102 protein-coding genes, 1 riboswitch and 1 other annotated feature (2 of these 104 running past the window's edge) are annotated in these 115,343 nt (G+C 52.7%); of the genes, 93 read left to right on the top strand and 9 right to left on the bottom strand.

Going from position 1 to position 115,343, the window contains the following annotated elements; translation table 11 throughout:
- Nucleotides 1-271 carry the 5' portion of a helix-turn-helix transcriptional regulator gene (locus H8S44_RS02420; protein ID WP_186872666.1) on the bottom strand. 599 nt of this gene lie to the left of the window's left edge, so 271 of the gene's 870 nt are visible here — the first part of the coding sequence; the start codon lies at nt 269-271; its stop codon lies beyond the left edge, outside the window.
- A gap of 204 nt (nt 272-475) precedes the next feature.
- Between H8S44_RS02420 and H8S44_RS02415 the strand changes: the two genes are divergently transcribed.
- From H8S44_RS02415 to H8S44_RS02395, 5 genes are all read left to right on the top strand, one after another.
- Nucleotides 476-1,837, top strand: coding sequence for a sugar phosphate nucleotidyltransferase (locus tag H8S44_RS02415; RefSeq protein WP_186872667.1), 1,362 nt, complete (start codon nt 476-478; stop codon nt 1,835-1,837).
- A gap of 16 nt (nt 1,838-1,853) precedes the next feature.
- Nucleotides 1,854-2,921, top strand: coding sequence for a GDP-mannose 4,6-dehydratase (gene gmd / locus H8S44_RS02410; RefSeq protein WP_186872668.1), 1,068 nt, complete (start codon nt 1,854-1,856; stop codon nt 2,919-2,921).
- A gap of 25 nt (nt 2,922-2,946) precedes the next feature.
- Nucleotides 2,947-3,933, top strand: a complete 987-nt coding sequence (locus tag H8S44_RS02405) for a GDP-L-fucose synthase family protein (RefSeq protein ID WP_186872997.1) — start codon at nt 2,947-2,949, stop codon at nt 3,931-3,933.
- An 89-nt stretch (nt 3,934-4,022) separates the two neighbouring features.
- The gene (locus H8S44_RS02400) at nt 4,023-4,847 is read left to right on the top strand and encodes a class I mannose-6-phosphate isomerase (protein WP_186872669.1); all 825 of its coding nucleotides are present in this window, start codon (nt 4,023-4,025) and stop codon (nt 4,845-4,847) included.
- 16 nt (nt 4,848-4,863) lie between these two features.
- Nucleotides 4,864-6,354 (top strand): phospho-sugar mutase, encoded by a 1,491-nt coding sequence (locus H8S44_RS02395; protein WP_186872670.1) that lies wholly within the window; start codon nt 4,864-4,866, stop codon nt 6,352-6,354.
- Between the two features lie 146 nt (nt 6,355-6,500).
- Here H8S44_RS02395 and H8S44_RS02390 read toward each other — a convergent pair whose 3' ends face one another.
- A complete protein-coding gene (locus H8S44_RS02390) occupies nt 6,501-7,529 on the bottom strand; it encodes a LacI family DNA-binding transcriptional regulator (protein WP_186872671.1) in 1,029 nt (342 codons plus the stop codon).
- A gap of 369 nt (nt 7,530-7,898) precedes the next feature.
- On the opposite strand from H8S44_RS02390, the gene H8S44_RS02385 reads away from it, so the two are divergent.
- The 13 genes from H8S44_RS02385 (at nt 7,899) to larC (ending at nt 20,905) form a co-directional block, all read left to right on the top strand.
- Nucleotides 7,899-9,932, top strand: coding sequence for an alkaline phosphatase family protein (locus tag H8S44_RS02385; protein WP_186872672.1), 2,034 nt, complete (start codon nt 7,899-7,901; stop codon nt 9,930-9,932).
- A complete protein-coding gene (locus tag H8S44_RS02380; protein WP_186872673.1) occupies nt 9,898-10,812 on the top strand; it encodes an NAD(P)-dependent oxidoreductase in 915 nt (304 codons plus the stop codon). Before H8S44_RS02385 ends, H8S44_RS02380 begins: the two co-directional genes overlap by 35 nt.
- 51 nt (nt 10,813-10,863) lie before the next feature.
- Nucleotides 10,864-12,348, top strand: a complete 1,485-nt coding sequence (locus H8S44_RS02375; RefSeq protein WP_186872998.1) for a lactate racemase domain-containing protein — start codon at nt 10,864-10,866, stop codon at nt 12,346-12,348.
- 100 nt (nt 12,349-12,448) lie between these two features.
- Nucleotides 12,449-13,600: an ABC transporter substrate-binding protein gene (locus H8S44_RS02370; protein WP_186872674.1), complete on the top strand. Its 1,152-nt coding sequence runs from the start codon at nt 12,449-12,451 to the stop codon at nt 13,598-13,600.
- A gap of 96 nt (nt 13,601-13,696) precedes the next feature.
- The gene (locus H8S44_RS02365; RefSeq protein WP_186872675.1) at nt 13,697-14,533 is read left to right on the top strand and encodes an ABC transporter permease; all 837 of its coding nucleotides are present in this window, start codon (nt 13,697-13,699) and stop codon (nt 14,531-14,533) included.
- On the top strand, nt 14,530-15,348 hold the full coding sequence (locus H8S44_RS02360) for an ABC transporter permease (protein ID WP_186872676.1): 819 nt from the start codon (nt 14,530-14,532) through the stop codon (nt 15,346-15,348). Before H8S44_RS02365 ends, H8S44_RS02360 begins: the two co-directional genes overlap by 4 nt.
- Nucleotides 15,321-16,088, top strand: coding sequence for an ABC transporter ATP-binding protein (locus tag H8S44_RS02355; protein ID WP_186872677.1), 768 nt, complete (start codon nt 15,321-15,323; stop codon nt 16,086-16,088). The genes H8S44_RS02360 and H8S44_RS02355 overlap by 28 nt, the downstream gene beginning before the upstream one ends.
- Before the next feature lie 19 nt (nt 16,089-16,107).
- Nucleotides 16,108-16,857 (top strand): ABC transporter ATP-binding protein, encoded by a 750-nt coding sequence (locus tag H8S44_RS02350; RefSeq protein ID WP_186872678.1) that lies wholly within the window; start codon nt 16,108-16,110, stop codon nt 16,855-16,857.
- Nucleotides 16,858-16,865: 8 nt separating this feature from the next.
- Nucleotides 16,866-17,654, top strand: coding sequence for a sulfite exporter TauE/SafE family protein (locus H8S44_RS02345; RefSeq protein WP_186872679.1), 789 nt, complete (start codon nt 16,866-16,868; stop codon nt 17,652-17,654).
- A 9-nt stretch (nt 17,655-17,663) separates the two neighbouring features.
- Nucleotides 17,664-18,383: a sulfite exporter TauE/SafE family protein gene (locus tag H8S44_RS02340; protein ID WP_186872680.1), complete on the top strand. Its 720-nt coding sequence runs from the start codon at nt 17,664-17,666 to the stop codon at nt 18,381-18,383.
- A 43-nt stretch (nt 18,384-18,426) separates the two neighbouring features.
- The gene (gene larE, locus H8S44_RS02335; RefSeq protein WP_186872681.1) at nt 18,427-19,242 is read left to right on the top strand and encodes an ATP-dependent sacrificial sulfur transferase LarE; all 816 of its coding nucleotides are present in this window, start codon (nt 18,427-18,429) and stop codon (nt 19,240-19,242) included.
- Between the two features lie 33 nt (nt 19,243-19,275).
- Nucleotides 19,276-20,049, top strand: coding sequence for a nickel pincer cofactor biosynthesis protein LarB (gene larB, locus H8S44_RS02330; protein WP_186872682.1), 774 nt, complete (start codon nt 19,276-19,278; stop codon nt 20,047-20,049).
- On the top strand, nt 20,042-20,905 hold the full coding sequence (larC, locus tag H8S44_RS02325; RefSeq protein ID WP_186872683.1) for a nickel pincer cofactor biosynthesis protein LarC: 864 nt from the start codon (nt 20,042-20,044) through the stop codon (nt 20,903-20,905). The genes larB and larC overlap by 8 nt, the downstream gene beginning before the upstream one ends.
- A 1-nt stretch (nt 20,906) precedes the next feature.
- Here the strand turns inward: larC and H8S44_RS02320 are convergent, their stop codons facing one another.
- Genes H8S44_RS02320 through H8S44_RS02310 form a run of 3 tightly spaced genes read right to left on the bottom strand, consistent with a single transcriptional unit; the run spans nt 20,907 to nt 22,518 of the window.
- Nucleotides 20,907-21,383, bottom strand: a complete 477-nt coding sequence (locus tag H8S44_RS02320; RefSeq protein WP_186872684.1) for a hypothetical protein — start codon at nt 21,381-21,383, stop codon at nt 20,907-20,909.
- Complete coding sequence (locus tag H8S44_RS02315; RefSeq protein WP_186872685.1) at nt 21,380-21,952, bottom strand: chromate transporter; 573 nt, start codon at nt 21,950-21,952, stop codon at nt 21,380-21,382. Before H8S44_RS02315 ends, H8S44_RS02320 begins: the two co-directional genes overlap by 4 nt.
- Nucleotides 21,949-22,518: a chromate transporter gene (locus tag H8S44_RS02310; protein WP_186872686.1), complete on the bottom strand. Its 570-nt coding sequence runs from the start codon at nt 22,516-22,518 to the stop codon at nt 21,949-21,951. The genes H8S44_RS02315 and H8S44_RS02310 overlap by 4 nt, the downstream gene beginning before the upstream one ends.
- Before the next feature lie 168 nt (nt 22,519-22,686).
- On the opposite strand from H8S44_RS02310, the gene H8S44_RS02305 reads away from it, so the two are divergent.
- A complete protein-coding gene (locus H8S44_RS02305) occupies nt 22,687-23,562 on the top strand; it encodes a LysR family transcriptional regulator (RefSeq protein ID WP_243167449.1) in 876 nt (291 codons plus the stop codon).
- Nucleotides 23,555-24,373 carry a nickel pincer cofactor biosynthesis protein LarC2 gene (larC2, locus tag H8S44_RS02300; RefSeq protein WP_186872688.1) on the top strand — a complete coding sequence of 273 codons (819 nt, stop codon included), beginning with the start codon at nt 23,555-23,557 and terminating at the stop codon, nt 24,371-24,373. Before H8S44_RS02305 ends, larC2 begins: the two co-directional genes overlap by 8 nt.
- 51 nt (nt 24,374-24,424) lie before the next feature.
- On the opposite strand, the gene H8S44_RS02295 is transcribed toward larC2, so the two are convergent.
- On the bottom strand, nt 24,425-25,804 hold the full coding sequence (locus H8S44_RS02295; RefSeq protein WP_186872689.1) for an alanine/glycine:cation symporter family protein: 1,380 nt from the start codon (nt 25,802-25,804) through the stop codon (nt 24,425-24,427).
- 313 nt (nt 25,805-26,117) lie between these two features.
- Here H8S44_RS02295 and H8S44_RS02290 point away from each other — a divergent pair, with 313 nt between their 5' ends.
- The 15 genes from H8S44_RS02290 to H8S44_RS02220 all read left to right on the top strand — a co-directional run bounded on the left by H8S44_RS02290 (nt 26,118) and on the right by H8S44_RS02220 (nt 48,695).
- Nucleotides 26,118-35,852: a prepilin-type N-terminal cleavage/methylation domain-containing protein gene (locus tag H8S44_RS02290; protein WP_186872690.1), complete on the top strand. Its 9,735-nt coding sequence runs from the start codon at nt 26,118-26,120 to the stop codon at nt 35,850-35,852.
- Nucleotides 35,853-35,905: 53 nt separating this feature from the next.
- Nucleotides 35,906-36,733, top strand: coding sequence for a hypothetical protein (locus H8S44_RS02285; RefSeq protein ID WP_186872691.1), 828 nt, complete (start codon nt 35,906-35,908; stop codon nt 36,731-36,733).
- Complete coding sequence (locus tag H8S44_RS02280; protein WP_186872692.1) at nt 36,726-37,100, top strand: PulJ/GspJ family protein; 375 nt, start codon at nt 36,726-36,728, stop codon at nt 37,098-37,100. The genes H8S44_RS02285 and H8S44_RS02280 overlap by 8 nt, the downstream gene beginning before the upstream one ends.
- Nucleotides 37,097-37,795: a PulJ/GspJ family protein gene (locus tag H8S44_RS02275; RefSeq protein WP_186872693.1), complete on the top strand. Its 699-nt coding sequence runs from the start codon at nt 37,097-37,099 to the stop codon at nt 37,793-37,795. Before H8S44_RS02280 ends, H8S44_RS02275 begins: the two co-directional genes overlap by 4 nt.
- A 96-nt stretch (nt 37,796-37,891) precedes the next feature.
- The gene (locus tag H8S44_RS02270; RefSeq protein ID WP_186872694.1) at nt 37,892-38,332 is read left to right on the top strand and encodes a type II secretion system protein; all 441 of its coding nucleotides are present in this window, start codon (nt 37,892-37,894) and stop codon (nt 38,330-38,332) included.
- Between the two features lie 64 nt (nt 38,333-38,396).
- The gene (locus tag H8S44_RS02265) at nt 38,397-38,825 is read left to right on the top strand and encodes a hypothetical protein (protein WP_186872695.1); all 429 of its coding nucleotides are present in this window, start codon (nt 38,397-38,399) and stop codon (nt 38,823-38,825) included.
- Between the two features lie 8 nt (nt 38,826-38,833).
- Nucleotides 38,834-39,616: a prepilin peptidase gene (locus H8S44_RS02260; protein ID WP_186872696.1), complete on the top strand. Its 783-nt coding sequence runs from the start codon at nt 38,834-38,836 to the stop codon at nt 39,614-39,616.
- 59 nt (nt 39,617-39,675) lie between these two features.
- The gene (locus H8S44_RS02255; RefSeq protein ID WP_186872697.1) at nt 39,676-40,869 is read left to right on the top strand and encodes a type II secretion system F family protein; all 1,194 of its coding nucleotides are present in this window, start codon (nt 39,676-39,678) and stop codon (nt 40,867-40,869) included.
- Nucleotides 40,870-40,911: 42 nt separating this feature from the next.
- Complete coding sequence (locus H8S44_RS02250; RefSeq protein WP_186872698.1) at nt 40,912-42,327, top strand: hypothetical protein; 1,416 nt, start codon at nt 40,912-40,914, stop codon at nt 42,325-42,327.
- Nucleotides 42,324-43,040 (top strand): hypothetical protein, encoded by a 717-nt coding sequence (locus H8S44_RS02245; RefSeq protein ID WP_186872699.1) that lies wholly within the window; start codon nt 42,324-42,326, stop codon nt 43,038-43,040. Before H8S44_RS02250 ends, H8S44_RS02245 begins: the two co-directional genes overlap by 4 nt.
- Nucleotides 43,037-44,713 (top strand): GspE/PulE family protein, encoded by a 1,677-nt coding sequence (locus H8S44_RS02240; RefSeq protein ID WP_330593510.1) that lies wholly within the window; start codon nt 43,037-43,039, stop codon nt 44,711-44,713. The genes H8S44_RS02245 and H8S44_RS02240 overlap by 4 nt, the downstream gene beginning before the upstream one ends.
- Before the next feature lie 17 nt (nt 44,714-44,730).
- On the top strand, nt 44,731-45,780 hold the full coding sequence (locus H8S44_RS02235) for a type IV pilus twitching motility protein PilT (RefSeq protein ID WP_186872700.1): 1,050 nt from the start codon (nt 44,731-44,733) through the stop codon (nt 45,778-45,780).
- A 22-nt stretch (nt 45,781-45,802) separates the two neighbouring features.
- Nucleotides 45,803-47,809, top strand: coding sequence for a diguanylate cyclase (locus H8S44_RS02230; protein ID WP_186872701.1), 2,007 nt, complete (start codon nt 45,803-45,805; stop codon nt 47,807-47,809).
- A gap of 76 nt (nt 47,810-47,885) precedes the next feature.
- Nucleotides 47,886-48,233, top strand: a complete 348-nt coding sequence (locus H8S44_RS02225) for an Hpt domain-containing protein (RefSeq protein ID WP_186872702.1) — start codon at nt 47,886-47,888, stop codon at nt 48,231-48,233.
- A 51-nt stretch (nt 48,234-48,284) separates the two neighbouring features.
- Nucleotides 48,285-48,695, top strand: a complete 411-nt coding sequence (locus tag H8S44_RS02220) for a hypothetical protein (protein ID WP_186872703.1) — start codon at nt 48,285-48,287, stop codon at nt 48,693-48,695.
- A 95-nt stretch (nt 48,696-48,790) separates the two neighbouring features.
- On the opposite strand, the gene H8S44_RS02215 is transcribed toward H8S44_RS02220, so the two are convergent.
- Nucleotides 48,791-49,195, bottom strand: a complete 405-nt coding sequence (locus H8S44_RS02215) for an amino acid-binding protein (protein WP_186872704.1) — start codon at nt 49,193-49,195, stop codon at nt 48,791-48,793.
- Nucleotides 49,196-49,319: 124 nt separating this feature from the next.
- On the opposite strand from H8S44_RS02215, the gene H8S44_RS02210 reads away from it, so the two are divergent.
- From H8S44_RS02210 to atpC, 19 genes are all read left to right on the top strand, one after another.
- Entirely contained in the window at nt 49,320-50,531 is a 1,212-nt protein-coding gene (locus H8S44_RS02210; protein ID WP_186873000.1) for a class I SAM-dependent methyltransferase, read from the top strand.
- On the top strand, nt 50,528-53,068 hold the full coding sequence (locus H8S44_RS02205) for a hypothetical protein (protein ID WP_186872705.1): 2,541 nt from the start codon (nt 50,528-50,530) through the stop codon (nt 53,066-53,068). Before H8S44_RS02210 ends, H8S44_RS02205 begins: the two co-directional genes overlap by 4 nt.
- A 26-nt stretch (nt 53,069-53,094) precedes the next feature.
- A complete protein-coding gene (locus tag H8S44_RS02200; protein ID WP_186872706.1) occupies nt 53,095-54,210 on the top strand; it encodes an aminopeptidase in 1,116 nt (371 codons plus the stop codon).
- A 175-nt stretch (nt 54,211-54,385) separates the two neighbouring features.
- The gene (locus tag H8S44_RS02195) at nt 54,386-55,009 is read left to right on the top strand and encodes a hypothetical protein (protein WP_186872707.1); all 624 of its coding nucleotides are present in this window, start codon (nt 54,386-54,388) and stop codon (nt 55,007-55,009) included.
- Complete coding sequence (gene lepB, locus H8S44_RS02190) at nt 55,006-55,557, top strand: signal peptidase I (protein ID WP_186872708.1); 552 nt, start codon at nt 55,006-55,008, stop codon at nt 55,555-55,557. The genes H8S44_RS02195 and lepB overlap by 4 nt, the downstream gene beginning before the upstream one ends.
- A gap of 587 nt (nt 55,558-56,144) precedes the next feature.
- Nucleotides 56,145-57,809: a putative manganese-dependent inorganic diphosphatase gene (locus H8S44_RS02185; RefSeq protein WP_186872709.1), complete on the top strand. Its 1,665-nt coding sequence runs from the start codon at nt 56,145-56,147 to the stop codon at nt 57,807-57,809.
- Between the two features lie 39 nt (nt 57,810-57,848).
- Nucleotides 57,849-58,517 carry a flavin reductase family protein gene (locus H8S44_RS02180; protein WP_186872710.1) on the top strand — a complete coding sequence of 223 codons (669 nt, stop codon included), beginning with the start codon at nt 57,849-57,851 and terminating at the stop codon, nt 58,515-58,517.
- Nucleotides 58,514-59,023, top strand: coding sequence for a shikimate kinase (locus H8S44_RS02175; RefSeq protein WP_186872711.1), 510 nt, complete (start codon nt 58,514-58,516; stop codon nt 59,021-59,023). The genes H8S44_RS02180 and H8S44_RS02175 overlap by 4 nt, the downstream gene beginning before the upstream one ends.
- An 80-nt stretch (nt 59,024-59,103) precedes the next feature.
- Nucleotides 59,104-60,726, top strand: a complete 1,623-nt coding sequence (locus H8S44_RS02170) for a M23 family metallopeptidase (RefSeq protein WP_186872712.1) — start codon at nt 59,104-59,106, stop codon at nt 60,724-60,726.
- A gap of 227 nt (nt 60,727-60,953) precedes the next feature.
- Nucleotides 60,954-61,226 carry an AtpZ/AtpI family protein gene (locus H8S44_RS02165; RefSeq protein WP_243167448.1) on the top strand — a complete coding sequence of 91 codons (273 nt, stop codon included), beginning with the start codon at nt 60,954-60,956 and terminating at the stop codon, nt 61,224-61,226.
- A 14-nt stretch (nt 61,227-61,240) separates the two neighbouring features.
- On the top strand, nt 61,241-61,657 hold the full coding sequence (locus H8S44_RS02160) for an ATP synthase subunit I (RefSeq protein ID WP_186872713.1): 417 nt from the start codon (nt 61,241-61,243) through the stop codon (nt 61,655-61,657).
- A gap of 41 nt (nt 61,658-61,698) precedes the next feature.
- Nucleotides 61,699-62,457: a F0F1 ATP synthase subunit A gene (locus H8S44_RS02155; protein WP_186872714.1), complete on the top strand. Its 759-nt coding sequence runs from the start codon at nt 61,699-61,701 to the stop codon at nt 62,455-62,457.
- A gap of 50 nt (nt 62,458-62,507) precedes the next feature.
- Nucleotides 62,508-62,786, top strand: a complete 279-nt coding sequence (gene atpE, locus H8S44_RS02150) for an ATP synthase F0 subunit C (RefSeq protein ID WP_178039417.1) — start codon at nt 62,508-62,510, stop codon at nt 62,784-62,786.
- A 44-nt stretch (nt 62,787-62,830) separates the two neighbouring features.
- Nucleotides 62,831-63,334 (top strand): F0F1 ATP synthase subunit B, encoded by a 504-nt coding sequence (atpF, locus tag H8S44_RS02145; protein ID WP_186872715.1) that lies wholly within the window; start codon nt 62,831-62,833, stop codon nt 63,332-63,334.
- On the top strand, nt 63,331-63,870 hold the full coding sequence (gene atpH / locus H8S44_RS02140; RefSeq protein ID WP_186872716.1) for an ATP synthase F1 subunit delta: 540 nt from the start codon (nt 63,331-63,333) through the stop codon (nt 63,868-63,870). Before atpF ends, atpH begins: the two co-directional genes overlap by 4 nt.
- A gap of 36 nt (nt 63,871-63,906) precedes the next feature.
- Nucleotides 63,907-65,436, top strand: a complete 1,530-nt coding sequence (gene atpA, locus H8S44_RS02135; RefSeq protein WP_186872717.1) for a F0F1 ATP synthase subunit alpha — start codon at nt 63,907-63,909, stop codon at nt 65,434-65,436.
- A gap of 19 nt (nt 65,437-65,455) precedes the next feature.
- The gene (atpG, locus tag H8S44_RS02130) at nt 65,456-66,313 is read left to right on the top strand and encodes an ATP synthase F1 subunit gamma (RefSeq protein WP_186872718.1); all 858 of its coding nucleotides are present in this window, start codon (nt 65,456-65,458) and stop codon (nt 66,311-66,313) included.
- Between the two features lie 58 nt (nt 66,314-66,371).
- Nucleotides 66,372-67,766, top strand: coding sequence for a F0F1 ATP synthase subunit beta (gene atpD, locus H8S44_RS02125; RefSeq protein ID WP_186872719.1), 1,395 nt, complete (start codon nt 66,372-66,374; stop codon nt 67,764-67,766).
- Between the two features lie 12 nt (nt 67,767-67,778).
- Nucleotides 67,779-68,180: an ATP synthase F1 subunit epsilon gene (gene atpC, locus H8S44_RS02120; protein WP_186872720.1), complete on the top strand. Its 402-nt coding sequence runs from the start codon at nt 67,779-67,781 to the stop codon at nt 68,178-68,180.
- Between the two features lie 201 nt (nt 68,181-68,381).
- Here the strand turns inward: atpC and H8S44_RS02115 are convergent, their stop codons facing one another.
- Nucleotides 68,382-69,188, bottom strand: coding sequence for an HAD-IIB family hydrolase (locus tag H8S44_RS02115; RefSeq protein WP_186872721.1), 807 nt, complete (start codon nt 69,186-69,188; stop codon nt 68,382-68,384).
- 412 nt (nt 69,189-69,600) lie between these two features.
- Here H8S44_RS02115 and H8S44_RS02110 point away from each other — a divergent pair, with 412 nt between their 5' ends.
- The 3 genes from H8S44_RS02110 (at nt 69,601) to H8S44_RS02100 (ending at nt 73,718) form a co-directional block, all read left to right on the top strand.
- Nucleotides 69,601-70,893 (top strand): UDP-N-acetylglucosamine 1-carboxyvinyltransferase, encoded by a 1,293-nt coding sequence (locus H8S44_RS02110; RefSeq protein WP_186873002.1) that lies wholly within the window; start codon nt 69,601-69,603, stop codon nt 70,891-70,893.
- Between the two features lie 63 nt (nt 70,894-70,956).
- A riboswitch (SAM riboswitch) is annotated at nt 70,957-71,058 on the top strand.
- A gap of 89 nt (nt 71,059-71,147) precedes the next feature.
- The gene (gene metK / locus H8S44_RS02105; protein WP_186872722.1) at nt 71,148-72,335 is read left to right on the top strand and encodes a methionine adenosyltransferase; all 1,188 of its coding nucleotides are present in this window, start codon (nt 71,148-71,150) and stop codon (nt 72,333-72,335) included.
- A gap of 399 nt (nt 72,336-72,734) precedes the next feature.
- The gene (locus tag H8S44_RS02100) at nt 72,735-73,718 is read left to right on the top strand and encodes an RpnC/YadD family protein (RefSeq protein ID WP_186872723.1); all 984 of its coding nucleotides are present in this window, start codon (nt 72,735-72,737) and stop codon (nt 73,716-73,718) included.
- Between the two features lie 21 nt (nt 73,719-73,739).
- On the opposite strand, the gene H8S44_RS02095 is transcribed toward H8S44_RS02100, so the two are convergent.
- Entirely contained in the window at nt 73,740-74,519 is a 780-nt protein-coding gene (locus tag H8S44_RS02095) for a GntR family transcriptional regulator (RefSeq protein ID WP_186872724.1), read from the bottom strand.
- Between the two features lie 144 nt (nt 74,520-74,663).
- Here H8S44_RS02095 and H8S44_RS02090 point away from each other — a divergent pair, with 144 nt between their 5' ends.
- The 36 genes from H8S44_RS02090 to H8S44_RS01910 form a co-directional block, all read left to right on the top strand.
- Nucleotides 74,664-75,731 (top strand): SIS domain-containing protein, encoded by a 1,068-nt coding sequence (locus tag H8S44_RS02090; RefSeq protein ID WP_186872725.1) that lies wholly within the window; start codon nt 74,664-74,666, stop codon nt 75,729-75,731.
- 38 nt (nt 75,732-75,769) lie between these two features.
- Nucleotides 75,770-76,543, top strand: a complete 774-nt coding sequence (locus tag H8S44_RS02085; protein ID WP_186872726.1) for a PTS sugar transporter subunit IIC — start codon at nt 75,770-75,772, stop codon at nt 76,541-76,543.
- Nucleotides 76,524-77,324, top strand: a complete 801-nt coding sequence (locus H8S44_RS02080; RefSeq protein WP_186872727.1) for a PTS system mannose/fructose/sorbose family transporter subunit IID — start codon at nt 76,524-76,526, stop codon at nt 77,322-77,324. Before H8S44_RS02085 ends, H8S44_RS02080 begins: the two co-directional genes overlap by 20 nt.
- Before the next feature lie 11 nt (nt 77,325-77,335).
- Nucleotides 77,336-77,809 carry a PTS galactosamine transporter subunit IIB gene (gene agaB, locus H8S44_RS02075; protein ID WP_186872728.1) on the top strand — a complete coding sequence of 158 codons (474 nt, stop codon included), beginning with the start codon at nt 77,336-77,338 and terminating at the stop codon, nt 77,807-77,809.
- 41 nt (nt 77,810-77,850) lie between these two features.
- Nucleotides 77,851-78,621, top strand: a complete 771-nt coding sequence (locus H8S44_RS02070) for a Cof-type HAD-IIB family hydrolase (RefSeq protein ID WP_186872729.1) — start codon at nt 77,851-77,853, stop codon at nt 78,619-78,621.
- A gap of 570 nt (nt 78,622-79,191) precedes the next feature.
- Entirely contained in the window at nt 79,192-80,715 is a 1,524-nt protein-coding gene (locus tag H8S44_RS02060) for an efflux RND transporter periplasmic adaptor subunit (protein WP_186872730.1), read from the top strand.
- On the top strand, nt 80,716-83,766 hold the full coding sequence (locus tag H8S44_RS02055) for an efflux RND transporter permease subunit (RefSeq protein WP_186872731.1): 3,051 nt from the start codon (nt 80,716-80,718) through the stop codon (nt 83,764-83,766).
- Nucleotides 83,735-84,376 carry a TetR/AcrR family transcriptional regulator gene (locus H8S44_RS02050; RefSeq protein ID WP_207724123.1) on the top strand — a complete coding sequence of 214 codons (642 nt, stop codon included), beginning with the start codon at nt 83,735-83,737 and terminating at the stop codon, nt 84,374-84,376. Before H8S44_RS02055 ends, H8S44_RS02050 begins: the two co-directional genes overlap by 32 nt.
- 120 nt (nt 84,377-84,496) lie before the next feature.
- Nucleotides 84,497-84,907: a hypothetical protein gene (locus H8S44_RS02045; protein WP_186872732.1), complete on the top strand. Its 411-nt coding sequence runs from the start codon at nt 84,497-84,499 to the stop codon at nt 84,905-84,907.
- A 157-nt stretch (nt 84,908-85,064) separates the two neighbouring features.
- Entirely contained in the window at nt 85,065-86,558 is a 1,494-nt protein-coding gene (locus H8S44_RS02040; RefSeq protein WP_186872733.1) for a purple acid phosphatase family protein, read from the top strand.
- 70 nt (nt 86,559-86,628) lie between these two features.
- Nucleotides 86,629-86,855, top strand: a binding site (T-box leader).
- 62 nt (nt 86,856-86,917) lie between these two features.
- Nucleotides 86,918-89,557, top strand: a complete 2,640-nt coding sequence (locus H8S44_RS02035) for a valine--tRNA ligase (protein WP_186872734.1) — start codon at nt 86,918-86,920, stop codon at nt 89,555-89,557.
- A 15-nt stretch (nt 89,558-89,572) separates the two neighbouring features.
- Nucleotides 89,573-91,738, top strand: coding sequence for an LTA synthase family protein (locus H8S44_RS02030; RefSeq protein ID WP_243167447.1), 2,166 nt, complete (start codon nt 89,573-89,575; stop codon nt 91,736-91,738).
- Complete coding sequence (locus tag H8S44_RS02025; RefSeq protein ID WP_330593514.1) at nt 91,735-93,042, top strand: bifunctional folylpolyglutamate synthase/dihydrofolate synthase; 1,308 nt, start codon at nt 91,735-91,737, stop codon at nt 93,040-93,042. The genes H8S44_RS02030 and H8S44_RS02025 overlap by 4 nt, the downstream gene beginning before the upstream one ends.
- A complete protein-coding gene (locus tag H8S44_RS02020; protein WP_186872735.1) occupies nt 93,035-93,181 on the top strand; it encodes a hypothetical protein in 147 nt (48 codons plus the stop codon). Before H8S44_RS02025 ends, H8S44_RS02020 begins: the two co-directional genes overlap by 8 nt.
- Before the next feature lie 16 nt (nt 93,182-93,197).
- Nucleotides 93,198-94,655 (top strand): tetratricopeptide repeat protein, encoded by a 1,458-nt coding sequence (locus H8S44_RS02015; RefSeq protein ID WP_186872736.1) that lies wholly within the window; start codon nt 93,198-93,200, stop codon nt 94,653-94,655.
- 145 nt (nt 94,656-94,800) lie between these two features.
- Nucleotides 94,801-95,154, top strand: a complete 354-nt coding sequence (locus H8S44_RS02010) for an STAS domain-containing protein (protein ID WP_186872737.1) — start codon at nt 94,801-94,803, stop codon at nt 95,152-95,154.
- Nucleotides 95,151-95,579: an anti-sigma F factor gene (gene spoIIAB, locus H8S44_RS02005; protein ID WP_186872738.1), complete on the top strand. Its 429-nt coding sequence runs from the start codon at nt 95,151-95,153 to the stop codon at nt 95,577-95,579. Before H8S44_RS02010 ends, spoIIAB begins: the two co-directional genes overlap by 4 nt.
- Before the next feature lie 2 nt (nt 95,580-95,581).
- Nucleotides 95,582-96,331 carry a SigB/SigF/SigG family RNA polymerase sigma factor gene (locus tag H8S44_RS02000; protein WP_186872739.1) on the top strand — a complete coding sequence of 250 codons (750 nt, stop codon included), beginning with the start codon at nt 95,582-95,584 and terminating at the stop codon, nt 96,329-96,331.
- Nucleotides 96,332-96,556: 225 nt separating this feature from the next.
- Entirely contained in the window at nt 96,557-97,450 is an 894-nt protein-coding gene (locus H8S44_RS01995; protein ID WP_186872740.1) for a transporter substrate-binding domain-containing protein, read from the top strand.
- A 111-nt stretch (nt 97,451-97,561) separates the two neighbouring features.
- Nucleotides 97,562-98,365, top strand: a complete 804-nt coding sequence (locus H8S44_RS01990; protein ID WP_186872741.1) for an amino acid ABC transporter permease — start codon at nt 97,562-97,564, stop codon at nt 98,363-98,365.
- Nucleotides 98,365-99,117 (top strand): amino acid ABC transporter ATP-binding protein, encoded by a 753-nt coding sequence (locus tag H8S44_RS01985; RefSeq protein ID WP_207724124.1) that lies wholly within the window; start codon nt 98,365-98,367, stop codon nt 99,115-99,117. The genes H8S44_RS01990 and H8S44_RS01985 overlap by 1 nt, the downstream gene beginning before the upstream one ends.
- Before the next feature lie 165 nt (nt 99,118-99,282).
- Nucleotides 99,283-99,507, top strand: a complete 225-nt coding sequence (locus H8S44_RS01980; RefSeq protein ID WP_186872742.1) for a hypothetical protein — start codon at nt 99,283-99,285, stop codon at nt 99,505-99,507.
- A complete protein-coding gene (locus H8S44_RS01975; RefSeq protein ID WP_186872743.1) occupies nt 99,504-99,923 on the top strand; it encodes a stage V sporulation protein AB in 420 nt (139 codons plus the stop codon). Before H8S44_RS01980 ends, H8S44_RS01975 begins: the two co-directional genes overlap by 4 nt.
- Before the next feature lie 11 nt (nt 99,924-99,934).
- A complete protein-coding gene (locus H8S44_RS01970; RefSeq protein ID WP_186872744.1) occupies nt 99,935-100,423 on the top strand; it encodes a SpoVA/SpoVAEb family sporulation membrane protein in 489 nt (162 codons plus the stop codon).
- A gap of 174 nt (nt 100,424-100,597) precedes the next feature.
- Nucleotides 100,598-101,890, top strand: coding sequence for an ATP-binding protein (locus H8S44_RS01965; protein WP_186872745.1), 1,293 nt, complete (start codon nt 100,598-100,600; stop codon nt 101,888-101,890).
- Between the two features lie 529 nt (nt 101,891-102,419).
- A complete protein-coding gene (locus H8S44_RS01960; protein ID WP_186872746.1) occupies nt 102,420-103,784 on the top strand; it encodes a Na+/H+ antiporter NhaC family protein in 1,365 nt (454 codons plus the stop codon).
- A gap of 85 nt (nt 103,785-103,869) precedes the next feature.
- Nucleotides 103,870-105,054, top strand: coding sequence for a MalY/PatB family protein (locus H8S44_RS01955; protein WP_186872747.1), 1,185 nt, complete (start codon nt 103,870-103,872; stop codon nt 105,052-105,054).
- The gene (locus tag H8S44_RS01950; RefSeq protein WP_186872748.1) at nt 105,055-107,148 is read left to right on the top strand and encodes a molybdopterin-containing oxidoreductase family protein; all 2,094 of its coding nucleotides are present in this window, start codon (nt 105,055-105,057) and stop codon (nt 107,146-107,148) included.
- The gene (locus H8S44_RS01945; protein WP_243167446.1) at nt 107,149-107,592 is read left to right on the top strand and encodes a 4Fe-4S dicluster domain-containing protein; all 444 of its coding nucleotides are present in this window, start codon (nt 107,149-107,151) and stop codon (nt 107,590-107,592) included.
- 119 nt (nt 107,593-107,711) lie between these two features.
- Nucleotides 107,712-108,356 carry a stage V sporulation protein AA gene (locus H8S44_RS01940; RefSeq protein WP_243167445.1) on the top strand — a complete coding sequence of 215 codons (645 nt, stop codon included), beginning with the start codon at nt 107,712-107,714 and terminating at the stop codon, nt 108,354-108,356.
- A gap of 135 nt (nt 108,357-108,491) precedes the next feature.
- On the top strand, nt 108,492-109,514 hold the full coding sequence (locus H8S44_RS01935) for a stage V sporulation protein AD (RefSeq protein WP_186872750.1): 1,023 nt from the start codon (nt 108,492-108,494) through the stop codon (nt 109,512-109,514).
- A gap of 80 nt (nt 109,515-109,594) precedes the next feature.
- Nucleotides 109,595-109,951 (top strand): SpoVA/SpoVAEb family sporulation membrane protein, encoded by a 357-nt coding sequence (locus H8S44_RS01930; RefSeq protein ID WP_186872751.1) that lies wholly within the window; start codon nt 109,595-109,597, stop codon nt 109,949-109,951.
- A 91-nt stretch (nt 109,952-110,042) separates the two neighbouring features.
- Nucleotides 110,043-110,909, top strand: a complete 867-nt coding sequence (locus H8S44_RS01925) for a DegV family protein (protein WP_186872752.1) — start codon at nt 110,043-110,045, stop codon at nt 110,907-110,909.
- A 130-nt stretch (nt 110,910-111,039) separates the two neighbouring features.
- Complete coding sequence (locus H8S44_RS01920) at nt 111,040-113,391, top strand: P-loop NTPase family protein (RefSeq protein ID WP_186872753.1); 2,352 nt, start codon at nt 111,040-111,042, stop codon at nt 113,389-113,391.
- A gap of 6 nt (nt 113,392-113,397) precedes the next feature.
- Complete coding sequence (locus H8S44_RS01915) at nt 113,398-114,762, top strand: MATE family efflux transporter (protein ID WP_186873008.1); 1,365 nt, start codon at nt 113,398-113,400, stop codon at nt 114,760-114,762.
- A gap of 121 nt (nt 114,763-114,883) precedes the next feature.
- Nucleotides 114,884-115,343, top strand: partial view of an aldo/keto reductase gene (locus tag H8S44_RS01910; RefSeq protein WP_243167444.1) — the 5' end (the start) only. It continues 503 nt past the right edge of the window; 460 of the gene's 963 nt are visible here — the first part of the coding sequence; it begins with the start codon at nt 114,884-114,886; the stop codon falls past the right edge of the window.

The following is a 115,343-nucleotide window of genomic DNA, read 5'->3' as shown; positions in this document are numbered from 1 at the left end:
AAGGGACCATGCAGTCGATGAAGAAACAGGAGCCCTTCCGCAGGCTATAGAGCTTTTCGTCGTACATGAGGACGCCGCTGCCGGAGAGTACCAGCACCACCAGGAAGGATTCCAGGTTCTTCCGGCGTGCCACATGACTTTCCTTCAGCTTCAGATAGCCAGTCTCCTGCACATAGAAGAAGGCGGAGCGGGCAAAGGCTCCGGGGGTCTGGATCATCCGGCGGGAGCTGGCCACATAGGAGTCAGGGAACTTGTCAAAATAGTTTTTCATGGTCTTTATTTCCTTTCTGAAAGCATGTTCCTCCCTTGGTCCGGGACCGGCGCAAAGCAGGCGGGCTGAAAAAGTGAACAGCAATATAATACTGGATTATGGCAATATCATCACTTGATAATCATAATATACAGGTATATACTTGCAAAAGCAATAGACAATAAAATACTTATATAGAAAATAAAAAAGAAAAGGGATGAAGCTATGTACTATGTACTCTTATCGGGCGGGTCCGGAAAGCGGCTCTGGCCCCTGTCCAATGACGCGAGGCCGAAACAGTATTTGAAGGTAGTAAATAAGGAAACGAATTCCATGGAGCACTGTTCCATGCTTCAGCGTGTCTGGGATCAGTTACAGGAGGCTGGTATCGCCGGGAATGCGGTGATTACCGCCGGAGGTGAGCAGGTGGAGCTGATCAAAAGCCAGGTACAGGACGCGAAAATCGCGGTGGAGCCGGGCCGGAGAGATACCTTTGCGGCAGTGCTGGTTTCCTGCGCCTGGCTTCACAGCTGCGGCGGAGCCTCTGCGGAGGACTACGCGGCCATCATGCCGGTGGATCCCTATACGGAGAGCGCCTACTTTGAGACTGTAAAGAAACTGGAACAGGTCATGAAGGTATCCGGCGCAGAGGTGGGTCTCATGGGTGCTGCGCCCAGCTATCCGGCCACCAAGTACGGCTACATCCTTCCGGGAGAGAAGAAAGAGGGCTGGATGGAGGTCCGGGGCTTTGCGGAGAAGCCCGACGAGGAGCAGGCAGAAAAACTCATGGAGCAGGGAGCCCTGTGGAATTGCGGCGTGTTCTGCGTCCGCATCGGCGATATCCTGGAGCGGGCAAAGAAATACGGCGTGCCCGAGGATTACCAGGGGCTGTGCGCATCCTATGAGAAGCTTCCGAAGATCAGCTTCGACTACGAGGTACTGGAAAAGGCGGAGCATCTGGCGGCTGTGGAGTTCCGCGGCTTCTGGAAGGATCTGGGTACCTGGGATGCCCTGGCGGACCAGATGAGCACCGACACTATCGGAAACGTGGTATTGGACGAGACCTGCGAGAACACCCAGGTCATCAACGAGCTGAAGATGCCCGTGGCAGTCATGGGAACTCGGGACCTGGTGGTGGTAGCTTCCCAGGACGGCATCCTGGTGACGGACAAGAACCAGACTGCCAGAGTAAAGGAGATTGCTTCCGGATTCAGCTCTCGTCCCATGTTCGAGGAGCGCAGATGGGGAACCCTGGAGACCCTGGACGATACGGAGTCCCAGGGCAAGGCCACATTGACCCGGAAGATTCACATTTACGACGGTATGACCTCCAGCTATCACTATCACCAGTACCGGGATGAGATCTGGACCGTGTTAAGCGGAACCGGAGAGCTGATTCTGGAGGGAACGAAGATTCCCTTAAGCCAGGGCAAGGCCGTGTGCATCCGAAAGAACCAGCGCCATGCGGTAAAGGCCTTCCGTGATTTCGAGTATATCGAGATTCATGTGGGAACCAGTACCGGAAGCGACGATATTAACCGGATCACCTTTAACTGGGATGAAATCGAACTGAGCCATATTTTATAAACAGAGGAGAATGAAGATGAAAAAGACAGCGTTAATCACAGGAATCACAGGACAGGACGGCTCCTATCTGGCAGAACTGCTGCTGGAGAAGGGCTATGAGGTATACGGCCTTTTCCGTCGCGGGTCTACCAACACCGCGGAGCGTATCGAGCACCTGTTAAAGGAGCGGGAAGCAAAGGGAGACGGCCTGCATCTGGTCTACGGCGATATGACCGATTCCATGAATCTGGTACGTCTGATGCTGGAGATCAAGCCGGACGAAATCTATAACCTGGCAGCCCAGTCCCATGTGGCTGTATCCTTCGAGGAGCCTGAATATACCGCCAATGCGGACGGTATCGGCGTCCTGCGTGTGCTGGAGGCAGTCCGCATCGCGGGTTTGGCAAAGACCACGAGAATCTATCAGGCATCCACTTCCGAGCTGTTCGGTAAGGTAGAGGAGATTCCTCAGAAGGAGACAACACCCTTTCATCCCCGTTCTCCTTATGCGGTGGCAAAACTATACGGCTACTGGATTACCAAGCATTATCGGGAGGCCTATGGCATGTTTGCGGTAAATGGTATCCTGTTCAATCATGAGTCCGAGCGCCGTGGAGAGACCTTCGTGACCAGAAAGATCACATTGGCGGTAGCCAACATCCTGGCAGGCCGACAGGAGAAGCTGTACCTGGGCAACCTGAACGCCAAGCGCGACTGGGGCTATGCCAGGGACTATGTGGAGTGCATGTGGATGATTCTCCAGCATGACATTCCGGAGGACTTTGTCATCGCCACAGGCGAGACCCGGACTGTCCGTGAGTTCACGGAGGCGGCTTTCGCCCATGCAGGCATTCAGCTTCGCTGGGAAGGCGAAGGCGTGGACGAGAAGGGTATCGACGTGGCTACCGGACGGGTGCTGGTGGAAGTATCCCCCGAGTTCTTCCGTCCCGCAGAGGTGGATTTACTTCTGGGCGATCCCACCAAGGCAAAGGAGACCCTGGGCTGGAACCCGAGAAAGACTTCTTTTGACGAGCTGGTAAAAATCATGACCGAGCACGACATGGAACTGGTGAAGAAGTCCGATACCGCAGGCGTACTGAAGTAGAAGAGAATAAGAAAGCGTGAATAAAATGACAGAGAAAAAGAATACACAGGCAGTCGAACCCCTCGACCGCAGTAAAAAAATCTATGTAGCGGGTCACAGAGGCCTGGTGGGAAGCGGACTGGTGCGCTGCCTGGAAAAGGCAGGCTTCAAAAATATCATAACCCGCACTCATGCGGAACTGGATCTGACCCGTCAGGCGGACGTGGAGGCCTTTTTCGCGGAGGAGAAGCCGGATTACGTGATCCTGGCTGCGGCCAAGGTGGGCGGCATCCATGCCAACGACACCTACCCGGCAGATTTCATCATGAAGAATCTGCAGATCGAGACCAACGTCATTGACGCGGCTTATAAGAATCAGGTGCAGAAGCTGTTGTTCCTGGGAAGCTCTTGCATCTACCCAAGAGACTGCCCCCAGCCCATCAGGGAGGAGTACCTCTTGAGCGGTTATCTGGAGAAGACCAACGAGGCCTACGCCCTGGCAAAGATCGCGGGCCTGAAGATGTGTGCCTTCTACAACCGCCAGTATGGCACCCATTATATCAGCGTCATGCCCTGCAACCTTTACGGTATCAACGACAACTTCGCCCTGGAAAACTCCCATGTACTCCCGGCTCTGATCCGGAAATTTCATGAGGCAAAGATTCATCACGCGCCCACTGTTACCGTCTGGGGCAGCGGAAAGCCCTTGCGGGAGTTCCTGAACGTGGACGATCTGGCGGACGCCTGCCTGTATCTGATGGACCACTACGACGGAGACGACTTCTTTAATGTGGGTTATGGAAAAGAGGTCACCATCCGGGAGTTGGCAGAGCTGGTGAAAAAGGTTACCGGATACGAGGGCGAAATCGTCATGGATCCCACCAAGCCCGACGGAACCCCGCGGAAGCTGACGGATATCAGCCGCATTAAGGCCACCGGCTGGGAGCCGAAGATCGATCTGGAGACGGGGCTGCGTCAGACCTATGAATGGTTCTGCGAGCGCTACGAGACCGGAGACTTCGCCCAGCGGTAAATAAAGTGTAGAAAAATGGGGCGGGCAGAAAGCCCGCCCCATACGAAATACAGAGGATAGGAACACAAAAACGAAGGGAAGGAACCGCCATGGCATTTACACAGCCGCAGAAGCTGACGCCCATCCGAAAAGAATATATCTGGGGAACCGAGGACTGGATGCTGTCCTGGCTCAACGAGGGCATGGAGCAGGTGCCCCTTCTTATCAAGATCATCAAGGCCCGGGAGGCTCTGTCGGTGCAGGTCCATCCCGGGGATGAGTTCGCCCGGGAGGAGGAGCACAAAAACGGAAAAACCGAGATGTGGTATGTACTGGATTGCGAGCCCGGCGCATATCTTTATTACGGACTGAAGCATAAGATCTCCGAGGACGAGTTCCGCAAGCGGATTAAAAACCAGACCATTCTGGAGGTGTGCCGGAAGATACCCGTGAAAAAAGGCGATGTGTTTTATATCCCGGCGGGCCTTCTTCATGCTATCGGCGCAGGTATCACCGTGGCGGAGATCCAGCAGAGTTCCGATGTGACCTACCGGGTCTATGACTATAACCGGGAGGACGCGAATCATGAAAAGCGTCCGCTCCACATCGAGAAGGCCGCTCTGGTGGCGGGCTTCATGCCTCCTCTGGCAGGTCACCGTCCCATGGGTTCCCGGATTCAAAAAAACGGTTATTCCAGAACTTTGTTAGTGCAATGTCCGTATTTTGTGGTACAATTATACGAGATAGAGGAAAGCCTGTTCTGCAGCACGGAAAAGGGCTTTCAGTCTCTTCTGATTCTGGAGGGAGAAGGAGAGCTGACCCATGAAGCGGGAACAATCCGTCTTCAGGCCGGGGACAGCATTTACCTGCCCAAAGAAACAGGAGCCTATGAGATCAAAGGAAAACTGCAGTTACTCTGCTCGACGGCAGAGTGAAAGAGAGGTATCGGATATGAATCTGAAATTTGGAACAGGCGGTTTGCGGGCTACCATGGGCCCGGGACCGGATCATCTGAATCTGGAGACCATACAGGAGGCGACTCTGGGCGTGGCGGATTACGCCATGGAGCAGAGCGAAAAGCCCAGTGTGGCCTTGGCCTACGACAGCCGGAATCATTCGGAGGAGTTTGCCAGAGAGGCGGCCCGGGTGCTGGCCATGAAGGGCTGCAAGGCCTATATCTACCCGAAACTGATGCCCACTCCCACCCTGTCCTTTGCGGTGCGTCATCTGAAGACTACCGTGGGAATCGTGGTGACGGCCTCCCATAACCCCAGAGAATATAACGGCTACAAGGTATATGGCTCCGACGGCTGCCAGGTGACAAACGAAGCGGCAGACCGGATCCAGGAGCATATCCGGAAGGCGGATAAGAGCCAGGCAGCAGGGGGAAAGACCTTCGAAGAGTATGTGGAAGAGGGACAGATCGTGCTCATCGACGAGAAGACCCTGAAGGCCTTCCTGGCGGCCATCATCCGCAAGCGTACCAAAAAGGAGCTGACCTCCGACCTGAAGGTGGTCTACACGCCTCTGTACGGCGCAGGCCTCATTCCGGTATCCAGTATCCTGAAATACATCGGTATCAGGGATCTGCATATTGTCACCGAGCAGGCGAAGCCCAACGGTGACTTCCCCACCTGCCCCTATCCGAATCCGGAGTCCCAGGACGCACTGAAAATCGGCCTGGAGTGGTGCGAGAAGACCGACGCGGATTTGATGATTGCCACAGATCCCGACAGCGACCGTCTGGGAGTGGTAGCAAAGAAGGGCGATCACTACGAGCGCCTGAACGGCAATGAAGTGGGCGTTCTTTTATTGGAGTACATCCTCCGGTGCAGAAAGGCAGCAGGAACCCTGCCGGAACATCCGGTGATCATTCGTACCATTGTGAGCACATCCATGGTAGATCAGATCGCGCGGGAGTACGATGCAGAGGTGATCGAGACGCTGACCGGCTTCAAGTATGTGGGTGAGCAGATCGGGAAGCTGGAGGAGAAGGGCGAAGTGGATCGCTATGTATTCGGCTTTGAGGAAAGCTGCGGCTACCTCATCGGCAGCTATGTACGGGACAAGGATGCCGTAGGCGCGGCCATGCTGCTCTGCGAGATGGCGGATACCTATAAAGCGGAGGGCAGGACCCTCTGGGATGCTCTGGAAGAGCTGTACGCCAAGTACGGACATTACGAGACCACATTAAAGACCTATGAGTTCAGCGGCAGCGAGGCAGATAAGCGGATGGCGGAGATACGGGAGGGATTGCAAAGCCCCGAGGGTATGAAGTTCGGCGGCGCAAAGGTAGTGCGTTATAAGGACTACAGGGATGGCATCGACGGTCTTACGGCCTCCAATGTACTTCAGATGTGGATGGAGGACGGCAGCGAAGCTGTGATTCGTCCATCAGGCACGGAGCCGAAGATCAAGGTGTATACAGAGAAAAAGCTGTAACATCCGGCATTTCACGCGGGAAGCGTGGGTGGAGTTGATGGAAAGCAGCGAAAAATAGCAGAAAAATAGAAAAGGACTTTCGGAAATGATGTTATTTCTGAAAGTCCTTTTCTGATCCTAAAAATTTAAATCCAAAAGTTACACATTCATATAACTGCTATCTTCCTGGGCGGCGCGCAACTCTCCCGTTTGGCCAGATAGAAGGGTAACTTGATTTGCATGGGAAGGGTATGTCCTCCGTTGATGCGGTCAATGAGAATCTTGGCCGCCACGGTCCCCATTTCCTCCATGGGCACATGGACGGTGGTAAGCATGGGAGACAGATACTGGGAGGTTTCGATGTCATCAATGCTGATGACGGAGATATCCTCCGGCACCCGCAGGCCAAAGTCGCGGACTGCCCGCAGGACGCCCACAGCGGCGATATCGTCTCCGCAGAAGATGGCGGTAAGATTCTGCTGCTGACGCAAAAGCTGTATAGCCCCGTCGTAGCCTCCGCTGGAGGTCAGAGGAGAGGCTACCCGGTAGGAGGGATCGAAGGATACGGTGCTGGTCTTCATGAAATCACAGTAGGCCCGGTAACGGTTCTCCTCCTCGATCTCGCCCACATAACCGATATACTGGTGGCCCAGCGCCCTCAGATAATCCAGAGCCAGCAGGGTGGCCTCGTAGCCGTCGCAAAGTACCTGATCATATTTGGCGTCCAGGGGGTTCAGGCCGGTGTAAATCACATTATGGCAGTACTGCTTCAGAAATTTCAGAGTGGGCTTATCACAGCGGCCCAGCACCACTACGCCGTTGGTATCCCGTTGAATCAGCCGATAGGTCTCTTCGTTATTTACATTGAAGGGCGTTAGCGAGGACTTGAGAAAATAGTCCTGCCGGTAGGCTTCCACTTCAGCGCTTTTGGCGATGGTCTGGAAAAAAGGATTATCGGGGGCGTCCGGAGTACGGGCATAGAGACAGGACAGGGAGCGGTTGGTGACCGGAGGCTCGTAGTGGCCCAGCTTCAGGGTCTGGGCGGAATGGTTGGGGATATATCCGGTGCGCCGGACGATTTCCCAGATGCGCTCCCGCACCTGTGGACTGGCCGCTTTCGTATCGGTATTGTTGATAACGCGGGAGACGGTGGATATGGAGACCCCGGCTTCCGCTGCAATATCTTTTAACGTCATAGGTTGCCCTCCTCACAGATATGATTCTATCATAAGCCCCATAGGCTGGATCGTGGGTGCCAAAAGCCCCTTCGGGGCATAACGCCACAAATATATGTATTTGCGGGCAAGCCCGCAATACCATATATTGTGCGGCGTTGGTGCGAAGCACCTTTTTGACACCCGTATTCTATTGCCAAACCCATATACATATAATGGATCAGAATTTCCTTAATCTGACTATAGCATAAAACCAAATTGTAGTAAATGCACAAAAAAGCAAACGTTTGCGTAAAAAAGTATTGCCAAGATCCCTCGGGGGGGGGTATGATAAAACCATCAAGAACGGCAATATTAAACAAAAAATTAACAAAGTGAGGAGGTTTCATTGTGAAAGATAAGAAAATCTTGTTCCTTGGATTGGATGCGGCCATGCCTGATTTAGTCAAAAAATTTGTGCAAGAAGGAAGCATGCCGAACACAGCGAAGCTGATGAACCAGGGAATCTTTTCCAGACTGGAGACCGTATTTCCGCCTTTGACCGCAGCTGCGTGGACGGCTATCGTAAGCGGCGCCGGTTCTGGAACTAATGGAGTTCCCAGTCTGATGGTAAAGCATCCCGGATGGGAACTGGACCAGTGGCATACATCCTTTGACCGGAATGAGGTTCTCTGCGAGACCCTCTGGGATGTGGCAAAGAAGATGGGAAAGAAAGTTGCGTTGATTAACTGGCCTGAGACATTCCCTATGGGAGCCATCGACGAGAAGGACGGATGTCAGCTGGCAGGTTCCCTGAACCCGCCGTTCCGCTACTTCTTCATGCCGCTGTGGGATGTGGCCTCCAGCGCATGCTTCTCCAATAAGCTGCTGCACTGCAACCAGATTCCGGGACGTGCCGTACGGCTGGAGACAAAGCCGGCTGAAGGCTGGACGAATCTGCCGGAGAGCAAGAAACCCTGTCTGGAGTTCGAGATTACCGTACCGCCCACCTACGTGGAGGGTTACAAGATGCAGGTTCTGGTATACGCCACCACGGAGGAAGGCTACGACAGGATGCTGATTTCCGAGAGCAAGGACGCATCCAAGGCCATCACCGATATCGCCCAGGGAGATTACGGTCCCTGGATTACCAAGAACTTCAAGGCGAAGGACTACCAGAGAGACGGAAGATTCCGCTTCCAGATCCTGGAGCTCAGTAAGGACGGCAAGGACTTCAAGCTGTATCAGAGCGCTATTAACATGGCAGAGTCCTATTCCGTACCGGCTTCCTTAAGCAAAGAGGTGGAGGCAGTAGCCGGAACCTACATGGAAGTAGATGACCCCTGGGCTTTCATGGACGGCTGGATGACCTCTGACCTGTATCTGGAGCAGCTGGGACTGCATGCCAACTGGTGGGGCAACGCCACCAGCTACATTCTGGAGAATAAGGAATGGGATTTCGCATTCTCCTGGGTAGGAACCATCGACCATATCGAGCACGCGCTGTACGCAGGCATCGAGCCCACAGCAAGAGTATACAACGAAAAGACGGCTCCCTTCTGCTGGCACATGATTCGCGAGGTTTACCGCCAGGTAGACGATAACATCGGCAAGATTCTGGAGAAGGTAGACCTGGATAATACATACGTCATCCTGATTTCCGATCATGGCATGACTCATCTGGACTGGAACCCCTTCGTGAAAGAGCATCTTTCCAGAGCGGGACTTCTGAAGTACAAGCTGGACTTAAGCACCGACGATCCGTCGAACCTGTCCATCGATTGGGAACACACCAAATGTCATCCTCTGGAGCCCTGTCACGCACACATCTTCGTAAACCTGAAGGGCCGCGATCCCCACGGTATCGTAGAGCCGGAGGATTATGAAAAGGTGCAGGAAGAGATCATCAATTGCCTGATGAGCATGCGGGATCCGGAGACCGGAAAGAACGTGGTAGCCTACGCGTTGAAGAAGAAAGAAGCAGGACGGCTCGGCATCTACGAAGGACCCGGATATGAGAGAGTCGGCGACGTGCTTTACGCATGGAACCCGGGCTACATGTCCCATCCGTTCATCTATCGTTCCGTAGTTAAATACCGCGACGGCTCCGAGCGTGTGATCGCCAATAAGGAGCTTTACGAGGCGGCTACCCTGTGCCGGAACTTCCCGGAACTGGTAGAGGATGTAATGAAAGAAAACAACATGGACTATTCCGCAGTATGCGGTAACTTCACCGGCGTACATCTGGCAGAACCCACATTGCATGATATGCATGCATGTATGCTGATGGTAGGACCCGGCGTACCCCAGTACGAGCGGAAGTTCCCGGCCCGCATCATCGATGTGGCGCCCACAGTTTCAAAGATATTAGACATCGACGTCCCCAAGGACGCGGAAGGAGGAGTTCTTTATGACATCTTGGACCGGATCGAACAAACCGATTGAGAAGGTAGGTCTGGTAGGCTGCGGACGCATGGGTAAGTGCATGCTGAAGAGCATGCTGGACGGCGGTTTCAAAGTAGTAGCTTATGACAAATTCCCGGCGGCGGCAGAAGGCGCGAAAGAGATGGGAGCTGAAATCGCAGCCACACCGGAAGAGCTGGCGAAGGCCGCATCTGTGATTATCATGTCACTGCCAGGCCCGGTGCAACTGGAAGAGGTTCTGTTCGGGGAAGACGGCCTGAAAAAAGGACTTACCTCTGACCATGTGGTAGTGGATACCAGTACCGTAGACCCGGCCACCACCCGCAAGAACGCGGCGGGAGTGGAGGAGACCGGAGCGGCATATCTGGACTGCCCCATTCTGGGACGGCCCTCCGCCACCGGAAAATGGATGCTTCCCACCGGCGGCAATCCGGAAGCTCTGGAGAAGGTAAAACCGGCGCTTCTGACCTTCGCCTCCGACGCGATTCCCGTAGGAGACCACGGCGCAGGAAACGCTCTGAAGCTGCTGAATCAGCTGATGTTCTCCTGCATCAATGCCATCAGCTCCGAGGTTATGGCTATCTGCGATCACGTAGGCATCGACAAAAAGGTATTTTATGATACCGTAGCAAGCTCCTCGGCAGCCACCGTCAGCGGCCTGTTCCGGGAGGTGGGAAAGAGTATCGTAAACGATGCCTTTGATACACCGGCCTTCACCGTAGACCTGCTTCTGAAGGACGCCAAGCTGGCCCTTCAGATGACCAAGGATTCCGACGCACCCTCCGTCATCGCGGGAACCGTACAGCTGTACAACGAGATCGCCCATGCAGAGGGACTGGGCATGCAGGACACCAGTGCGCTGTATAAGATTTTCAGCAGACATTACGACAAATTAGCATAAACAATAGTATTAATCACAGAACAAAACAAACAACAGGAGGAAATGACGACGATGAAACTGGATTTTGAATATGGAAACGGCATGATGAGTGCAAACCTGCCCGACAACACCGACGTGTTTATCCCCGGCGAGACCGTGCCGGATCCGCCCTGTCTGCCCCAGGATATGGAATCTCTGGTAGCAGCCACAAGAGAGTCTGTTCGGAACCCCATTGGCATGCCGCCGCTTTCAGAGCTTGCCCATAAGGGAAGCAAGGTTACCATCGTAATCCCGGATATCGTAAAGGGAGGCTGCCAGCCCACCTCGCACCGGAAAGTATCGATTAAAGTAATTCTGGAAGAGCTTTATGCAGCAGGCGTAGAGAAGAAAGACATTCTTCTGATCTTCTCCAATGGTCTGCATCCGAGAACCACCGTTCCCGAAGCAAAGCAGATCCTGGGAGATGAGCTCTTTAACGAGTTCTACTACAGCGGTCAGATCACCAGCCACGACTCGGAAGACTATGACAATCTGGTAGATTTAGGCTGCACGGATCGCGGCGACCGCGTCATCATGAACAAGGCCGTATACGAGTCTGACGTAGCGATCCTTATCGGACATACACAGGGAAATCCCTACGGAGGCTACTCAGGCGGCTACAAGCACTGCACCACCGGTATCACCCACTGGAGATCCATCGCAACCCATCATGTACCGGACGTTATGCACAGAGCGGACTTCACACCGGTATCCGGCCACAACCTGATGCGTACCAAGTTCAATGAGATCGGTATGCACATGGAGAAGTGCATGGGCAAGAAGTTCTTCTGCTGCGACGCAGTACTGGATACTTATTCCCGTCAGATCGCCATCTTCTCCGGATACGCAAAAGAGATGATGCCCGCGTCCTGGGAAGTGGCTGACAAGCGTACATATGTACCCTGGGCGGAAAAGAAGTACGATGTGGTCGTATTCGGTATGCCCCAGAACTTCCACTACGGCGACGGCATGGGAACCAACCCCATCCAGCTGATGCAGGCTCTGAGCGCACAGGTGATCCGCCATAAGAGAGTCATGAGCGACAAGTGCGTATTCATCGTATCTTCTGCCTGCAACGGTTACTTCCATGACGAAAGATGGCCGTACTTAAGAGAGCAGTATGAGATGTTCCAGCATGATTATATGAACATCCTTCCGGATATGAACCGTTACGGCGAGTACTTCGCTACCAACGAGGAATATATCCGTAAATACCGCTTCGCCAACGCGTTCCATCCGTTCCATGGCTTCTCCATGATGTCCTGCGGACACATTGCGGAAATGAACACCTCCGCAATCTACATCGTAGGAGCACAGGAGCCGGGTATCGCAAGAAGCATGGGTCTGAAGACCAGAGCTACCTTTGAAGAGGCACTGGAGGACGCTAAGAAGAAATTCGTGGGACCGAACCCGAATATCCTGGCGCTGCCGAAGACCTTCAAAGTGGGCGCGGTTCATCTGTGCATGAAGGACGAGGGCTATGATGGCTACAACGGCTGCCATGACTGTGGATGCTAATCAGATTCCGGAGCAGTAAAAATCCGTTGAAAACAGTAAGAAGGTGAAACACAGAGCAGAGGTGCTCTGAAAATAAAATTATATAATGGGAGGTATTACAATGAAAAAAGCGATTGCATTGTTGCTGGCGGGAACCATGGCTCTGTCCATGACAGCCTGTGGAGGAGGCGGAGCAGCCGACACCAAGGCAGATGCGGAGACCACAGCCGAGGCATCCGAAGAGGTGACAAAACTGACGGAAGGTCTCACACCCTTTGAAGAGAGACAGACTTTAAGACTTGGCTTCTTCACCGGATCTCCGCTGTCCTATCCGTTTCTGTTTGCGGATAAGCTGGGCGCTTTCGATGCACTGAACATCGATGTGGAGTATGTATGCTTCACCGGCGGACCGGCCATGATGGAGGCAAACGCAGAGTGGGATATGGCATCCTGCGGTCTGGGCGGACTGGCAAACGGTCTCTTCGGTTACGACTTCTCCCTGGTAGACATCACAGATTACGAAGAGAACCTGGCAGTATTCGCAAGAGAAGGCTCTGATATTGCGAAGAGCCCCGAGGACCCGGCAGCCTGGAAGGGCGCAACCATCGTTTACCCGGCAGGAACCACTGTGCAGGCAGTTATTGCGAAATATTTGAACAACATGGGACTGACCCTGGCAGACGTGGAGAGCGTAAACATGGACAACTCCAACGCTTTAACCGGCTTCAACGGCGGTACCGGTGATGCTCTGGGATGCTGGAACGCCATCGCCCTTTCCGCTGAGGATGCAGGCCATGTCCGTATCACTGACTCCGGCCAGCTGGGCATCAAGATGCCCTGCGGTACCTTTGCAAAGAAGGATGTGATGGAGAATAACTTCGACCTGGTCGTAACCGCATGTACCCTGTTCCACAGAGCAACAGAGTGGGTATATGAGTCTGACGACAACATGCAGCAGGCAGCTGACTGGTATCTGGAGCACTGCGACGAGGAAGGCTTCCTGTGCAACGAGGATATCGCCCTTCGTACCATGGAGTGGTACCGCGGACCGTCTGTAGACGAGTGGATCGACCTTTACACCAAGACCAGCCCGGATGACGCAGGCCTTTACACCAAGAGAGAGCTTCTGCAGGCTGAGAAGGACATTCTGGTAGGTCTGGACTTCTTCATCAGCGAAGGCAAGTACACCAACGAAGACCGTACAAGATATCTGGATGACCAGAGAATCGACCCGTCTGTAGCATTAGCTGCAAAGGAACTGTTAGGCAAGTAAGAGCTTTGTAAATGAAAATCCGGTCCGGCACACAAAAAGGACTTCGGACCGTGTGCCGGACCGATTTCTGATTACAGACAGAAAGTAGGGATTATTTTGAATGAGACAACAAATGCTCTGACCAATGAACAGCGTGTAAAGCTGGTTCAGGATCAGAAAAAGAAAATTACTTATCGCGACACCATGCTTTCTATCAGTGGAATTTTGTTCTTCTTTCTGCTTTGGGAGTTTTTTGCAATCAGTGGTATTGTAGACAGTAAAAAACTGACAGATGTATTATCTGTATTAAAGTTATTTATTTTGAAATTCTCAGATCCGAATCCGGATGGAGCGGTTCTGTTAGTCAATGTATGGTCCAGTCTGGAGGTAGCCCTCTGCGGCTTCGGAATGGCAGTGGTCATCGGCATTCCCCTGGGATGGCTCATGGGATGGTATCGTGGCTTCGACAGCTTCATGAGACCGATTTTCGAGATCATCCGCCCGATTCCGCCGGTATCCTGGATTCCGCTGACCATCGTATGGCTGGGCGTAGGACTTCAGGCAAAAGCATTCATCGTATTCTTTGCCGCCTTTGTTCCCTGTCTGATTAACTCCTATACGGGTATCAAGCAGACTAAAGAGGTGCTGAAAAATGTGGGAAAGACCTGTGGAGCTTCCTATTTCACTATATTCTGGAAGGTAGGTATTCCCTCATCCATGACCATGACTTTCGCAGGCGTCAAGGTAGCCATCGGAAACGCGTGGGCGACCCTGGTAGCAGCGGAAATGCTGGCATCCTCCAGCGGTCTGGGTTACATGATTCTGATGGGACGTTCCTACGGCCGCGTGGACCTGGTTATCATGGGTATCGTGGTAATCGGAGTTCTGGGCGTTATCATTTCGGCACTCATTAATCTTCTGGAAAATGCAGTATTGGGGTGGAAAAAACTATGACAAAGAACAAACAGCAAATCTTAAGCGCTGCAGAGATCCGAGAGAAGCGTCTGCAGATGTTATACAAAATATTACCGATTATCTCAGTGCTGCTGCTGATTGGCCTGTGGCTGCTGGCATCCTCCGGCGATTCGGATTTCCCGTCGCCCTCTGAGGTGTGGGAGAGAACCAGGGCACTGTTTCTGAAACCCATTAAAAAACGTACTCTCATCGGTCATGTGAGCGTCAGCCTCCGCCGTATCGGCCTGGCGCTGCTCTTTGACTGGACCGCAGGTATCGCCTTTGGTGTACTCCTGGGCTGGTGCCCGAGAGCGAGAGCTTTCTTCGGACCGCTGTTCAATGCGTTCCGTGCCGTTCCGCCTCTGGCGTGGATTCCGCTGATTACCCTGTGGTTTGGTATCGGCGAGTTCCCGAAGATCCTTATCGTTATCTTTGGATCCCTGGCCTGTATCGTCGTAAATGTAGAAGCCGGTATGAGCAGCGTGGAAAAAATGTATCTGGATGTGGGAACCGTATTTAACGCCACACCGAGACAGCGTCTGATGAAGATCGCATTCCCCTCCGCTCTGGACGCCATTTTCGCGGGCGTAAGAACCTCCACCAGTGCAGCCTGGATGGTAGTACTTGCGGCAGAGATGCTGGGTGCAGACGCGGGCGTCGGCTTCCTGATTTCCAGAGGTATGGATTCTCTTGATATGCCGCTTGTACTGACAGGTATGATCGCAATCGGTCTCGTAGGAGCACTTCTGGCTATTATTACACAATTTGCAGAAAGGATGATCTGTCCATGGACGAGAAGAAAAAAATCATTTTAAAGCTGGAAAACATCTGCCAGAGTTATGTAGTAAAAGACGGAGTCAAGGATGCGGTAGACAATGTTTCTCTGGAAATCTATAACAATGAGTTCCTGGTAATCCTGGGACCCGGCTACTGCGGCAAGACCGTACTGATGAATATGATCGCGGGTCTGGAGAAACCCGTAGGCGGTAAAATCTATCTGGACGGAGAGGAAATCCACGGAAGTGACAGCCGTATCGGCATGGTATTCCAGTCCCTGAACCTGATGCCCTGGCGGACAGTTATGGCCAACGTGGAGTTCGGCCTGGAAATCGCCGGAGTAAGCAAGGAGGAGCGCCGTAAGACCGCCCAGAAGTATATCGACCTGGTGGGCCTGACCGGATTCGAGAATTCCTATCCCCATGAGCTTTCCGGCGGTATGAAACAGCGTGTGGGTATCGCCCGGGCCTATACCAATAACCCGGAGATCCTGCTGATGGATGAGCCCTTCGGACAGCTGGATGCCCAGACCCGTTACGCCATGGAGGACGAGGTCCTCCGTATCTGGGAGCAGGAGAAGCGTACGATTATCTTTGTAACCAATAACATCGAGGAGGCTGTCTACCTGGCAGACCGAATCGTGGTTCTGAGTAAATGCCCGGCGAAGGTAAAGGCGATCTATGATCTGAAGGATCTGCCGCGTCCGAGAAATATGACGGATCCGGAATTCCTGAAGGTTCGCAGCGAGATTTCGGACAATACAGATCTGGCACTGTAAGCAGGAGGAGGAAGAGACTATGGACAAGAACGAAGATATCAAGGTCCGCGTGGACCATCTGACAAAATATTTCGGAAGCCTGCATGTACTGGATGATGTATCCTTCAATATCAAAAAGGGCGAGTTCCTCTGCGTGGTAGGCCCCACAGGCTGTGGCAAGACCACATTCCTGAATCTGCTGACCAGAATCTACATGCCTACCCAGGGCGAGCTGTATATCGACGGCGAGCCGGCGGATCCCAAGAAGCACAGTATCTCTGTCGTATTCCAGGAGCCGTCCTCCATGCCCTGGCTGACAGTAGAGAAGAATCTGCGCTTTGGTCTGGAGATCAAGAAGCTGCCCAAGGATGAGATCGACCGCCGGGTGGAGAAGATCATGGATCTGATGGGACTGCAGGAGTTCCGCAACAGCTATCCACATCAGCTTTCCGTATCCACAGCCCAGCGTATCATCATCGGCCGCGCTTTTGCCATGCAGCCGGACCTTCTACTGATGGATGAGCCCTATGGACAGATGGATATCAAGATGCGTTATTATCTGGAGGACGAAGTTATCCGTCTCTGGAAGGAAATGGGTACCACCGTGGTATTTATCACCCATAATATCGAGGAGGCCACCTATCTGGCAGAGCGGGTTCTGATTCTGACCAATAAGCCGGCAAAGATCAAAGAGGAAGTACATATTGATATGCCCCATCCCCGTGACGTAACGGCGCCTGATTTCATCGAGATTCGTAACCATATCACAGATCAGATTAAATGGTGGTGAGGTAACCGGTGGTATATCTTATATTTTTTATCGTATGTTTCCTGGCGTCCGTCATCGGAGCCATCTGCGGCATCGGCGGCGGAGTGGTGATCAAACCGGTACTGGATGCCATCGGAATCCTGGACGTGGAAGTTATCAGCTTCCTGTCCGGCTGTACCGTTCTTTCCATGACGACTTATTCGGTGTTGAAGGGGAAGCTGAGCGGTACGTCGAAAGTGGATCAGAGGACGGGCATGCCCCTGGCTCTGGGAGCTGCCGTGGGTGGACTACTGGGAAAGGCCATGTTCTCCTGGGTGCTCGCGGTGAGTCCGGATAAGAACCGGGTAGGAGCCATTCAGGCAGGGTGCCTGATGCTGATTACCGTGGGAACCCTGGTGTATACCATATTTAAAAGCAAAGTAAAAACACTTCATATCAGCAACATGATCTGCTGTGCTGTCATCGGTATGGTGCTGGGAATTATGTCGTCCTTCCTGGGAATCGGCGGCGGCCCCATCAATCTGGTGGTGCTATTTTTCTTCTTTTCCATGACCACGAAGACAGCCGCAGAGAATTCCCTCTATATCATATTCTTCTCACAGATCGCCAGTCTCCTGTCGTCGCTCATAAAGGGAAACGTGCCGGAGTTCGGTATCGGTCTCCTGATTCTGATGGCAGGGGGAGGCATCTGTGGTGGAATCGCAGGAAGAGCCTTGAATAAAAAGCTTCCGGATCGGACAGTGGATAAGCTGTTTATGGGCATCATGGTCGTGATTATCTTTATTAATATCTACAATATATGGAAATTTATGGGGTAACAGAAAAGTATGGCAGAATATTTCCGATATATTCTTTTCTTTATCACTATCTTTATCTCAAACACCATTCAGGTCATAACAGGATTCGCGGGTGCCATGCTGGCCATGCCGCCCTCGATCCGCCTGATTGGGGTGGGACCGGCCAAGGCCATCGTCAGTATCGTCAGCGGCGCCAGCTGCGTCTATGTGGCGGTCCGCTATTGGCGGGACATCAATAAAAAGGAGCTTCTGAAGATCCTGGCCCTCATGGGAATTGGCATGTATACGGGCATCCGTCTGTTTTATATGCTGAAGCTGGATATCCTGCTTAAGCTCTATGGTGTGATTATTATTCTTATCGCGCTGAAGAAGCTGTTTGTGAAAAAAGAGATTCAGATGCCGCCTGCGGTCCTGTATCTCTGCCTGGTGATGGCAGGCATGATTCACGGCATGTTTATTTCCGGCGGCTCCTTCCTGGTGGTGTACGCAGTCTGGGCCCTCCATGAGAAGCAGGAGTTTCGGGCTACTGTGTCAGCGGTCTGGGTGGTATTGAACTCCTTTCTGCTGTACGACCATTATCAGGCCGGATATTTTACAGCGCAGACGGGAAGGATTCTTGTGATTTCTGTGCTGCCGTTTCTGATGGCGGTCTGGCTGGGAAATCAACTGGTTCAGAAAATTTCAGCGGAGAAATTTCTGCTGTTGACTTATATTTTGCTACTGGCGTCAGGTGCTGTAGCTGTATTATAATATAAAAGATACGGAAAAACACAGAAAGGAAGCGGTGAGACTTATGGGCACATTACATGAAAAGCTTGCTTTGCTGATGAAGAATCTGGAAGACATGGAAAGCGTCGCAGTGGCATTCTCCGGCGGCGTGGATTCTACTTTTCTGATGAAAGCGGCGCACAAGGCGCTGGGAGACAAGGCGGTAGCCGTTACGGCGCGTTCCCACGCCATTCCCGAGAGAGAGTGGAAAGAGGCGGCGGAGCTGGCGAAGGCGGAAGGCATCCGTCATGTAATGTTTGATTTCCCGGAGTGCGACTTAAAAGAGTTCGCACAGAACCCGCCGGATCGCTGTTACTACTGCAAAACGGCCATCCTGGGAAGAATGTGGGAAGTGGCGAAGCAGGAAGGCGCAGCGGAGATCGTAGAAGGAACCAACGCGGATGACGAGGGCGATTACCGTCCCGGCATGCGTGCGGTAAAGGAGCAGAAGGTAAAGAGTCCGCTGAAAGAGGCAGGACTTACCAAGGCGGAGATTCGGGAGCTGTCAAAGGAGTGGGGACTTCCCACCTGGGAGAAACAGTCTGCGGCATGTCTCGCGTCCCGTTTCGCTTACGGCGAACCCATTACCGTAGAGAAATTGAAGCAGGTAGAACGGGCAGAGGAGTATCTGCGCGGACTGGGCTTCGGACAGCTGCGCGTGCGGGTTCATGGCAATCTGGCCAGACTGGAGCTGACCGGAGAGGATGTGGAGAAGGTTTTTGCATCCGGGCTGAGAGAAGAGATTGATCAGACTCTGAAGGGACTGGGATACGCTTATGTGGCCCTGGATCTGAAAGGTTATCGTATGGGCAGCATGAATGAGGTGCTGACCAAAAAGTAAAGAGATAAAATAAACGGCAAAGGAGACGGCTTTATGGATGTGACCAGACTTTTGACACAGGTAAAAAATAATGAGATTAGCATAGAACAGGCGGAGGCAGAACTGAAGAATCTACCCTATGAGGATCTCGGATTTGCCAAGCTGGATCATCACCGTAAGGTCCGTCAGGGCTTTGAGGAAGTGGTATACTGTCAGGGGAAGACCACAGAGCATCTGGTGAAGATCTACCAGACGCTGGCGGGAGAGGGCATCGATGTGCTGGGCACCCGGGCCACCAGAGAGCAGTATGAGGCTGTACAGGTCGTTCTGCCGGAGGCAAAATGGGATGAAGTATCCCGGATCCTGAAAGTGGAAAAAAGAGAAAAGGAACTGAAGGGCCGCATCGTGGTATGCACGGGCGGAACCGCGGACGTTCCGGTGGCGGAGGAAGCCGCTCAGGTGGCGGAGTTCTTCGGCACGAAGGTCACGAGGCTTTACGATGTGGGCGTGGCGGGCATTCATCGTCTGCTGTCCAATATGCCGGCCTTTGAAGACGCCAGCTGCGTGGTGGCTGTGGCCGGTATGGAAGGAGCCCTGGCGGGCGTGGTAGCCGGACTGGTGGACGTGCCGGTTATCGCGGTTCCCACCTCCGTGGGCTATGGAGCGAACTTCGGCGGCGTGTCTGCCCTGCTTACCATGCTGAACTCCTGCGCCAACGGTATTACGGTGGTGAACATCGACAATGGCTACGGAGCTGCCTATGTGGCCACACAGATTAACCGACTGTCGCTGGGACAGAAGAAGCAGGAGGATGAGACTCATGAGTGATGGAAATACCTTATACCTGGAATGTCGTTCCGGAATCAGCGGAGATATGACAGTGGCGGCCCTTTTGGATCTGGGCGCTACGGAGGAGAATCTGAGGGTATCCCTGGCGAAGCTGCCGGTGGATGGTTATGAGCTTTCTTTTAAGAGAGTATTCAAGAACGGCCTGGAAGTTCAGGACTTTGATGTGATACTGGAGCAGGAGGTTCCGGCACACAGTCATGATCACGACCACGCGCATCATGAGCATAGTCATGAGCACCCGCACGACGGGGAGCATACCCATGACCACGATCACGGACATGTACACGACGAGGCCCACAGCCACGGCGACTTGCCCGCCCACGTACACCGCAGCTGGGCCGGCATCGAGAAGATGCTTCTGGAAGCGGATCTGAAGCCCCGGGTGAAAGCGTTATCCCTGCAGATGTTCCGCACAGTGGCCGAGGCCGAGGCCAAGGTACACGGTCGTTCCATTGACGAGGTTCACTTCCATGAGGTGGGCGCTGTGGATTCCATTGTGGATATTGTGGGCACTGCCATCTGTCTGGATGAGCTGAATGTGGATAAAGTCGTAGTTTCAGAACTGACGGAGGGCTGCGGACACATCCGCTGCCAGCACGGCATCCTTCCGGTGCCCGTCCCGGCGGTGCTGGAAATCGCGGCCGCCCACGGTCTGACCTTCCGCCAGATCGATCAGGAAGGGGAAATGGTAACTCCCACAGGAGCCGCCATCGCGGCCCTCTCCGAGGGAAGAATCCCGGAAGCCTACCGGGTGAAAAAAATAGGCATGGGCGCAGGAAAGCGCGTTTATAAGAATACAAATATTCTGCGGGCGATGTTGATTGAAGAGAGATAAATTATACGATTTCAATATCATCGTCGTGAAGCATCAGAAAAGCCAGTGTAAAAATGACACTGAAAAATTCCGTGGGAATGGTGTCATCCAGTACATGGATCTCCTTTGTGATTCCGGTCATCCGGGTGAGAAAAGCGATTTCCTGATGCTCCAGTGATACTTCGAATTCGCGGTGGGGAGTCTGGGTTATACTCAGGTCTCCCCATTTTGTATCTAGTGTCAGCGCACAGGCCATGGGCGGCTGCAAAAGCGAGGTACACTGCTGGTATTGCAGCTGTGTATCTTCGACAGAACCGTCGTTATAGTTCAGAAAAATGTGATCATTTTTCTGCTCGATCTGGACAAAGAACTCTCCGGAAGCATTTAAAACGGAAAGCTGTTTGGCGTGGGTCAGATTTTTTCGGATTTGTCCCACAAGCTTCATATCCTCCGTGTAAAGTTTATAGTTGTTTATATAATATTTTGCAATGATTTTCATACGAATACTCCTTGTATAAATGAGAGACCTGTTTTCATAATACCGGCCAGGATCATAACCACGATAGGATTCATTTTGCATTTTTGCAGGAGCACTATGCAAATGAGAAAAATGAGCACCAAACTCCAGCGGGTATTGGTAAAGACAATCGCAGCGGAGCTCCCCCAGAATGCAGTAATCAGGATGGAGATGCCTGCCGAGGCCACCAGGGCTACAACTGCAGGACGCAGGGTATCGAGAACACTCTGCAGTGCAGAGAGATTCCGGTACCGGAGATACAAGAACGCAATGAGGGTCACAATGATACAAGATGGCAGGATACATCCCATAGTTGCGACAATCGCCCCTGGAATTCCGGCAATTTTCAGCCCCACAAACGTGGCGGAATTAATAGCGATAGGTCCGGGGGTCATCTGGGAAAGTGTGATGAGATCCGTAAATTCCGTCATAGAAAGCCAGTGATGTCCAGTCACAACCTGTTCCTGAATCAGCGGCATGGCTGCATAACCGCCTCCGAAGCTGAAGGCGCCGATTTGCAGGAAGCTAAGAAAAAGTTCAAAATAAATCATGCCGCAGAAGTCCTCCTTTTCCGATAGAAAGCTTTCGTAATTCCAAGCAGACCACAGGCCAGAATGATGTAGATTACATTGATCTGAAGGATGCAGGAAGCCAGAAAAGCAGCCAGCATAACACAGTTGGAGAGAAGACTGTGACTGTGGAGCACACCGTCGGCCATTTCGTATACAACAGCGGCAATGACTGCGCCGACGCCGGCCTGCATACCTTCCAGCATCTGGCTCACAAGAAAGCTGTCGCGGAATGTGGTATAGAAGGCGGAGACGACAGATAAAATCACAAAAGGCGGAAGAATAGTTCCCAGAATAGAAACCAAGGCTCCGGCCAGGCCAGCCAGCTTATATCCTATCACAATTGCGCCATTGACTGCAATAGCGCCAGGTGAGGACTGGGCAATTGCTACCAGGTCAAGCATTTCATCCTCTTCAATCCAATGATAGCCGTCCACAAATTTTTTCTTCATAAGTGTCACAATTACATATCCGCCGCCGAAGGTAAAGGCACTGAGATATAGGGTCGAGATAAATAGTTTCAGTAAAATATTTTTTTTCTCGGGCATGCAGTTTTCCTCCCTTATTTCTGCCAATCGTTTCATGATAAGTCCTGTTATTTATTCCGAAAAACAGTATATGAAATGTTGACGCATATGTAAAATAGTATTATTTTATAATTATCATAATAAAAATATTATAAAGGAAATAAGGGAATCAGGATGACACTGAGACATATGAAAATTTATGTAGCAGTCTACAGGCATTGTAATGTGACCAGGGCAGCGGAAGAGCTTCACCTGGCGCAGCCGTCTGTAAGTCTGGCCATTAAGGAGCTGGAAGAATACTATGGAATCCGGTTGTTTGAGCGCATGGGACGCAGGATTCTGCCGACGGAAGGCGGAAAGGAGTTCTTCGGCTATGCGCTGCATATCGTTTCTTTGTTTGACGAAATGGAGCAGCGCGTCAAAAACTGGGACGCTGTCGGGAACGTACGGATCGGAGCCAGTATTACCATCGGAACACAGATTCTTCCGGATTTGCTTCAGCAGCTTCGTGTACAGGCGCCAGAGGTGCGAATAGAAGTCGCAATTAATAAATCTGATGTAATTCAGCAGAAGGTACTGGAGAATGGTGTCGATATCGGATTGATCGAGAATCAGATTCCCCATCGTGATCTCTGCACAGTTCCATTTATGCGGGATAACCTTTGTGCAATCATTCCTCCGGGTCATCCGCTGGAATTTGAAAAATCCGTAAGCCTGGAACAGTTGGCGGAATATCCGTTTTTGATGCGTGAGAGAGGAAGCGCAGGCCGGGAAATTTTGGACGGCTGTTTTGAAATGAAGCAGCTGAACGTACATCCTATGATGGAGAGTGCCAGTACCCGGGCCATCGTCAGCGCGGTGGCCAGACGAATCGGCGTGGCAGTGCTTCCTTATCTGCTGGTAAAAAAGGATATTCAGGAAGGACGTGTCCTGCAGTTGCAGTTGACAGAGCCATTGGAACGGAATCTGAATATCGTATATCACAGAAGCAAATACCTGACCGGTAATATGAACACTTTTATTGAGTTATGTAAACAATACGGAGAGGAGATCGGCCATGAGTAAGAATACATTATATCTGGAATGCTACGAGGGAATCACCGGGAAAATGGTGCTGGAGGCGCTGAAAGAGCTGGCGGGCGGCGTGGAAGCAGAAGAAGGATCCATGCAGGGAGAGATTCTTACACAGATAGACAGCCTCATGGAAACATTACAGATAGAAAAAATCACAGCTTCTCCAGTTTGGTCCGATAAAGGTCCTACTGACGCCGCAGGTCTGGCAATCGCAGCCCGCTCCTGCGGAGAGCGGCCGGAGCGGTTTATCGTGAAAAAGGTCGGCTTGGGAAAAAGCTATGTGAACCTATCAAACGGCACCCGCGCCATCAGAACTCTCCGGGCCATGCTCATTGAAGAGGAACAGGGCAGCGACCTCTGGATGCTGGAGAGCAACATTGACGATTGCTCCGGCGAGATCATGGGCTACACCCTTGAGCTTCTCTTTGACGCCGGAGCCCGGGACGCTTTTTTTACCCCCATCTTCATGAAGAAAAACCGCCCTGCCTATAAGCTGTCTGTTCTCTGCACCGAGGATCGGATCCGCGCTATCGATGAAATCCTCTTCCGGGAGACCACCACCATCGGCATCCGCCGCTACCGGGTGGAGCGGGAGGCCCTGAAGCGGCGCTTTTTTGAAGTAGAGCTCCCCGACGGCACCGTCCGCATCAAAGCCTGCCAGCTTCCAGACGGCGCCACCGAAAAACGTTACCCCGAATACGAAGATATAAAAAAGATCGCCCGGGAAACGGGGCGATCCTATCGGGAAGTCTATGAGGAGGCGAAAACGGAAGCCGAGAAAGTATCAGACGGATTCGCTTAGGAAAGAGCCATCAAAACAGCCCCGGAAACCCGGGGCCGTACGTTTTGCGATTTACACCGTATGCGTCCGCACCAGCTTTACCATGGTGCCGCCGAGCAGGAACAGGGCAATCAGGTTCGGGATAGACATCAACCCGTTAAAGGTATCCGCCACACCCCACAGCAGACCCAGGTCCACCGTAGCGCCCAGAATCGCCACAGCTGAATAAACCACCATAAAAGGCTTATTTACTTTGGAGCCAAACAGGAATTCAATACAGCGGGTGCCATACAGTCCCCATCCGATGATGGTAGAGAGAGCAAAGCAGCACAGAGCCACCGCGGTAAAGATGGATACCCAGCTTCCATAAGTGGAGGTAAAACCGCTGATGGTCAGCTCCGCGCCTGCCGCCGCGCCGAAGCCGATGGGCACGCCGCTGCAGAGAATAACCAGAGCCGTCATAGTACAGATGAGAATCGTGTCCATGAATACCTCAAAGATACCGAAGTACCCCTGATCCACAGCCACGCTGGTGTCCGCCGCCGCATGGGCAATGGAACCGGTACCGAGGCCGGCCTCATTGGAGAAGATACCGCGTGACACACCGTTCTTCATACTCAGGAAGAACGTACCCACCGCGCCGCCAGTGACGGCGGAGGGAGTAAAGGCACCCTCAAAAATCGAAGCAAGGACCGCAGGTACATGCCGGATATTCAGGCTGATAACGCCCATGGCCAGAATAATATAGAACAGGGCCATAAAGGGAACCAGCCGCTCGGTTACCTGACCGATGCGTTTGATACCGCCCAGCAGAATCATTGCCACCAGGACTGCGATGACGATACCGATGATCAGATTCATGGTCTGAATAAATCCATCCGAAGCGGAAACATAACTGAGCACCGCTGTGTCGATGGCAGTAGTAATCGTATTGACCTGAGTGGCGTTGCCGGTACCGAAGACGGTCAGCACGCCCAGGATCGCGTAGATGCAGGCCAGCCACTTGAACCTGGGGCCCAGACCATTTTTAATATAGTACATGGGACCGCCGACCCAGTCGCCTTTCTCATTCTTCTCCCGGAAATGAACCGCCAGGGTCACCTCGGAAAACTTGGTACACATACCCAGCAGGGCGGAGCACCACATCCAGAAAACAGCACCCGGGCCGCCCAGGGCGATGGCTCCGGCCACACCTGCGATATTGCCTGTGCCCACGGTGGAGGCCAGGGCCGTACAGACCGCCTGGAAAGGAGTAACCGCGCCGTCGGAGGCTCCTTTTTTATGGAAAAGCTTACCCAGGGTAACCTTAAAGGTATAGCCGAACTTCCGGAACTGAATAAAACGGGTACGGAAGCTCAGATACAGACCGACGCCGATGATACAGACCATGGCCGGGATACCCCAGACAAAGCCGTTCACAGCGCTGTTAATACGTTCGATGGTTTGCAGCATAACACAAAATCTCCTCACAAATAAAATGACGGCAACCGTGTGCCGCAATTATTTTTATTTTATCATAGATACCTCTGGAATGCGAGAAATTATTTCGGAAATAGAAATTAAGAACCGAAAAAATTAATGTATAATTTCAAAAAAACAAAAATCACCAAAATCAAAGAGGAAAGATTTCCGGTATAGAAAATATTGCAATTTTCAAAAAAATGTGTAAATATTATTCTGTATGCTATTCTGGCATTATTAGCAGAAAAATGACGGAAAAAGCAACTGAGGGGAAGAAAACATCCGAGTCACAGGTGATAAATATATGAAAGACAGAAAAAAAGGGTTTACTCTGACGGAACTGATGGTGGTTCTGGTCATTATGGCGATCATCGCAGCCATAGCCACTCCACTGTTTCTACGCTACTGGAGAATGGCGGAGTTCCGGAAGAACGAATCAAATGCGAGGACGGTTTATCTGGCGGCAGAATCCAGACTGACCTGGTACCGCTCCTCGGGGCAATGGGACGCGTTTAAAAAGAAAGTGGAGGCCGAGGGTATCCCGGCGGACGGCGTCTTTAACGATCCGGAGCGGAACAACCGGATCTATGCCATTACTATGGACGCGAACACATACGGAACAGAAAGCGCAGAGAAAAATCCGGTACTGGAGCTGCTGGATGATTCAGCCTATGATAAGGAGACCCTGAACGGAGCCATTGCCATCGAGATCGATGTGGAGTCCGGCCAGGTCTATTCGGCGTTCTACGGAACCAGGTGTAAGGGCCTGACTTATGAGGCCTCCGACACAGATCATTGTCTGACCATGCGGGAGCGGAGCTACGACAGCAGGAAAGAGCGGCTTCTGGGATACTATTCTGTGGAGGATACGGTGAATGTGGTGAACCTGGATCCGGTCCGGCTGCGGATCATGACCATCAGTCTTCTGAACAGCGAGAAGCTGTCCCTGAACTGGTCCTCCAATGCGGGCAGCGCCCTGGACGTAAGCTACGAGATCGCATTCTATAAAAGCAGCGATTCTGCCCAGCTGTTCAGTCTGGTTTTATCGCCCTTTGATATGAGATCCGATGGCTGGGACGGAAAAAGCGGCGGCTCCTCCGAGCTGGCCAGCCTGGAGCTGAAAGCAGCCGACGGAACCGGCAGGGGCTCCTGGAGCTTCCCGGTGACCTGCACCGAGGGCAAGTATTCCCTGGTGCTGGACGCCATGATGTCTGCGAAGCTGTGCGCTGCCCTGGAGGCGGGTGGGGAGGATCTGGCCAGAACCAGCAGCACCAGCATTCTCCGTCTGGCAGGCGTAGCGTCAGCTCTGCAGAACGAGCAGAATATCTACGCTACAGTTAAGGCAATTCCTTACGCGGGAACGGGAACCGTACATACAGATATGGAGTACCGGGACAGCGAGCCCGTTACCTCCAATACGGCGAACACCCTTTACGGGGACAAAACCAGCGGAACCGCCGTGCAGATCAGCGCCTTCCGTCATCTGTCAAATATCCGTTACCGCAGTGGCAGTCAGGCGGATACTTATACTCTGACAGCCAAGAATATGGACTGGGCTTCCGTGGGAACTGGTCTTTATGATCTGACTTCCGTAGGCGGAGGCATACAGCTGCCTGCCTGGTGCGATAACGGCAATGCGGTGAATGACTTCCCCACGGTACCGGAGCTGCAGAAGAACGCAAAGCTTACGGGAAATGGGGACAAGACCCTGGTATCGAATCTGAAATTGGGCAGAAAGTCCGTCCTGAATGATGCGGAAGCAGACGCCTTTCAAGCGGGAGGGGCAGTCAAAGCTGCCTATCTGGGTCTCTTCGGTCAGATATACGGAAGCGTAGAAAATGTGACTTTGAAAGATCCGACGTTGGAGCTGATCACCGATAAGGAGAATTCTTATACCGGTTTAAAAGGGATCGGTATCCTGTCCGGCTACAGCAGAGGTAAGCTGACCGGGATCACTGTGGACGCAAAAAAGACAGAAACTATAACGGCAGATGCCGGGAATAAGGGAACGGTATACGTGGATCTGGGAGACTCCGGTTCCCGGGCGGCCGTGGGCGGCATCACAGGCGTGATAGCAGATAGAACAGCTGCGGGAAGCGGCTTCTCCGGTCTGAACGGAGTGATTTTCCAGGATCTGACCATGGATGGCACCATGCGCGTGGAGCTTCCTGCGGATAAAGGAAGTCTATCGGATGAAAAGGCACAGAAAAAGATCAATTACGGTATCGGCGGTATCGCAGGCTTTGTCTGGCTGAATAACAGCGTCGCGGAAAAGAGCCGTCTGGAAGACTGCGCGAACCATGCGGATATCTCCGGCAGCGTATTCACGGGCGGTATCGTGGGACGGCTTATGGGAACCATAGGAAACGGAACTACAGGCAGCTATCAGGACCGGGCGGATGTGTTGGACTGCAGCAACGACGGCCTGATTCTCAGTACCGAGGATGCGGCCGCAGACGCCCTGACCGGACATTACTTTGGCGGCATTGTGGGCTACGGGTATGAGAGCGTTATCCACGGAGCCACGGCGGCCTCCGGCCGGGACAGCAGCTTTTCCTATGATGAGAGCAAAAAGTTCCTGCTGAAGGGCAGCTATGTGGGCGGCATCATCGGTTACGGCGATGCCACCGTGATCAACAACTGTTCCACCCGGCGACGGGGTTATGTGCTGGGCGCAAAGTATGTGGGCGGTATCGCAGGCGGCCTGGGCAGCGACATCGCTGAATCTATCCGCGCAGACGAAAACGTATCTGTTACCACCAATGCCAGCTACATCATCGGTCTGAGCTATGTGGGTGGTATTACCGGAAGAAATGATAGTGGCGTAGTGTTGAAAAACTGCGTCAATAACGGCGTGGCGGCCTGCTATGAGAAGTACGCAGGCGGTATCGTTGGTTATAATGAGAACGGAGCGGAGATTCAGGACTGTACCAGCTATCTGTCCGATTATGACAGCTCGGTCTTCAACATGATTGTGAAAAAATGGAAAGCCACCGGCGACTACGCGGGCGGCATCGCCGGTTATAATAACGGTTCCATCCGGTTTTCCAAAGACAGCGAAGCCATCACAGTCAAATCCGTATCCAGTATCGTGGTGGGCGGTGACTATGTGGGCGGTATCGCCGGATTCAACGATGTGAAAGGTACACTGGACGTGCATTATACCCTTATCGGCGGCCAAATCTACGCCTATGGCAATGGAGCAGGTGGTATCTTCGGCCTGAACGCGTCGGAAAGTGTGTTGGAGCAGGAGCTGACCGTAAAACCCAAAAGTGTGGAAGGAAATTACTGCGTGGGTGGCCTCATCGGCGCGAATATCGTGGATCTGTCCAAAGATCGGATTATGGATAAATTCCGCTCGGATAACTCCCTGGGTTCTATCACAGGCCGGGCCTTTGTGGGCGGTATCATCGGATATCAGAGAACCTATACGGCAGCCCAGCTGAATGGCAAGGCTGTGGAGACTCTGATGCCCAATCTGCAGGACGGTACCCATGTACCGAAGGAGACCCTGCGTTCCGCCAATGGATATTGCCTGACCATCAAAGGAAAGGACGACGCTGCCGTAAATAATATCCCCATTGCAGCCGGCTGGTACGCAGGCGGCGTGGTGGGATATTGTGAGAGGGACAGCTATCTGATCTTGAAGAATTGTAAGAATACAGGGAATCTGTCCCTGGCCTCCGGCGTGGGAGAAGGCGACGGCGTTTCTCTGGGAGATTTTGTGACCAGTAGCGAGGTGGGACGAAGCCTATCTGCGGACGCAGGAAAGACCCGGGTGCATTTCGTGGGCGGTATCATCGGTGTGAATCTGGAAAATCAGATCATCGACCACTGCACGAATACGGGCAACATGTCCGGCAGTGTGGGGATCGGCGGTATCGTGGGCCTGAACGCAGGCTATATCTATGACTGTACCTTAAGCGGAAACTTCGGAAGTGCTTCTTTAAGCTATCTGGGCGGTATCACGGCCCTGAATATCCACAGCGCCGATGGAACCAGAACCTATGAAGGAAAAACCTATACCACCGGAACGGTAGAGAACTGCAGCACCGCAAAGGGACGCACCATTTCCGGTAACAGCGACGTGGGCGGCATCGTGGGCTGGAACCTGGACGGCGGCATCCTGAAGGACAATACCAGCGCGGCCAATGTGACAGGCAGGGGCGATTACGTGGGGGGCTTTGCCGGACGGAACAGAGGACTGCTTCAGCTGAAAGCGGCGGAGGCGGCTTCCGACAGCAAGACTGTACAGAGCAGCCAGGGCCAGGGTATCGGCGGTATCGTGGGAATCAACGAAGCATCCGGAGCCATCCGGGTGACCGGAACTGCCGACGCCAACGGAGAGCTGGTCGTCATCGGAAAGGGCGTCACGGTCACAGGGCGGAAAAATGCAGGCGGCATCGCCGGAATCAATCTGGGAACTCTGGGCGACAGCAGCGGTCCGGCTCTCACCAGCAGCGCCAAACTGGTACGCGCCTCCAAGGGCATGGCAGGCGGCGTGGTGGGAGCCACTAGCGGCAATCTGATCAATGTGGTGAACCGTTCCGAACTGGTAACGGCAGACGAGGGAACCGCAGGCGGCATCACCGCAGTGAACACCACCGGAAAGACGGTCAGCAGCTGTAAGAATTACGGCCCGGTCAGAAGCAGCAACGGTTACGCGGGCGGAATCGTGGCGGATAATAAGGGAACCGTGGCGGACTGTACCGTGGCGGGCACCGGATCCGGCGCCAATGTAACCCGTACCGAGATCTATAGCCGTGGCGTGGATTCCATCGGCGCTATCTGTGCGTTGAACAGCGGTACGGTGAAAAACAGCGTGCCGGGATCCGCAGTGGTTTTACGCGGTTCTGCTGCCATCTACGGCGGTGTCGTAGGAACGAACACGGGAACTGTCACAGATACGACCATGGCACAGATGCCGGAGATCAACAGCACCTCCGGAAATGTGACCGCAGGCGGCGCAGTGGGACAGAATGAAGGAACCGTAAATCATGTAAAAACAGAAGGAATCAGCTTTGCTGACTTCCAGAACTACCGTTATCTGGGCGGTATCGTCGGAACCAACGGGCTGACAAAGGGCGGCGAGAACGGCGCTCTGGTACAGAACTGCGTATTTTCAGGAACTATCCGGGAAAAGAGCGGAGCGGCGGGCAATAGCTACGGCGGCATCGCTGGTATCAACGGCGGCCGTCTGGAGAGCAACAGTGTGGGAAAGCTCACCCTGGACGTTCAGGGCGTGTATACAGCCACCAGCACTAGCACCACGGCAGAGAAGGAAAGCCTCTCCAGCTACGCGGGCGGCATCACCGGAAAGAACGAGCAGTACGGCATCATAAGAAGCTGTACCCTGGAAAACCGGGCGGACAGCAGTCTGACAGCGGCCTATGGTATGCTGGGCGGCGTCACCGGCTTCAATAAGGGCGCCATCGAGCTGTCCGGCAGCAGCGTTACGCCGGACGTGATGACCGACGATGTGCTGAATCAGAGTAAGACTGCCCGGGAGAGACTGTCTCTGCTGGATCAGAAGGCCAGGGCACAGGGCCTGTATGGGGATCAGAATGAGGATTGGGTAAACTGGACCAATAACGCCCAGGTGGAGAATCTGACCTATCATAAGAGCAACAAAAAGGTGTCTGCGGACCGGATGAATATCCGTATGACTACCAATGGCAATCTGGGCGGTATCGCCGCCTACAATGCCACCACCGGTTCCCTGCAAAAGTGCGTATCCGGAAACTGGTTCCTGGTGAACAAGTCCAATACCCTGGGCGTAGGTACCGGCGGTATCATCGGTATGAACGAGTCCGAAAAGAATCTGGGCTATCTGGTAAACGGGGCCTTTGTAGGCCGTCAGCTGACCAATGCGGATACGAACCGTTTCGCGGGCGGCATCATCGGAAACCAGAACAATACCACCACCGGCGGCTGGACCATCAGTTACAGTGTGAATTACGGAACCGTATACTGCTATCGGACCCATTATTCCGGCGGTATCATGGGACAGTGGACCGGAACAGGCGGAACCATCGAGAACTGCAGGAACTACGGAACACTCCAGACCAGCCATCAGGCGGCCTGGGTAGGCGCTTCCGGCGGTATCGTGGCCCAGCTCTACCACGCTTATAAGGATAACGAGTACAATATTATCGGCTGTGGAAACTACGGTAGCATCTATAAAAAGAAAGCGAGCAGCGACGACTCGGGAGCCAACGACAGCGCGGGCATCCTGGGAAATATCACCAATTACGAGATGGCAGCGGGCAAGACAGGAGATCCCTATACGGTGCAGATCCTGGACTGCTTCAATGGGCCGGGCGTGGAGATCTATTCCTCATCCATGGCCTCCGGTATCTTCGGCTTCCTGTCCTGCGACAATGTGGCAGGGAAAGCGAATAATGTAGCGGTACCCCAGATTCGGCGCTCCACAGAGACGACCACCATCCGGATCGAGCGATGCCGGAATTTCGCCCATGTTCTGAAAGGAAACAATTACTATGGCGGAATCTTTGGTGACCGATACGGCGGATGGTCGGATCATACCATTGTCAAAGACAATGTTTCCGTAAATCCCACAAAGGATTATCACAAGGAAAATGGAGACGGACGTTATCCCACTTACGCCAGAGGCATCGGAAACCAGGGCGGAGTCGGCGATATTCCGGCAGAAGACCGGAAAAACAATTACTATGTGGATTATGACTGGGGATATTCTGACGTGGTGATCAGCGAGGACGCGCCCAGTGGAAGCAGCAGCGCGGGAAATGGCTATTATGAGCAGGATATTCAGGGAAAATATACCCATAATCTGTTCTTCATGAAAGATCAGACGAAGGGCGTAAGAACCTTCCTGGCCAGTATTGTGCCCAGAAACTCGAATGGAATGACGACAGTCTACGGTAATTCCGATTACATTGATAAATACGGAAATATCCGGGACGGTTCCGGAAACAAAAAGGGAGAGGTTCTGTACTATGTAGACGCCAAAACCTATTCCCGGTCGGATCTGAGCAGCCTCATTACGGCAGATCCGGAGAACCCGGTATTTGTAAACGCCCGGACCGGCTACTATCGTCTGGAAGGCATCGTGGATAACAAGATTCTGGCCCCTGCCAGCGCCACAGCCAAGGTGGAGGACGGTAAGGTCACCATGGACATTACTCCGGCAGCTCTGCCCGGCTCCACATCCGGCGAGCAAAGCGATCCCTTCCTGTATCGGGTAAGAGTGACCGCCGACGGACAGAGTAAGATTTATAATCTGTATACGGAAAATGGAAGCTTTGAGCTTCCGGCTGAGGCCTCGGGAGAGGTGACCACCATAGAAGTGCAGGCAGTCAGCATGTATGAGGAGGTCGGAGAATCTGACTGGATTACGGCGAAGACTTACGAGATCAGCGAAATCCTTCCGGAACCGGAAGTGCGGGTAGAACTGGTTCCCAATGGGGACGCGGGAAGCAGCGGCAGGTACCATGCATACCGCTTTAAGCTGGAGAATCTGGAGGAGTATAACCGACAGCAGAACGGCGCGTATCTCTACGCCGACTGGCAGGTTATCATCAAAGTGAATGGAAAGACCATCACGCTGAACCGGAATACGCCGGAGGCAGACACGACGATGGAATCGGATGGAGGCTATGTGTTCCAGATGACGGCCCAGGCATCGGATCCCAAGGGAAAACTGACCGCATCCGGGACCATATCCACGCCGGTGGCGTTACCCTGGTATCGACCGGCCATGACACTGAGTTATATGGATGAGTATAACCCGGTTCTGACGAAGAACATTACCGTTACCGGAACCACCCAGGAAGATATGACCATTACGGTAGAGCTGGATGCCACCGGGCAGAAAGGCGTAGATACGCCGCCGGTATACCGGATCGAGATTTTGGGAGACTGGACGGATCAGGATGGAAATCAGACAACGGACGCGGTACTGGCGTCCCGGAATCTGCTGACCGTATCCGCAGGAAAAGCGACAGCCACCTTCACGAATCTGCCGGAATATATCAGCCGGGCAGAGAATATGCGTGTGCGGATCTGGTACGCCATGTCCGGACTGGGCCCGGTATATGCCTATACAGAAGACGTGCCCGAGGCGGAGGCCAATGTAAAAGAACTGACCGACGTAATCACAGAGACTCAGGATGACGGAAGTGAAGCAGAGACAGAGACCTGGAAGTATCTCAGCAGCACGACCCTGAAGAATACGGGAAATTATTTCTCATGGAATGGCCAGGGCCAGTACTTCTGCACTTCTGACCAGCTCTGGACCTGGCTGGACGCGCCGGAGCTTGAGGGTGTGAATCAGACTCTGGAGCCGCAGTATGGAGAGAACGGAGAGCTGAAGTATACCTTCAGATGGATGGGCAGCGCCGCCGCCGACTATCAGGTATCTCTGGCAGGGATCGATGGAGATGGGCGCGAAGTGGTCATCTCCAGTACACAGACCATCAGCGGAAACAGCTGGACTGTGGATGGAGCCGACTGGAATTACACCCAGGTACGCCTGAAGGTGACCCAGGTGGGAGGAACCACGGGTACCGGAACGCTCCGTATCGGACGGGCCAGCACCGGAACCTATAAAGTAAAGCCCCGATTGGAGAGCCCGGCCCAGCCCGGCGTACAGATCGTCAATGAAAACGAACTGATTTATAAGCTCAGCTGGTTGCCCATTACTTCAGAAGAAGGCTGTACCGGCTATCAGCTCTATATCCGTACCCGGGATACAGACGGTAATCTGAGCGCTGCCGCTTTGCTGGGAACAGAGGCCGGTATCGGTGAAAAAACAGAGGCCGGAACCTATGAGGTTACCCGGAATCTGGAGGATTATGCAGGTCAGACGGTGGTGATTTACCTGGTGGCAAAGGCGGATGTGAACGGCGATTATCTGGACAGCCTCTCCGGTATCACCAATGAAGTGGAGATTTCGAACCGGTTGAAAGCGCCGAATATCGACTGGGCCAAGAGCTGGGAGTACACGAGAGACAATCCGACCCGGGCGGAGGACTTCCGGAATACCGATGACGGCGCCAATGGCCTGGAGATCACGGCTACGGCACAGGATGACACCAGTATGCCGCCCGGCGGCAGTGCATATCTGCTGAGAGCCCATATCTATAACTCAGAGGCAGAAGCGGCAAACCCGGATGCCACACCGCTGGCTATTTACCCGGCCTCCTATGAGGCGGACGGCACACCGGTACAGATGGAGCAGACTGCCGATCCGAAGGTCTATGATTACGCGCTGGCGGATCTGCCGCTGAAGTACGCAGGTAAATGGATTGTATTCTATGCCCGGATTTCCTCCGGCGGCGGAAATGTAAGCTCCGCCTGGAGTCAGGCCGGTACGCCCTTCCGTCTGCCCTACGTGAAGCTGGATACACCGGAGCTGAACGGACAGAGCACACAGACCACTGAGGTCAGCGTCAATATTACGGATAAGCCGGGACTGCCGGATACTGTGGAAACCTGGAATACAGAGCGGAATGTGCTGAAGTGGACCGGCGTGGACAGCGCGGATCTCTACCGGCTGGCTCTGAAAGGCTTTAATACGGATCTGGCCGGAGACTACCGGATTCAGGAGACCGAGGAGGTCGCCGAAGACGGAACCGCACAGCAGACTATTGTAGTGCTGCACCGGATGGTGGAGACGGACGACGACGGCAATGAAACAGAAACGTGGATAGAGCTGGAGAAAAAGGCGGCCGATGACGGAAGCCTGCACTTTACCCTGACCGGATATGAAACTACCGTGACCGGAAGCTATACCAGCACCAACGGAACCGGTAACTATTCCATGGATTTGAGCGCCGAGCTGACGGCAGTCCGGGATGCGGATACCGAAAGCTGGTCCTACGAGCTGAAGCTGCCCGACGCCGTAAGGGTGACCGCTAAGGACGGAAGCGCTGTGGAGGCTGTCCGGCTGACGAAGAAGGTCACTTTGCAGGCCGACGTCCGGGATAATCTGGAGGAGCCTTTAAGCGAGGCCTATGTAGAGTCCGAACAGGCGGAGATCAGCTTCCAGCAGGAATAAACGGTAACAGATATAGAAACAAAGAGATGGCAGGAACGGAAAGGAGGAAGCCCATGCGGAAGGACAGATGGATCAGCCTGAAAGAAAATCAGAACAAGGGCGTATCGCTGGCAGTGGTGCTGTGCGTGTCCGCGTTCTTCATTGCGTTTTCCGCGGCGATCCTGTATACAGCAGGGCTCCTCACATCCCAGAGCACCCGGAGACTGGAGCAGGAGCGCAGCTATCTGCTGGCTTCCAGCTACGGGGAGCTGTTGGATACGGAGCTGGAGAAATACACAGATAAAAATGACAGGAACGCAGAGGGAACCTTTTATGCTTTTGTGAACCGGTTCCTGGACAGTGACCTGTATAAAGCTTATGATTCCCAGCTCCCCGAGAGCACCAGCTACGATTATGTGCCCGAGGGAACGAACACGGCAAAACCGTCGGAGAATACGAGCCTGCCCGAGGGGTATGGGAATATCAGTATCCGCCTCCGGAAGGGAGAAAACAGCGCCGATCATGCCGGAGAGAATGGGAATCTCATCGAGGTTACAGGCGGTTCCGCCAACTACACCTCCATCATCGAGGGCATCCAGAATATGTATGTCCGGGAGTATATGGTGCTGGTGGATGTGACTGCTTATTATGGAGATATGGCTTATACCTATACGACCGAGTACACCCGGGAGGAGCAGTACGAGGTGGAGTTCCGGCAGGGGGACGCCCTGATCGTCTGGGATAAGAACGAGAATGTCTGGAAAAAGGGAAGTACAGGAGGAGAGCTCTATGATCCAACGGTGACCGGAGAACCTATCCGCTATACTTTTGACAAGTCTCGAACCCGGTCCAGCCGGTTTGTGAAGAATACCTACACGGAGGGAGGGACTGCAGATGGCTGAGAAGAACAGACGAAACGCCGGGGAGACCCTGGTGGAGGTCATGGCCAGCATCTTTATTTTTCTGATGATGATGGGGATCCTGCAGGGAGCTGTCTCCTACAGCAGCGCGGCTCTGGCCAGAAATAAAGAAATTCGGGCCCGTAATGCGGAGATTCTGGAAAGCCTGGCAGGGGCGGATACGGAAAAGAAGTCCGAGCTGACTTTTCAGTTCCGGGCGTCGAACGCCTCCCTGAGCGTTCTGGGAGACCGGACCTTCGCGGTGGACGCGGAGCTGGCGGAAAAGCAGGCAGGATACACCGATCAAAACGGAGTGCGTCAGAATGTCACCTTCTATCTGTACCGGAAGCCGGGAGGTGATACGCCTTGAGAATAAAAAAAATACTGCGGCAGAAGCAGGGAACTACCCTGGTGGAAATGCTGGCATGTCTGACGCTCATCAGCATCATACTTCTGATGGCGGCCCGGGGCTTAAGCTCCGCCTCCCGGATCTTCCTGCGGCTGCAGAAGACCCAGTACGCCCAGTCCATTCTGGATACAGCCATGACAGAGCTGCGGAACGTGGCAGGAGAGGCCACCGGGTATGTGAAGATTTATGAAAACGGAACCCATATCGCCGGACAGACCGGAACCACCTCGGGCACAGCCCTGGAATTTCTGGACAGCAAGGGGTATGTGAGGCTGCTGACCACAGACGGCTGTGAGGCCACAGAGCTGTACCGGGGAGACGAGGAACTGGGAACAGCGAAAGCGGTGGAGGCAGGAGAACTGCTGACCCGTTACTACACCCGGAACAATGACGGGACTTATGTCTGCGCCAAAGACGGGACGCCTGTGGCCAGGGCCATGGAACCGGCCTATTCCAAGGGCTTTTATATGGAAAATTATCTGGAGATCGTCTACCGGATTCCCGACGGTATCCAGGAAGGCGATCCGGTGGACACCATGGTGGTCACCGTGAATCTTTACGAGGACGAAGAACATCGGAAACTGGCGGCTTCCGACGCGGAGGTGCTTGATTTCCGCTATGAAGTAAAGTATACTAAGGCCAACACCGCGGAATGACAAAAAAAGTCAAAAAAACAGGTTAAAAATGCAAAATCAAGAAGATATGAACGCTGCACCGGGCGTTGATATAAAAAAGGAAAAGGAGTAAAAGAAATGCTGAAGAAACTTAAAGAGAACAAAAAAGGCTTTACTCTGGTAGAGCTCATCGTTGTACTGGTGATCCTGGCTATCCTGGCAGCTCTGCTGGTACCGGCACTGACCGGATATATCGATAAGGCGAAGAGAAAATCCATCGTGGCTGAGACACGTCAGGTTGTTATGGCGGCACAGACGCTGGTAGATGAAAAGTACGGCACAGTAGATGCCGGCGCTGATACCATTAAAATCGAAGACGGCACGAAACCTGCTACCGCTACGATTACGATTACGAAAAATGAGATTGCAACGCTTGCGGAAGTAGGCGGAACGATTGGCGACAGCGAAGTAGAGAAGGGTGTAGTAAAGAAAATTGTATACACCAGCAAAGGAAAAACCTGTACATATACAAAAGGTGCTACCGCTGGCTCTGACGGAGCATATGATGTGGCTGAGTAATTAGTTATAGTATCACAGAAAGGATCCCGCCCACATGCAGCAGTCACAGCGAGAAGAAACGCAAATGCGGAAAACAATTTTATATCGCCGGATTCGCAGTGGGCTGACGATCCTGTGTATCCTTCTGCTGGCCGTTGTTCTGGTTACGCCCGGAGTACTGCAGCTGTTGTACCGGGCAGATTCAAAGGTCGCTCTGGGGCATGCCAAGTCGGTGCGTATGGCAATGCAGGCAGCGGGTGCGGAACAATACGGCAGAGGCAGTGCGTTCAGCGACGTCTCCGGTCAGGGAGGCGTCGCCGAAGGCATCTATGAGGAGATTCTTCTCCTCAGTAAAGCGCCGGGAGATTTCTGGATCCTGCAGATGGATCCGGACGGATACCGGGTGCGGGAGTTCCTGTATCGGGAAAACGAGTATACGGTCTGGTACGACGCGGATGCAGAGAAGACCTATAGGGTGTATCATAACAGTGATATGATAGATACCGGAGAGTAGACAGAGTCATGTTAGGTATATTAGAAGGAATCTTATGGCTGATCAGGTTTCTGTTCGGAGCCTGTATCTTCAGTTTTTTATGTGTGGTCGCAGACCGCATGCCCCGGAAGGAGAGCATCGTAAAGGGGCGGAGCCACTGTACCGCCTGCGGACATGTGCTGACGCCGGCGGAGCTGATTCCCTGTGTGAGCTATCTGTGTCTGAGAGGACGATGCAGGGCCTGTGGCGCCGGGATTCCGGTGCGGGAGTTTTTATGTGAGACAGTGGGCGGAGCAGCCTTTGTGCTGTGCGCGGTTCACTATGGTTTTGGAGTTACCGGGCTGATTTCTCTGGAAGGCGCGGTGGTTTTTTGTTATCTTGGAATATTACTGGCAGTCGCCCTCATCGACTGGGAGACCCAGATGATTTATAATCGATTTCATATACTGATTCTGCTTCTGGCGGTGGTACAGTGCATGCTTGTACCGGAGCATGGGCTTCCGGACCGGCTGCTGGGGGCGGTAATCGTGTCTGTTCCCATGCTGGCACTGACTCTTCTGGTGCCCGGAGCCTTTGGAGGCGGAGATATCAAGCTGATGGTTGTGACCGGACTGTTTCTGGGAACGGCGCCCACCGTGGTGGCCATGTTCCTGAGTCTGGTGGCGGGCGGAGGTTTTGCAGCGGGCATGCTGCTTGCAAAAAAGATGGAAAAAACGGATCAGTTCGCCTTCGGCCCCTTTCTGGCCTTTGGGCTGGCAGTGGCGGCCCTGTGGGGCGATCAGATCGCAGGCTGGTATCTGAGCCTGTTATAGGATCCTGTTGAATGAAAAGGCGAAACAGATCACGCATAAGAGAGAGAGGACAGAGACAGATGGCACAGTTTCGATATAGCGCCAAAGATATGGCCGGTAAAGTACACAGAGGAACCCTGGAAGCAGCCACGGAGAAGGCGCTTCAGGAAGAACTGACCGAACAGGGCCTCTTCCTCATCAATGCGAAGAATCTGACGGAAGCCAAAGGGCATAAGAGGCTGAAGCCCAAGCAGCTGGCTGATTTCTGCCGGGAGCTGTCCACCCTGCTGGCCTCCGGTGTCAGTCTGGTGCGGGCTTTGGATATTATTTCCGGCCAGGAGGGGATTCCCGGGTCCGAGCGGGAGATTTATCAGGCAGTGCTTCTGGATCTGAGAAAGGGAATCAGCCTGTCCGAGGCCATGGAAGCACGGGGGTGTTTTCCGGAACTGATGCTTGGCATGATTCGTTCCGGCGAGGGAAGCGGTAACCTGGATCAGGTGGCGGAGCGGCTTTCCATTCAGTACGAAAAGGAGTATAAGTTGAGCCAGCAGGTAAGATCGGCCATGACCTATCCGGCCATTCTGCTGATTCTGAGCGTGGTTGTCGTGATTCTGATTGTGACCTTTATTCTGCCCCAGTTCCAGACTCTTTTTGACCAGATGGACAGTCTGCCGAGAGTGACATTAATTCTGATGGGGATCTCAGACTTTCTGGTGAAGCGTTGGTATTTGGCGATTCTGGGGCTGTTGGCGATGATTGCGGTGATCCGGCTGATTGTGGGGATTCCCGGGGTGCGGAGGCAGATCGATTACCGGAAGGTACACATGCCGGGCTTTGGCAGGCTTTTTAAAGTCATTTACACGGCCCGGTTTGCCAGGACCTTAAGCAGTCTCTATTCCAGCGGTATGCCCATTGCCCAGGCCATCGGCATCGCCGGGAAGACTGTGGGAAATACCTATGTGGAAGAGCAGTTTGACATGGTGGTGACTCAGGTACGGAGCGGTATCGCCCTGTCCCGGGCCCTCCATGAGGTGGATGGCTTTCTGTTGAAGCTTTCCAGTACGATTCTGGTGGGAGAGGAAAGCGGACAGCTGGATGTGATGCTGGACTCCATTGCGGCGACTCTGGAAGAGGACGCGGAGCAGGCCACCAAGCGGATGGTGACGCTGCTGGAGCCCATTTTGATTATCTGCATGGCAGTGGTGGTAGGATTTATTATGATCGCAGTCATGCTGCCCATTTACCAGTCCTACGCGGCCATTGAGAACGCGTAAGGCAGAGGCCCGGGAAGAGGAGAAATACGGAGGAGACAGACCATGAGTGATACAGTCATTGTACTGAGAGAAGAATGTATCCTGGCCGCGGAAGGAAAGGCCGGACGCAGTCCCCGGATCACGGGGGTACGCCGGATTCCGCTGGAAGGATATGGAAATACCATGGAGCAGTGGAAAAAAGCCCTGTCCCGGTATCTGGAAGCGGCGAGTCCGGAACATGTGAAGCTGGTGCTTCCGGTATCCTATTCCACCGCCCGGGCCACCCAGATTCCCTACGCCACAGGAAAGCAGCTGTACCGGATGGCGGAGAACGTCATGCGGGAGAGCGTAAGCGAGGGCGTGGCGGACTACGGCCTCATCGGCGGAGGTAAGAAGCAGGGCTGGAGCCTGTGCTGCGGCGGAGCTTCCCAGGAGTTCTTAAACGGGCTGGAGGAGATGATTCAGGAACTGGGTCTTCCGGTGGATTCCCTGACCGTACCCCTGGAAGGGTATCTGCAGCTATTGTCTTATCTGAAGGCGCCGAAGAATAAAACTGCAATCTATCTGCTTTTTGAGGAAAACAGCGTTACCAGCCTTCTATATAAGGACGGCGTTTATCATTATTCCACCCGGAGCAGGATTTTCAGCGAGCGGGGAACCCTGGACTTCGGTACGGAGATCGTGCGGAATATCTCCGGTATGCTGCAGTTTTACGCCACCACCAAGGCTGCAGATCCCATTACGGACGTATATTACGGGGGCTGTGCCGCGGATGACTTTGAGGCGGGCGTGGAGGGCATCCGGCAGATGAATCTGACCGTGCATCCGCTGGAGGTACGGGTGCCTTTCGATGCCGATGGGCAGCCTGGCGACTGGCTCACCTGTATCGGGGCCATGCTTTCCGAGAAGAAGGATATGAACCTTTACCGGGCATGGCTGGCGGAGAATCAGGAAGAAACGAAGGTCGCCGGAAGTTTCTGGAAGCACTGCATCGTCCCGGCGGTGACCTTTGTGGCCTGCATGGCTGTGTTTGGCGGCGTGAGTCTCTGGAATCACGGGGTGTCCCGGGAGATTCGGAAACTGAACGAATGGATGTCGGAAGAAACTGTAAGGAACTCTTATCTGCAGGCTCAGCAGCGGAAGCAGTACAGCAATGAACTGGCGGCCTCCATCAATCAGGTAAACCAGATGACGGAGAATCTGGCCACCTACCCGGATCTGACCAACGCCATGATTTCCCGTATCGAGGATGTGAGCGGACGGGACATGAACGTGGAGGTACAGGGCGTGGATATGTCTACCGGAACCCTGAGCTTTAATGCGGTGAGCCGGGAAGTTATCGACATCCCGGGATATATCAGCAAGCTGGAATCGACAGGACTCTTTGAGTCCGTGAACTATACGGGCTATGCCTACGGGGACGGCGAGTACACGCTGGCGCTGTCCTGTGTACTTCAGGCAGTGGAGGTGAAAGAATGAAGCTGGATATGGAATTAAAACCGGGAGACGTGGTGCTGCTGAAGCTTCTGGGCAGTCTTCTGATCTTTGTCCTCATCGGACAGTTTCTGATCCTGCCGGGTATCCGGAAGCATCAGGATCTGGCGCTGGAACGGGAGCAGACAGAAGAGCGGAAGCAGGAGATGGAAGACACTATTGCCAATGCGCCCATGGTGGAAAAGCAGATCGAACAGCAGCAGGAGCAGTTAAAGCAGGTATCGAATCCCTACTATGGCCGTATGGGCAATCAACAGGTGGACGAGCTGGTCACCGGCCTGATTCTGGACCATAACCTGTTTCCGGTATCCTTAAGCATCGGAGATACCTATGCGGAAGTTCCGGCGGCATACTTCCTGTCCCGGCGGGCTGCAAACGCTGCGGAGGCATCCGATACGGATACCACGGCGGATACAGGGGCGGAAAGCACAGCGAATATGGGAACCCTGTTGCAGGCCGAATATACGAATATCACGCCTGTGACCGTAAGTATCCGGGGAACCGGAGAGAATATCCGGGCGTTCCTGAATGATATCGCCCTGAACTGTCCGGGCCTGCAGGTGCGTTCCTTCAGCATGAACAGCGGAACCTATGTGAGCGATGCCCTTCAGATTGTGGGCAGCACAGACGCCGTTTGTACCCTGTATGTATACAGCTGCGGAGACAGAGGAGCGTCCGGAGAGGAGACAAATCAGTGAATACGAATCTGAGAATCGGAGAAGTACTGACAGAGAAGGGATATGTGACAGGTGAGCAGATGGCCCAGGCCCTGGCGTATCAGAAGGAACACCGGGATATGCGTGTGGGTCAGATCTTAAGGGAGCTTGGCTTTGTCACAGAGCAGCAGGTACTGGACGCCCTGGCCAGCAAACTACAGTTGAAAATCGTGGATGTGGCCCAGCTGAGCGTGGATCTGAAAGCTGTAGCCCTCATAAGCCGGGAACTGGCGGAGAAGAATCTGATGCTTCCCATCAGCGTCCGTGAGCATCATATGGTGCTGGCCGTGAACGATCCCCTGAATTATTTCGCTTTGGAGGAGATACGCCAGCAGAGCGGCTGTCAGCTGGAGATCTGTCTCTGTGAGGAAGAACCGCTGAAAAAGGCCATTTCCTATTACTTTGCGGAAGTCAATGCCCGAAAAGCGGCCAGTCAGGCTAATGTGGGTTTCACCACCACTGGGGCTGAACTGGCCATCGAGGATCTGGGAAGCAGCGATGACGAAGCACCGATCATCCGTCTGCTGAACAGTCTTCTGGAACGTGCCATCAAGACTAACGCCAGTGATATCCACATCGAGCCCTTTGAGAACGAGACCCGGGTGCGGATGCGGATCGACGGCGTAATCATGGAATATGTTACCATTCAGAGAAATATCCACGCGCCCCTCATTGCCCGGATTAAGATTCTGGCGAACCTGGATATCGCCGAGAAGCGGATTCCACAGGACGGCCATTTCCGGGTAAAGCTGGACGAAGGAAATATCAATATCCGTGTATCCGTACTGCCGACAGTCTTCGGGGAGAAGGCAGTACTGCGTATTCTGGCCTCCGGCGGCCAGATGGAGCATGCGGATCACTTCGGTATGGACGATTACAGCTATCAGCAGTTTTTGCCCATGCTGAACTACCCCAACGGCATTATCTATATCACAGGACCCACCGGAAGCGGTAAGTCCACCACCCTGTATATGGTTCTGGAGCATCTGATGAGCCGGAATGTGAATATTTCCACCATCGAGGATCCGGTGGAGAAGAATATCACAGGCATCAACCAGACTCAGGTAAATCCGGCGGCGGGGCTGACCTTCGACGTGGGTCTGCGGGCGCTGATGCGCCAGGACCCGGATATCATCATGGTAGGAGAGACCCGTGACGGTGAGACTGCCGGCACCTCTGTCCGCGCGGCCATCACCGGTCATGTGGTACTGTCCACCCTGCATACCAACGACGCGGTATCCAGTATCGTCCGTCTGGAGGATATGGGTGTGGAGACCTATCTGGTGGCCAATTCCCTGGTGGGACTGGTGGCCCAGCGACTGCTCCGGAAGGTCTGCCCCAACTGCGGCAGGGAAATGGAGACCACCGGGCAGGAGCGTCTGTTCCTGGGACAGGAGGTAAAGAAGGTCCGTCGGGGCATGGGCTGCGCCCACTGTAATAATACCGGCTACAGCGGCCGAATCGCGGTACATGAGATTCTGGCCATTAACAATGAAATCCGCCGCATGATTGTGGATCATGCCTCGGTGGAGGAGATCACCGCGTACGCCATCGGCCATCAGCACATGCGGACCCTGAAGGAAAGCGGCCTGATTCTGGTGAAGGAGGGTGTGACCACCCCGGAGGAGCTGATGAAGATCAGCTACGGAGAATAACTACGGAGAACAACTGCATGGAAAGAATCTATGAAATGATAGCGGACGCCCGGGCAAAGAAAGCCTCGGATATTCATATTTCCGAGGGCTTGCCGGTGTGGTACCGGATCAACGGACGGCTTCTGCCTGCGGAAGTGCAGCTTCAGGAAAGCGGGATCCGGGGCATGCTGGAGGCCCTTTTGGATGAAAAGCATCGGGCGGCCTTCGAACGGGGAGAGGACGCGGACTTTTCCCTGACTACCCCGGAGGGATACCGGCAGAGAGTCAATGTATTCCGGCAGCAGAAGAAGCTGGCAGCCACCATCCGTCTTCTGAACGCTTCCATTCCCACCCTGGAAGAACTGAAGATGCCAACGATTCTCTATGAGATGGCGAAGGAGCCCCGGGGACTGGTGCTGGTAACGGGACCCACCGGAAGCGGTAAGTCCACCACCCTGGCGGCCATGATTGAGTATATGAACCGGAATTATGACCGACATATCATTACCATCGAGGATCCCATCGAATATGTCTATGAATGTAAAAAATCACTGATTCACCAGAGAGAGACCGGATTGGATGTGAAGGACTTTGCCTCGGCTCTCCGGAGCGCTCTTCGTGAGGATCCGGACGTGATTCTGGTGGGGGAGATGCGGGATTACGAGACCATTTCTGCGGCTCTTCTGGCGGCAGAAACCGGTCATCTGGTGCTGTCTACCCTGCACACCACAGGGGCGGCCCAGACGGTGGAGCGGATCATCGATGCCTGCCCCACAGGGGGACAGAATCAGGTCCGGGTACAGCTGGCAGGCACCCTGAAGGGAATCGTCAGCCAATGCCTGATCCCCTGCGGAGGCGGAATGTCCCGGGTGGCGGCCACAGAGCTGCTGACGGGAACCGTGGGTATTCTGAATCTGATCCGGGAAGGCAAGACCCATCAGATTTCAGCCATGATGCAGGCGGGTTCCGCGGAAGGTATGCACACATTGAATATGGATCTGGGACGTCTGGTAAAACAGGGCTACATCACTCCTTCCGATGCGGCGGCCTATACCGACAACAGAACAGAGCTGGGTCAGTATATCTGACAGACAGGGAAGGGCTGAGACTATGACAATGGAAGAGATAAAAGACAAAATGGAGCATCTGAAGGACATCTTTGACGTGGTGCGTCTGGTGGATGACCGGATAGTTTGTCTGCTGGCAGGGGAGCCGCGGGCCGACAGACCGCAGGAGCCCTGCGAATGCTACAGCTTCTGGGAGAAAAAGCAGCCCTGTGAAAACTGCATTGCCTATAAAGCCCTGCAGGAAAAGGGGAAAGGCTCTAAGCTGGAATTTATGGATTCGGGGGTTTATCAGGTGCTGGCGGACTATGTGGAGGTGGACGGTCGGCCTTATGTACTGGAGATGCTGAAGAAGCTGGATGAGAATACCTTTCTGGATACCTACGGTTATGAGAAACTGATGGAACGGATGGAGCTGTATAGCGAGAAACTGTACCGGGACGCCCTGACGGGAACATATAACCGGCGTTTCTATGAAGATGAGGTCAAGAACAGGGTGGAGTCCGCAGGCGTGGCAGTCATCGATGTGGACGACTTCAAGATCTACAACGATACCTACGGACATCATGTGGGCGATAAGGCTCTGGTGGCAACGGCCAATGTGATCCGGAGGAATATCCGGAAGACAGACCTGCTGATCCGCTACGGCGGCGATGAATTCCTGTTGATTCTGCAGAAGGTAAGCAGATGGGTGCTGTCCAAGAAGCTGCATCAGATCTGTGAGAAGATGCGGGAAACGATGTTCTCCGATGAAGTAAGGATTCCCCTTTCAGTCAGCATCGGCGGCGTTCTGACAGAGAAGGACAGGATAGAGGACGCAGTCCGGCGGGCAGATAAAATGATGTATTATGCCAAGAAACGGAAGAATACGGTGATCATTGAGGGCGATAAGGAACTGGAAAGGACAGAGCAGGACGAAAGCCTGGAGGCAGGGAATATCAAAGAGCAGATCCTCATCGCAGACGATTCTGAGATGAACCGGGAGCTGCTTTCGGAAATGTTTCACAATGATCTGCGGATCCTGGAGGCCCGGAACGGCCGGGAGTGTATCAACATGCTGGAACAGTACGGAACGGGGATTTCCCTGGTACTGCTGGATATCGTTATGCCGGAGGTGGACGGCTTCGGCGTCCTGAGCTATATGAACGCCAACCGCTGGATAGACGATATTCCGGTTATCATGATCTCCAGCGAGACCTCGGAGGCCCATATCCGCAGGGCTTATGACATGGGTGCTTCCGATTACGTGAGCCGGCCCTTTGACGCAAAGGTAGTACACCGACGTGTGTCCAATACCCTGAAGCTGTACGCAAAGCAGAGACGGCTCCTTCGTCTTCTGGAAAAGCAACTGTATGAAAAAGAGAAAAATAACCGGATCATGGTATCGATTCTGAGCCAGATCGTAGAGTTCCGAAACGGAGAGAGCGGCCTTCATGTGATCCATATCAATCTGCTGACCTCCCTGATTCTGGAACGTCTCCAGGAAAAGACGGACCGTTATGGTATCTCCAGACAGGAACAGGAGCTCATCGCCACGGCATCAACGCTTCACGATATCGGCAAGATCGCCATTGATGAGAAGATCCTGAACAAGCCCGGGAAGCTGACCCGGGAGGAATTTGAGATCATGAAGACCCATACGGTCATCGGTGCGAATATGCTGGAGACTGTGGAGCAGTATCAGAACGAGCCCTTGATAGAGCGGGCTCACGAGATCTGCCGCTGGCATCATGAACGTTACGATGGCCGGGGCTATCCGGACGGACTGAAGGGAGACGAGATTCCCATTTCCGCCCAGGTGGTGGCGCTGGCAGATGTGTACGACGCCCTGGTGAGTAAACGTGTATACAAGCCTGCTTATTCCCATGAGAAGGCGATTGAAATGATTCTGAACGGCGAATGCGGAGCCTTCAATCCGCTGCTGCTGGAATGTCTGACTGATATCAAGGATCAGCTCCGGAAGGAAATGCAGCTCCGGAGCCGGGAGGCCTACCCGGAGCGGGCAGATATTCACGCTCTGACGCAGGCAGAGCTGGACGACGCAGATATCTGAGATAACAGAGCCTGCCGGAATAGGAGAGACAGGTTCGGAACAGAATCAGAAAAAGGGGTACAAGGAGGAGAAAGCAATGACCTTAGAGGAGTGTTATGAAAAGATCGGCGGTAACTACAAAGAAGTAGTGCAGCGGCTGCCGGGTGAGAATTTTGTAAAGAAGTTTGCTGTCAAGTTTCTGGACGATCCCAGCTTTGAGACCCTGAAAAAAGGGCTGGAGGAGCAGGATCTGGAGACTGCGTTCCGAGGAGCCCATACCCTGAAGGGCGTATGCCAGAATCTGAGCTTTGACGCGCTCTACCAGGTGAGCGCCGCCCTGACCGAGAGTCTGCGGGCGGGAACCCTGGAGGGCAGCGGTCCCCTGTTTGCAAAGGTGGAGGAGCAGTACCGGAGAACCGTGGAGGGGCTGCGGGAGCTTCAGTAGGGTGTCAGTCTGCCGCTTTTCGCATAAGGTAATATAAAAAAGGATTCCTTCATGAACAGCTATGACAGATTCCCCTATCTCTTTGGAACAGATCCTGGCGGCCCGTATCCGGCGTGCCCGTTTTACCCTCTGCTGCCATGGGAGGATGAAAAGGCGCGGGATGAGAGACGCTTTCGGGAACTGTATCCGGCACTGGCTCGAAAAATTCAGCCTCTGACCGGCCGGGCCTGCGATATGCTGGAGTACGACGGAAGCTTCATGTTCGACGAGTATCCGGACCAGCTTCAGATCCGGAGACTCAGCAGGCAGATCTATGACCAGCTGGATAAGTCTGAATACCGGGACGATCTGATGATGCAGGAGGTCAACGGCCGGAACTGGCTGGAGGACTTCGTGACCATTTTGCTGCTGGATGAGATGTACCGGAGGCGCTGCCGCAGACGGGATCGGCGCTGCGGCTGAAGCGGACGGCAAAAAAGCCCCTTGGGCCTGTGTGATAACAGGTCAAGGGGCTTTTTCCATACACTTTTGGCTTTTGGTCAGACAGAATTCAGCGGCTAGACTACGGTAAAGCCTTTCTTACGGATGCAGGCTTCCACCTCTGCGGCATCCTCGGTCTGGAACACCAGGACCGGCTTTCCAGAAGCACGGTTGAAGGACAGGTAGATATAGTTGATATTGATATTGCTCTCGGCCAGAGCTTTCAGAAGACGATTCAGATTTCCTACCTCGTCCTCCACCTCCACGCCGATGACGCTGGTGAGGCGGCAGAGATATCCGGCTCCCTCCAGAGCTTCCAGAGCCTTTTTCGGCTCGGATACCACCATACGGTTGATACCGTACTCAGCACCGTCATTGGTGCAGGAGCCCCAGATATTGATGCCCTCGGCTGCCAGAACCTCGGTAATATTCTGCATGGTGCCTTTTTTGTTCTCCGCATATATGGATAACTGCTGTAACATTTTTCTTACTCCTCCTGTTTCTACTTTAGTTCTTTGCAGTGCGAAACTACTCCTATCATACCACAGGAATCCGCATTTTACAATGGTATTTAAGAGGACTTTGTGCTATACTGAACCCATTATGATGGAAGAATTAAAAGCAATACTGGAAAAATATTTGAATGAAGAACTGGAAATGATCATCTTAAGTGGATCCAGAAAGGGACGGGAGGAAGGAAAGACCCGGATCCGTCCGGTACTCCTGAAGGGACAGCTGCGTTTTCAGGCGGAGACCTTCCGGGGACCAAAGGCCTTCCATGAGAATCTGACGGCAGAGGAGACCAAGCTCCGGATCCCGGAGCTGCTTACAGAGGTCTATACCCAGCTGCAGCTGACCGCAGGGGCAGGCACAGTGACAGCCCTGGTCAGCAAAAAGGGAAAGGTAACCGTAAAAGAAAAGAAAAAGGCTGATAAAAAGGCTGATAAAAAGGTTTCGCTGGAGCATAATAAAAAGAAGGCCTACCTTTTGGAGGAAGGAAAGCCTGTGCCTTTTCTGGTGGACCTGGGCGTCATGACCCCCGAGGGCCGGGTGGTTCACGCCCGCTACGATAAGTTCCGCCAGATTAACCGGTTTCTGGAGTTTGTGGAGGATATCCTTCCGGCGCTGCCCCGGGACCGGGAGGTGGCCATCCTGGATTTCGGCTGCGGCAAGTCCTATCTGACCTTTGCCATTTATTATTATCTGCGGGAGTGCCAGGGTCTGGACGTGCGGATCATCGGTCTCGATCTGAAGGAGGACGTGATCCGAAAGTGTGCAGCCCTCAGTAAAAAGTACGGCTATGAGAAGCTGGATTTCCTTCAGGGAGATATCGCCGGATACGAGGGCTGTACCCGGGTGGACATGGTAGTGACCCTCCATGCCTGCGACACAGCCACGGACTATGCCCTGTACAAGGCCATCCGCTGGGGCGCGCAGGTAATTCTGTCCGTACCCTGCTGTCAGCATGAGCTGAATAAGCAGATAGAAAATGAGGCATTGGCCCCCATTCTGAAGTACGGTATTTTAAAGGAGCGTATCGCGGCCCTGGCCACAGACGGCCTGCGGGCGGAGCTTCTGGAGCAGCAGGGCTATGAGACCCAGCTTCTGGAATTTATCGACATGGAGCATACGCCGAAGAATATTCTGATCCGGGCGGTGAAGCGCCGGGGAGCGGAGAAGGGAAAGAAAGAAAAAGCGGCGGCCTATGAACGCTGTGCCGAAGCCCTTCACGCGGATTTGACCCTGGAGCGGCTGCTGTCGGCGGGGAGATCCCCGGCGGACAGCTATCGAAGCAGGAAAAAAGGAGATAAGTCATGAAAAAGCCGGTGCTGAAAATCATTTCTATTATAGCGGCTTTTATCCTGGGCATTCTGGGAATGAGCTATTATCTGACTGCGGGCAATACGGATTCCACGGCGGTCATGGAGGAGGCCACCCTTCCGCTGATCTACATGGAGCAGGACGGAAAGGACTTTAATCTCCTGCACGGTTATACAAGAACCATGGACGCGGGCACCATCCGGGACAGTCTGACGGCCCTTCCGGCGGATCGGACCGCAGCCTTTCGGATCGAGTATCCCGACGCGAAGGTACAGAAGGTGTACTACGAGCTGCGAAGCCTGGATATGACCCGTCTCATCGAGGACGGGGAGATCACGGATCTGGAACGGGGCAGCCGGGTACTGCAGGCGAATCTGCAGCTGAAGGATCTGATGGATGAGGGAGAGGAATATCTTCTGGTCATCCGTCTGGCTCTGGAGAAGGATCGGGAGGCCTATTACTATACCCGGGTGAAGAACCTGAAGGATCACCATCTGGACGAGTGTCTGGCTTTTGTGGAGGAAATTCATAATGCCTTATTTGACAAAAATAACACGGTGAGCATTGCCCAGTATCTGGAGTCGGACGGAAGCATCGACAATAACAGTCTGGCCCATGTGAATATCCATTCCAAGTATAAGCAGCTGATTTGGGGTGATATGCAGGTGGAAGCGCCGGATCCCGCGAAGGTACGAATGTATCTGACGGAGCTGGACAGCTCGGTGGCCTCCATCCGTCTGGAATATGAGACGACATATGAAAACGACGCGGGAGAGACCGAGACCTATGAGGTCCGGGAGTCCTACCGGGTGCGTTATACCCAGCAGCGTATGTATCTGCTGAATTACGACAGAACCGTGGATCGAATCTTTGATCCTGCCTTAAGCATCTTTGCGAAAAATGGAGTGGATCTGGGTATCCTGAACACAGAAGTGGAATATAAAAAGAATCCCGAGGAGAATATCGTGGCCTTTGTGCAGAACGGTCAGCTCTGGTGCTACGATGTGGCCCAGAATAAGCTCTCCCTGGTATTTGGTTTCCGGGAGGGAGACGATCTGCGGGGCAGCTACGACCAGCATGCCATTCGGATCCTGGATGTGGATGAGTCCGGCAGTATGAACTTCCTGGTGTACGGCTATATGAACCGTGGTACCCATGAGGGACAGACTGGCGTGAGCCTCTGCACTTACGACGCCCTGACCAATACGGTGGAGGAGAGGGCCTTCCTGTCCAGCGACCGTTCCTTTGCGGCTCTGGAGGCGCAGCTTGGCAAAATGGCCTATGTGAACCGGGATCAGCAGTTCTATCTGTATCTGGACGGTTCCGTGCTCTGTGTTGATCTGAATACCATGGAGGAGACCACCGTGGCCACAGATGTGGCGAAGGAGAGCGGCATGGTGTCCGAGGACGGACATCTGGCAGCCTGGCATGAGGCCAATACCCTCTACGAAGCAGGCTCCGTATCGGTGCTGAACCTGGATACGGGCAGCAGCCATACCATCCGGGCCGAGGACGGTTATTATATCCAGGCCCTTGGCTTCATGGGAACAGACTTTATCTACGGTGAGGCCAGACAGGCGGATGTGACAAAGGATCTGTCCGGCAATTATGTATTTCCCATGGGAAAGATCGTCATCGAAAATGAGCAGGGAAAGGTGGTCCGGGAGTTCGATTACGAATCCAAGGGCAAGTACGTGACAGGAATCTCCATTAAAGAGAACCGGATTTCCCTGGAATGCGTCAGCCGACAGGCGGACGGAACCTATGCAGAGGCGGATCCGGAGCCGATTACGAATAATGCGGCGGAAAATGTGGTTAAAATAGCATTGGATACAAAAAACGCGGGAGATAAGAAGCAGGAGTATTATTTCTCCCTCACCGACGCCCGGGATAGCGGCAAGGTGAAGTATCTGACGCCGAAGCAGGTGGTCTACGAAGGAAACCGGACTCTGGAGATCCCGGGCGGCGAGGACGAACGGTACTATGTGTACGGTTTTGACGGCATCTGCATCGGCGCCTGCACGGAGGCACGTGACGCGGTACAGCAGGCTTATGAGTCCATGGGCACGGTGGTGGACGCTAGGCAGAACGCCATCTGGCGGCGGGGCGGCCGGAGGACCCGGGTGGATCTGGGCAGCATGACAAATCCCCAGCAAAAGGACGGGGAATCCAGTCTGCAGGCAGCCCTGGAGATCCTGCTGGGTAACTATCAGGTTTACAGTGATGTGGCGGCTGGGCTGAGTCAGGGCGACACGCCTTACGAGATCCTGGACAGCCAGTTAAGCGGCCGGGTGCTGGATCTGTCAGGCTGTTCCGTGAGCATGATCCTGTATTATCTCAGCGAGGGCTATCCGGTGCTGGCCATGCAGGGCGGCGGAAACGCAGAGTTGATTACCGGCTATGATCCCCAGAATATTATCGTGACCGATCCCCTCACAGGCGAGAGCAGCAAGCGGGGAATGAACGACAGCACCCAGCAGTACGTGGAACTGGGAAATCTGTTTCTAGTGTGCCTGCCGGAAATGACAGAATAAAATATCAAAATAAAGGAGCAGAAGCGATGGACAGAAGAATTCGGACACTGGCAAAGAATCTGGTCAACTATTCCTGCACTGTGAAGCCCGGGGATAAGGTCTATATCAATTATACGGGCCCATCCACTCAGGATCTGGCGCGCCGGCTGATTAAAGAGGTGTACGCGGCGGGCGGACAGCCTTTTCCCCACTATATCGATCCGAAGGTGCAGCGGGAAATGCTTCTGGGCTGTACGGAGGAACAGCTTCGGTTGATGGCGGAGCAGGATGCCCGGGAGATGGAACAGATGGATTGCTATATCGGCGTCCGGGGCGGCGATAATGTATCGGAGCTGTCCGATGTGCCGCCGGAGAAGATGCACCTGTATGAAACACTGTATATGACGCCGGTCCACCATGAGATCCGGGTACCCAGGACCCGCTGGGTGGTACTGCGGTATCCCAACGAGTCCATGGCCCAGCTTTCCGGCAGCAGCACGGAAGCCTTTGAGGACTTTTATTTCCAGGTCTGCAATTTGGACTACTCGAAGATGAGCGAGGCCATGAAATCCCTGGTGGATTTGATGAACCGGACAGATCGGGTACGGCTCACAGGCCGTGATACGGATCTGACCTTCTCCATTAAAGACATTCCGGCCATCGCCTGCGACGGAAAGATGAATATCCCCGATGGGGAGGTCTACACGGCGCCGGTACGGGATTCTGTGAACGGCGTTATCACCTATAATGCGCCGTCTCTGTGCCAGGGAACCACCTTTGAGCAGATCCGGCTGGAGTTTCGGGACGGAAAGATCGTAAAGGCCACGGCCAATAACACGGAGCGGCTGAACCAGATCCTGGATACGGACGAGGGAGCCCGCTATGTGGGCGAGTTCGCCATCGGTGTGAATCCCTATATTCTGTATCCCATGAAGGATATTCTCTTTGACGAGAAGATTATGGGATCCATTCATTTTACGCCGGGCAACTGCTACGACGAAGCGCCCAATGGCAATGTGAGCGCCATCCACTGGGATTTGGTGCTGATTCAGCGGGAAGAGTTCGGAGGCGGCGAGATCTGGTTCGACGATCGGTTGATCCGGAAGGACGGACGGTTTGTGATTCCGGAGCTGCAGTGCCTGAATCCGGAGAAGCTGGTCTGATTGCAGCCTGGGAATCTCGAAATTCCCGGGTTTCCGGGATTTCAGATGGTTTTCGGGAAGAAGCGATTGCAAAACGGAAGGTTACAGGGTATGATGAAAAAAAGCCCGGCTGCGGGGAGAAGTGTGTGGCCGGGCATAGATAGAAACTTTACAGAAAAAGTCAGGGGGTATACGCATGGAAATGGAGCAGAGACAGGAAACAAACGAGGTACAGGGCAGAATGTTGGAGGTGCCGGAGGTGGTGCCTGGGACAGCGTCGGTGGATTTCCCGGAGATTGCGGATTTCCTGCGGAGTATGAAGATGAAGAGCGGTCTGTTTGGCTTCCAGAAGGAAGATGTATACGAGAAGATGCAGCAGCTGAATAAGATGTACCAGACCCGGGCCCAGCAGATGCGGGAGCAGAACCGGGGGCAGCTGAAGCAGATGAAAAAGCAGCAGCAGGAAGAGCTGGAGGATCTGAAGGCACGTCTGGCTGCGGAGCGGGAAGAAGAGCAGCGGAAGCTGGCTGAAGAGCGCGCCGAGCTTCAGGCACAGATGGAGCAGGAGCGGGCAGAGCTTCAGGCACAGGCAGAACAGGAGCAGAAGGCTGCGCAGGAACAGATGCAGGAGCAGATCGCCCGGGCCCGGGTGGAGATCCGCCGGGAGCTGGAAGCCCAGGCGAAGGAAAAGTCAGATCAGCAGAACCGGGAGCTGGTGATGATTGGAGAAGAGCTGGAGCGGCTGAACGAGCGTTTCCTGCTACTGAAGAATAAGGTGAAGGCTCTGACCGAAGAGGAGCAGACGGAGAACGAGGAATGAAAAGGGATGAGCTTCAGTCCATAGACGAGATTTTACAGGGAAAGGTGGAGAAGGTGCAGCACCGGAAGGAGTGGAGACACTTCCTGGCAGAGTGTATCGTGACCGTGGTGTCTGTCTATGTGATCTTCCAGTATGTGATAGGAATCGCCTTTGTCAGCGGCAGCTCCATGGAACCCACCCTGAAGGATCGGGAGCTGGTGGTGTTCTACCGGCTGGATGAGACCTATCAGCGGGATGATCTGGTGATTCTTCGTATGCCCGGGGATGTGGAATATATCAAGCGGATCGTGGCGGAGCCCGGGGAGACAGTGGAGTTTTCTGAAGACGGGAAGCTTCTGGTGAATGGGAGGGAGCAGACGCCGGAGGAAGCCATGGGCGTGACGGCGGCTCTTTCGGAGGATATCGCCTATCCGTATACGGTGCCCGAAGGCAGCTATTTTGTGCTGGGGGATAACCGGGAGAATTCCAGGGACTCGCGAAGCTTCGGAGCGGTGAAACAGGGGCAGATCGCGGGACGGGTGTTTTTACATATGGGGATGACGAGGTAACATTTTTTTTGTTTTATTTTTAGTTTAGATAGGACGGACGAAGAGGGGTTCTGTTCCCTCGGATTTTCCCCTAAAATGAGGAGTGCCCCGGCGTACCAGGTACGCCGAGGCTATTATGAAAAAATTTATCTATATGTGTAGTGAAAGCTTTTTTAGAAGTGGGATTTCGTTTCCCTTAACTTGATTCTTAGTATAACAGTGAATTATGAACAAAATATGAACAAAACGTGAACTTAATGTGAAAACGCACAAAAAAGTAAAAAAATCAAGAAAAAAACAGGACGAATTACACAAAACTACTAAAATGGGGTAAAAATAGGGTTCGGCAAAACGTAGATAAATGGTGGGAAAAGGGAATGGAAAATCGTGCAGTCCACACAGTACGGAATATGTCCGCAGGAGACGGAATTAAAGGGCGGCGGGAAGCCAGGAGAGGGAAGCCGGGAGAGGGACGGTCCTGATGGAACGGAATGTTGAGAAAAATGCCGGATCGTACGCCGAAAAATACAGGAATACCCCTTGTATATCCCGGAGGGGGAATGGTAAAATATAAACAACTAACAGCTTGTAAATAAAAGGGGTTTAATATGGAAAAAGACGCAACGAGACCGGTGTATATTATCGGTCACAAGAATCCGGATACGGATTCCATCTGTTCTGCGTTGGCTTACGCCTACCTGAAGAATACTACTGAGGGCGGCGGCTACATTGCGGCTCGGGCGGGACAGCTGAATCAGGAGACCCAGTATGTGCTGAATTTCTTTCAGGCGGAGGCTCCGGTGTACATAGCGGATGTGATGACCCAGGTGAAGGATATTGAGATCCGGAAGACCGAGGGCGTCCAGGGAAATCTTTCCCTGAAGCAGGCATGGAACCTTATGCGGCGGATCGGCGCGGTGACCCTGCCTATCACCAGGGAACAGAAGCTCGAGGGCCTGATCACCATCGGAGATATCGCCACCTCCTACATGGACGTGCTGGACAGCAAGATTCTGGCTCAGGCGAATACCCAGTACCGGAATATCATTGATACATTGGATGGTACGATTCTGGTGGGCTCCGCTGATGACTATTATAACCGGGGTAAAGTGCTGATCGCGGCGGCGAACCCGGATCTGATGGAGGACTATATCGAGGAGGGCGACCTGGTGATTCTGGGGAACCGGTACGAGTCCCAGCTCTGCGCCATTGAGATGCGGGCAGGCTGTATCATCGTATGCGAGGGCGCAAAGGTCTCCATGACCATCAAGAAGCTGGCCCAGGAGCATAACTGTGTGGTGATCAGCACGCCCCACGACACCTTTACGGCGGCGCGCCTGATCAATCAGAGTATGCCCATCAGCTACTTCATGAAGTCTGATAACCTGACCATTTTCAATGTGAATGAGAAGACGGACGACATCAAGGAAATCATGGGACAGAAGCGGTATCGCGATTTCCCCATCGTGGATAAGGACGATAACTACATCGGTATGATTTCCAGACGAAACCTGTTGAATCTGAAGAGAAAGCAGGTTATCATGGTGGATCATAACGAGGAATCCCAGGCCGTGGATGGCATCGACCACGCGGAAATTCTGGAGATCATCGACCATCACCGTCTGGGTACCCTGGAGACCATGTCCCCGGTATTTTTCCGGAACCAGCCTCTGGGCTGTACAGCGACCATTATGTACCAGATGTATGTGGAGAGGCAGGTGGAGATTCCGAAGAAAATCGCGGGACTGCTCTGCGCAGCCATCATTTCCGATACGCTGATGTTCCGCTCTCCCACCTGTACGGCAGTGGACAGAGCGGCAGCCGAGCGACTGGCAGAGATTGCCGATGTGGACATCGAGGATCTGGCAGTGGACATGTTCTCCGCAGGAAGCAATCTGGGATCCCGGACGGCGGAGGAGATCTTCTACCAGGATTTCAAGCGCTTCGGTGTGGGCAATGTGGAGTTTGGCGTAGGCCAGATCAACTCCATGAACGCCATCGAGCTGGCGGAGATTCGGGAAAAACTGATTCCTTATCTGCCGGAGGCCTATCGGCAGAGTGGCCTGGATATGATCTTCTTTATGCTGACGAATATCATCAAGGAATCTACGGAGCTTCTGTGTTATGGCCCGAACTCCGATTCCCTGGTAAAAGAAGCTTTCCAGCTCAGCGACGACGGAGATCGGTACGAGCTGAAGGGACTGGTATCCCGGAAGAAGCAGCTGATTCCAACGCTGGCAGGTATGATTCAGCAGATCGAAGAGATACGGTAAAGAGTGCCAGGGTCTTGGAACCGGCGGAAGTGAGAAATTATGGGACAGAGAAAAAAGCAGCACTGGAGAGCAGGCAATATGCTTTATCCCCTGCCTGCCGTCATGGTCAGCTGTGGGAGAGAGGGAGAAAAACCGAATATTATTACCGTGGCGTGGGTCGGAACTGTATGTTCCGACCCTGCTATGGTATCAATTTCCGTCCGCCCAAACCGGTATTCCTATGATATTATCCGGGAGACCGGCGAATTTGTGATCAATCTGACCACAAAGGAGCTGGCCAGAGCCACGGACTACTGCGGCGTCCGTTCCGGCCGGGATGTGGACAAGTTCGCAGAGATGCACCTGACTCCGGGAAAAGCGGAGCGCCTTCAGTATGCGCCCACCATCGAGGAGAGTCCGGTAAACATCGAGTGCCGGGTCACAGAGGTGAAAGAACTGGGAACTCATCACATGTTCCTGGCGGAGGTTCTGGGCGTTACGGTGGACAAAGCCTACCTGAATGAGAACGGCAGATTTGAGCTGAACAGTACCGGCCTTCTGGCCTATTCCCACGGGACCTATTTTACCCTGGGAGAAGAAGTGGGCACCTTCGGATACAGCGTACGGAGGAAAAAGCCGGTGAAGCAGGGCGAAAAAATCCGGGCCAGGGGACAGCGTAAAGGACGGAATAAAGAACAGAAGACAGGAAAGGGCAGAGACAGATCATGAAAAAGAACGTGGTACTTATCGGAATGCCGGGGGCCGGAAAAAGCACCATCGGCGTGATTCTGGCGAAAATGCTGGGCAAGGACTTTATTGACGCGGATCTGGTGATCCAGAAAGAAGAGGGACGGCTGCTCCGTGAGATCATTGAGCAGGAAGGACCGGACGGCTTTCTGGAGGTGGAGAACCGGGTCAATGCGGGACTGACTCCGGAGCGGGCGGTCATCGCCACCGGTGGAAGCGTCGTATACGGAAAAAAGGCCATGGAGCACCTGTCGGAGATCGGCGTGGTGGTTTATTTGCGCCTGTCCTATGAGGCGGTGAACCGCAGACTGCGGGATATTCGCGGCAGAGGAGTGGTGCTGCGGGACGGCCAGACCCTGAAGGATCTGTATGAGGAGAGGGTTTCTCTCTATGAGAAGTACGCAGAGGTAACGGTGGAGGAGGATGGCCTTACCGTGGAGGAAACCTTAGAAAAAACTTTACAAGCGCTGAAAATGTTGATAGAATAAGAAATGTTACGAAATTATTACATTCTATCAGAAGAGCGCCGGACGGCAAAGCAGGCTGTCCGATCAAGTGAAGAAAACGAATGAAAAGAAAAAAGCTATTTTTTAATAAAAAATCAAAATTGATTTTCATAGAGTCTATGTTTCTGACCTGCGGCTGTATGCTGTTGGGGATTCCGCTGCTGGGCAGCGGCTTCGGAAGCGGAAACAGTTACTATGAGGTGACCCTGGCGGGCAAGGTGGTAGGCTCCGTGCGGAATCCGGATGTGGTGGAGAACGCTTTTCTCCAGGCCAGATCCCGGATTTCCAGGGAGACGGAAGGCCTGGTGCTGGCGGATGTGGAATATGAGTTGGACAAGGTACCGAAGATCTTCGGTTCTACCATGGATCCGGATACCCTGACCGACGCCATTTACCAGGAGCTGAGCAACGTGGTAGCTACAGCCAAGAAGAAGGCCTATCTGGTGAAGATCAACGAGTTTACCGTGACCCTCGGCAGCTACCAGGACGTGATGGATGTTCTTTATGCCACCAAGGACCGCTTCGATCCGGACAACGAGTTCCAGATCAATATCGTATCCGACGCAGACCGGGAGCTGAATGTATACACGGTGGATGTATCCAGCCAGCAGGCGGAGGAAGCAGCGGAGGAGCCGGTGATAGAGCCCGGTATCGCGGGTATCGGCGCAGCCTGCGCGGGTATCGGCGAATATGATGTGACCCAGGCTGTGGAGAATGTCATCACGAAGACCGTCACCGAGGAGGACGTACAGGAAACCTCGGAGGAGACCCAGGAGTCCGAGGTGACAGGAGATGGGCTGAAGAGTCTGGACTTCGCTGAAAAGGTGGAGATTGCGGAAGCTTATGTATCTGCAGACGAGATTACGCCTACCCGGGAAGCCATCGATTTGGTGACCAAGGATACGGCCAAGAATGAGATCTACGAGGTACAGTCCGGCGATACTCTGTCTGTGATTGCGAACAGCCATGGACTTCGGGTGGCGGAGATGCTGGCCCTGAACGAGGGCATGGATGAGAATACGACCCTACATCCCGGAGACGAGGTGATCATCACCGTGCCGGAGCCGGAGCTCTCGGTGACCACGGTGGAGGAGTCTACCTACGAAGAGGATTACTACGCGGAGACCCAGTATATCGATAACGATGAATGGTATACCACGAAGACGGAAGTCCGTCAGGAGGCAGAGGCGGGACATCATGAGGTTACAGCTCTGATTACGAAGAAGAACGGCACGGAAGAGAGCCGGGATGTGATCGCTGAGACCGTGATGAAGGATCCGGTGCCCCAGATCATCGAACGCGGTACCCAGACACCGCCCACCTATATCAAGCCCATTTCCGGCGGAAGGTTCACCTCAGGCTTCAAGAGACGCTGGGGCCGGATGCACAAGGGCGTGGACTGGGCGTGCCCCATCGGAACGGCAGTTATGGCGTCCTGCGGCGGTACGGTGGTACAGGCCGGCTGGTACAGCGGCTATGGAAACTGTATTACCCTGCGCCATCCGGACGGCAGACAGACCCGGTACGGCCACCTGAGCAAGATTCTGGTATCTGCGGGCCAGTCCGTAAAGCAGGGCCAGAAGATCGCTCTCTCCGGCAATACGGGACGAAGTACGGGCCCACATGTACATTTTGAGATTATAATCAACGGCAGTCAGGTGAATCCGCTGAAATATATGGATTAGGGCCAACGAAAACGGCTGTGGGAAGCCTCGCGTGAGCGGGGCTTCCTTTTTGCGTTTTTCAGATTTTTTCTTATTATAAAAGTACGTTCATTTGGGAAAATATTAGAAAACGCGGGCTTCCCAAATGTAAAAAAAGCATAAAAAAATTGACTTGTGACCATGAAAATAGTAATATCAAAAGTGTGTATACAAGAAAATCCGTATAACAGACAGGAGAGAATGAGCGCATGAAAGAGATGAAATGGTGGATGGATATCGTGAAAAATCTGACCATGCTGACTCAGTTCAGCTTCACTCTGGTGACGCCGCTCCTCATGTGTCTGGGTATCTGCTGGCTGCTGTGCGCGAAGGCAAACTTAGGCGGCTGGATTTATATTCCGGGATTTTTCTTTGGTATGGGAGGCTCCGGAATGGTAGCCTGGAAACTTTATGTATCCGTGATCGGGAAGCAGAAAAAGGAAGAGACAAAAAAACACATTTCCTTTAACCGGCACGAGTAGAAAAGGTGGAATCTATGAGCAAGCTTTTGGACAATATGCAGCCCGCGATCAAAGAGGAGACGAAGCACGTGGCGATTTATACGGCCACAGGCGTGGTACTTATGTGGCTGCTATTTCTGGTACTTCATTTTGCAATGCCGGAGAAGGTGCCGTTTAACTATACGGTGATTCTCGGCGGGCTCGGCGGCGGAGCAGTCGCCGTACTGAATTTCCTGTGGATGGGTCTCATGGTGCAGAAGGCGGCCGCGAAGGCGGGCGACCAGGACGCGGTGAAGACTCTGGTAAAGGGAAGCTATTCCCAGAGAATGCTGTTTCAGATGCTCTGGGTGATCATAGCGATTGTCGCCCCCTGTTTTCACTATGTGGCGGGTATTCTTCCGCTGCTGTTCCCGGGAACGGGAATCAAGATCATGGGGATTTTGAAGAAATAGTTGGAACTATTGGAATTTGTGAAGATAGGAGGTGAAGATGCATGGAAGTGGATATTTCAGGTGCTCGGGTCTTTTTCACGATACCGACGAATATTCCGATCCTGGGAGATCTTCAGATTAGTGAAACCCTGGTGGTGAGCTGGATTGTCATGGCGGTGATTACAGGCCTTTGTATCTGGCTGACCCACGACCTGAAGGTGGAGAAGATCTCCAAGCGTCAGGCTGTGGCTGAGATGCTGGTGGAGATGGCGAATAAGTTCGTCATCGGCAATGCGGGAGAGAAGTTCCGGAAACTGATTCCCTTTGTGGCAGCTCTGTTTGCCACAAGCGTGGTTTCCAATCTTATCAGCTTAATTGGTCTTCGGAGTCCGACGGCGGATCTTTCGACGGAAGCTGCCTGGGCCATCGTGGTATTTATCATGATCACAGCTCAGAAGATCAAGAGCAGCGGAATCGGCGGATATCTGAAGGGGTTCACCACTCCGATTGCTGTCATGACGCCGTTCAACGTGCTGTCTGAGCTGGCTACGCCCATCAGTTTGGCCTGCCGTCATTTCGGTAACATCCTTTCGGGCGTGGTTATCAACGCATTGATTTACGGAGCCCTGGCTCTGGCCAGCAGCAAGCTGCTGGGACTGCTTCCGGGTGTGCTCGGAGGCGTGCTGTCGCAGATCCCGATCCTGTCGGTAGGTCTTCCGGCGATTACGTCGGTCTACTTCGACTGGTTCTCCGGCGTGATGCAGGCATTTATTTTCTGTATGCTGACGGTGATGTATATCGCCAACGCGGCAGAGGAGTAAGTTTAAAAGGTTATTAAAAAATGAAAAAACCATTTTAGGAGGAAATGAATATGGAATTTCAGTTACTTGCAAAAGGTATCGCATTAGCAGGATGTGCAATTGGAGCAGGACTGGCGCTGATCGCCGGTATCGGACCTGGTATCGGAGAAGGTAATGCCGTATCCAAGGCCTGCGAAGCTATCGGACGTCAGCCGGAGTGCAAGGGCGATGTTACATCTACCATGCTTCTTGGTTGTGCTATCGCAGAGACCACCGGTATCTACGGTTTCGTAACCGGTCTGCTTCTGATCTTCGTAGCACCGGGTATGTTCATGAACTTCCTGGCATAATCAGTGGAATGATACTGAATTAATAAAAATCAGGAGGTCAGGACATGGATGTACAGGAATTAGTTGGTCTTGTGCCATGGACGTTTGTCGCGCAGATTTGTAATCTGTTTATTCAGATGTATCTGATCAAGCGTTTCCTGTTCAAGCCGGTCAATGAGATGCTCGAGAAAAGAAGAGCGCTGGCAGACGCGCAGATTCGCGAGGCCGAGCAGGCCAAGGCGGACGCGGACGCCATCAAGACCGAGTATGAGCAGAACATGAAGGAAGCGAAGGAAAAGGCGAATGAGATCCTTACCACCGCCCAGAAGACGGCGGCGCTTCAGAGTGAAGAGATGCTGAAGGAAGCTGCTTCCCAGGCAGCTGCCCTGAAGTCCAAGGCAGAAAGCGACATCGCACAGGAGAAGAGAAAAGCGGTCAATGAAATCAAGGATGAAATTGGCGGCATGGCCGTGGAGATTGCCGGAAAGGTAATCGAGCGGGAAATCAGCGAAGAGGATCACACGAAACTCATTGACGAATTTATTGCGAATGTAGGTGAGGCATCATGACACAGTACGCCAGATTGTATGGCGGCAGTCTTTATGACCTCGCTGCCGAAGAAAATCTTACGGACGCCATCGGGGAACAGCTGAAAGAGATCCGGGTGATCTTCAGGGGAAATCCCGAGTATGTGAAGCTGCTCTGCGAGCCCTCCGTTCCGAAGAACGAGCGGACGAAGCTCATCGAGGAAGCCTTTGGCGGCCAGGCAGAGCGTTATCTGGTGAATTTTATGAAGCTGCTGTGTGAGCGGAATCTCCTCGGAGAGTTCGCGGGCTGCTGTGAAGAATTCACGCGGCGTTATCACGCGGATCACGGAATCGCCGAGGCGGTAGTGACCAGCGCAGTGGCTTTAAGCGACGCGCAGCTGTCAGCCCTGAAGGTGAAGCTGGAAAAAATCAGTGGAAAAACCGTGGAGCTGGTGCAGAAGCTGGACGTTTCTGTGGTGGCAGGCTTACGTGTGGAACTGGAAGGGAAGCAGCTTGACGGAACGGTTCAGGCCAGAATGTCAGGAATTTCCAGAAAACTGAACGAAGTAATCGTGTAACTGAAAAAATAACTGTTTAAAGGATGGAATGGAAACATGCAATTAAAACCAGAAGAAATCTCCAAGGTCATCCGCAGCCAGATCAAATATTATGACAATGCCATCCAGCAGAATGAAACCGGTACGGTTTTGATGGTTGGTGACGGTATTGCCAGAGCCAGCGGCCTGATTAATTGTATGGCAGGCGAGCTGCTGGAGTTTGAAGACGGCAGCTTTGGTATGGCCCAGAACCTGGAAGAGAACAGCGTGTCCATCGTATTGTTTGGTTCCGATGAGAACATCAGCGAGGGACAGACTGTAAAACGTACCGGCAAGGTCGTATCCGTTCCGGTCGGAGAAGCAATGATTGGACGTGTCGTAAACGCCCTGGGACAGCCTATTGACGGCGCAGGCCCCATTGTGACGGACACTTTCCGGCCGATCGAGAGCCCGGCTCCCGGTATCTGCGAAAGAAAGAGCGTATCCGAGCCGCTTCAGACCGGTATCAAGGCCATCGACTCCATGGTTCCCATCGGACGTGGACAGCGTGAGCTGATCATCGGCGACCGTCAGACCGGTAAGACTGCCATTGCGGTAGACACCATTATTAACCAGAAGGGACAGGACGTAATCTGTATCTATGTAGCCATCGGCCAGAAGCGTTCCACTGTAGCCAATCTGGTAGAGACTTTGACAAAGAACGGCGCTATGGATTATACCATGGTTGTAGCCGCTACTGCATCCGAGGCAAGCCCGCTGCAGTATATCGCGCCCTATTCCGGCTGTGCCATGGGCGAATATTTTATGAATCAGGGAAAGCATGTGCTGATCATTTATGATGATCTGACCAAGCACGCGGTAGCATACCGTGCACTCTCTCTGCTGATTCGTCGTCCGCCCGGCCGTGAGGCTTATCCGGGTGACGTATTCTATCTGCATTCCAGACTTCTGGAGCGGGCGGCGAAGCTGGATGACGAGCACGGCGGCGGTTCCATGACGGCTCTGCCTATTATCGAGACCCAGGCGGGCGATGTATCTGCCTACATTCCGACCAACGTTATTTCCATCACAGACGGACAGATCTTCCTGGAGACCGAGCTGTTCCACTCCGGTGTTATGCCGGCTGTAAACCCGGGTATCTCCGTATCCCGAGTAGGTGGTAACGCCCAGATTAAAGCGATGAAGAAGGTAGCCGGTACCCTGAAGCTTCTGTATTCCCAGTACCGCGAGTTGCAGAGCTTCGCCCAGTTCGGTTCTGATCTGGATGCGGATACCAAGGCACGTCTGGAGCAGGGAGCGCGTATTGTGGAGGTCCTGAAGCAGAACCAGAACGCGCCGGTTCCGGTAGAAAAGCAGGTAGCAATTCTCTATGCGGTTACCAGGGGAATTCTGACCCGGATTGCCACAGAAGATGTGAAGGCGTATGAGGCAGGTCTTTACACCTATCTCGATACGGATGCCACAGGCGCTGCGGCTATGCAGGAAATCCGCTCTACAGGTAAGCTGGAGGCTGATACCGAGCAGAAGCTGAAAGAGGCCCTGGATGCGTATACGGAGCAGTTTCTGAATACAAAGCCTGAAAAATAAGTGATAGAGGAGGAAGCATATGGCTGCAAATATGAAAGCGGTGAAGCTGCGTATCCGAAGTGTGCAGAGCACCATGCAGATCACCAAGGCGATGGAACTTGTAGCATCCTCCAAACTGCGTAAAGCAAAGGAACGAGCAGAAACCTGCCGTCCTTATTTCCGGGAGCTTCACGAGACCCTGCAGGATATCGCAGACGGCAATACGGATTTTACATCCGTGTATGTGAAGAAAGCAGCTTCTGAAAAATACTGCTATGTGGTCATGGCAGGAGACCGCGGACTGGCCGGCGGCTACAATTCCAATATGTTCAAGGCTGTGGAAGCGGCCATGGAAGGAAAGGATTGTGTGGTGCTGCCCATCGGCAAGAAGGCCGTGGAGTATTACCGGAGAAAGGGAATTCCCTGTATCACTGAGAAGTATGCGGAGATTGAGGACGTCTCGGTGGCCAATTGCTTTGAGATGGCCAATATGCTCTGCGGGGAATTCAAAAACAAGGAATTCGGTCATATTGAGCTTTGTTATACGAAGTTCGTGTCCATGCTGTCACAGCAGCCGGATATGATTTCCATGCTGCCGCTGTCGGATCTGGCCAGAACGGAGGAGAAGAAGGAGCCGGTACGGAACCTGATTCTCTACGAGCCCAGCGCGGAGGAGGTCTTTGACGCCATCGTGCCGGAGTATCTGGCAGGTCTTATCTATGGCGGCGTCTGCGAGTCCCAGGCCAGTGAGCTGGCGGCCCGGAGAATGGCCATGGAGGCCGCTACCGGCAATGCGGAAGAGATGATCGAGAACCTGAACCTGTTTTATAACAGAGCCCGTCAGGCCAGCATAACGCAGGAAATCACAGAGATTGTTGGAGGTGCGGAAGGCATCTGATGAGGTGCGGGCGAAAGCCTGCAACCTGAACTAGGAATCAAAATAAGGAGATTCAGGAATGAGTGAAAAACACATTGGTGAAGTAGTGCAGATCACCGGACCCGTACTGGACATCCGGTTTGCTCACGATGAGCTGCCTGCGCTGCTGAATGCCATTGAAATTGATAACAACGGCAGCAAGCTGACCGTTGAGGTGGCACAGCAGATCGGCGACAATACGGTCCGCTGTATCGCCATGAACTCCACTGACGGTCTCGTCAGAGGAGCGAAGGCTCTGGATACCGGAAAGCCCATCGAGGTTCCGGTAGGCGAGGAGTGCCTTGGCCGTGTATTCAACCTTCTGGGAGACCCGGTAGACAATCAGCCGGCTCCGGAAGCGAAGGAACACTGGTCTATCCACCGTCAGGCTCCGGCTTACGAGGAGCAGGTACCGGCTACCGAGATTCTGGAGACCGGTATCAAGGTCGTAGACCTGATCTGCCCCTATGCAAAGGGTGGTAAGATCGGTCTGTTCGGTGGTGCGGGAGTAGGTAAGACCGTCCTGATCATGGAGCTGATCCACAACGTAGCGACAGCTCACGGCGGTATTTCCGTATTTACCGGTGTAGGAGAGCGTACCCGTGAGGGTAACGACCTTTATAATGAAATGAAGGAGAGCGGCGTTATCGACAAGACCGCCCTGGTCTATGGTCAGATGAACGAGCCCCCCGGAGCGCGTATGCGTGTGGGTCTTTCCGGACTGACGATGGCAGAGTATTTCCGTGATGTGAAGAATCAGGACGTGCTTCTGTTTATTGACAATATTTTCCGTTTTACCCAGGCAGGATCCGAGGTATCCGCGCTGCTTGGACGTATGCCGTCCGCAGTAGGTTACCAGCCGACCCTGGCTACGGAGATGGGTGCGCTGCAGGAGCGTATCACATCCACCAGAAAGGGTTCTATCACTTCTGTACAGGCTGTATATGTGCCTGCGGATGACCTGACTGACCCGGCTCCGGCCACCACCTTTACCCATCTGGACGCTACCACGGTACTTTCCCGTGAGATCAGTGCCCAGGGTATCTATCCGGCCGTAGATCCGCTGGATTCCACCAGCCGTATCCTTTCTCCGGAGATCGTAGGCCACGAGCACTACGAGGTAGCCCGTGCGGTACAGCAGGTGCTGCAGCGGTATAAGGAGCTGCAGGATATCATCGCTATCATGGGTATGGACGAGCTGTCCGAGGAGGATAAACAGACCGTAAACCGTGCCCGTAAGGTACAGCGTTTCCTGTCCCAGAGCTTCTCTGTGGCAGAGCAGTTTACCGGTATGCCGGGAAGCTATGTTCCGCTGAAGGAGACTCTGCGTGGATTCCGCATGATTCTGGACGGCGAGTGTGATCAGATACCGGAGAGCTGCTTCCTGATGGCAGGAACCATCGACGAGGTATTTGAAAGAGCGAAGAATCAGTAAAGGGGGATGTCTATGAAGACTTTTCCGTTACGAATCGGAACGCCGGACGGACTGCTTTTTGAAGGAGAGGCAGAGCGGATCGTCTGCAGAACCATTACCGGTGATCTGGCGATTCTGGCCGGACACAGTAATTTCTGCACCGCCCTCGGTATGGGACACGCCCATGTGGCGCTTCCGGACGGGACCACCCGCGAGGCAGCCTGCATCGGCGGTATGCTGTCCATGATGAACGGCACCTGTCGCGTCATGGCTACCACCTGGGAGTGGAAAGAGGACATCGACGAGGAGCGTGCTGTGAAGGCTAAGGAGCGCGCTGAGAAGCTGCTGGAAGACAAGAGCCTCAGTGAGCGCGACTACCGCATGGCGGAAGCGCGTCTGAAGAGAGCTTTACTCCGTCTGGATGTAAAAGAATAATAGTTCATTAAAAATAAAACGGATTCCCGAGGCTCTGCGGATGCAGAGGCGGGAATCCGTTTTTTTTATGTAATAGGAAATTCCGTCGGAATCTCCTATTACATAAAAGCCCTCCGGGCAGGATCGCACTGCGGCAGAGTGGAATTATGTCGCTAAAGCGACCTGCCGTAGGCGGAGAATCCTATAAAGCAGGATTCTATTTTATGCTAGGAGCCCGGCCAGCTTCAGCGCATGAGCGATGGCCCGGGCCAGTCCGTCGGCGTCGATGTCGGCGGTTACATAGTCGGCGGCCTCCTGCACCTCCTTCATGGCGTTGCCCATGGCGATACCGCAAGAGGCTTTGCGGATTAGATCGATATCATTCATGCTGTCGCCGATGGCTACGGTGTGTTCCCAGGTGAGGCCGTAATGGCTTAAGATCCGGGAGGCTCCGATGACCTTGCCATTCTCAGCGGGGATAATATCCGCGCCGCCCAGCTCCGGGCCCATATACAGAAGCTTCAGCTCCGGAAAATGAGCCTGCACGTCGGCGATGGCTTCCTCCGTGTCCGACAGAAAAAAGGAGGTCATCTGGCAGTGGTAGATCTTTTGGAAGGCCTCGCCGGACTCCGGCAGGAGCTTCCGCTGCCTGGGACTGGCCAGTTCCAGAAAACGCTCCAGGTTTGAGGTACACCATTTGCCGTCGGCGCTGGACATGAGACAGTACTTTTTTTCCACCACATAGTCCAGAAGCCGGGTCTGGAGCTCCGGATCAAAGTACTTTTCCCAGAGTACCTCTTCCGGGGTCTCGATGATGGCTCCGTTGGAGCTGACCAGGCAGTCCGGCAGGAACCGTCCCTGAAATTCCTCCGGGAGAGATGTATACCGGAAGGGGCGGCCACTGGCCAGAACTACCCGGCAGCCCAGCTCCTTCAGGTGGCTGAGGGCCTCCAGAGCGCTGTCCGGCACAGCCCAGGTCCGGTGGCTGAAAATGGTGTTATCGTAGTCAATAAAAAAGAATGGTTTCATAAATTCCCGGAATCTCCTTATCTATGGATATCTTTGGTCAAAATTACAGCAAAAAGAGTAAATCGCTACTCTATTATACATGGTTTGACGGAAAATGGAAACGGAAAATCCGAAAGCTCTGTACAGACCTTAAAATGCTGTATTTTCCGCGTTTTTAAGGTATTTACAAATTGAAAGTTTGTGTTATACTAGACTAAGACTAAAAGCGGCTCATTTTGCATAAAGAGCCGGAAAACAGAGAAACTGGATCCTATAGAGAAACTGTAGGAACAGGACAGAGAAGCAGAATTTACAGGCGATTATCAGTAGACTATCAGAAATAAAAGTAAGACAAAAACAACGACTGGAAACAGAAAATAAATCAGAAATCAGAACAGAATTTAGATAAGAGATCGGAGAAATGGGAGTAGATATGGATCAGTACGTGATTAAAGGCGGAAACCCGCTCGTCGGTGAAGTGGAAATTGGCGGAGCCAAAAATGCGGCATTGGCGATTCTTGCGGCAGCAATTATGACGGATGATACGGTACTTATAGAGAATCTTCCGGACGTGCGTGATATAAATGTCCTTCTGGAGGCTATGCAGCAGATCGGCGCGCAGGTAGACCGCACCGATCGCCATACCGTGAAGATTAACGGTTCCCGGATCGGGGATTACAGTGTGGATTATGAATACATTAAGCGCATCCGCGCTTCCTACTATCTGCTGGGCGCACTGCTCGGTAAGTATAAAAAGGCGGAAGTTCCGCTCCCGGGTGGATGTAATATCGGTAGCAGACCCATCGATCAGCATCTGAAGGGCTTCCGTGCTCTGGGCGCTGATGTGAAGATCGAGTATGGCTTCATCGTGGCCGAGGCGGAGAAGCTGCGAGGCAGCCACATTTATCTGGATGTGGTATCCGTGGGCGCCACGATTAATATCATGATGGCAGCCTCCATGGCGGAGGGTAATACAGTTATCGAGAATGCGGCCAAGGAGCCTCACGTGGTAGACGTGGCGAATTTCCTGAACAGTATGGGCGCGAATATCAAGGGAGCCGGTACGGATGTGATCCGGATTCGTGGCGTGGAGAGACTGCATGCCACCGAGTATTCCATCATCCCGGATCAGATCGAGGCAGGTACGTTCATGTTTGCGGCGGCAGCGACCCGCGGTGACGTGACTGTGAAGAATGTGATTCCGAAGCATCTGGAGGCAGCTACGTCCAAGCTTCTGGAGATTGGGTGCGAGATCGAAGAGCTGGATGACGCAGTACGTGTGGTATGCTCCAAAGGACTTCGCAGTACCAATGTGAAGACCCTTCCCTACCCGGGCTTTCCCACAGATATGCAGCCCCAGATTACCGCGGCTCTGGCACTGGCCAAGGGCAGCAGTATCGTCACAGAGAGTATTTTTGAAAACCGGTTTAAATACGTGGACGAGCTGGCGCGCATGGGCGCGAATATCAAAGTAGAGGGCAATACCGCCATTATCGAGGGTGTGGAGCGCTACACCGGAGCCCAGGTATCCAGTCCGGATCTCCGGGCAGGCGCGGCATTGGTTATCGCCGGTCTGGCAGCGGACGGCATTACCGTAGTGGACGACATTCATTTCATCGAGCGCGGTTACGAGCGCTTTGACGAGAAGCTTCGTTCTCTGGGCGCAGAGATCGAGAAAGTGGAAGATGAGCGGGCATTGCAGAAGTTTCGTCTCCGAGTGGGTTGACAAAACACCCGGAGTAGTGTAATGTATAGCACGTGATAAGCAAATTGAATATTGTAATTTTTTCTCTTATTCAGAGTGATGGAGATACAAAGGATCTGTGAAGTCACGGCAACCCCGCGTGAGCGGAAGGTGCCAACCTGAGCGAGTTGAATCGAACAATAAGAGGATTTGGTTATCGTGATATAAACAGGTCCGCTTAGTATTAAGCGGGCCTTAACTTATGCCAAAGACACACAAAAAGAAAGGAAGAGACCATGGAAAAATTATTATTTACCTCAGAATCCGTAACCGAAGGCCACCCGGACAAAATCTGCGACCAGATTTCCGACGCCATTCTTGACGCCCTGCTGGAGCAGGATCCCATGAGCCGCGTAGCCTGCGAGACCGCGACTACCACAGGCCTGGTACTCGTCATGGGCGAGATTACCACCAAGGGCTATGTAGATATCCAGAAAATCGTCCGCGACACTGTGCGCGAGATCGGCTATGACCGTGGAAAATACGGCTTCGACGCAGACAACTGCGCTGTTATCACTGCCATTGATGAGCAGTCCACCGATATTGCCATGGGCGTAAACAAGGCTCTGGAAGCAAAGGAGCACCTGATGAGCGAGGATGAGATCGAGGCCATCGGCGCAGGCGACCAGGGTATGATGTTCGGCTATGCAGTCAATGAAACACCGGAGCTGATGCCCTATCCCATTTCCCTGGCACATAAGCTGACCAGGCAGCTGACCAAGGTTCGTAAGGACGGCACCCTGACCTACCTTCGTCCCGATGGAAAGTCCCAGGTAACCGTAGAGTATGACGAGAACGGCAAGCCGGCGCGTCTGGACGCAGTGGTTATTTCTACTCAGCACAGCGAGGATGTGACTCAGGAGCAGATTCATAAGGATATCAAGAAATACGTTCTGGATCCGATCCTTCCGGCAGAGATGGTAGATGCGGATACCAAGTTCTACATCAACCCCACCGGACGTTTCGTTATCGGAGGCCCCCACGGAGACAGCGGTCTGACCGGACGTAAGATTATCGTAGATACCTACGGCGGAATGGCCCGTCACGGCGGCGGAGCCTTCTCCGGCAAGGACTGCACCAAGGTAGACCGTTCCGCAGCGTACGCAGCACGTTACGTGGCAAAGAACATTGTAGCGGCAGGCCTGGCTGACAAGTGCGAGATTCAGCTGTCCTACGCCATCGGCGTGGCAAGACCCACATCCATCAACGTGGACACCTTTGGAACCGGTAAGCTTTCTGATACCAAGCTGGTAGAGATCATCCGCGAGAACTTCGACCTGCGTCCCGCAGGCATCATCCGCATGCTGGATCTGCGCAGACCGATCTACAAGCAGACTGCAGCTTACGGTCACTTCGGCCGTACCGACCTGGATTTGCCCTGGGAGAAAACAGATAAGGCCGAGGAACTGAAAAAATATCTGTAAATTTCTGGATAAACCCATTGACGTAATTACCGTAAATTGGTAGAATAACAGTGTCGTCAGACAGCGCATTTTGTCGAAATAATGCCAGTCTGGAGACACTGTTTTTTACTCTATAGGAAATACCGTGTCACATTAAAGCACGAAAGTCATGCTTCCTATAGAGCAAAAAACCCTCCGGAGGGATGCGCACTCGGCGCAGGTTTTCCGTTTACACAGGTTATACAGCACGGGTTCTTCCGTTGCTGTTTCACGAAAGAGAAAGGTCTGGATTTCGATCTGAAATCAACATTCCCAAAGTACGCCCAAGGGCGAAGTATGCAAAAATGTATCTGAAAACGGCTATTTTATGCCCTTGCAGGAAGGAGAAGTAAAACGTATAATGAAAAGGAGAGAATAGCAATGAGTAACCGAACGACTTCCAAATCAAAGCGTCGGAAGCGTAGCAGCTTCCCGGGAACCAAAAAACCGGTACAGAGGGAACATAAGGACCGCCTGTTCCGATTGGTATTCCGGGACAAAGAGGATTTGCTGGATTTGTACAATGCAGTGAACGGGACAGAATATGAGAATGCAGACGAGCTGGAGATTACCACCATTGAGGATGTGATTTATCTCAGCATGAAGAACGACTTATCGTTCATGTTTGGCGTTGTCATGAATTTGTACGAGCATCAGAGTACCTGGAATGAAAATATGCCGCTCCGGGGATTTTTCTATTTCTCGGAGTTGTATCAACAGTATCTGAACGGGAAGAATATAAAGCTGACAAATGAAAAAAAGCGCGTGATGGTTCCATTTCCCAAGTACGTGGTATTTTACAATGGCACGTCGGATATGCCGGATCGGGTGGAAATGAAACTGTCAGATTGTTTTTTGAGGCCGGACCGGGAGGAAGAAGAGCCCTGTCTGGAATGCAAAGCGACAGTATTGAATATCAATGCAGGCCGGAATCGGGATATGATGCGGAAATGCCGCAGATTATCAGACTATGCTTATTTCATCGGTCAAATTCGCTGGAAAATGGACGAAGGCTGGTCCCTGGATGAAGCAACGGAGATTAGCATCAGGCGGTGTATTGAGAAGGGAATACTGTCGGATATCCTGACGAAGTATGGAATGGAGGTGTACAGGATGATACTGACAGAGTATAACGAAAAAGAAGAACGGGAGTACCTGAGAAGGGAAAGCTGGAAAGAAGGCCGAGAAGAAGGCCGTATAGAAATATTGCAGGAAGTGGTTCTGGACAGACTGGAAGAGCTGGGGACAGTGCCTGAAACTGTGAAAAAGAGGATTCTGTCCACGGATAATACAGAGCAATTAAAGCTTTGGAACAAACAGGCTATCATGGCCGGAAGTATAGAGGAGTTTATCAAAGAAATGTAGGAGGGCGAAAGCCCTCCTTTTTTAATATCCGTTTTTAGCTAAATTATTTATTTCTACTTCAAACACATTGCGTTCGCCGGCATAAATGGAAATATCATAGGATAAAAGCTGATCATAATTATCGTATTCTGTACTTTCTACATATTGGACAGCGGATTTCTTTTTAATATTGAGATACTCAGCGTGCTTATCTTCTACGATTCTGGCGGTAAACTGCTTTTTCGTGTGCATAACCTTGATGTCGTAATAGCGCTCCATCGTATCGTATAAAGAGTTCGTTTCAATGTCGTAATGCTCAATTCCGGGAATACGGTCTGCTTTATAATAGGCATCAATATAGACGATAGGGACGTCATTGCGGTAGCGTAAACGCTGCAGACGAATCAGAGGTTCGCCTTCCGGAAATCCGGAGTGTTGAGATAAGGCGTCGGAGCAGAATATTTTCTCGGAGGACAGGAGCTCTGTTTTAGGCGTGTAGCCGTACATTCGCATCTCATCATTAAAGCTCATGATTTTTTTGAAAAAAACATTTTTTTGATTGGTTTGGTTTACGAATGTTCCTCTGCTTTTAAAGCGGCAAATATAGCCTTCGTTTGCCAGTTCAGAAAAGGCCTGCCGTGTTACGGTTCTGGAAAGATTGAAAGTATTGCAGAGTTCATTTTCGGTGGGGAGTTTATCACCTGGTTTTAAAGTACCAGACAGAATGGCAGCCTTTATAGATTCTTTAAGCTGGGAATAGAGCGGAATCAGGGAAAATTTGTTAATGGTAATGTATTCGGTAAAACGTTTTGTTTTGTCCATATGAGAGGGAACCTTTCTTGAATTTTATGATTTGTTACTTCTAATTTTATCGGAAAGAAAAAGATTGTCAATAGGTATTGACATTATTTTTATAATATACTAATATAACAATGTAATCACAAAGTTACAAAAAGGAGGAGAAAGATGTTTCAGTATGATGTAAGCAAATCAAACATGTGGAGAGAGGTTCATGAGCAACCGGAAATCATGAAAAAAATGATGGAAATCAATACTCCGGTTGTAAAGGAACTGTGTGAAGCAGTAAAAGCAAAAGGCTTCAAAAAGGTAGTTCTGGTGGGCCGGGGGTCCAGCGAACATGCATTGATTGCAGGAAAGTATGCTTTCGAAATTTATACACCTTTTCTGGCATCCATGTCCAGTCCGTCGGTTATAACCAGATATGACGGAAAGGTAGATCTGAGCGATGCACTGGTGATCGGAGTGTCACAGTGCGGAGAAGCGAAGGATGTTTATACCGTATTAAAAAAATGCCAGGATGAGGGCGGTATTGCGGTTTCTGTTACAAACGAGAGAGAATGCCTGATGCGACAGGTAGGAAATTATTATATTAACTGTGAGTGCGGAAAAGAGACAAGTTTTACGGCAGCGAAATCCTATATGGCTCAGACACTGATTGTTCTGATGATAGTAGCATATCTGAGCGGAGATGAAAAACTGATCGAAGCATTAAATCAGGCTCCGGATCTGATTGCGGCATGCCTGGGTGAAGAAGTGGAGAAGCAGATTAAAAATACGATTCCTCTGTTTCGGAATACGAAAGACATTCTTCTTCTGGCAAGAGGATTTGGTTTTGCCGTGGCGCAGGAAACAGAGCTGAAAATCATGGAAGCCAGCTATACAAATGCAAAAGCATATTCTGCGTGCGATTATCCCCATGGGCCGATCGCAACTACCAATCGCTTTATGCCGGTTATTTTCTTCCTGACAGATGAAAAGACGGATGAGAGCACCATTGGACTGGTAAAGAAGATCCAGAATGATTTCAAAGTAAGTACATTAGTTGTCACCAATAAAGAAAAGTACAGAGAACTTGGAAACGCATCCGTGGTACTTCCGGAAAAGGCAGAAGGAGTTTCAGGAATTTTCGGATTGGCTGTATTCTCGCAGCTGTTTGCCTGCCTGCTTTCCATTGCAAGGGGATATAATCCGGATGAACCCATTGGATTATCCAAGACGACAGTTACTTTTTAAGATAACAGGTTTTATATGTAAAATGGAGGAGAGTCAGAATGAGTATTACGTTGTTTCAGGGAATCCTGCTGGCAGTGATTATCTTTTTACTGGCATGGGATGCCAGATGGGAATGTTTCTTTATGTTCCATCCGATTGTAGTTTGTACGGTTACGGGACTGGTATTGGGTGATGTGAAGCTGGGACTTCAGGCGGCGGCTATTACAGAATTGTCATATCTGGGACTCAGCACAGTAGGAGGAACGGTTCCGCCAAATGCATTGATGGCTGGTCTGATGACGGTAGTCCTTGCATACAAAGGTGGTCTCAGCGCAGAGGCGGCGCTGGGGTTGAGCCTTCCCTTTGCACTGCTGATGCAGTGGATTGTAATTGCATGCCAGTCTCTGTTTTCCGGATTTAATGTAAAGCTGGAGGAGGCTGCTGCAAAGAATGATATGAAAGCATATCGGTTCTATGTATTTCTTCCGGAAATTATCCTGACTTTGTTATATGCGCTGGTGGCATTTCTGAGTACTTATGCGCTTCAGAATGTAATTTCCGATTTTGTGAATTCCTTCCCGGAATTTGTATCTCACGGATTTGAAATCGCAGGCGGTCTGCTTCCGGCCGTCGGTCTTGCGCTTCTTCTTAAGGTTATGCTGAAAAAGGAGAATGTGGCATACCTGATCATTGGCTTTCTGCTGATGAGTGTCCTGGATCTGGGAAATGTACTTCCGGTAGCGCTTTTTGCGGTGGCGCTGGCTCTGATCGGGTTTATGAGAGATAAGAATACAACTGTAGAGGAGGAAACAGATGATGGCGAAGGAATCTAGAGAAAAGCTGACAGATAAAGAAATAAAAAATCTCGGACTGCGGTCCATGTTTTATCAGACAGGGTTCAACTTTGAAAAGATGCAGGCCGGAAGTTTCGGATGGTGTCTGCTTCCCGGGCTTGAGAAGATTTATGGAAAGGACAGCCCGGAAGTGGGGAAAGCGATAACTACCTATGGCCTGGACTTTATCAATACGGAGCAGCATGCGGCCTCTTTCCTGATGGGACTCGTGTTATCCATGGAGGAGAACGGCAGTGACAGACAGTTGATTAAGAGTATGAAGACTGGTCTGTTCGGTTCTCTGGCAGGTATCGGAGATGCTATTTTCTGGTTTACGTTACTTCCTATCAGCGGTTCTATCGCGGCGTCCCTGTGCGGTCAGAATCTTTTGATTGGACCGGTGTTCTTTATCGCATTTTGGATTTTGATGGCGCTGTCAAGGGTGCTGTTTCTGAAGGCCGGCTACAGGCTGGGAAGTAATGCCATAGAAATGCTGACCTCAAATGTAAAGGAATTGACAAAAGCAGCCGGAATTCTCGGAGTTATGGTAGTGGGAGCCATGATCCCCAGCTATGTATCCTTCTCTTTTCCGGAAGACCTGACATTATTCGGTACCGTAGGAGTGCAGTCTATTTTTGATTCTATCATTCCGAATTTATTACCTGCATTATTCGTCGGTTTGTTGTATTATATCTTTAAGAAGAAACAGGTAGGCATTGTAGCGCTGATTTTAGGTATCATCGTATTTTCAGTACTGATGTCACTGCTTGGAATTATGTAGGAGGCAAGACTATGAGCAATGTGAATATTGTTTTTACCAGAGTAGACAATCGACTGGTGCATGGACAGGTAGGAAATGTGTGGGTAACTGCTTCAGGTGCGAATTTAATTCTTGTGGTTGACGATGAGGTCTGCAAGGATTCCCTTCAGCAGTCGCTGATGAAAATGACGGCGGATTCTGTAGGGGTGAAAATTCGATTTTTCTCTGTTCAGAAAACAATTGATATTATTGGAAAGGCCGCACCGTCCCAGAAGATTTTTATCGTGGCAAAGACACCTTTTGTAATCGAAGAGCTGGTGAAGAACGGTGTACCTATCAAATCCTGCAATATCGGAAATATGCATAAGAGTGAAGGAAAAGAAATATTTCACGAAGTACATGTGTATACTGATAAAAATGATATTGATTGCTTCGAACGTTTAAAAAACATGGGGGTGGATGTATATATACAGATCACGCCGAACGATAGAAAGTATGTAGTTTAATAAAATTTCATTGCGCCCCTGAATGGCAGAGTAAAAAATAAATGATAAAGGCTGTATTTTTTGATGTTGACGGAACGCTCATGGATCATGAAAGTAATATCATTCCGAAAACAACGCAGATAGCACTGCGGGAATTAAAGAAAAAAGGAATTCAAATCTTCACCTGTACAGGACGGCATATCAAAGAGCTTCATATGTTAGGAATCGCAAAATTGCCGTTTGATGGACATGTGCTTTTGAATGGTCAGGTATGCTTAGATCAGAATGAGTGTACAGTGGCGCAAATTCCCATTTGTCAGGAGGACATCGAAGGAATTCTGCCCTGGTTTGAAGAAAAAAAGATCCCCATAGCGTTCATGGAAGAGAAGGAGGTCTATATCAATACAATCGACAGGTACGTGCAGGAGGCCATGGCAGATATTTCATCGGAGCCGCCAAAAGTAGGGACTTACGGAGGAAATGCGGTATATATGGTAAATATTTTCGCAGGAGAAAAAGAAGTAGCGGAGCTTATGAAAAATATGCCGCATTGCAGTATGACTCGTTGGAATACGCATGCTGTAGATGTCGTGGATGCCGATACATGTAAAGCAAAGGGAATGAAAAAAATATTGGAGCATTATGGCTTGAAGCGTACGGAGATTATGGCATTTGGGGATGCTGAAAATGATATGGAAATGCTTCGCTATGCCGGAATAGGTGTGGCGATGGGAAATGCCTCTGAACGGGTAAAGGCTTGTGCGGATTATATTACAAAGGATGTAGGGAATGAAGGTATTTTTTCTGCATTGAGGCATTATGATTTGCTTTAACCGTATAAAAAATGAGAGTCTGTTTCAGACGATAGACAAAAGGAATAGGGCCATTCGTTCATGCGAAAGGTCCTATTTCTTTTAGGAATTTATGTCCGAAACAAGGCTCAAAGGAAAATATTGAAATGCTTGAATGTATAAAAAACAGTATGCCATATACGTGAATTGTATGTACGGTGCTATGAGAGGACGGCGGTTAGTCACCGCCTCTTGCTCAAGCATTATATTTTAAAGGTCCCCTCTGCAAGGTCTTTTGCCACAAATGGAATAAAGTAAAACGGCACAGTAAGGAGCTTTTGCTTAGAATTGTAGCCGTAATTATTTTTTTACGTCCAGAGGATATAATTTATTATTCGACTCAATGATAAATTCAAGCTCAGCGGAAGTTTTGCCTCGCCAGTGGAACAGTTTATGTTCTTTGGCAATTAATTCGTTAGCTGACTTTACAAACTTTTAAGAAAATCCTCCCCCCATTTTTCTTGACGATACAACCCTCTCTGTCATATAATAGGTTTCAGTTTTCGACCGACCGGTCGGTCGGATTTTGCCGAATGTAGAGGAGGACATTGGATGAAGAAGAAAAGCGTGATGGCGCTGGGGCTGGCGGTGACTGTGGGCGCGGCGACCCTGACGGGCTGTGGCAGCAGTAAGAAGACAGAGACAGAAAAGGTAAATGTGGAAGTACAGACGCCCCAGAGCGGCGAGGTGACTTTGGATACAGATTATATCGGAACCGTATCTCCGGAGCAGCAGGTTTATGTGGTGCCGCTGGTGTCCGGAACGGTAACCCAGGTGAATTATGCTGTGGGCGATACGGTAAAAGAAGGCGACGTATTGTTTAAGATTGATGACGAAGCGGCGCAGCTTCAGATGGACAATGCGAAAGCAGTCTACAGCCAGGCTGAGGCCGGTGTCAATGTGGCCACAGGCGGTTCCCGTCATCTGCAGAACTATCAGACAGAGAAGGGCATCGATAGCATGGAGGACAGTCTGGACACCGTACGGGACAGCATTAAGGATATGGAGAGCCAGATCGGTACACTGGGCGATCAGGAGACACAGCTGACCCAGGCGGTAAGCGGAGCTCAGGCTCAGGCCAATGCCAAGAATCAGGCGCTGGCCCAGGAGCAGGTGAAGCTGGATGAAATGAAGAAAGCCCTGGAAGCCCTGGAAGCTGCGAATCCGAAGGACGACGCGGCCATTGCAGAGAAGAAGGCAGAAATTCAGACCCAGGAAACGGTGGTGGCCAATGCGAAGCTGGAGCTGACCCAGGCCCAGGGAGCCCTTTCCCAGGCCCAGTCCGGCCTTTCTTCTGTGAAATCCGGAAAATCCCAGCTGGAGAGCGCGCTGGAAAGCACCAAGAGCCAGAAGGAGACCCTGAAGGATAACTTAAAGACCACAAAGAAAACTTATGATATCACAAAGAATGAAGTATATCCGGAGACGGATGCCACCTACGCGGCTCAGCTGGAGCAGGCCAACGTAGCCCTGGAGTCTGCCCGGTACCAGCTGGATATGTACACTGTCAAGGCACCTATTTCCGGCCAGATCGAGTCCATTTCCGTGGAGAAGGATTCCATGGCTTCTGCGGGCAGCCCGGCTTATGTCATTTCCAATAAGGATTCGATGACCGTTACCTTCAATGTGGCAGAGAAGGCCAAGGATGAGCTGCAGGTGGGCGACGCCATCGAGGTAGAGCGAAATGGCGAAATCTTTGCCGGAACTATCACGGAGGTGGGAACCATGGCAGGGCCGCAGACCCGTCTTTTCCAGGTGAAGGCTTCTGTCATCGGAGCCGGAGATAAGCTGCCCAGCGGCGTGTCCGTCAAGGTGCATGCCACTACCCAGAGGGAAGAGAGCAGCCTGGTGATCCCCTATGACGCGATTTATTTCTCCGCAGGCAGCGCCTATGTGTATTGTGTGGAGGACGGAAAGCTTGTGAAAACCCCGATTACCGTGGGCCTGATGAATGATGACGAGGCGACTGTAGTGGACGGATTAAACGGGGAAAGTCAGGTGGTTACCACCTGGTCCTCCAAGCTTAGAGACGGTGCAGAAGTTGTGGTGAAAACAGAGGCGGAGGACGCGGAATAAATGAATCTGACAAAATTTTCCTTAAAAAGACCGGTCACGACCCTTCTGGTTGTCCTGGCGCTGGCGGTATTCGGTATCTCGTCCCTTCTGGGCCTGAGACTGGAACTGATGCCGGATATGGATATGCCGGTGATGATGGTTATGACCATTTATCCGGGAGCGGATCCGGAATCTGTGGAGGAGCTGGTCAGCTCTGAGATCGAGGGTAAGGTCGGCGCCTTAAGTGGTGTGGATTCCGTCACCACCTATTCTCAGGAGAACAGCTCCATGGTTCTTCTGCAGTATGATTACAGCGTAGATACCAACGACGCGTATCTGGATCTGCGCGCGGCGCTGGATTCGGTGGAGCGTTCTCTGCCGGATGATTGCCAGAGCCCCATCGTTATGAAGATGGATATCAATTCCATGCCCAGTATGATGTATTCCTTAAGCACCACCGACGGCAGCGACGTTCTCTCCCTGGCCAATGATGAGATTGTGCCGGAGCTGAAGGCGGTAAGCTCGGTGGCCAGCGTAGAGGTCAGTGGCGGACGGGAGAATTATATTCAGGTGAAGCTGGACGAGGAGGCCATGAATCAGTATGGACTGACTATGAGCAGCATCGCCCAGTATATTGCGACCACAGATTTTACAGTTCCCATCGGCTCCCTGGAGCAGGGTACGCAGTCCATCAGCGCCATCAGCACGGCGGATGTGACCACTGTAGAGGATCTGCGGGAGATTCCGTTGTTTACCGCCACAGGCAGCCTGATTCATCTGTCGGACGTGGCCGACGTGCAGTGGTCCCAGAAGGAGCCGGACAGCATCAGCCGTTATAATGGCGAAGAAACCCTGACGGTCAGCGTTACCAAGAACCAGAGCGCAAGTACCCTGGGAGTGGTGCGGGACGTCAGAAAGACCATGGAGCGGCTGCAGAAGGAGCATCCGGGACTGGTGGCGACAGCCTCCTACGACGCGTCGGATATGATTCTTCTGGCTGTAAAATCAGTAGGAAGCACGCTGCTCATGGGCGTCATCCTGTCTATGCTGGTGCTGTTTATTTTCTTCGGTGACTGGAAGGCCAGCCTGATTGTAGGAAGCGCCATGCCCATCTCCCTGCTGGTGACGGTGATTGTCATGGCCGTGGCAGGCTTTTCACTGAATATCATTACGCTGGGCGCGCTGGTGATTGCCATCGGTATGATGGTAGACAGCTCCAGTGTGGTACTGGAAAGCTGTTTCCGGGCGAAGGATAAAAAGCCGGGCTTTCGGGAGGCTGCGGAAATCGGTACCAGAGGCGTGGCAGGCTCTATCGTGGCTTCTACGATTACCACAGTCGTGGTATACCTGCCCCTGTGTATCCAGACCGGACTGACCGGACAGATCTTCGGACAGCTGGGCTATACGATTATCATCGCCATGCTGGCGTCCCTGATTTCCGCGCTGACTCTGGTTCCCCTGTTCTTCTGTATCTTTAAGCCGCAGGAGAAAAAGGAACGGAAGCTGAACGGATTTCTGGATAAGGTTAAGGGGAAATATGACAGGCTGGAGCGGAAGCTCTTACATAAGAAGAAGCTGAGCGTTCTGGTGGCAGTAGTGTTACTGATAGGATCCTTCGGTCTGGTAGCGCTGATGAAGGTGGAGCTGATGCCGGCCATGGACGAGGGAACCATTTCCGTAGCGGCTGCCTTCCGTAGCGGTACCAAAGCAGAAGAAGTAGATAAAAAAATGCAGGAGATTGAGGCTATGGTGGCGGCCCATGAGGATGTGGACAGCTATACCCTGACGTCCTCTAAGGGCTCCGGCAAAATCTCCGTTAATCTGAAGGAAGATCGGAGGATGTCCAGCCAGGAGGTGGCAGATGAGTGGCTGGAGGAGACGAAGGATATGACCGGCGTACAACTGGATATCACCGTCAGCAGCCAGATGTCTACCATGATGCTCACGTCAAGCGGCGGAAGCGTAACCCTGGCTTCAACCAATCTGGACGATCTGAAGGAAGCGGTTTCTGCCCTTCAGGAAAAGGCCTGGAATATTCCGGGCGTGTTGAATGTATCCTCGGATGCCGGTGAAGGTTCTACCCAGATCCGGGTGGTAATTGATCCGTTGGACGCTATGGCCCACGGTATGACGCCCATACAGGCAGCAGGGGGGCTCTACAGTATGATCAGCGGAACCGAGGCCATGACCATTACGTCAAATGGCGAGGAATACAGTGTCATGCTGGAGTATCCGGAAGGCACCTACACAAAGGCCAGCTCCCTTCTGGACGCCTCCGTCGGCGGCGTACCGCTGTCAGAGATGGCGACGCTTCAATATACCGATTCCCAGCAGACGGTTATGAAGCAGAACGGAAAATACACCACCACCATTACCGCTTCCTGTGTCTCAGAGGATACGGACGCGGTGGACGCGGCGCTGGATAAGCTGGTGGCAGATACAAAGCTTCCGGATTCTGTGGAACAGACCAAGGACACCATGGACGAGATGATGACAGAGACCTTTACGGCCATCGGCAAGGCGATTGCAGCGGCAGTGTTCCTGGTATTCCTGGTTATGGCCATGCAGTTTGAATCTCCGAAGTATTCTCTGATGGTTATGCTGAGCATTCCCTTCAGCCTGATTGGTTCCTTTGGACTTCTCTTTCTGTCCGGACAGTCGCTGACCATGATTTCCATGATGGGTATTATGATGCTGGTGGGTATCGTAGTAAATAACGGTATCCTGTATGTGGACGGCGTCCATGCCCTGATGAATGAGGAAGGACTGGGACTGGAGGACGCGTTGATTGAAAGCGGAAAGACGAGACTCCGGCCGATTCTGATTACTACGCTGACTACTGTTATTTCCATGATTCCCATGTCTCTGGGACTGGGAACTGGAACGGAAATGATGCAGAGCATGGGTATCATTATCATCGGCGGCCTGACTGCCTCTACGATTCTGATTCTTTTGTTAATGCCGGTATTCTATCTGATGGCTTACGGAAATAAAAAAGAAAAGGGGCCGAAAAAACCGCGGAAATGGAGGCTTAGAAAGCATGGAGCTGCAGAAACCGAAGTCAATGCCTGAGCTGAAGCCCAAGGTAAAAGCCCTCTACGATGCAGTGCTGGAGCTTCTGAATGAAAATGCGGATGTCAATACCCTGACTGTGTCGGATATTACGAAGCGTGCAGGTATCGGTAAGGGAACGGCCTACGATTATTTTAGCTGTAAAGAAGAAATCATTGCGGGAGCCATTATCTATGACGCCCGGACCCAGGGCGAGGAAAACTGGGAAAGACTGGAAAATATTCCGGGCTTTGAAGAAAAGATCTGCTATTGCTTTCATTGGGTGGCAGAGTGTGTGCAGGAGCAGCGGGCATTTGCCAGGTTTCTGTTCCTGTCGGCCCATCCGGGAGCGGCTAAGGACGATATTATGAAGAAGCTGCAGAGCATGCTTGCGGAAAGCAGGCAGTGCGGCGATATGGGTCCTATGATGATTCTGGGAAATCTGTGTGACTGCGGCATGCGGGAATGCTATATCCGGAAGGGGCTCCCGAAGCAGGCGGCGGTGTATATGCTGCTTGGCAGCCTGACCTCCCTGGTGATGTATCTGGGAGAAAAAAAACAGACCGGGGATTTCTGTCCGGAGGAGATGGGAACCTATCTGTGTGAGGGCTTTCTGCGAGCGGTGAAATAAGGGCAAAATAATAGAAGAAAGAAAACGGTCTGTGGCTTTACTGTCACAGGCCGTTTTGCTATAATAGAACCGGTGGTTTTAGAAAAAAACGCATGGAAAATGCAGCAGGAGGTATGAGGTATGCTTTTGGAAAAACTGGAGCAGGAGGGTATCAAGAAGGAGCTGGAAGCCCTCGGATACAACTGTGAGGAGATCTTCGGCGGCCTGAAGGAGGAGACGGACCGGCTGTACGCGTCCTATTCCTGGCAGAAGATTCCCTGTACGGTAGAAGGAATCCGGGAGTATGTGATTCACGCGGTTCCGCCGAAGGAGCTTCGGGAGAAGGACTATCCCTGGGAGGAGTGGTTTATCCAGTTCGATGAACCGGTACACCACGTATTGTTTATGCACGATCAGGAGATCTGCAATGCGGAAGCGCCGATTCCGGAGGGAGATACACAGCATCCGGCGGAGATTTGCGGAAGAACCTGGTACTATTACGACGATAAGAACAGTTATCCGCATTTTGCGGGAAAAGCAGAGCCCCGATAAGGCTCTGTTTTTTTCTTAAGAAACACGAAAGATTCTTAAAAAAGCCGGTATGTCCTTGAATCGGCCGGAATATAATGCTAGAGTATAATTTGAAATTCTATCACTGTTTGGAGCGAAACAGAAACGGAGAAAGCATAACAGCGAAAGAGGAGAGCATATGAAAAAGAATAACGGAGGAATCCGCACGATCATTACGGCAGGTGTTCTGCTGGTACTGGTGATTGCGGTGGCATGGACCCTGAAGACCCGGGACACGAAGGAAGAGGAACCGGTTCAGGCAGAGGTGCAGGAACCCACGGTGGTGGAGCCGGAGCAGCAGCCGGAGGAAGAGCCGGAGCCTGCACAGCCCGCAGAGGATGTGGACGAGCAGATACGGCAGGAAGAGGAACTGGCCACTTTTGTGACGGACTACGACAGCGAGCCCCTACTGAGCACCACGCCCATTAAATATCTGAGCCTGGAGGTGGGAAGCACCGAGGACGAGATTCGCCTGAACTGGATGTCTCCCAGCGCAGCCACCGGACAGGTGAGCTGGTATACGGTGCAGAACGGAGATTTCCAGATGGTGGACGCAGAGTGCAGCGCCTCCCAGACCATGCCGGGATATTATGTAAACAAGGCGACGGTGACCGGACTGCAGCGGGGCATGACTTATGCCTACAAGGTAGGAAACGATGCGGGCGGCTGGTCCCCCGAGTACAAATACACGGTGCCGGATGTGGACACCAAAGAGGGCTTTACCTTCCTGGTAACCTCTGACGCGGAGATTGGTCAGGATCAGTATCAGGAGGAAGAGGTCACAGTCAACGACTGGGACAAGGTAGTGACAAGGCTTACCAACTATGTGCCGGAGGCTCAGTTTCTGGTACATGCGGGCGACCAGGTGGCCCAGTTTGGCAATGCGGAGGAATACAGCGGCTTCCTGGATCATCTGGGACTTTACAAGATTCCCCTGGTGCCGGTGACCGGAAATCACGATGTGGCCAATGATGATATCGCGGAGGAGCTGGGTTATAACGGCGGCCCCTTCTTCTATGAGCATTTCAATGTGCCGAACCGGTCGGAGCATTACGGAATGAGCGAACGGGATAAGGACGGAGACTACTATTTTGTCCGGGGCGATGTGCTGTTCATTGTACTGAACAGTCTGACAGCCCAGGAGACGGACACCCATGAGGACTATGTGCCCAAGGTAGTGGAGAAGTATCCGGATACCAAATGGCGGATTATCATCCAGCATTATCCGGCCTACAGCAGCGTCAAGCGGTATCAGGATCAGATGGATCCCTGGATCCGAAAGTCTCTGGCCTATATCTGCCAGGACAATGACATCGACCTGGTGATCAGCGGTCATGACGCAGTCTATTCCCGGTCCTACTTTACGAATCGGAATTGTGAGAAAAATGAAAACTATGATTATTCCTCCGGGGCGACGGCAGTGAATCCGGAAGGAACCATGTATGTGGTCTGCAGCACAGCCAGCGGAAGCCTGTATCAGGCTGCCACGCCCAACGAAAATATCGTTTTCCAGGGACAGCCGGAGGAGCCCATGGCCCTGCAGTTTGACGTGACGGAAAACGAGCTTCATCTGCAGGCTTATACCGTGGATAACTGGACCCTCTACGACGAGTATACAATCCGCAAAGAATAAGCGCGAAGCCTTGACAATCCGCGGAAAGACTGCTATATTTACCTACAGTTAGACAGGAATACAATAACTTATAAAGGCAGAGAAAAAGAGGAGTACGCGGGACACACGTCAAAAGAGAGGACGGCTCATGGGCTGAGAGGCTGTCGTGGAAGGGTCGCCTGCGGAAGGTAGCTTTGGAGCCGGAGTGGTGAACGGAATATCCCTAGCCATTCACGCCCGACCAGCGTTAAAGGGTGAGAGATATGAGGCGGCTTTCGCTTCATAAGTAAGGTGGTACCGCGCACAAGCGCCCTTTCATATATGAGAGGGCGTTTATTTTTTTCGCAGGAGAAATCCAAGGAAACCGAAGGAGGAACAGAATGAAAGAGTTGGCAAAGACCTATGATCCGAAGCAGATGGAGGATCGTATTTACGGAGAGTGGCTGGAGAAAAAGTATTTCCATGCAGAGGTGGATCGGAGTAAAAAACCGTTCACGATTGTCATGCCGCCTCCCAATATCACAGGAAAGCTGCACATGGGACATGCCCTGGACAATACCCTGCAGGATATCCTGATCCGATACAAGAGAATGCAGGGCTACAATGCGCTGTGGATTCCGGGAACCGATCATGCGTCCATTTCCACAGAGGTTAAGGTCATCAACCAGCTGAAGTCGGAAGGTATCGATAAGAACGAGCTGGGCCGCGAGGGCTTCTTAAAGAGAACCTGGGAGTGGCGGGAAGAGTATGGCCGCACCATCGTAGATCAGCTGAAGAAGATTGGCTCCTCCTGCGACTGGGACAGAGAGCGCTTCACCATGGACGAAGGCTGCTCCAAGGCCGTACAGGAGGTATTCCTGCGCCTGCATAAGAAGGGCTATATCTATAAGGGCTCCCGTATCATCAACTGGTGTCCGGTCTGCAAGACCTCTATCTCTGACGCAGAGGTAGAGCACGAGGAGCAGGCAGGCCATTTCTGGCATATCAATTATCCGATTAAGGGCAGCGACAAGTTCGTAGAGATCGCTACCACCAGACCGGAGACACTGCTGGGCGACAGCGCCCTGGCTGTAAACCCGGACGATGAGCGCTATAAGGACATCGTGGGCAAGACCGTCATTCTGCCGTTGGTAGGCCGTGAGATTCCTGTCATCGCCGACGCGTATGTGGATAAGGAGTTTGGTACCGGCGTGGTAAAGATTACTCCGGCACACGACCCCAACGACTTCGAGGTAGGAAGACGTCACAACCTGCCGGAAATCAATATCATGAACGACGACGCCACCATCAATGAGAATGGCGGCAAATATGCAGGCATGGATCGCTACGAGGCACGTAAAGTGATGGTAGAAGAGCTGAAGGAGCAGGGCCTGCTGGTGAAGGTGGTAGATCATGTTCATAACGTAGGAACCCACGATCGCTGCGGTACCACCGTGGAGCCCATGATCAAGCAGCAATGGTTTGTGAAGATGGAGGAAATGGCAAAACCGGCCATCGAAGCTGTTAAGAACGGCGATCTGACTTTCGTGCCGGAGCGTTTCGACAAGACTTATCTGCACTGGCTGGAGAATATCCGCGACTGGTGTATCTCCAGACAGCTCTGGTGGGGACACCGGATTCCGGCATATTATTGCGACGACTGCGGCGAGATCGTGGTAGATCGGGAGATGCCGAAGGTGTGTCCGAAGTGCGGCGGAACCCATTTCACACAGGATCCGGATACCCTGGACACCTGGTTCTCCTCTGCGCTGTGGCCCTTCTCCACTTTAGGCTGGCCTGAGAACACCGAGGATCTGGACTACTTCTATCCCACCGACGTACTGGTAACCGGATACGATATCATCTTCTTCTGGGTAATCCGTATGGTATTTTCAGGCTATGAACAGACCGGAAAGTGCCCGTTCCATCACGTATTGATCCACGGCCTGGTTCGTGACTCTCTGGGACGCAAGATGAGTAAGTCTCTGGGAAACGGTATCGACCCGCTGGAGATCATTGACCAGTACGGCGCGGACGCTCTGCGCTTCACCCTGGTTACCGGCAACGCCCCCGGCAATGACATGCGTTTCTATATGGAGCGTGTGGAGGCCAGCCGTAACTTTGCCAACAAGATCTGGAACGCTTCCCGTTTCATCATGATGAACATTGAAAAGGCAGAGGTTCCGGAAGCCATGGATCCGTCTGAGCTCACCGGAGCCGACAAGTGGATTCTGTCCAAGGTCAACACACTGGCACAGGACGTGACGGCCAATATGGATAAATTTGAGCTGGGTATCGCCGTTCAGAAGCTTTATGACTTCATCTGGGAGGAGTTCTGCGATTGGTATATCGAGATGGTGAAGCCCCGTCTCTATAATGAAGAGGATCAGACTAAGGCGGCAGCCCTGTGGACGCTGAAGACCGTATTGACCAACGCCCTGAAGCTTCTGCATCCCTATATGCCCTTCATTACCGAGGAGATTTACCGGAACCTGACCGGAGAGGAGTCCATCATGATTTCTGCATGGCCGGAGTTTAAGGAGGAGTGGAGCTTTGAAAAGGAAGAGACCGAGGTAGAGCTGCTCAAAGAAGCTGTCCGTTCCATCCGTAACGTGCGTTCTTCCATGAACGTTCCGCCCAGCAAGAAGGCTCATGTGATCGTGGTATCCGAGAAGCCGGAGGTACGCGCGGTATTTGAGGGAAGTAAGTCCTTCTTCGGCACCTTAAGCTATGCAAGCCAGGTAACCGTACAGGCAGACAAGACAGGCATCGGTGAGGACGCGGTTTCCGCGCTGATTCCGGACGCGGCGGTATATATGCCCTTCGCGGAGCTGGTAGATCTGGATAAAGAGATTGAGCGCCTGAAGAAAGAGGAGGAGCGTCTGACCAAAGAGCTGGCCCGTGTAAACGGCATGCTGAGCAATGAGAAGTTCATTAGTAAGGCTCCCCAGAGTAAGATTGACGAGGAGAAAGAGAAGCTGGAGAAGTACACCCAGATGATGAATCAGGTGAAAGAGCATCTGAATGCTTTGGTGAAATAAGTAAGAGAGGATTTTATGAAAAAGTTTTTACAAATGGTAAAGGCCTGCGGTGCTGCGGTGAAGAAATTCATCATGCGCTGCGGCGCTTTTCTGAACAAGTGGAGTGAGGGGTGCAGTAAGACCATGGAGAAGCCGGTGGCATTCATGAACCGGTTTTCTCTGTTATTCCATGCCCTGATGGCGGCTGGAATCTATTTTATCATGGAGACCATGTCCAGACATTCAGCGCTGGAAGCATGGAACTTTATGATAGGAAGTCCGAAGGTATACGCTTATAATACCTTTATGATTTTCATGACCTTTATGATCGTGTATCTGTTCCGGAGACGTATTTTTGTGCGTCTTCTGATTACGGCCTTTTGGATATACCTGGGCTATATGAACGGAACGATACTAAATAGCCGCGTTACGCCGTTTACCGGACAGGATCTGCATCTGATTACCGACGCGCTGGACGTGGTAGGTCTGTATATGTCGCCGATGAAGCTGATTACCCAGGTGGGCGGTGTGCTTCTGGGAGTGGCGGTGCTGGTACTCCTGTGGAAGTACGCGCCGAAATATCAGAAAAAGGTAAAATGGCCCTTAAGCATCGCAGGCGTGATTATCGTCCCGATTTTATTTGCGGGAAGCACAAAGCTCTGTCTGGAGCAGCGTGTGCTGTCCACCTATTTTGGAAATATCGCCTTTGCGTATCAGGATTACGGCCTGCCCTACTGCTTTTTCTGCAGTCTGCTGGCCACAGGTATGAACCAGCCCTATGATTATTCCAAGGAGACCATCGACAAGATCGTGGAGGACGATAAAAAGGTGGCTTTAAGCGCGGATAATGATACGGAAAAGCCGAATATCCTCATGCTGCAGCTGGAGACCTTCTTTGATCCCACCACAGTGGAGTGGCTGGAGTTCTCCGAGGATCCCATCCCGAATTTCCACCGGCTGATGCAGGAGTATTCTTCAGGAGCATACAAGGTGCCTTCCGTGGGCGCCGGAACGGCCAATACGGAGTTTGAGTCCATCACCGGCATGAATCTGCGGTATTTCGGACCGGGCGAGTATCCCTATAAGACCATTCTGAAGAAAACCACCTGTGAGAGCGTGGCCTACGACCTGCGGAACCTGGGTTATGCCACCCACGCCATCCATAATAACAAGGCTACCTTCTACAGCCGTGCCGACGTATTTAAAAATCTGGGCTTCGACACCTATACTTCCAAAGAGTATATGGATGTGTCCAATACCACAGCAAACGGTTGGCTGAAGGACGAGATTCTGGTGGAGCAGATTCTGGATAACCTGAAATCCACAGCCCGGCAGGACTTTATTTATACGATTTCCGTGCAGGGACACGGCGAGTATCCCACCGAAAAGGTGCTGGAGGATCCGGCCATCAAGGTGACCGGCGCTGCCACTGAAGAAAAGAATAATCAGTGGGAGTATTATGTAAATCAGCTCCATGAGATGGATCAGTTCGTGGCGGACCTGATCAACGCCCTGGATAATTTCGGCGAGAAATACGTGCTTGTGATGTACGGCGACCATCTGCCGACCTTGGGCCTGACCGTGGAGGATGTGACAAACCGTTACCTCTTCGACACCAGCTACGTCATCGTGGACAATATGGGACTGGAGAAGGTGGATCAGACCCTCTGCTCCTACCAGATCGCGGCCGAGGTGCTGGATAAGGTCAATATCCATGAGGGAACCATGATGCAGTATCATCAGAACCGGCGTAAGTCCAAATGGTATCTGCCGGATATGGAGCTTCTGCAGTACGACCTTCTCTATGGAAAGAAATACGCTTACGGCGATGACGGAACCACGCCCTTTGAGACCATCAATATGCAGATGGGTATCCATCAGCCGGAGATCACCCGTGTAATTCCGCTGCCGGGCGAGAATAAGTTCTACGTGTTCGGACGGAACTTTACCACAGCCAGCAAGATCTATATCAACGATGAGTGGCAGAACACCAAGTTCATCAGCAGTCATGTACTGCAGGTGAAGAAGGTGAAGCTGACGGAGGACGCGCAGATCTCCGTGAAGCAGCTGGCGCCAGGCAAGGCAAAACGGGTGCTGAGCGAGGGCAACACTTACGAATACAAGGTTCCTGTGGTGGAGGAGACCACCGAGGAGACCGATGAAACCACCGATACAACAGAAGGGACGGGAACTGCACAATGATGACCTATCAGGAAGCGGTAGACTATATTGACGAAACACCGAAATTTACGAAGAAGAATTCCCTGGATCACACACGGGCTTTTTTACAGAGGCTGGGGGATCCTCAGGAAAAGATGAAGCTGCTCCATGTGGCGGGAACCAACGGAAAGGGCTCTGTATGCTCTTTTCTGGCTTCCATGCTCCATGCGGCGGGAAAGCGGACGGGACTTTTTATTTCTCCCCATCTGGTGGATATCAACGAGCGTTTTGTCATTGATGAGGATCAGGTGTCTGATGAAGCCTTTCTGGCGGCCTTCCATAAAGTCATGGACTGTGTGAACGCCATGAAGGAGGAGGGCTACCCCCATCCCACTTACTTTGAGCTGCTGTTCCTGATTGGCATGGTGATCTTTGAGCAGGCCAGGGTGGAGTACCTGGTGCTGGAGACAGGCCTGGGCGGCCGCCTGGACGCCACCAACTCCATCGCCCATCCTCTGGTGACGGTGTTGACCTCCATCAGTCTGGATCACACCGAGTATCTGGGCGATACGGTGGCGGCCATTGCAGGAGAGAAAGCAGGCATCATCAAGGAGGGCGTTCCGGTGGTCTACGACGCATCCTGCCGGGAGGCGGAGGAGGTCATTCTGGCCCGGGCAAAGGAACTGCATGCCCCTGCCTACGGCATCCATTCGGAAATGTATAAAATTTCCAGTTCGTCGCAGAAAAATATTGATTTTTCCATTCATTGTGGGTATTATGATGATATCAGTCTTTCCATATCCAGCGTGGCGGAGTATCAGATGAAGAACGCCACCGAGGCGGTCACGGCCATCCGTGTGATGGATCAGGAAGGCATTTTTACCGATGAAATCATCCGGAAAGGGATCACGGACATGCGCTGGCAGGGCAGAATGGAGACCGTACTGCCCGGCGTCATCATCGACGGCGCCCATAACGAGGCAGGCGTGGAGGAGTTCGTGCGGACGGCCAAACGGCTGGAGGCGGATTATCCGGTGACCCTGCTCTTTGCGGCAGTGGGTGACAAGGACTACCGCCACATGATCGAGACCATTTGCAGGGAGCTGCGCCTGGAGAGGGTCATCGTGACTGAGGTGGGCGGCTATCGGAGCGTGGATGTGAAGGAGCCCAAGGGACTGTTTGAGCAGTTCGGACAGAAGCAGATCACAGCCATTCCGGATGTGGAAGAAGCATTTGAGGAAGCACTGAAAGAAAAGGGAGACGGCATCTTATTCTGTGTGGGTTCTCTCTATCTGGTAGGAAGCATTAAAAAAATATTGCGGGACAGGAGGACGGCAAATGATTGACTTTGAGGAAGAACTGAAGAAATTCCATCCCAGCCTGGAGGTAGAGCAGGTGGAGGACAACGTATACCGTAACAAGCCCAAAGACATGTCAGACCTTCTCGATGAAATGCTGAAAGAGATGAAGGGCAGTCATCGCTGAGTCAGAGGAGGAATCTATGCGCTGTATAAAATGTGGAGCGACGCTTACAGATCCGGGCTACTGCAGTTCCTGCGGGACAGAGATCCGGGTCTATGAGAAAATCATCCGATTATCCAATACCTACTACAATATGGGTCTGGAGAAGGCCAACGCCCGGAATCTTTCCGGAGCGGTTCAGGATCTGCGCTACTGTCTGGAGCTGAATAAGAATCATATTCATGCGCGAAATCTGCTGGGTCTGATTTATTTCGAGGTAGGCGAGGTGGTTTCCGCCCTGACCGAATGGATCATCAGCAAGAATCTGGAGCCGGAGAAGAACGCTGCGGATGAGTATATCCAGGCCATTCAGGCGAATCCCGCCAGACTGGAAACCATCAATCAGACTATTAAGAAGTATAACCAGTCCCTGCTTTACTGCCAGCAGGGCAGTGAGGATCTGGCGATCATCCAGTTGAAAAAGGTTCTTTCCCTGAATCCGAAGCTGGTGAAGGCCCATCAGCTGCTGGCGCTGCTTTATATCCGCACGGAGGAGTACGAGCGGGCCGGAAGAGAGCTTCGGCGGGCGTTGGACATCGACCGGACAGACAGCGTTTCCCTGCATTATCAGGCGGAGCTGGAGGAACTGGCCGGAAAGGCAGTCAGCCGCGGACAGAAGCCGGAAAAGGAAAATAAGGAAAGCGCGAATAAGGATATCATTTCCTATACCAGCGGAAATGAGACCATTATTATGCCGTCCACTTATAAAGAGAACACAGGTATGAATACGGTCCTGAATATTTTCATCGGACTGGTTGTGGGCGTGGCCCTCATGTGGTTCCTGGCCGTACCGGCCAAGGTGCGCCAGGTGCGCAGCGAGACCAACACCCAGATTCGCACCTACAGTGATGAAATCTCGGCGAAGCAGACGGAGATCAATAAGCTCCAGAGTCAGCTGGACGATCTGCAGGGTACGGGAGACAGCAGCGAAGAAGGGACAGAAGCCCAAGGCGGAAGCTATGAGCTGCTGATTGATGCGTATACCAGCTTCCAGGCGGGAGATACAGAGAGCGCGAAGACAGCCCTTGACAGTGTAAAAGCGGATGAACTGTCCGACAATGCCAAAGCCATTTACAATCAAATGTATGGCAGCCTCCACGCGGATGATGTGAAGAACCTGTACGATGCAGGTGTGACGGCTTATGATGCCAAGAACTACGAGGAAGCTGTGACGAATCTGGAGCAGGTGGCGGCTACGGACGCCAAGTACGATAACGGCTATGCCGTGTACTATCTGGCCCGTTCCTATGAAAGTCTTCAGCAGAATGATAAGGCCATCGCCATGTTCCAGACTTTCCTGGACAATTATCCGGGCACATCCCGGGCAAATTACTGTACCCAGGCCATTCAGCGGCTGGGCGGGCAGACGCAGACCACGACCACCCAGAGCTCCGGCGCCACAGATACTGCGGGACAGGACACGGCGGCGGGACAGTAACCTGCCCCAGATAAACCCTGAAGTAAGGGACATACGGATTGACAGAAATGTCAGTCTGTGTGTCCTTTTTGTTTTGCCTGTATGCGGAAATGACAGGAAAAGGAACCCGGTCAGGAGGGAGAGCCGGGGAAACGGAGGAATAGTCATGAAAAAGAAAAGACGGACACAAAAGCCGGAACGGCTGAAACTGGAGGGAACCACCCTATATATCCGGGTGCCGGGAGAGCTGGATCATCATAGCGCCGATGAGATCAGCAGGAGTGCGGACCGGATGCTGGAGGAACAGAATATCCGACGGATGATTTTTGATTTTTCCGATACGGGCTTCTGCGACAGCTCCGGTATCGGTATGCTGATGGGCCGGTATAAGATGATGAAAGCCCTGGGCGGCGAGGTGCGGGCCGTGCAGGTGGGCGAGCGGGTGGCGAAGATTCTGATGCTGTCCGGTATTATGAAAATCATTCCCGTGGAGCGGGCAGAGGGAGGCATGGAGAGATGAAGAATAGAATGAGAGTGGAGTTTGACAGCATTTCGGCAAATGAAGCCTTTGCCAGGGTGGTGGTGGCCGCCTTTATGGCCCAGTTAAATCCCAGCATGGAGGAGGTGGCGGATGTGAAGACAGCCGTGTCCGAGGCAGTAACCAACGCCATCATCCATGGTTACCAGGGTCAGGTACATACAGTGGAGATCTGCGGGGAGACCGAAGGCCGGCGGCTGACCGTGCAGATAAAGGACACCGGCGTGGGAATCCCGGATGTGGAAAAGGCCATGGAGCCTCTTTATACCTCACGGCCGGAGGCCGGGCGTTCCGGCATGGGCTTTCTCTTTATGGAGGCCTTTATGGATGAAGTGCAGGTGGAATCGGAGCCCGGGAAGGGCACCTGCGTGACCATGTGTAAGCAGATCGGCACAGACGGGGACTGACTATGGAGCGGACTCTGGAGCTGATTCGACGGTCACAGGACGGAGAGAAAGAGGCAAGAGAGACACTGATAGAGGAAAATATGGGACTGGTTCACCATGTGGCCCGCCGCTTTCTGGGGCGTGGCGTGGAAGCGGAGGATCTGTTCCAGATCGGGGCCATCGGACTGATGAAGGCCATCGATCGATTCGATCTGAACTACGAGGTTCGTTTTTCCACCTACGCGGTTCCCATGATCGCCGGGGAGATTCGGCGGTTTCTGCGGGACGACAGCATGATCAAGGTGAGCCGTTCCCTGAAGGAGCTGGCCTCCCGGGGTGCCCGCCTGCGGGAGGAGATTCGGATGCGGGAAGGCCGGGATCCAGGCGTGGAGGAGCTGGCGGGAGAGCTGCAGGTGGAGCCGGAAGAGCTGGTGCAGGCCTTTGACAGCTGTACGGAGGTGGAGTCCCTGCAGAAAATCATTTACCAGGGGGACGGAGAGGGTGTGAGCCTGATGGAGCGGATTGAGAAAGGGGAGGACCAGGAAGAACGGATGCTTCGGCGGATGCTGCTGGAGCAGCTGTTGAGATCCCTGGAGCCCGAAGAACGGAGATTGATCGTACTCCGGTTCTTTTACGACAGAACTCAAAGTCAGGTGGCTGAAGAGCTGGGAATGACCCAGGTACAGGTATCGCGGCTTGAGAAAAAGATATTGGAGACCATGAAGAAACGGGCCCATGAGGGAGGCGGAGCGGAGCCCGGGACTTCGTGCTGAAGGCCCGGCCGGGCTCCTGTCTGACGCAGAAACCGGAAGCTGAAACGAAAGAAAAAACGGAAAAATGGTAGAAATTTTATGTGGATTTGTAAAAAAACCTTGAAATATGGTGTTTTACGGACTATAATGTCCCCAGAAACAACGGAGTTTCAGAAGGAAAAGTGTACCCTTCTGGAACTTCTTTTTGTTTACGCAATCGCGATTGTTTCAAGGAGGAGAATGATTATGAAAAACAGATTACTTGCACTGACCACCGCGGCAGTTCTGGCCGTATCCCTGACCGCCTGCGGTTCGTCTAAGACAGAGGAGCCCGCAGCAGATAACGCTGCAGAAGCCACAGAGGAAACCGCTTCTGCGGACGCAGGAGAGAAGAAGGTACTGAAGGTAGCCATGGAGTGCGGCTACGCGCCTTACAACTGGACTCAGCCCGATGATTCCAACGGAGCCGTTCCCATCAACGACAGCTCTGATTACGCTTACGGCTATGATGTTATGATGGCAAAGAAGATTGCCGACGAGCTGGGCTATGAGCTGCAGATCGTAAAGCTTGACTGGGATTCCCTGGTACCGGCTGTGCAGTCCGGAACGGTAGACTGTGTCATCGCAGGTCAGTCCATCACATCCGATCGTCTGGAAATGGTGGATTTTTCCACTCCGTACTACTACGCATCTGTAGTCAGCCTGGTAAAGCAGGATGGACCGCTGGCAGACGCTGCCGGAATCTCTGATTTCGAGGGCGCTACCTGTACTTCCCAGCTGGGAACCATCTGGTATGACATCTGTCTGCCCCAGATCAAGGACGCGAACATCCAGCCTGCACAGGAGTCTGCACCGGCTATGCTGGTAGCTCTGGAGAGCGGACGTACCGACCTGGTTGTAACCGATATGCCCACAGCAAAGGCAGCCTGCGTAGCATATCCGGATCTGAAGCTTCTGGACTTCACAGAGACAGATGACGATTTCGCTGTTTCCGATGAGGAGATCAACATCGGAATCTCCGTACAGAAGGGCAACAGCGAGCTTCTGGATGGCATTAACAGCGTACTGGCTACCATGACTGTAGACGATTTCAACAGCATGATGGACGAGGCGATTTCCGTTCAGCCGCTGTCTGAGTAAAATAAGAATCAGGAAAAACGTGAAGGGGCGTATTTACGCCCCTTCCTGAAACTTTTCCTGTAACGGGAAAGTTATTTGTCATAAAAAATAAAAGGGAGTTGTGAACGTAAGATGTCCATATCAAATATGAGTTTTCTGGGGAGAATCGGATACCTGCTCCAGCGCTATGGCACTTCCTATCTGAAGGGAGCCGGAACCACCCTGGTGATTGCGCTGGTTTCGACGGCCATCGGCTGCCTGATCGGCTTTGTAGTGGGCGTGGTGCAGACCATTCCGGTAGATAAGAAACGTGACAGCGCGGTGAAGAGGGGACTTCTGAAGGTGGTAAAAGTCATTCTGAAGGCCTACGTGGAGCTGTTCCGGGGTACACCTATGATCGTGCAGGCAGTATTTATCTATTATGGCCTGTCCCAGGTATTTAACATTCAGTTGGGAATGTGGTCCGCCGCGTTTCTGGTCGTATCCATTAACACAGGCGCTTATATGGCAGAGTCCGTCCGGGGTGGAATCATTTCCGTGGATCCCGGTCAGATGGAGGGAGCCAAAGCCATCGGTATGACCCATGTGCAGGCCATGAAAAATGTTATCCTGCCCCAGGCCATCCGGAATATCATGCCTCAGATCGGCAACAACCTGATCATCAACATTAAGGATACCTCCGTGCTGTCTGTCATCAGCATCGTGGATCTGTTCTTCGTACATAAGAGTGTGGCGGGAGCCCTGTATACCTACTTTGAGTCGGCGACCATTGTAATGGCCATTTATCTGACCATGACACTGGTGACCTCCAGACTTCTGCTTCTGGTGGAGAAGAAGATGGACGGCGACGCCAACTACGAGCTGGTGGATACCATGGATATCGGCAACCAGCTCCGCACAGCGCGGGAACATGACGGGGAAGGGAGACGCGGATAATGAGTGAGAAAGAACTGATTCTGAAGGTTTCCCATTTGCAGAAGAGCTTTGGAAATCATGCAGTCTTAAATGATATTGATTTTGAGGTACATAAAGGAGACGTGGTCTCCATCATCGGAGCCTCCGGCTCCGGAAAGTCCACCATGCTCCGGTGCATCAACCTTCTGGAGGAGCCGGGCGGCGGCGAGATTCTGTTCCATGGACAGGATATCACGGACGCAAAGGTGAATGTGCCGGCCTACCGTGCCAAGGTGGGTATGGTGTTCCAGAACTTTAACCTGTTCAATAATATGACTGTTCTTGAGAACTGCATTGTGGGCCAGGTGAAGGTGGCGAAGAAGAAGCCGGAGGAAGCCCGGATAAGTGCTGTCCGGTACCTTCGCCAGGTGGGCATGGAGCCCTTTTTGAACGCCAAGCCCCGGCAGCTGTCCGGCGGCCAGAAACAGCGCGTGGCCATCGCCCGGGCTCTGGCCATGGAGCCGGAGGTTCTGCTCTTCGATGAGCCCACCTCAGCACTGGATCCCCAGATGGTGGGCGAGGTTTTAAGCGTCATGGAGGATCTGGCGAAGCAGGGGCTGACCATGCTGGTGGTTACCCATGAGATGGCCTTTGCAAGGGATGTGTCTACCCATGTAATTTACATGTCCGAGGGCGTCATCGAAGAAGAGGGAACGCCCGCTCAGATCTTCGGAGCGCCCAGAAGCGAAAAGACCAAAGAGTTCCTGGCCCGGTTCCGGAATACGGCGGTTTAAAAATAGCAGTTTAAGTGTTTTTTGAGAACAGAACAGACAGGCATCCTCTCCGGGCGTATATCACCGGAGAGGGTGCCTGTCTGTTCGTCCGGAGAAAAAGAAAAATGTATAATTTCCCCCAAAAAGCACACACTACTTCCCAGGAAAGAAAAGGAGGTGGCATCCATGAACCATGCAAAGTATCGGGTGTGGATTTGGGTGATGGTGCTGGTTCTGGCGATAGCGGGGGTCATGTGGTATCTGCTGGCGAAGGAAAAGCGGGAGCCGGTGACGGACGGGACCCTGGTGCAGCGGGAGCTGAACGGACAAACAGAAAGTGGGACAGAAGGCAGAGCGGAGACCGAAATCAGATCCGCAGTAAAGGCTGTGGTGGAAGAGGAGTTGACATGAGTCCAGGGAAACAGCTCCTGATGGCAGTGGCAGGCTTCAGTTCCGGCGTGGGCGTGGCAGGCGGTCTCTTTGCCCTGATCATTGCCCTGGGCCTGGTATCGGAGTTTGCCGACCAGACCCACACGGCCAGTCACATCTTCTGGTACGAGGACGCCGTCTCCGCAGGTGCCATCCTGGGAAATGTGATGAGCGTCTATCAGATCGTCCTGCCCCTGGGCCAGCTGGGTGCGGGTATCTTCGGCCTGTTTTCCGGTATTTTCGTGGGAGCCTGGGCCATGGCCCTGACAGAGATCGTGAACATTATCCCCATATTTACCAGACGGATCGATCTGCGCCGGGGCCTGGGGCTGATCATAGTTTCCATGGCAGCTGGGCGGACCGCAGGCTCTTTTCTTTACTATTATTTTCGGTTTTAGGAGGAATCAATATGAAAGAATTCCTGGAATCCCAGCGGCAGCAGCCGGACGAGCAGGGAAAACAGCGTTATAACGAATACGTGAAGCAGGTGACGCCCACCCACAGCCTCTGGAGTCAGCTGATCAGGGCCTTTGTGACCGGAGGAATCATCTGCTGTCTGGGTCAGGGTATCGTGAACTATGCCCTGAGTCTGGGCCTGGATAAGGAGACAGCCGGAAGCTGGTGTTCTCTGATTCTGGTATTCCTGAGCGCCCTTCTGACCGGTTTTAACATCTTTCCGTCCATCGCCAAATGGGGCGGCGCGGGAGCTCTGGTTCCCATCACCGGCTTCGCCAACAGTGTAGCGGCACCGGCCATCGAGTACCAGAAGGAGGGTCAGGTCTTCGGCATCGGCTGCAAGATTTTCACCATAGCCGGGCCGGTGATTCTGTATGGCATTTTTACCAGCTGGGTGCTGGGACTGGGATACTGGGTTCTGAAGATGCTGGGAGTGGCGTAAGCCACTCCTATTTACATAAGTCCATTTGATATTATGCAGCATAAATGTAAAATAAAATAGCCCAAAAATATAAAATGAAATACATCAAAAATACAAAATCAAGTTGAACTTGCGTGCGATACAATATATACTATAAAAAAGAATATCAGAAGAATACAGTAGGAGCGGGCATTTATGAAAGAATACTGGAATAGAATTGTAGATAAAGAATTAGATCTCAGGCTGGAAGCGTTTGGAGCAACATTGATTGTCGGTCCCAAATGGTGTGGCAAGACAACTACTGCGGAAGAGAAGGCAAAGAGCGTCCTGAAAATGCAGGACCCTGATATGCGAGAGGGGTATTTGGCAACAGCAAATGCGAAGCCCTCCCTTCTTCTCAAGGGTGAGAATCCTCGATTGATCGATGAGTGGCAGGAAGCGCCTATTTTATGGGATGCTGTTCGAACTGCAGTTGATGTCAGACAAGAGGAAGGGCTTTTTATCCTAACAGGTTCTACTTCTGTTGATAATTCACAGATTCACCATACTGGAACAGGAAGAATTTCAAGAATGAAAATGTATCCTATGAGTTTGTATGAATCAAAGGAATCAACTGGTGCGATATCGTTAAAAGAACTGTTTGACAATTCGGAATCAGATATTGACGGAGTTATGTCAATGATGAGGATAGAAGATCTCATTTTCGCAGCATGTAGAGGGGGCTGGCCGTCAGCATTACGAAAAAAAAGTGATGCAGCGAAATTGATCGTTGCAAATGATTATCTCAAAAATGTATGTGAAACAGATATATCGACTGTAGATGGGGTAATGCGTAATTCCGTATTGGCAGAAATGATCCTCAGGTCATATGCACGAAATATTTCTACATTAGCTAAGAAAAATAGTATTTATAAGGATGTTGTAGCAAATGTGGAAAGCTTGTCTATGCCGACTTTGGATTCTTACATTACAGCATTTACAAGGCTGTTTGTAATAGAGGATATTGATGCGTGGTGTCCAGCAATTCGTTCGGCAACAACCATTCGTTCCGGGAAAAAGAGGGGATTTATTGATCCTTCGATTGCAGTGGCGGCGCTTGGATTGTCACCGGATTATTTGGAGAAAGATTTGAAAACATTCGGCTTTATTTTTGAATGCATGTGCATAAGAGATTTAAAAATATATTCGCAGCCATTAAAAGGAAAAGTTTCCCATTATCACGACAGATATGATTTGGAAGCCGATGCGGTACTTCATATAGGTGACGGCAGGTATGCCTTGATTGAATTTAAGTTAGGCAGTGCGGAAATTGAAGAAGGCGCAAAACATTTGTTGAAAATAAAAGAATTGGTAAGGAACTATAATGAAACGGAAAAGCAGGTTCCGCTTAGAGAACCGGATCTGCTGATAGTAATTACTGGTGGCAATATGGCATATACGAGGCCGGATGGTGTGAAAATAATACCAATCGGGTGCCTGAAAGATTAGTAATGGGACAGAGGGAGAAAATGACAAAATTATTCGATGTAATTCCATCAGGTTTTTTTTATTGTTTGTCCAGCGGTAGTTTCCAGAATCTGCATTCGGGATGCCATCGCGGTGTATTTGCTGGAAAATCATGTGGATTTCATTGAAGAGGACAGGGACAAAGATAAGCACAAAAAAAGCAGCCTCAGTGGCGCGCGGCGATCGAGACATTCTTAGGCCGCAAGCGATTTCATATCATCTTGGGTGGGAAAGACTGTCACAAAGCCATGGAGATTTTGGTAATTCAAAATGTGTTTGCTAGGAGATATGCCAATTATTTGCTGAATGGGATTCATCTGTGCGAAAATCTGGAAGAACTGCATGAGTATCCCAAGGGAGGCTTGGGGAAACATAGATTGGAATCATAGTAATATAGAATACCTATTGACAAAGTAGGTTAATAAAGGTATGATAGCAAAAAGCAGTGTAGATGTTCGGCAATTTTGCAGCTGCAAAGTGACAACCAATGATGAAAGGCAGGAATCTTCTAATGAACTACGGCATTTACAGTATTCTTCCGTCTCTGGCGGCCATCATTCTGGCCCTGGTGACGAAAAATGTATTTATCGCGCTCTTTATCGCGCTGATTCTGGGCAATTTTATTCTGAATCCCAATCTGGTCAGTGTGCTCGTTGGCACCAAGGATATGATGGTGGACGTATTTTCCAGTCATTCCAGTACCTCCATTATTTTCATTCTGCTGATGCTGGGCGGCCTCTTCTATCTGATTGAGAAGGCGGGCGGCTTAAAGGGCTTTACCCACTTTATGATTGCGAAGCGCAGCGTGGTCAAGTCCCGGATGGGCGCGGAGCTGTTCACCTGGCTTATCGGTGTGCTGATGTTCCTGGACGGCACCATGAGCGTTATGATTACGGGAGCCATCGCAAGACCATTTACCAGGGCCTTCAAAATCTCTCCGGAGAAGACGGCGTGGATCGTGCATTCCACGGCGACGCCCATGTCCATTCTGATTCCCATCGCGGCTTACGGTCCGTATATTGCCAGCTTCATCGAGGCTCAGGGCATCGCGGATCCCACCTCTGTGATGGTACGCAGCATCGGGTTTAACTTCTACTGTATCATGGCCGTCGTGGGCGTGGCGGTATTTACTCTGTTACATATCGAGTACGGCCCCATGAAGAAAGTGGAAGAAGCATACCAGAAGGAAAATGACGCGGACGGGAGTGCTCTTGTCAGCGAGGTGGAGCATCCGGGGACCGGTAAGGCCCGCTATCTGGTGATTCCGCTGGCGATTATGATTGGCTTTGCACTGGTATATTTCTTCACGGCCGGCGATAGCGAGACCGGACTGATCTTAGGCATCTTCTTCGGAAGTCTGTATCTGATGCTAGATCTGGCTATCCATAAAGTCATGAAGTTTGGCGAGACTCTGGACGTGTTTTTCCAGGGCTGCGGAAGTATGACCGGCATCGTGACCATCATGGTATTTGCCTATGCCCTCAGTAACCTTCTGGGTGAGCTTGGAACTGCGGAATTCCTGTCCGGCGTGCTGGTACAGCTCATTTCCCCGACCGTATTTACGGCGCTTGCATTTATCGTAACCTGCCTTTTGTCCTTCTCCACCGGAACCAGCGCAGGAAGCATCGCGATTATGATGCCGGTGCTGCTGCCCATGGCTCTTTCCCTGAATGTGTCCATTCCGCTGATTACCGGAGCCATCGCGGGCGGCGCAGTGTTCGGCGATCATACTTCCCCGATTTCCGACACCACGGTAATGACCTGTTCCTCCAGCGACTGCGACGTGGTGTCCCATGTGAAGACCCAGCTTCCTTACGCGCTGACCTTCGCGGCGATTGCGGTGGTGATTTATCTGGTGCTGGGGTTTGTGATGTAATATATGGCGGCCCCGCAGGATCTATAGTATAATCAAATTTATACAGATTGCTGTGTATATGGAACTGTAGGAAAGAGATGCAAATATGAGCAGAAAAATCTATGATTTTGACGAGCCCATTTCCCGCGTGGGAAAGAACAGCGCGAAATGGGGCGAAGAATATATCGGAAGCGGCAGTGACATGCTGCTTCCGTTTTGGGTGGCGGACACGGATTTCCGGGCGCCCGACGAGGTAAATGAGGCTCTTCGGGCCTGCGTGGATCACGGCATCTACGGTTATGTGCGGCCATCGGCTTCCTGCCTTCAGGCGGCGGCCTCCTGGCAGCAGCGCCGTCACAGCTTTCAGGCGAGGCCGGAGTGGATTACGGTGACGCCGGGTATCGACTGCGCCATGGCGACAGCGGTGCAGGCCTTTACAGAGCCGGGGGACAAGATTCTCATCAATACGCCGATTTACGACCCGTTTTTCGGGGTCATTGAGAAAAATGACAGGGTGACTGTGGACAGTCCCATGGTGCTTACGAATGGCCGGTACGAGTTTGACTGGACGGATTTTGAGGCGAAGGTCCGGGACTGCCGGATGTGGATGTTCTGCAATCCCCAGAACCCGGAGGGCCGCTGCTTTACTGAGGAGGAGCTTCGAAAAGCCGGGGAAATCTGTGGACGATACGGAGTCCTGATGCTGTCTGACGAGATCCACGGGGATATCGTGTACGACGGCAGAAAGCATATTCCGCTGGCGTCCCTATCGGAGGAGTTCTGCAGGCGGACGATTATCTGCACCTCGCCCAGCAAGATCTTCAGCGTGGCGGGCACGGCAGCCTCTGTGATTTTTATAGGAAATGAGACACTGCGGGATCAATTTCGTGCAGCACTTTCAAAAAACTCACCGGGCGTGAGTTGTCTAAGCCTGGTGGCCATGGAGGCGGCTTATACCAATGGCGACGATTATGCAGATCAGCTGGTGGCTTATCTTCAGGGCAACCGGGATTATATTCTGGATTATCTGAGGAAATACCTGCCTCAGATCAAACCCATTTTCCCGGAGGCCATGTTCCTGGCATGGCTGGACTGCAGCGGACTGGGACTTAAGGCAGAGGAACTCCAGAGCTTCTTTCAGAAGGCAGGCGTACGGCTGTCCATGGGAGACGCCTACCGGGAGCGGAGCGGCCAGTTCGTGCGTCTGAATTTCGGTTGTACCAGAAAAACCCTTACGGCAGGACTGGAACGCATCCGAATGGCAGTAGAGAAGCTTACGAAGGATAACTAGATGGAACGGAAACGGACGATTTGTGATATCTGCTGTCCGTCTTTTCACTGCGGCATCGACGCCTATGTGAGGGACGGGCAGATTGAAAAAATAGAAGGAACGGCGGAGCATCCCCAGAACCACGGGCTTCTCTGCGCCAAGGGGCTGGCGGCCAGACAGTATGTGTACCGGAAGGATCGGATCCGCACACCTCTTTTGCGCGTGGGAGAGCGGGGCAGCGGGGAGTTCCGCCCCATTAGCTGGGAGGAAGCTTACAAGCGGATCGCAGAGCGCCTGCTGGCTATTCGGGAGGAGAGCGGCCCCGAAGCTGTGGTATTTTTCTCCGGTTATACGAAATGGTACCGTCCCTGGCTCCACCGCCTGGCCAATCAGTTCGGCACGCCTAACTACATGACGGAGTCCGGCAGTTGTATGTTTTCCACCTTTCTCCAGTGGCTGACCGCCACCGGCAATGTGATGTCGTCGCCGGATGTGGACCGTGCAGGGATCTTTCTGGGTTGGGCCTACAATCCCTATTATTCCCGGAACCTGGCGGCGGCAGGAGTGGAAGAAGCGAAAAAGAGGGGCATGAAGGTGATTATCGTGGATTCCCGGATTACCCCTGCGTCTTTAAGGCTGGCGGATCTGCATCTCAGACCCAGACCGGGTACCGATGGAGCGTTGGCCCTGGGGCTGGCCTGTGAGCTGATTAAAAATGGTTGGTATGACCGGGAATATGTGTCGAAGTATGTCTACGGTTTCGCAGAGTATGCGGCCTATGTGAAGGAGTTTACGCCGGAGCGGGTGGAGTTGTTGACAGGCGTATCGGCGGAGCAGGTGCGGACGGCTGCGAAGCTGATCGGACACAATCTGCCCCTGGCCATCAATGAGAGCGCCGCGCCCATCGCCCACCACCGGAACGGATTTCAGAATTACCGGGCCATTATGGCGCTGTCGGCCATCACCGGATCCTTCGACCGGACGGGTGGGCAGATTCCGGTGCAGTTTAGCTACAATTATCAGGCGGCGGGCTTCGCCACCCGGGAGAAGGAGTTTGTCGGGAAGGTAAAGACGAGGCCAGGCTATCCGCCGGTGGGCGGGGAGAAATACCCGCTGTGGCATGCGATGATTGACGAGGCGCAGTTTACGGATCTGGCGAGGCAGATCCGGGAAAAGAAGCCCTATCCCCTGCGGGCGGTGGTGGGCTTCGGCCTGAATCATCGGATCGCGCCGGGCAGTGATCGGCTGGCGGAGGCTTTGAAAACCGTGGATTTTCTGGTGGATGTGGATCTGTTTCTGACGGATACGGCGAAGCTCTGCGACATCGTGCTACCGACCTGCACCTCCTTTGAGCGGAGCGAGCTAAAGGCCTGGGGCGGCGGGTATCTGACGGTGACGCAGCCGGTCATTGAGCCGTTGTATCAATCGAAGCCGGATATTCAGATTATCTGTGACCTGGCCCGGGGAATGGGACTTGCGGACAGGCTTTTGACTGCCGGACCGGAAGCGTGTATCCGGTATCTGATTTCCGATTTGCCGGTGTCCTACGAGGAGCTTCAGGCGTCGGAGCTTCCGGTGAAGGTACCGGGCGCGCGGGGGCGTGAGCCCGGCAGAATGCTGGCGCAGGGCTTTCCGACGGCCAGTGGGAAGTTTGAGCTTTATTCCCTGGAGATAGGGAAAATCAGGGAACAGTACCCGGACTGCGGTCTGGACTGCCTTCCGGTGTACCGGGAGCCGATTTGTGCGGCAGAGCAGGAAAAATATCCGTTTACCCTATGCTCTGGCCCGCGGATTCCGGGGGCGATTCATTCCCGGTTGCACAGTGTTCCCTGGGCACGGTCACTCCGGCCAGACGCAACGGCGGATCTGAATCCGGCGGACGCGGAAACCCTTGATTTGCAGCAGGGGGACGAGGTCGAAGTGTATACAGACTTTGGCTGCATCAGCCTGAAGGCGAATCTGACCTATATGGCGGATCCGGGCACGGTCTATATCTATCATGGATACCCGGAAGCAGATGTGAATACCCTGTTGGATCCGAAAAATGTAGATCCCTATTCCGGCTTCCCGGCCTTTCGCAGCAGCCGGGCGGGCGTACGAAAGAAGGTGGGGTAGATGGACGTGAAAACCATCCGGTTCGACCGGACCAAATGCACGGCCTGCTGTGCCTGTGCTATGGCCTGCATGGATGAGAAAAATACGGATGTGGAGCATGGAGAACGGGCGCTCAGGCAGGTGTACACAGAGGAACTGTGCCGGGGCGGACAGGTGAGCTTCCGATTCCATTCGGATTCCTGTATTCATTGCCGGGTACCGGCCTGTGTGGCCGCCTGTGAGCCAGGCTGCCTTTACAAAGATGCGGAGAGCGGCCTGGTGCTCTACGACACTGTCTCCTGCGACGGCTGCGGCCAGTGCCTGAAATCCTGCCCTATGGGGGCCATTTCCCTGGACTGCGATGGGAAAATCCAGAAATGCGACGGCTGCATCGAACGCCAGCGCGCCGGAAAAATCCCGGCCTGCGTGCGGGTATGTCCGACGGGGGCACTGTATCTGGAATAAGAAAATAAAAAGAGCGTTGTTCAGTCAGATGAGATGGAACGACGCTTTTCTATTTGTATAAAATGCCAGAATCTGCCCAAAATAAAAGGAAGAAAATGATATACGGAGGCATACGATACATGAGCGAAATCCTGTACCTGAAACCCGAAAAAAACGTCCGCACCTATAACCGCGTCCTGACCCTGGGTGAAGCCGTAGAAATGCAGTGCGCGGATCAGACAGTCGTGAACCGTCTGAAGACCGAAAAGCTCTACGCCTTTCAGGATGTGAAGTCGGGCCGCCATTCCTGCGCCGGACGCACCATCATCTCTATTCTGGATGTGGTGGAGAAAATCCAGGCCGTCTATCCGAATCTGGAGATTCAGAACCTGGGAGAAATGGATTTTGTGGCTGAATACTCTACCAAGCCGGAGGAAAAGAAACTGTGGACCTTCTTGAAAGTCAGCCTGGTCTGCGTCTTGTGCTTCTTCGGCTCCGCCTTTTCCATCATGGCCTTCAATAACGACGTTTCCACGGTTAAGTTATTCCGTCAGTTTTACACCCTTCTGACCGGACAGACCTCCGATGGCTTCACTGTTCTGGAATTCACCTACTCCTTAGGGCTGGCCGTCGGCATTCTGGCCTTTTTCAACCACCTGGGCGGCCGCCGCCTCACCAAAGAGCCCACGCCCATCGAGGTGGAAATGCGCCTCTATGAGGACGATGTGGACACCACCCTCATCAAGACGGCGGCGCGGAACGGTGTGCACCGGAAAAAATCTTAAAAACAGTCCTGAGACGTAAAACTCCCAGGACTATTTTTCTGTCTTCCCGCATAAAATAAATGTGTTCGGAGAAAATAATTTCCAAATAAACGGATTTGACAGGGATCCGAGAAGTATATGGAGGTGCGGGAAGAGATGGATACCATTATGGGAAAGCAGAGTATCTGTTTTCAGAGGCCGCCGCAGATCGTGAGCGCGGCCAGCGTGGCAGGACAAAAGGAGGGCGAGGGGCCGCTGGGCGCCCTGTTTGACGAGATAGAAAAGGATCCGATGGCGGGACAGGCCACCTGGGAGGAGGCGGAGAGCGCCCTGCAGAAGCGGGCGGCTCTGTTGGCTATGGAGAAAGCGAGAAGGCTTCCGGGGCCTGGAGTGCCGCCGGTGCGGTACCTGTTTTCCGGAGATCTGCTGGGGCAGCTGATTGCCACATCCTTTGGCGTGATGGATTTGAAGCTTCCTCTGTTCGGCCTCTACGGAGCCTGCTCCACCATCGGGGAGGCGCTGATGCTGGGAGCAATGACCGTTCAGGGAGGCTATTCCGAGGCGGTTCTGGCGTTGACCTCCAGCCATTTCGGAAGCGCGGAGAAGCAGTTTCGGTTTCCGTTGGGGTACGGCGGCCAGAGACCTAAGTCGGCCACCTGGACCGTGACCGGAAGCGGAGCCTTCGTACTGTCCGACAGCGGCGGACACGCGAAGATTACCGGAGCGACACCGGGGCGGGTGGTGGATTACGGGGTGAAGGATTCTATGAATATGGGAGCCTGTATGGCCCCGGCTGCCTGCGACACCATCTGCGCCCATCTGGAGGACTTCGGCAGAAAACCGGAGGATTACGACGCCATTGTCACAGGGGATCTGGGAACAGTGGGACAGAAAATTCTGATCGATCTGACTGCGGAACGGGGATATGACATTTCCGCGCAGCATCAGGACTGCGGTATTCTGATCTTCGATCCGGAGGCCCAGGATACTCATTCCGGAGGAAGCGGCTGCGCCTGTTCGGCGGTGACCCTGGCGGCGTATCTGCTTCCAAAGATCGAGAGCGGGGAGTGGAAGCGGATGCTGTTCGTGCCCACAGGCGCGTTACTGTCCACGGTCAGCTTCAACGAGGGACAGAGCGTACCGGGTATCGCCCATGCCGTGGTGATCGAGCATTGCTGAGTAGAAAGAAAACGAAAAATAGGGATGTCTGAAGGAAGTAAGGATATCCGGAACATCTTCAGATAAAGGAGACAGGATTCATGGATTATGTAAAAGCATTTCTCATCGGAGGGCTCATCTGCGCCCTGGTGCAGATTCTTATGGAAAAGACAAAGATGATGCCGGGGCGGATTATGGTACTGCTGGTGTGTACGGGAGCGGTGCTGGGGGCAGCGGGGGTCTATGAGCCCTTCCAGAAATACGCAGGCGCAGGCGCTTCCGTTCCCTTGCTGGGTTTCGGTAATGTGCTTTGGAAAGGCGTGAAGGAAGCTGTGGATGCGGGCGGCTTTCTGGGCATCTTCCAGGGCGGCTTTAAGGCCAGCGCCGTGGGAATCAGCGCCGCGTTGGTTTTCGGCTATCTGGCCAGCCTGATTTTCCAGCCGAAAATGAAGAAATAAACGTTAATTCTTGCCTTTTTCCAACCAAACTGCTATACTTGTCATATTTGCAGTGAAAGAGTAATGATTAGCACGGAAGGGGGCAGCCTCGTTGAAAAAGATAGCGGTTGTGACAGATAGTAACAGTGGTATTACGCAGGAAGAAGCACAGAAGATGGGGATCTATGTGCTGCCGATGCCTTTTACAATCGATGGAAACGAATATTTTGAAGGAATTAACCTGACACAGGAGGAGTTTTATGAGAAGCTGAAAGGAGATGCGGATATCGCGACTTCCCAGCCGTCTCCCCACTCGATTCTGGAGCTCTGGGAGAAGCTTCTTGCGGAATATGACGAGATCGTGCATATTCCCATGTCCAGCGGTCTGTCAGGCTCCTGTCAGACAGCAGCAGCGCTGGCGGCGGATTATGAGGATCGAGTATTTGTGGTAAATAATCACAGGATTTCCGTGACCCAGAGACGCTCTGTGGAGACGGCCCTGGAGCTGGTGGAAGCCGGAAAGGACGGTCGCGAGATCAGAGAATACCTGGAACAGACCGGAATGGACGCCAGTATCTATATTACCGTGGCGACCCTGAAGTATCTGAAAAAGGGCGGACGGCTGACCCCGGCGGTGGCGGCTATCGGAACCATGCTGCGCCTGAAGCCGGTGCTGACCATTCAGGGCGAGAAGCTGGACAGCTGCGCCAAGGCCCGGACCATGCACCAGGCCAAGCAGATCATGATGGATCATATCCGGGAGGATATCGAGACCCGGTTTGGCGGCGTGGAAGCCCATAAGGTGCAGCTGGATATTGCTCACACCCATAACGAGGAAGAGGCGATGAAGTTCCGGGAGGAAGTGGAAAAGGAATTCCCGGGCTATCAGGTGGGATTTGTGGATCCCCTTTCCCTGAGCGTGTCCTGCCATATCGGCGACGGCGCCCTGGCTCTGGCCATCACGAAAATGGAAGAATAAAAAGTAAGATCAGATACCTTTTACACCCGGAGAAACAGGCGATTTCTCCGGGTGTTTTGCTTTGACAAGCATAGAGCCCTGTGATACACTAAAGTTTAAGAATGCGTGTGAACGACTGAGGTGAAAATCGTTGGATAAGTATGAATTTCAGATAAAGACAGAGCAGTTGGAAAAGCTGCTGGATAAAAAGGATTTTGAGACGGCAGCGAAGATCGCCGACTCCATCGACTGGCGCAAGGTGCGGAATGTGGGCCTTCTGATGGAAGTGGCGGAGGTCTATGAGCAGACGGAGCGGTACGAGGACAGCTACGAGATCCTGAATATCGCCTATGACTGCGCGCCCATCGGCCGTATGATTGTATACAAGATGACCGAGATCGCGGTGAAGATGCAGGACTTTGACGAGGCGGTAGATCTGTACAAGGAGTTCACCAAGATCGCGCCCCATGATCTGGGCCGCTATGTGCTGAAGTATGAGATCTACAGGGGGCGGGGCTCTTCCATAGAAGACCAGATCGCCATCCTGGAGGAGTATAAGAGCCGGGACTACCAGGAGCAGTGGGCCTATGAGCTGGCGACCCTGTATTATCAGGAGGGGATGCTCTCCAAGTGTGTGGAGGAATGCGATGACCTGATTCTGTGGTTCAGCGAAGGCGAATATGTGAGAAAGGCTATGGAGTTGAAGATGAAGATTCAGCCCCTGACCGCTTCTCAGGAGGAGAAATACCGTCAGATGGCGGGAGACGCCAAAGCAGACGTTATCCAGGTGAAACCGGTGAACATGGAGGACAAGTTCAATACCACGAATCTCCAGGCAGCTCTGGCGGAGGGTGTACAGGACTTTATCCGGGCGGAGCACGCGGAGGAACTGCATCCGGAGCCGGTGGAAGAGGAAACGGATACAGAGACAGAAAAAGCGGAAGCTCCATCGATGGAGCCGGAAGTCCGGCCGGAAGTGCGGGAAGCTCAGGAGTTCCAGGAAGTGGATGTGGATGAACTGGAACAGTCCGGAAGTCCGGCAGCCGGGAATGCAGCCCGGATTCCCCATTTTCTGGGTCAGACCGATACGGGCCAACTGACCTTTGATATGAACGAGAGCGTGTTGGACCGTCAGATTACGGGCCAGATGAGCATCGAGGATATCTTGAGCAGCTGGGAAGAGAAAAAGAAAGAGACCGAGGCAGCCATCGCGGAGGCTGCGAAGCGGGACGAGGAGCGGAAAAAGGAGCGGGAGCACTTACGGGCCACCGGTCAGCTTCCGGATCTGAATATCGAAGTGAAGCAGACGGTGCCGGAGGAAATCCAGCGCCTGATCGAAGAGATCGAAGGACGGCTTCCGGTGAAGATTCATGTGGAACCCATCGAGCGTCAGGCAGGCGGCAGCACAGCGGCAGCACCGCAGGAACCCCGGAAGGCTGAACCGGCGGCAGCACCGAAGGCTGAGAAGGAGCCCGGAGAGATTCTGGATATTCTGGAGGCACCGACGGCAGCAGAAGAGGAAAGCGCGACGAAAGAACAGAGAGAGACAGCACCGGAACAGGCAAAGGAACCCCGTGAGATCCTGGATATTCTGGAAGAACCGGCAGAAGAGATGAAGGACGCAGTGGAGCTTCCGGAAGAAGTATCAGAATCAGAGCCGGAGAAAGTAACGGAGGAGACAGCTCCCACTCCCATGCTGGAGAAGCTGGAAAAGGAGCTGCAGGAGACCTTATCCGCCCTGCCGCCCGGACAGCTTTCCGAGGAGCAGAAGAAGCTGTTTGCCTACTTTATCTCTGTACGGGGCATGAGCCAGCAGCTGGCAGAGGTTCTGGAAGAGGATCGGATGCGAAAAGAACGGCGTGAGGATTCTCTGGTAGGGAATCTGGTTATCACCGGCGAGAGCGGAAGCGGAAAGACCACCCTGGCGGCGGATATCGTAAAGGCACTGCAGAAGCAGCGCCGGGTAAAGGGAGCCAGAATGGCGAAGATCCCGGCGGACAGCCTGAATGGAAAGAATGTATCGGCTATCATCCAGAAGTTGGGAGGCGGAGCCCTGCTGGTGGAGAAGGCGGGAGCCCTGCGGACGGAGACTGCCGTACAGCTGTCCCATGCCATGACCCGGAAGACCGGCGGCCTGCTGGTGATTCTGGAGGACGAGAAGGAAGAGATCCGGAAGTTGTTCATCCGCTGCGAGAGCCTGGGAGCCAAGTTCAACCGGACCATCGAGCTTCCTGTCTTTACGAATAAAGAGCTGGTGGCCTTTGGCGAGTCTTACGCCCTGGAACAGGACTGCGTGCTGGATGAAATGGCAGTGCTGGCCCTGTACAACCGCATTGGCAATAACCAGACCAGCGATCATCTGGTGAACGTGGCGGAGGTCAAGGAGATGCTGGACGAAGCCATCGAGCGGGCAAGCAAAAAGGGTTTGTTCGGAAGGCCGAAAAAGAGCCGTCTGGACGAGTTCGGACATACGATTCTGCTGGAAAAGGATCTGGAAAAGTAGAACATGATGAAACATACGAATGATTTGGGAAAAGATCCGATTTTCCCGCTGGTGCTGCGTCTTGCGATTCCCACCATGCTGGCACAGTTTGTGAGCGTCCTGTATTCCATCGTGGATCGGATGTATATCGGCGCGGGAGTTGGGGATCTGGCTCTGGCTGGAGTGGGCGTCTGCGCGCCGATTGTTACGCTTCTTTCCTCCTTCGCTTCCCTGATTGGCCTGGGCGGTTCGCCGATTATGGCCATGCGGATGGGAGCAGGGGATAAGCGGGAGGCTCAGAAGATTCTGAATAACAGCTTTTTTATGCTGCTGGTGACATCAGTGCTTCTGACCTTTGGTTTTCTGGCCCTAAAAGAAAAATTTCTGATGTGGTTTGGCGCAAGTCAGGCCACATTTTCTTATGCCAATACCTATGTGACCATCTATACGATGGGAACCGTATTTGCGTTGTTGTCCACGGGTATGAACAGCTTTCTGATCGCCCAGGGCTTTTCTGGCCTGGGTATGGTGACCGTCATGCTGGGAGCCGTGCTCAATATCGTTCTGGATCCGGTCTTTATCTTTGGCTTTCATATGGGAGTGGCCGGCGCTGCTGCTGCGACGGTCCTATCCCAGCTTGCTTCTGCCGTCTTTGTGCTGGTGAGCCTGCGGGGAAAAAGAATGCCCATAAAGCTTGGCTGGGGCGGCTTCGGGAAGCAGACCATGCGGAAAATCGTAAGTTTTGGCTTTTCCCCGTTTCTGATTATCGCCAGCGACAGCATCCTGCTGATTGTGCTGAATACGGTACTGCAGCGCTACGGGGGGCCGGGCGAGGGCGATATTCTGGTTACCTGCGCCACCATTGTGCAGAGCTATCTTCTGCTCATTACCATGCCCATGAGCGGGATTACCCTGGGAAGCCAGCCGGTGGTCAGCTTTAACTACGGAATGGGAAACGCGGAGCGCATTAAAAAGGCGATCTGGTGCATCACCGGACTCTGCGTGGTTTTCTGCAGTCTGATGATGGTGTTCACTTACACCCTGTCGCCCTTCTATGTGGGTATGTTTACGAAGGACGCGGCGATCCGCCTGCGTTCCGTGCGTTATATCAAGATATTCACAGCCATGATTGTGCCCCTGGCGGTACAGTATCCGCTGGTGGACGAGACGACGGCTCTCGGCCATGTAAGGCGGGCGCTGTTCTGCTCAGCCTTCCGGAAGCTGATTTACTTTTCCGGACTGCTTTTGCTTCCCGGGCTGGTATCCGCAGAGGCGGCCTTTTTCTCGGAGCCCATTGCGGATATTCTGGCTGCTACCATGACGACGGTTCTGTTTATAAAAACCTTCCCGGGGATTGTGCGGGAGACAGAAAAAGCTGATAAAAATAAATAGACAGGTGAAAGATAAGATGGTGTCTGGCCGTTAAGCCAGGCGCCATTTTTTCGCAAAAGTGTTGAAAAAGTGTCGAATTTAGAAGCCGATAAGGGATATTTATGAAGCAGTGTGTAAAGGCATGAATAGTGACGAAGTGCACATAAAAATATTTACAGGGGCAAAAAAACAAATTATAGTCAGTTTACACAAAAAAATAAAGAACAGGCGCTTATTTTATGTAAATTACATAAAGAAAGGAATGGTGATTATGAAAAATTATGAATTGAGAAACGGAGTCCGTGTTCCGGAAATCGGATATGGAACATGGAAAACACCGGATGGAGAAACCTGTGCAAAAGCAGTCGAAACAGCGATTAAGCTGGGATATCGCCATATAGATGCAGCGATGGTGTATGGAAACGAAGAGAGTGTTGGACTGGGAATAAAAAATTCCGGAATTCGACGGGAAGAACTCTTTCTGACCGGAAAAGTATGGAATACCGATCGCGGATATGGGCGGACCATAAGGGCTTTTGAAAAAACAATAAAAGATTTGCAGACAGACTACCTGGATTTATATTTGATTCATTGGCCGGCGT

The sequence above is a fragment of the Anaerosacchariphilus hominis genome, assembly GCF_014290175.1.
GTDB lineage: Bacteria > Bacillota > Clostridia > Lachnospirales > Lachnospiraceae > Laedolimicola > Laedolimicola hominis.
Note: the sequence above shows the minus strand (reverse complement) of the source record. Positions and strands in the feature narration are given on the sequence as shown.

Excerpts from the sequence above, each read along its gene's own strand:
- H8S44_RS02035 (WP_186872734.1), top strand. The coding sequence starts at position 86,918 with ATGAAAGAGTTGGCAAAGACCTATGATCCGAAGCAGATGGAGGATCGT.
- atpE (WP_178039417.1), top strand. The coding sequence starts at position 62,508 with ATGGAATTTCAGTTACTTGCAAAAGGTATCGCATTAGCAGGATGTGCA.
- H8S44_RS02050 (WP_207724123.1), top strand. The coding sequence starts at position 83,735 with ATGGAGCTGCAGAAACCGAAGTCAATGCCTGAGCTGAAGCCCAAGGTA.
- H8S44_RS02055 (WP_186872731.1), top strand. The coding sequence starts at position 80,716 with ATGAATCTGACAAAATTTTCCTTAAAAAGACCGGTCACGACCCTTCTG.
- H8S44_RS02010 (WP_186872737.1), top strand. The coding sequence starts at position 94,801 with ATGAAAAAGAAAAGACGGACACAAAAGCCGGAACGGCTGAAACTGGAG.
- H8S44_RS02015 (WP_186872736.1), top strand. The coding sequence starts at position 93,198 with ATGCGCTGTATAAAATGTGGAGCGACGCTTACAGATCCGGGCTACTGC.
- H8S44_RS02235 (WP_186872700.1), top strand. The coding sequence starts at position 44,731 with ATGGAAAGAATCTATGAAATGATAGCGGACGCCCGGGCAAAGAAAGCC.
- H8S44_RS02025 (WP_330593514.1), top strand. The coding sequence starts at position 91,735 with ATGATGACCTATCAGGAAGCGGTAGACTATATTGACGAAACACCGAAA.
- H8S44_RS02380 (WP_186872673.1), top strand. The coding sequence starts at position 9,898 with ATGACATCTTGGACCGGATCGAACAAACCGATTGAGAAGGTAGGTCTG.
- H8S44_RS01940 (WP_243167445.1), top strand. The coding sequence starts at position 107,712 with ATGAGCGAAATCCTGTACCTGAAACCCGAAAAAAACGTCCGCACCTAT.
- spoIIAB (WP_186872738.1), top strand. The coding sequence starts at position 95,151 with ATGAAGAATAGAATGAGAGTGGAGTTTGACAGCATTTCGGCAAATGAA.
- H8S44_RS02310 (WP_186872686.1), bottom strand. The coding sequence starts at position 22,518 with ATGCCCGAGAAAAAAAATATTTTACTGAAACTATTTATCTCGACCCTA.
- H8S44_RS02255 (WP_186872697.1), top strand. The coding sequence starts at position 39,676 with ATGGCACAGTTTCGATATAGCGCCAAAGATATGGCCGGTAAAGTACAC.
- H8S44_RS02170 (WP_186872712.1), top strand. The coding sequence starts at position 59,104 with ATGAAAAGAAAAAAGCTATTTTTTAATAAAAAATCAAAATTGATTTTC.
- H8S44_RS02350 (WP_186872678.1), top strand. The coding sequence starts at position 16,108 with ATGGACAAGAACGAAGATATCAAGGTCCGCGTGGACCATCTGACAAAA.
- H8S44_RS02180 (WP_186872710.1), top strand. The coding sequence starts at position 57,849 with ATGGGACAGAGAAAAAAGCAGCACTGGAGAGCAGGCAATATGCTTTAT.
- H8S44_RS01970 (WP_186872744.1), top strand. The coding sequence starts at position 99,935 with ATGAAAGAATTCCTGGAATCCCAGCGGCAGCAGCCGGACGAGCAGGGA.
- atpD (WP_186872719.1), top strand. The coding sequence starts at position 66,372 with ATGAGTGAAAAACACATTGGTGAAGTAGTGCAGATCACCGGACCCGTA.
- H8S44_RS02295 (WP_186872689.1), bottom strand. The coding sequence starts at position 25,804 with ATGCTGCAAACCATCGAACGTATTAACAGCGCTGTGAACGGCTTTGTC.
- larC (WP_186872683.1), top strand. The coding sequence starts at position 20,042 with ATGAGTGATGGAAATACCTTATACCTGGAATGTCGTTCCGGAATCAGC.
- H8S44_RS02210 (WP_186873000.1), top strand. The coding sequence starts at position 49,320 with ATGGAAGAATTAAAAGCAATACTGGAAAAATATTTGAATGAAGAACTG.
- H8S44_RS02080 (WP_186872727.1), top strand. The coding sequence starts at position 76,524 with ATGATGGCGAAGGAATCTAGAGAAAAGCTGACAGATAAAGAAATAAAA.
- H8S44_RS02155 (WP_186872714.1), top strand. The coding sequence starts at position 61,699 with ATGGAAGTGGATATTTCAGGTGCTCGGGTCTTTTTCACGATACCGACG.
- H8S44_RS02415 (WP_186872667.1), top strand. The coding sequence starts at position 476 with ATGTACTATGTACTCTTATCGGGCGGGTCCGGAAAGCGGCTCTGGCCC.
- H8S44_RS02000 (WP_186872739.1), top strand. The coding sequence starts at position 95,582 with ATGGAGCGGACTCTGGAGCTGATTCGACGGTCACAGGACGGAGAGAAA.
- H8S44_RS01930 (WP_186872751.1), top strand. The coding sequence starts at position 109,595 with ATGGATTATGTAAAAGCATTTCTCATCGGAGGGCTCATCTGCGCCCTG.
- atpF (WP_186872715.1), top strand. The coding sequence starts at position 62,831 with ATGGATGTACAGGAATTAGTTGGTCTTGTGCCATGGACGTTTGTCGCG.
- H8S44_RS02020 (WP_186872735.1), top strand. The coding sequence starts at position 93,035 with ATGATTGACTTTGAGGAAGAACTGAAGAAATTCCATCCCAGCCTGGAG.
- metK (WP_186872722.1), top strand. The coding sequence starts at position 71,148 with ATGGAAAAATTATTATTTACCTCAGAATCCGTAACCGAAGGCCACCCG.
- H8S44_RS02225 (WP_186872702.1), top strand. The coding sequence starts at position 47,886 with ATGACCTTAGAGGAGTGTTATGAAAAGATCGGCGGTAACTACAAAGAA.
- H8S44_RS01995 (WP_186872740.1), top strand. The coding sequence starts at position 96,557 with ATGAAAAACAGATTACTTGCACTGACCACCGCGGCAGTTCTGGCCGTA.
- H8S44_RS02215 (WP_186872704.1), bottom strand. The coding sequence starts at position 49,195 with ATGTTACAGCAGTTATCCATATATGCGGAGAACAAAAAAGGCACCATG.
- H8S44_RS02040 (WP_186872733.1), top strand. The coding sequence starts at position 85,065 with ATGAAAAAGAATAACGGAGGAATCCGCACGATCATTACGGCAGGTGTT.
- H8S44_RS01975 (WP_186872743.1), top strand. The coding sequence starts at position 99,504 with ATGAGTCCAGGGAAACAGCTCCTGATGGCAGTGGCAGGCTTCAGTTCC.
- larB (WP_186872682.1), top strand. The coding sequence starts at position 19,276 with ATGGATGTGACCAGACTTTTGACACAGGTAAAAAATAATGAGATTAGC.
- H8S44_RS02285 (WP_186872691.1), top strand. The coding sequence starts at position 35,906 with ATGCGGAAGGACAGATGGATCAGCCTGAAAGAAAATCAGAACAAGGGC.
- H8S44_RS02045 (WP_186872732.1), top strand. The coding sequence starts at position 84,497 with ATGCTTTTGGAAAAACTGGAGCAGGAGGGTATCAAGAAGGAGCTGGAA.
- H8S44_RS02160 (WP_186872713.1), top strand. The coding sequence starts at position 61,241 with ATGAGCAAGCTTTTGGACAATATGCAGCCCGCGATCAAAGAGGAGACG.
- H8S44_RS02185 (WP_186872709.1), top strand. The coding sequence starts at position 56,145 with ATGGAAAAAGACGCAACGAGACCGGTGTATATTATCGGTCACAAGAAT.
- atpA (WP_186872717.1), top strand. The coding sequence starts at position 63,907 with ATGCAATTAAAACCAGAAGAAATCTCCAAGGTCATCCGCAGCCAGATC.
- H8S44_RS02060 (WP_186872730.1), top strand. The coding sequence starts at position 79,192 with ATGAAGAAGAAAAGCGTGATGGCGCTGGGGCTGGCGGTGACTGTGGGC.
- larC2 (WP_186872688.1), top strand. The coding sequence starts at position 23,555 with ATGAGTAAGAATACATTATATCTGGAATGCTACGAGGGAATCACCGGG.
- H8S44_RS02305 (WP_243167449.1), top strand. The coding sequence starts at position 22,687 with ATGAAAATTTATGTAGCAGTCTACAGGCATTGTAATGTGACCAGGGCA.
- H8S44_RS02390 (WP_186872671.1), bottom strand. The coding sequence starts at position 7,529 with ATGACGTTAAAAGATATTGCAGCGGAAGCCGGGGTCTCCATATCCACC.
- atpH (WP_186872716.1), top strand. The coding sequence starts at position 63,331 with ATGACACAGTACGCCAGATTGTATGGCGGCAGTCTTTATGACCTCGCT.
- H8S44_RS02260 (WP_186872696.1), top strand. The coding sequence starts at position 38,834 with ATGTTAGGTATATTAGAAGGAATCTTATGGCTGATCAGGTTTCTGTTC.
- H8S44_RS02280 (WP_186872692.1), top strand. The coding sequence starts at position 36,726 with ATGGCTGAGAAGAACAGACGAAACGCCGGGGAGACCCTGGTGGAGGTC.
- H8S44_RS01945 (WP_243167446.1), top strand. The coding sequence starts at position 107,149 with ATGGACGTGAAAACCATCCGGTTCGACCGGACCAAATGCACGGCCTGC.
- H8S44_RS02110 (WP_186873002.1), top strand. The coding sequence starts at position 69,601 with ATGGATCAGTACGTGATTAAAGGCGGAAACCCGCTCGTCGGTGAAGTG.
- H8S44_RS02070 (WP_186872729.1), top strand. The coding sequence starts at position 77,851 with ATGATAAAGGCTGTATTTTTTGATGTTGACGGAACGCTCATGGATCAT.
- H8S44_RS02230 (WP_186872701.1), top strand. The coding sequence starts at position 45,803 with ATGACAATGGAAGAGATAAAAGACAAAATGGAGCATCTGAAGGACATC.
- H8S44_RS02405 (WP_186872997.1), top strand. The coding sequence starts at position 2,947 with ATGACAGAGAAAAAGAATACACAGGCAGTCGAACCCCTCGACCGCAGT.
- H8S44_RS02165 (WP_243167448.1), top strand. The coding sequence starts at position 60,954 with ATGAAAGAGATGAAATGGTGGATGGATATCGTGAAAAATCTGACCATG.
- H8S44_RS02375 (WP_186872998.1), top strand. The coding sequence starts at position 10,864 with ATGAAACTGGATTTTGAATATGGAAACGGCATGATGAGTGCAAACCTG.
- H8S44_RS02290 (WP_186872690.1), top strand. The coding sequence starts at position 26,118 with ATGAAAGACAGAAAAAAAGGGTTTACTCTGACGGAACTGATGGTGGTT.
- H8S44_RS02320 (WP_186872684.1), bottom strand. The coding sequence starts at position 21,383 with ATGAAAATCATTGCAAAATATTATATAAACAACTATAAACTTTACACG.
- H8S44_RS01990 (WP_186872741.1), top strand. The coding sequence starts at position 97,562 with ATGTCCATATCAAATATGAGTTTTCTGGGGAGAATCGGATACCTGCTC.
- H8S44_RS02100 (WP_186872723.1), top strand. The coding sequence starts at position 72,735 with ATGAGTAACCGAACGACTTCCAAATCAAAGCGTCGGAAGCGTAGCAGC.
- larE (WP_186872681.1), top strand. The coding sequence starts at position 18,427 with ATGGGCACATTACATGAAAAGCTTGCTTTGCTGATGAAGAATCTGGAA.
- H8S44_RS01965 (WP_186872745.1), top strand. The coding sequence starts at position 100,598 with ATGAAAGAATACTGGAATAGAATTGTAGATAAAGAATTAGATCTCAGG.
- H8S44_RS01950 (WP_186872748.1), top strand. The coding sequence starts at position 105,055 with ATGGAACGGAAACGGACGATTTGTGATATCTGCTGTCCGTCTTTTCAC.
- H8S44_RS01980 (WP_186872742.1), top strand. The coding sequence starts at position 99,283 with ATGAACCATGCAAAGTATCGGGTGTGGATTTGGGTGATGGTGCTGGTT.
- H8S44_RS02205 (WP_186872705.1), top strand. The coding sequence starts at position 50,528 with ATGAAAAAGCCGGTGCTGAAAATCATTTCTATTATAGCGGCTTTTATC.
- H8S44_RS02175 (WP_186872711.1), top strand. The coding sequence starts at position 58,514 with ATGAAAAAGAACGTGGTACTTATCGGAATGCCGGGGGCCGGAAAAAGC.
- H8S44_RS02370 (WP_186872674.1), top strand. The coding sequence starts at position 12,449 with ATGAAAAAAGCGATTGCATTGTTGCTGGCGGGAACCATGGCTCTGTCC.
- H8S44_RS02030 (WP_243167447.1), top strand. The coding sequence starts at position 89,573 with ATGAAAAAGTTTTTACAAATGGTAAAGGCCTGCGGTGCTGCGGTGAAG.
- agaB (WP_186872728.1), top strand. The coding sequence starts at position 77,336 with ATGAGCAATGTGAATATTGTTTTTACCAGAGTAGACAATCGACTGGTG.
- H8S44_RS02265 (WP_186872695.1), top strand. The coding sequence starts at position 38,397 with ATGCGGAAAACAATTTTATATCGCCGGATTCGCAGTGGGCTGACGATC.
- H8S44_RS02250 (WP_186872698.1), top strand. The coding sequence starts at position 40,912 with ATGAGTGATACAGTCATTGTACTGAGAGAAGAATGTATCCTGGCCGCG.
- H8S44_RS01935 (WP_186872750.1), top strand. The coding sequence starts at position 108,492 with ATGGATACCATTATGGGAAAGCAGAGTATCTGTTTTCAGAGGCCGCCG.
- H8S44_RS02090 (WP_186872725.1), top strand. The coding sequence starts at position 74,664 with ATGTTTCAGTATGATGTAAGCAAATCAAACATGTGGAGAGAGGTTCAT.
- H8S44_RS02220 (WP_186872703.1), top strand. The coding sequence starts at position 48,285 with ATGAACAGCTATGACAGATTCCCCTATCTCTTTGGAACAGATCCTGGC.
- H8S44_RS02115 (WP_186872721.1), bottom strand. The coding sequence starts at position 69,188 with ATGAAACCATTCTTTTTTATTGACTACGATAACACCATTTTCAGCCAC.
- H8S44_RS02195 (WP_186872707.1), top strand. The coding sequence starts at position 54,386 with ATGGAAATGGAGCAGAGACAGGAAACAAACGAGGTACAGGGCAGAATG.
- H8S44_RS02340 (WP_186872680.1), top strand. The coding sequence starts at position 17,664 with ATGGCAGAATATTTCCGATATATTCTTTTCTTTATCACTATCTTTATC.
- H8S44_RS02085 (WP_186872726.1), top strand. The coding sequence starts at position 75,770 with ATGAGTATTACGTTGTTTCAGGGAATCCTGCTGGCAGTGATTATCTTT.
- H8S44_RS02245 (WP_186872699.1), top strand. The coding sequence starts at position 42,324 with ATGAAGCTGGATATGGAATTAAAACCGGGAGACGTGGTGCTGCTGAAG.
- H8S44_RS01985 (WP_207724124.1), top strand. The coding sequence starts at position 98,365 with ATGAGTGAGAAAGAACTGATTCTGAAGGTTTCCCATTTGCAGAAGAGC.
- atpG (WP_186872718.1), top strand. The coding sequence starts at position 65,456 with ATGGCTGCAAATATGAAAGCGGTGAAGCTGCGTATCCGAAGTGTGCAG.
- H8S44_RS02315 (WP_186872685.1), bottom strand. The coding sequence starts at position 21,952 with ATGATTTATTTTGAACTTTTTCTTAGCTTCCTGCAAATCGGCGCCTTC.
- H8S44_RS02355 (WP_186872677.1), top strand. The coding sequence starts at position 15,321 with ATGGACGAGAAGAAAAAAATCATTTTAAAGCTGGAAAACATCTGCCAG.
- gmd (WP_186872668.1), top strand. The coding sequence starts at position 1,854 with ATGAAAAAGACAGCGTTAATCACAGGAATCACAGGACAGGACGGCTCC.
- H8S44_RS02395 (WP_186872670.1), top strand. The coding sequence starts at position 4,864 with ATGAATCTGAAATTTGGAACAGGCGGTTTGCGGGCTACCATGGGCCCG.
- H8S44_RS02360 (WP_186872676.1), top strand. The coding sequence starts at position 14,530 with ATGACAAAGAACAAACAGCAAATCTTAAGCGCTGCAGAGATCCGAGAG.
- H8S44_RS02095 (WP_186872724.1), bottom strand. The coding sequence starts at position 74,519 with ATGGACAAAACAAAACGTTTTACCGAATACATTACCATTAACAAATTT.
- H8S44_RS02270 (WP_186872694.1), top strand. The coding sequence starts at position 37,892 with ATGCTGAAGAAACTTAAAGAGAACAAAAAAGGCTTTACTCTGGTAGAG.
- H8S44_RS01955 (WP_186872747.1), top strand. The coding sequence starts at position 103,870 with ATGAGCAGAAAAATCTATGATTTTGACGAGCCCATTTCCCGCGTGGGA.
- H8S44_RS01915 (WP_186873008.1), top strand. The coding sequence starts at position 113,398 with ATGAAACATACGAATGATTTGGGAAAAGATCCGATTTTCCCGCTGGTG.
- H8S44_RS01960 (WP_186872746.1), top strand. The coding sequence starts at position 102,420 with ATGAACTACGGCATTTACAGTATTCTTCCGTCTCTGGCGGCCATCATT.
- lepB (WP_186872708.1), top strand. The coding sequence starts at position 55,006 with ATGAAAAGGGATGAGCTTCAGTCCATAGACGAGATTTTACAGGGAAAG.
- H8S44_RS02200 (WP_186872706.1), top strand. The coding sequence starts at position 53,095 with ATGGACAGAAGAATTCGGACACTGGCAAAGAATCTGGTCAACTATTCC.
- H8S44_RS02400 (WP_186872669.1), top strand. The coding sequence starts at position 4,023 with ATGGCATTTACACAGCCGCAGAAGCTGACGCCCATCCGAAAAGAATAT.
- atpC (WP_186872720.1), top strand. The coding sequence starts at position 67,779 with ATGAAGACTTTTCCGTTACGAATCGGAACGCCGGACGGACTGCTTTTT.